Annotated in this window: 73 protein-coding genes and 2 tRNA genes (1 of these 75 running past the window's edge); 32 read left to right on the top strand and 43 right to left on the bottom strand. The window is 65.2% G+C overall.

Annotation, left to right across the window (positions count from 1 at the left end):
• A protein-coding gene (locus API01S_RS07185; protein ID WP_061303987.1) for an acyl-CoA dehydrogenase crosses the window boundary here: on the bottom strand, window positions 1–1,979 show its 5' portion. The gene continues 367 nt to the left of window position 1, outside the view; 1,979 of the gene's 2,346 nt are visible here — the first part of the coding sequence; it begins with the start codon at window positions 1,977–1,979; the stop codon falls past the left edge of the window.
• A 148-nt stretch (window positions 1,980–2,127) separates the two neighbouring features.
• On the opposite strand from API01S_RS07185, the gene API01S_RS07180 reads away from it, so the two are divergent.
• The gene (locus API01S_RS07180) at window positions 2,128–3,357 is read left to right on the top strand and encodes a nucleoside recognition domain-containing protein (protein WP_050728080.1); all 1,230 of its coding nucleotides are present in this window, start codon (window positions 2,128–2,130) and stop codon (window positions 3,355–3,357) included.
• A gap of 91 nt (window positions 3,358–3,448) precedes the next feature.
• Here API01S_RS07180 and pyk read toward each other — a convergent pair whose 3' ends face one another.
• Window positions 3,449–4,891: a pyruvate kinase gene (pyk, locus tag API01S_RS07175; RefSeq protein WP_006217547.1), complete on the bottom strand. Its 1,443-nt coding sequence runs from the start codon at window positions 4,889–4,891 to the stop codon at window positions 3,449–3,451.
• Window positions 4,892–4,996: 105 nt separating this feature from the next.
• On the opposite strand from pyk, the gene API01S_RS07170 reads away from it, so the two are divergent.
• The gene (locus API01S_RS07170; RefSeq protein ID WP_006217546.1) at window positions 4,997–6,139 is read left to right on the top strand and encodes a glycerate kinase; all 1,143 of its coding nucleotides are present in this window, start codon (window positions 4,997–4,999) and stop codon (window positions 6,137–6,139) included.
• Between the two features lie 125 nt (window positions 6,140–6,264).
• On the opposite strand, the gene rsmA is transcribed toward API01S_RS07170, so the two are convergent.
• Genes rsmA through API01S_RS07155 form a run of 3 tightly spaced genes read right to left on the bottom strand, consistent with a single transcriptional unit; the run spans window position 6,265 to window position 11,042 of the window.
• On the bottom strand, window positions 6,265–7,050 hold the full coding sequence (rsmA, locus tag API01S_RS07165; RefSeq protein WP_006217545.1) for a 16S rRNA (adenine(1518)-N(6)/adenine(1519)-N(6))-dimethyltransferase RsmA: 786 nt from the start codon (window positions 7,048–7,050) through the stop codon (window positions 6,265–6,267).
• 18 nt (window positions 7,051–7,068) lie between these two features.
• The gene (locus tag API01S_RS07160) at window positions 7,069–8,655 is read right to left on the bottom strand and encodes a peptidylprolyl isomerase (protein WP_050728082.1); all 1,587 of its coding nucleotides are present in this window, start codon (window positions 8,653–8,655) and stop codon (window positions 7,069–7,071) included.
• Complete coding sequence (locus API01S_RS07155) at window positions 8,652–11,042, bottom strand: LPS-assembly protein LptD (protein WP_050728083.1); 2,391 nt, start codon at window positions 11,040–11,042, stop codon at window positions 8,652–8,654. Before API01S_RS07155 ends, API01S_RS07160 begins: the two co-directional genes overlap by 4 nt.
• 168 nt (window positions 11,043–11,210) lie before the next feature.
• Between API01S_RS07155 and API01S_RS07150 the strand changes: the two genes are divergently transcribed.
• The 6 genes from API01S_RS07150 (at window position 11,211) to API01S_RS07125 (ending at window position 16,235) form a co-directional block, all read left to right on the top strand.
• Entirely contained in the window at window positions 11,211–12,251 is a 1,041-nt protein-coding gene (locus tag API01S_RS07150) for an aminoglycoside phosphotransferase family protein (protein WP_050728084.1), read from the top strand.
• The gene (murU, locus tag API01S_RS07145; protein ID WP_061303985.1) at window positions 12,251–12,937 is read left to right on the top strand and encodes an N-acetylmuramate alpha-1-phosphate uridylyltransferase MurU; all 687 of its coding nucleotides are present in this window, start codon (window positions 12,251–12,253) and stop codon (window positions 12,935–12,937) included. Before API01S_RS07150 ends, murU begins: the two co-directional genes overlap by 1 nt.
• 149 nt (window positions 12,938–13,086) lie before the next feature.
• Window positions 13,087–13,785, top strand: a complete 699-nt coding sequence (locus API01S_RS07140) for a DUF6776 family protein (RefSeq protein ID WP_039882778.1) — start codon at window positions 13,087–13,089, stop codon at window positions 13,783–13,785.
• A 142-nt stretch (window positions 13,786–13,927) separates the two neighbouring features.
• Window positions 13,928–15,553 carry an FAD-dependent oxidoreductase gene (locus API01S_RS07135; RefSeq protein WP_050728086.1) on the top strand — a complete coding sequence of 542 codons (1,626 nt, stop codon included), beginning with the start codon at window positions 13,928–13,930 and terminating at the stop codon, window positions 15,551–15,553.
• Window positions 15,550–15,777 (top strand): hypothetical protein, encoded by a 228-nt coding sequence (locus API01S_RS07130; RefSeq protein WP_006217536.1) that lies wholly within the window; start codon window positions 15,550–15,552, stop codon window positions 15,775–15,777. Before API01S_RS07135 ends, API01S_RS07130 begins: the two co-directional genes overlap by 4 nt.
• On the top strand, window positions 15,774–16,235 hold the full coding sequence (locus API01S_RS07125) for a MarR family winged helix-turn-helix transcriptional regulator (RefSeq protein WP_050728087.1): 462 nt from the start codon (window positions 15,774–15,776) through the stop codon (window positions 16,233–16,235). Before API01S_RS07130 ends, API01S_RS07125 begins: the two co-directional genes overlap by 4 nt.
• Here API01S_RS07125 and API01S_RS07120 read toward each other — a convergent pair.
• The 14 genes from API01S_RS07120 to API01S_RS07055 all read right to left on the bottom strand — a co-directional run bounded on the left by API01S_RS07120 (window position 16,232) and on the right by API01S_RS07055 (window position 34,492).
• Window positions 16,232–16,558 carry a 4a-hydroxytetrahydrobiopterin dehydratase gene (locus tag API01S_RS07120; protein WP_006217534.1) on the bottom strand — a complete coding sequence of 109 codons (327 nt, stop codon included), beginning with the start codon at window positions 16,556–16,558 and terminating at the stop codon, window positions 16,232–16,234. The genes API01S_RS07125 and API01S_RS07120 overlap by 4 nt on opposite strands.
• Before the next feature lie 10 nt (window positions 16,559–16,568).
• The gene (locus tag API01S_RS07115; RefSeq protein WP_039882776.1) at window positions 16,569–17,216 is read right to left on the bottom strand and encodes an OmpA family protein; all 648 of its coding nucleotides are present in this window, start codon (window positions 17,214–17,216) and stop codon (window positions 16,569–16,571) included.
• A gap of 294 nt (window positions 17,217–17,510) precedes the next feature.
• Complete coding sequence (locus API01S_RS07110; protein WP_050728088.1) at window positions 17,511–18,119, bottom strand: hypothetical protein; 609 nt, start codon at window positions 18,117–18,119, stop codon at window positions 17,511–17,513.
• Between the two features lie 12 nt (window positions 18,120–18,131).
• Window positions 18,132–21,269: a T6SS effector BTH_I2691 family protein gene (locus API01S_RS07105; RefSeq protein WP_050728089.1), complete on the bottom strand. Its 3,138-nt coding sequence runs from the start codon at window positions 21,267–21,269 to the stop codon at window positions 18,132–18,134.
• On the bottom strand, window positions 21,266–22,189 hold the full coding sequence (locus API01S_RS07100; RefSeq protein ID WP_050728090.1) for a DUF4123 domain-containing protein: 924 nt from the start codon (window positions 22,187–22,189) through the stop codon (window positions 21,266–21,268). The genes API01S_RS07105 and API01S_RS07100 overlap by 4 nt, the downstream gene beginning before the upstream one ends.
• Complete coding sequence (locus API01S_RS07095) at window positions 22,186–24,894, bottom strand: type VI secretion system Vgr family protein (protein ID WP_050728091.1); 2,709 nt, start codon at window positions 24,892–24,894, stop codon at window positions 22,186–22,188. Before API01S_RS07095 ends, API01S_RS07100 begins: the two co-directional genes overlap by 4 nt.
• A gap of 15 nt (window positions 24,895–24,909) precedes the next feature.
• Complete coding sequence (gene tssH, locus API01S_RS07090; RefSeq protein WP_050728092.1) at window positions 24,910–27,606, bottom strand: type VI secretion system ATPase TssH; 2,697 nt, start codon at window positions 27,604–27,606, stop codon at window positions 24,910–24,912.
• Window positions 27,607–27,631: 25 nt separating this feature from the next.
• Window positions 27,632–28,723 (bottom strand): type VI secretion system baseplate subunit TssG, encoded by a 1,092-nt coding sequence (gene tssG / locus API01S_RS07085; RefSeq protein WP_061303983.1) that lies wholly within the window; start codon window positions 28,721–28,723, stop codon window positions 27,632–27,634.
• Window positions 28,687–30,525 carry a type VI secretion system baseplate subunit TssF gene (gene tssF, locus API01S_RS07080; RefSeq protein ID WP_061303981.1) on the bottom strand — a complete coding sequence of 613 codons (1,839 nt, stop codon included), beginning with the start codon at window positions 30,523–30,525 and terminating at the stop codon, window positions 28,687–28,689. Before tssF ends, tssG begins: the two co-directional genes overlap by 37 nt.
• Before the next feature lie 50 nt (window positions 30,526–30,575).
• Window positions 30,576–31,061 carry a type VI secretion system baseplate subunit TssE gene (gene tssE / locus API01S_RS07075; protein ID WP_046807641.1) on the bottom strand — a complete coding sequence of 162 codons (486 nt, stop codon included), beginning with the start codon at window positions 31,059–31,061 and terminating at the stop codon, window positions 30,576–30,578.
• A gap of 67 nt (window positions 31,062–31,128) precedes the next feature.
• Complete coding sequence (locus API01S_RS07070; protein ID WP_006226591.1) at window positions 31,129–31,632, bottom strand: Hcp family type VI secretion system effector; 504 nt, start codon at window positions 31,630–31,632, stop codon at window positions 31,129–31,131.
• A 45-nt stretch (window positions 31,633–31,677) separates the two neighbouring features.
• Entirely contained in the window at window positions 31,678–33,171 is a 1,494-nt protein-coding gene (gene tssC / locus API01S_RS07065) for a type VI secretion system contractile sheath large subunit (protein WP_050728095.1), read from the bottom strand.
• On the bottom strand, window positions 33,164–33,679 hold the full coding sequence (gene tssB, locus API01S_RS07060; protein ID WP_006226593.1) for a type VI secretion system contractile sheath small subunit: 516 nt from the start codon (window positions 33,677–33,679) through the stop codon (window positions 33,164–33,166). The genes tssC and tssB overlap by 8 nt, the downstream gene beginning before the upstream one ends.
• 72 nt (window positions 33,680–33,751) lie before the next feature.
• Window positions 33,752–34,492, bottom strand: a complete 741-nt coding sequence (locus API01S_RS07055; RefSeq protein WP_254598550.1) for a tetratricopeptide repeat protein — start codon at window positions 34,490–34,492, stop codon at window positions 33,752–33,754.
• A 156-nt stretch (window positions 34,493–34,648) separates the two neighbouring features.
• On the opposite strand from API01S_RS07055, the gene tssJ reads away from it, so the two are divergent.
• From tssJ to API01S_RS07030, 5 genes are all read left to right on the top strand, one after another.
• A complete protein-coding gene (tssJ, locus tag API01S_RS07050; RefSeq protein WP_084802388.1) occupies window positions 34,649–35,266 on the top strand; it encodes a type VI secretion system lipoprotein TssJ in 618 nt (205 codons plus the stop codon).
• 61 nt (window positions 35,267–35,327) lie between these two features.
• Window positions 35,328–36,674, top strand: coding sequence for a type VI secretion system baseplate subunit TssK (tssK, locus tag API01S_RS07045; protein WP_061303978.1), 1,347 nt, complete (start codon window positions 35,328–35,330; stop codon window positions 36,672–36,674).
• 13 nt (window positions 36,675–36,687) lie between these two features.
• Window positions 36,688–37,467: a type IVB secretion system protein IcmH/DotU gene (gene icmH, locus API01S_RS07040; protein ID WP_050728098.1), complete on the top strand. Its 780-nt coding sequence runs from the start codon at window positions 36,688–36,690 to the stop codon at window positions 37,465–37,467.
• A complete protein-coding gene (gene tssI, locus API01S_RS07035) occupies window positions 37,464–46,190 on the top strand; it encodes a type VI secretion system tip protein TssI/VgrG (RefSeq protein ID WP_084802387.1) in 8,727 nt (2,908 codons plus the stop codon). Before icmH ends, tssI begins: the two co-directional genes overlap by 4 nt.
• A gap of 25 nt (window positions 46,191–46,215) precedes the next feature.
• Window positions 46,216–46,716 (top strand): hypothetical protein, encoded by a 501-nt coding sequence (locus API01S_RS07030; RefSeq protein WP_061303974.1) that lies wholly within the window; start codon window positions 46,216–46,218, stop codon window positions 46,714–46,716.
• Between the two features lie 63 nt (window positions 46,717–46,779).
• On the opposite strand, the gene API01S_RS07025 is transcribed toward API01S_RS07030, so the two are convergent.
• From API01S_RS07025 to API01S_RS07000, 6 genes are all read right to left on the bottom strand, one after another.
• Window positions 46,780–49,086, bottom strand: coding sequence for a DUF2235 domain-containing protein (locus API01S_RS07025; protein ID WP_061303972.1), 2,307 nt, complete (start codon window positions 49,084–49,086; stop codon window positions 46,780–46,782).
• Window positions 49,076–49,858 carry a DUF3304 domain-containing protein gene (locus API01S_RS07020; protein WP_061303970.1) on the bottom strand — a complete coding sequence of 261 codons (783 nt, stop codon included), beginning with the start codon at window positions 49,856–49,858 and terminating at the stop codon, window positions 49,076–49,078. The genes API01S_RS07025 and API01S_RS07020 overlap by 11 nt, the downstream gene beginning before the upstream one ends.
• A 65-nt stretch (window positions 49,859–49,923) precedes the next feature.
• On the bottom strand, window positions 49,924–50,703 hold the full coding sequence (locus API01S_RS07015) for a hypothetical protein (protein WP_254598549.1): 780 nt from the start codon (window positions 50,701–50,703) through the stop codon (window positions 49,924–49,926).
• Window positions 50,696–51,703 carry a DUF4123 domain-containing protein gene (locus tag API01S_RS07010; RefSeq protein WP_061303967.1) on the bottom strand — a complete coding sequence of 336 codons (1,008 nt, stop codon included), beginning with the start codon at window positions 51,701–51,703 and terminating at the stop codon, window positions 50,696–50,698. The genes API01S_RS07015 and API01S_RS07010 overlap by 8 nt, the downstream gene beginning before the upstream one ends.
• 5 nt (window positions 51,704–51,708) lie before the next feature.
• Window positions 51,709–54,600, bottom strand: coding sequence for a type VI secretion system Vgr family protein (locus API01S_RS07005; RefSeq protein WP_061303965.1), 2,892 nt, complete (start codon window positions 54,598–54,600; stop codon window positions 51,709–51,711).
• 59 nt (window positions 54,601–54,659) lie between these two features.
• The gene (locus API01S_RS07000; protein ID WP_156487087.1) at window positions 54,660–55,550 is read right to left on the bottom strand and encodes a hypothetical protein; all 891 of its coding nucleotides are present in this window, start codon (window positions 55,548–55,550) and stop codon (window positions 54,660–54,662) included.
• 192 nt (window positions 55,551–55,742) lie between these two features.
• Between API01S_RS07000 and API01S_RS06995 the strand changes: the two genes are divergently transcribed.
• The 5 genes from API01S_RS06995 (at window position 55,743) to API01S_RS06975 (ending at window position 63,699) form a co-directional block, all read left to right on the top strand.
• Window positions 55,743–56,591 carry a M15 family metallopeptidase gene (locus API01S_RS06995; RefSeq protein ID WP_409360603.1) on the top strand — a complete coding sequence of 283 codons (849 nt, stop codon included), beginning with the start codon at window positions 55,743–55,745 and terminating at the stop codon, window positions 56,589–56,591.
• Window positions 56,592–56,657: 66 nt separating this feature from the next.
• A complete protein-coding gene (locus API01S_RS06990) occupies window positions 56,658–58,070 on the top strand; it encodes a hypothetical protein (RefSeq protein ID WP_061304611.1) in 1,413 nt (470 codons plus the stop codon).
• A 65-nt stretch (window positions 58,071–58,135) separates the two neighbouring features.
• The gene (gene tssM / locus API01S_RS06985) at window positions 58,136–61,921 is read left to right on the top strand and encodes a type VI secretion system membrane subunit TssM (RefSeq protein ID WP_254598548.1); all 3,786 of its coding nucleotides are present in this window, start codon (window positions 58,136–58,138) and stop codon (window positions 61,919–61,921) included.
• Entirely contained in the window at window positions 61,918–62,901 is a 984-nt protein-coding gene (gene tagF, locus API01S_RS06980; RefSeq protein WP_061303961.1) for a type VI secretion system-associated protein TagF, read from the top strand. Before tssM ends, tagF begins: the two co-directional genes overlap by 4 nt.
• 3 nt (window positions 62,902–62,904) lie before the next feature.
• Window positions 62,905–63,699 (top strand): OmpA family protein, encoded by a 795-nt coding sequence (locus API01S_RS06975; RefSeq protein WP_050728107.1) that lies wholly within the window; start codon window positions 62,905–62,907, stop codon window positions 63,697–63,699.
• Between the two features lie 21 nt (window positions 63,700–63,720).
• Here API01S_RS06975 and tssA read toward each other — a convergent pair whose 3' ends face one another.
• A complete protein-coding gene (tssA, locus tag API01S_RS06970; protein ID WP_061303959.1) occupies window positions 63,721–64,845 on the bottom strand; it encodes a type VI secretion system protein TssA in 1,125 nt (374 codons plus the stop codon).
• A 181-nt stretch (window positions 64,846–65,026) separates the two neighbouring features.
• Between tssA and API01S_RS06965 the strand changes: the two genes are divergently transcribed.
• Together API01S_RS06965 and API01S_RS06960 are read left to right on the top strand one after the other, a co-directional pair.
• On the top strand, window positions 65,027–65,281 hold the full coding sequence (locus API01S_RS06965) for a hypothetical protein (protein ID WP_050728109.1): 255 nt from the start codon (window positions 65,027–65,029) through the stop codon (window positions 65,279–65,281).
• A gap of 18 nt (window positions 65,282–65,299) precedes the next feature.
• A complete protein-coding gene (locus API01S_RS06960) occupies window positions 65,300–65,569 on the top strand; it encodes a PAAR domain-containing protein (RefSeq protein WP_050728110.1) in 270 nt (89 codons plus the stop codon).
• 39 nt (window positions 65,570–65,608) lie between these two features.
• Here API01S_RS06960 and API01S_RS06955 read toward each other — a convergent pair whose 3' ends face one another.
• The 7 genes from API01S_RS06955 to API01S_RS06920 form a co-directional block, all read right to left on the bottom strand.
• Complete coding sequence (locus API01S_RS06955; RefSeq protein WP_061304607.1) at window positions 65,609–66,934, bottom strand: ferredoxin reductase family protein; 1,326 nt, start codon at window positions 66,932–66,934, stop codon at window positions 65,609–65,611.
• A 784-nt stretch (window positions 66,935–67,718) separates the two neighbouring features.
• Entirely contained in the window at window positions 67,719–67,967 is a 249-nt protein-coding gene (locus API01S_RS06945; protein ID WP_050728112.1) for a hypothetical protein, read from the bottom strand.
• 630 nt (window positions 67,968–68,597) lie between these two features.
• Window positions 68,598–69,158: an immunity 42 family protein gene (locus tag API01S_RS28745; RefSeq protein WP_082305955.1), complete on the bottom strand. Its 561-nt coding sequence runs from the start codon at window positions 69,156–69,158 to the stop codon at window positions 68,598–68,600.
• A 1-nt stretch (window position 69,159) separates the two neighbouring features.
• Window positions 69,160–83,085, bottom strand: coding sequence for a two-partner secretion domain-containing protein (locus API01S_RS06935; RefSeq protein WP_061303954.1), 13,926 nt, complete (start codon window positions 83,083–83,085; stop codon window positions 69,160–69,162).
• Between the two features lie 34 nt (window positions 83,086–83,119).
• Window positions 83,120–84,802, bottom strand: coding sequence for a ShlB/FhaC/HecB family hemolysin secretion/activation protein (locus API01S_RS06930; protein WP_254598547.1), 1,683 nt, complete (start codon window positions 84,800–84,802; stop codon window positions 83,120–83,122).
• A 756-nt stretch (window positions 84,803–85,558) separates the two neighbouring features.
• Window positions 85,559–85,634 (bottom strand) — tRNA-Lys (locus API01S_RS06925).
• A 163-nt stretch (window positions 85,635–85,797) separates the two neighbouring features.
• The gene (locus tag API01S_RS06920; RefSeq protein WP_061303950.1) at window positions 85,798–86,544 is read right to left on the bottom strand and encodes an SDR family oxidoreductase; all 747 of its coding nucleotides are present in this window, start codon (window positions 86,542–86,544) and stop codon (window positions 85,798–85,800) included.
• A 114-nt stretch (window positions 86,545–86,658) separates the two neighbouring features.
• On the opposite strand from API01S_RS06920, the gene API01S_RS06915 reads away from it, so the two are divergent.
• Together API01S_RS06915 and API01S_RS06910 are read left to right on the top strand one after the other, a co-directional pair.
• On the top strand, window positions 86,659–87,303 hold the full coding sequence (locus tag API01S_RS06915; protein ID WP_061303947.1) for a TetR/AcrR family transcriptional regulator: 645 nt from the start codon (window positions 86,659–86,661) through the stop codon (window positions 87,301–87,303).
• Between the two features lie 11 nt (window positions 87,304–87,314).
• The gene (locus API01S_RS06910; protein WP_061303945.1) at window positions 87,315–88,910 is read left to right on the top strand and encodes a sensor domain-containing diguanylate cyclase; all 1,596 of its coding nucleotides are present in this window, start codon (window positions 87,315–87,317) and stop codon (window positions 88,908–88,910) included.
• Between the two features lie 330 nt (window positions 88,911–89,240).
• Here the strand turns inward: API01S_RS06910 and API01S_RS06905 are convergent, their stop codons facing one another.
• Window positions 89,241–91,316, bottom strand: a complete 2,076-nt coding sequence (locus API01S_RS06905) for an AsmA family protein (protein ID WP_039882774.1) — start codon at window positions 91,314–91,316, stop codon at window positions 89,241–89,243.
• A gap of 353 nt (window positions 91,317–91,669) precedes the next feature.
• On the opposite strand from API01S_RS06905, the gene API01S_RS06900 reads away from it, so the two are divergent.
• Window positions 91,670–93,574, top strand: coding sequence for an LTA synthase family protein (locus API01S_RS06900; RefSeq protein WP_061303943.1), 1,905 nt, complete (start codon window positions 91,670–91,672; stop codon window positions 93,572–93,574).
• Window positions 93,575–93,712: 138 nt separating this feature from the next.
• On the opposite strand, the gene API01S_RS06895 is transcribed toward API01S_RS06900, so the two are convergent.
• On the bottom strand, window positions 93,713–94,318 hold the full coding sequence (locus API01S_RS06895; RefSeq protein ID WP_006217518.1) for a DNA-3-methyladenine glycosylase I: 606 nt from the start codon (window positions 94,316–94,318) through the stop codon (window positions 93,713–93,715).
• Between the two features lie 218 nt (window positions 94,319–94,536).
• Between API01S_RS06895 and API01S_RS06890 the strand changes: the two genes are divergently transcribed.
• Window positions 94,537–94,998 (top strand): YkgJ family cysteine cluster protein, encoded by a 462-nt coding sequence (locus tag API01S_RS06890; RefSeq protein WP_006217516.1) that lies wholly within the window; start codon window positions 94,537–94,539, stop codon window positions 94,996–94,998.
• Between the two features lie 11 nt (window positions 94,999–95,009).
• Here API01S_RS06890 and API01S_RS06885 read toward each other — a convergent pair whose 3' ends face one another.
• Window positions 95,010–95,795: a helix-turn-helix domain-containing protein gene (locus tag API01S_RS06885; protein ID WP_084802384.1), complete on the bottom strand. Its 786-nt coding sequence runs from the start codon at window positions 95,793–95,795 to the stop codon at window positions 95,010–95,012.
• A 108-nt stretch (window positions 95,796–95,903) separates the two neighbouring features.
• Between API01S_RS06885 and API01S_RS06880 the strand changes: the two genes are divergently transcribed.
• From API01S_RS06880 to API01S_RS06855, 6 genes are all read left to right on the top strand, one after another.
• Complete coding sequence (locus tag API01S_RS06880; RefSeq protein ID WP_050728122.1) at window positions 95,904–96,344, top strand: Fur family transcriptional regulator; 441 nt, start codon at window positions 95,904–95,906, stop codon at window positions 96,342–96,344.
• On the top strand, window positions 96,341–96,760 hold the full coding sequence (locus API01S_RS06875; protein ID WP_006217513.1) for a hypothetical protein: 420 nt from the start codon (window positions 96,341–96,343) through the stop codon (window positions 96,758–96,760). Before API01S_RS06880 ends, API01S_RS06875 begins: the two co-directional genes overlap by 4 nt.
• A 309-nt stretch (window positions 96,761–97,069) precedes the next feature.
• A complete protein-coding gene (locus API01S_RS06870) occupies window positions 97,070–97,981 on the top strand; it encodes a LysR family transcriptional regulator (protein ID WP_006217512.1) in 912 nt (303 codons plus the stop codon).
• Window positions 97,982–98,159: 178 nt separating this feature from the next.
• Entirely contained in the window at window positions 98,160–99,770 is a 1,611-nt protein-coding gene (locus API01S_RS06865) for a methyl-accepting chemotaxis protein (RefSeq protein ID WP_050728123.1), read from the top strand.
• A 198-nt stretch (window positions 99,771–99,968) separates the two neighbouring features.
• The gene (locus API01S_RS06860) at window positions 99,969–100,256 is read left to right on the top strand and encodes a ClpX C4-type zinc finger protein (RefSeq protein WP_050728124.1); all 288 of its coding nucleotides are present in this window, start codon (window positions 99,969–99,971) and stop codon (window positions 100,254–100,256) included.
• A gap of 435 nt (window positions 100,257–100,691) precedes the next feature.
• The gene (locus tag API01S_RS06855) at window positions 100,692–103,619 is read left to right on the top strand and encodes an autotransporter family protein (RefSeq protein ID WP_061303942.1); all 2,928 of its coding nucleotides are present in this window, start codon (window positions 100,692–100,694) and stop codon (window positions 103,617–103,619) included.
• A 333-nt stretch (window positions 103,620–103,952) separates the two neighbouring features.
• On the opposite strand, the gene API01S_RS06850 is transcribed toward API01S_RS06855, so the two are convergent.
• The 6 genes from API01S_RS06850 to mnmC all read right to left on the bottom strand — a co-directional run bounded on the left by API01S_RS06850 (window position 103,953) and on the right by mnmC (window position 111,324).
• A tRNA-Lys gene (locus API01S_RS06850) sits at window positions 103,953–104,028 on the bottom strand.
• Between the two features lie 151 nt (window positions 104,029–104,179).
• Window positions 104,180–104,977, bottom strand: a complete 798-nt coding sequence (locus API01S_RS06845; RefSeq protein ID WP_061303940.1) for a MetQ/NlpA family ABC transporter substrate-binding protein — start codon at window positions 104,975–104,977, stop codon at window positions 104,180–104,182.
• A gap of 63 nt (window positions 104,978–105,040) precedes the next feature.
• Window positions 105,041–105,694 (bottom strand): methionine ABC transporter permease, encoded by a 654-nt coding sequence (locus API01S_RS06840; RefSeq protein ID WP_006217500.1) that lies wholly within the window; start codon window positions 105,692–105,694, stop codon window positions 105,041–105,043.
• Window positions 105,651–106,739, bottom strand: coding sequence for a methionine ABC transporter ATP-binding protein (locus API01S_RS06835; RefSeq protein WP_050728126.1), 1,089 nt, complete (start codon window positions 106,737–106,739; stop codon window positions 105,651–105,653). Before API01S_RS06835 ends, API01S_RS06840 begins: the two co-directional genes overlap by 44 nt.
• Before the next feature lie 215 nt (window positions 106,740–106,954).
• Complete coding sequence (locus API01S_RS06830; protein WP_006217498.1) at window positions 106,955–109,180, bottom strand: glycoside hydrolase family 31 protein; 2,226 nt, start codon at window positions 109,178–109,180, stop codon at window positions 106,955–106,957.
• A 269-nt stretch (window positions 109,181–109,449) separates the two neighbouring features.
• Window positions 109,450–111,324, bottom strand: coding sequence for an FAD-dependent 5-carboxymethylaminomethyl-2-thiouridine(34) oxidoreductase MnmC (gene mnmC, locus API01S_RS06825; protein WP_061303938.1), 1,875 nt, complete (start codon window positions 111,322–111,324; stop codon window positions 109,450–109,452).
• A 145-nt stretch (window positions 111,325–111,469) separates the two neighbouring features.
• Here mnmC and API01S_RS06820 point away from each other — a divergent pair, with 145 nt between their 5' ends.
• Window positions 111,470–112,351, top strand: coding sequence for an inositol monophosphatase family protein (locus tag API01S_RS06820; protein WP_050728128.1), 882 nt, complete (start codon window positions 111,470–111,472; stop codon window positions 112,349–112,351).
• Here the strand turns inward: API01S_RS06820 and API01S_RS06815 are convergent.
• Window positions 112,348–114,051, bottom strand: coding sequence for an AMP-binding protein (locus API01S_RS06815; protein WP_061303936.1), 1,704 nt, complete (start codon window positions 114,049–114,051; stop codon window positions 112,348–112,350). The two genes, API01S_RS06820 and API01S_RS06815, sit on opposite strands and share 4 nt — an antisense overlap.
• Window positions 114,052–114,127: 76 nt before the next feature.
• Between API01S_RS06815 and API01S_RS06810 the strand changes: the two genes are divergently transcribed.
• Entirely contained in the window at window positions 114,128–115,324 is a 1,197-nt protein-coding gene (locus API01S_RS06810; protein ID WP_006217492.1) for a M20 aminoacylase family protein, read from the top strand.
• The last annotated feature ends 19 nt before the right edge of the window (window positions 115,325–115,343 follow it).

Genomic DNA, 115,343 nt, shown 5'->3' with positions numbered 1-115,343 from the left:
CGATGCAGGTCGGCCGCAAGCCGGGCATGCGTGGGAGATGGCTTCAACAGCAGCTCGGCGCAGGCGCGCGTCAACGCGTCGTTCGGCCCACGCGCCAGCCGCAACGGCAGGATGGCGGCGCGCAAGCCCCACGCCAGCACGCGGCCAGGCAAATTGCGCAGCACCTCGTCCAGGCTTTTTTCGATGCTGGCGTAGCCTTGCTCCATGCACCAATCCACCAGCGGCAGGTCGTCGTGCTTGCGGCCTTCGTCTTCCCAGCGCTTGAGAACGGCCGACAGCAGGTACAGCTGCGACAACACATCGCCCAGGCGCGCCGAGATCAGCTCGCGCCGCTTCAGCCCGCCGCCCAGCTGCGCCAGCGTGGCATCGGCCAACAGCGCGAATCCCGAGGCGTAGCGCCCCAGCCGCCGATAATGCCCCGCCGTCGGCCCGGACACGGGTGACGGCGCCAACAACGCGCCCGACCACGCTCGGCCAATCGCGCGCAGCGTGTTCTTGCCCGCATGCCGCAAGTGGCGCCAGAACACGTCGTGAAAGACCTCGATGCCGCGTTCTTCGTCAGGATTGGCCAGCGCCAGCATTTCCGGCATCAGGTAGGGATGCGCGCGGATGGCGCCCTGCCCAAAGATGATCAGGTTGCGCGTCAGGATGTTGGCGCCCTCGACCGTGATGGCGATGGGCACCGCGCGATACAGCGCGCCCAGGTAGTTGCTGGGCCCGTCGATGACCGCGCGGCCGGCGTGCACGTCCATCGCGGCATTGACGGATTCGCGCATGCGTTCGGTGGCGTGGTATTTCATGATGCCGGACACGACGGCCGGCTTGACGTCCTGGTTCAGCGCGGCGCAGGTCAGGCGGCGCGCCGCCTCGACCAGATAGGCGTTGCCGGCCAGCTGGGCCAGCTGCTCCTGCACGCCTTCGAACTTGCCGATGGGAATGCCGAACTGTTCGCGCACGCGGGCGTACATGCCGGTGGTATGCGCGCACATGACGGCAGCCGCGGCCGACAGCGACGGCAGCGAAATGCCGCGCCCCGCGGCCAGCGCGCTCATCAGCATCTTCCAGCCCTGGCCCGCGCGCGCCTCGCCGCCGATCAGTGCGTCCAGCGGCACGAACACGTCGTGCCCTTTGTTCGGACCATTCTGAAACACCTGCATGGCCGGCAGATGCCGCCTGCCGATCTCAACGCCCGGCGCCTCGGTGGGCACCAGCGCCACCGAGATGCCGATGTCTTTGGGGCCGCCCAGGATGCCGTCGGGGTCCGACATCTTGAACGCCAGCCCCAGCACCGTGGCTACCGGCCCCAGCGTGATGTAGCGCTTGTGCCAGTTCAGCCGGATGCCGATGAGCTCGCGGCCGTCGACCACCTGGCGGCACACGACGCCCGTGTCCACCATGGATGCGGCGTCCGAGCCGGCTTCGGGGCTGGTCAGGCCGAAGCAAGGCACTTCGCGGCCGTCGGCCAGCCGTGGCAGCCAGTAATCGCGCTGCGCGGGCGTGCCAAACTGCATGAGGAGTTCGCCCGGCCCGAGTGAGTTGGGCACCATGACGGTGACGCCCGCCGTGATGGAATAGGCCGATATGCGGCGCACCACTTCGGAATGCGCGTAAGGGGAAAAGCCCAGGCCGCCGTAGCGGCGCGGAATGATCATGCCGAAAAAGCGCTGCGCTTTCAGGAAGTCCCACACTTGCGGCGGCAGGTCGCGCCGGTTCCAGGTGATGTCCCATTCGTCCAGCATGGCGCACAGTTGCGCCACGGGGCCGTCGATGAATGCCTGCTCTTGCGGCGTCAAGGTGGCGGCGGGCACGTCCAGCAGCTTGCGCCAGTTGGGGTTGCCGGTGAACAGGTCCGCGTCCCACCAGGTGTCTCCGGCCTCGATGGCCTCGCGCTCGGTGGCGGACATGGGGGGCAAGGCGTTGCGCGCCCAGCGGTACGCGGGTTCCGAGATGCGGCGACGGCGCCAGGCATTGAAATCCATGAGTGTCCCTCACTGTTATGGCCCTAGGGCGGTTCGGACCAAAGTACCAGAATTGGCGTGGCGCGGCCAAGCTGGCAAGGGCTGACTCTGCGACAATGAGCCTCCCCGCGCTGGTGCGCAATCAACCGCTGTCCGGGCATCGTTACGCATGCTGAATAAACTCTGGCTGGGCTTCTTCCTGACCGCCGCCGCCGCCGCGCTGTACCGCTGGCTGGCCATCGGAGACCCCGACGTCTTTCGGCTGATGGTGGCCAGCCTGTTCGACATGGCGCGCGTGTCCGTGGAAGTCATGGTGCTGCTGTTCGGCACGCTGACCTTGTGGCTGGGTTTCTTGCGCATCGCCGAGGCGGCCGGGCTGGTGGAAAAGCTGGCGCGCCTGTTGGGGCCGCTGTTCGCGCGGCTGATGCCCGGCGTGCCGCGCAATCATCCGGCCATCGGCCTGATCACGCTGAACTTCGCCGCCAACGGCCTGGGCCTGGACAACGCCGCCACGCCCATCGGCCTGCGCGCCATGCGCGAACTGCAATCGCTGAACCCCACCCCCGAAACCGCCAGCAACGCGCAGATCCTCTTCCTGGTATTGAACGCGTCGTCGCTGACGCTCTTGCCCGTCACGCTGTTCATGTTCCGCGCGCAACAGGGCGCGGCCGATCCCACCCTGGTGTTCCTGCCCATCCTGCTGGCGACCAGCGCGTCGACACTGGCGGGCTTTCTGGCCGTGGCCGCGTGCCAGCGGCTGCGGCTGACCGACCCGGTCGTCATGTTGTGGCTGGGCGGCGCGGCGCTGCTCATGGGCGGTTTCATGGCGCTGCTGGCCAGCATGTCGGCCACGGCCATCGCCGCGCTGTCTTCGCTGATGGGCAACCTGGCGTTGTTCGGCATCCTCTTGGCTTTCCTGGTCGTGGGCGCCTGGAAGAAAGTGCCGGTCTACGAAACGTTCATCGAAGGGGCCAAGGAAGGTTTCGACATCGCCAAGAGCCTGTTGCCCTATCTGGTGGCCATGCTCTGCGCGGTGGGCGTGCTGCGAGCCTCGGGCGCGCTGGACTTCCTGCTGGACGGCATCCGTTGGCTGGCGCTGCAAGCCGGCTGGGACACGCGCTTTGTCGATGCCTTGCCGACCGCCTTGGTCAAGCCGTTTTCGGGCAGCGCGGCGCGCGCAATGATGCTGGAAACCATGACCCACTTCGGCGTGGACAGCTTTCCCGCCCTGCTGGCCGCCGTGATGCAGGGCAGCACCGAAACCACCTTCTATGTGTTGGCGGTCTACTTCGGATCGGTGGGGATACTGCGGGCTCGCCACGCCGTGGGCTGCGCGTTGATCGCCGATGCGGCCGGCGTCATGGCGGCCATCGGCGTTTGCTACTGGTTCTTCGGCTGAAACGCTTTCGCTTTCGCGCCAGGCGCGAGGCCGGTACGCATCAACGCCAGGCGGGGCGCGTGCCTCGCCTGACGCGGACCTCGATGCGGCCTCAATCGACCATCAAGATCTTCATGCCATTGGTGCCGCCGCTGTCGCGGTAGAAGTCGCCCTTGGTCAGGATGACCCAGTCGCCCGTCTTGACCAGATTGCGCTTGCGCAGTTCGTCGATGGCGGCGTCGCTCAGGTCGGCCGGTTCGTAATCCGACGGCGCGAACGGAATCGTGTAGACACCCCGGAACATCGTCACGCGGTTCTGCGTCACGCTGTGCGGGCTGTAGCAGTAGATCGGCACGCCCGAGCGGATGCGCGACATGATCAGCGGCGTGTGGCCGCTTTCGGTCAGCGCGATGATGGCTTTCACACCCGGAAAGTGGTTGGCCGCGTACATGGCGGCCAGCGCGATGGTCTCATCGCAACGCGTGAAGGTCTCGCCCATGCGGTGATGCGACACGGTCGAGGTCGGGTGCTTTTCCGCGCCCAGGCAGACACGCGCCATGGCCTGCACCGTTTCAACGGGGTATTGGCCCGATGCGCTTTCGGCCGACAGCATGACGGCGTCGGTGTAGTCCAGCACTGCGTTCGCCACGTCCGACACTTCGGCGCGCGTGGGCATGGGGCTGGAGATCATGGACTCCATCATCTGCGTGGCGGTGATGACCACCTTGTTCAGCGTGCGCGCGTGCTGGATGATGCGCTTCTGGATGCCGACCAGTTCGGCATCGCCCACTTCCACGCCCAGGTCGCCGCGCGCGACCATCACGCCGTCGCTGGCGCGGATCAGCGAGTCCAGCGCTTCGTCATCGGCGACCGCTTCGGCGCGTTCGATCTTTGCGATGATCCATGCCTGGCTGCCGGCAGCAGCCAGCAAGGCGCGGGCTTCGTCGATGTCGCTGCCATAGCGCGGGAACGACACCGCAACAAAATCCAATTCCATTTCGGCGGCCAGCTTGATGTCGACACGGTCCTTGTCGGTCAGGCTGGGCGCGGACAGGCCGCCGCCACGGCGGTTGATGCCCTTGTTGTTCGACAGCGGGCCGCCGACGGTCACAGTGGTGTGGACTTCGTCGCCTTCGACGCGGTCAACCACCAGCACCACGCGGCCGTCGTCCAGCAACAACTCGTCGCCCACGCGGCAATCGGTGACCAGTTCGGGATAGTCGATGCCCACGATGCTGGCCGTGCCGGCATCCTTGGGATGCACGCGCGACAGCGTGAAGGGTTGGCCCACCTGCAACTGCACGAGCTTGTCGGTGAAGCGCGCGATACGGATCTTCGGGCCTTGAAGGTCGCCCATGATGGCCACGAAACGGCCTTGCTTGGCGGCGATGTCGCGCACCAGTTGGGCGCGGGCGCGGTGGTCGTCCGCGCTGCCATGCGAGAAGTTCAAACGGGCCACGTCAAGGCCGGCGCGGATCAACGCTTCAATGCGTTCGGGCGACGAAGTCGAGGGGCCCAGGGTGGCGACAATTTTGGTGCGGCGCAATACAGGCATGACGGTCCACTCTCGCAAAAACAACGAAAGCGCTATGGTACGCCGCCTGCGTCTGCACGGGTATCATGGCCAATAATCCGACCGACACCGAGCCCATCCGAACCCGTGAAAATCGTCATTGCTCCCGACTCCTTCAAGGAAAGCGTGTCCGCGCCCGACGCGGCGGCGGCCATCGCGCGCGGCGTCAAAGCCGCCTGTCCTGGCGCCCACACAATCTGCGTGCCCATGGCCGACGGCGGCGAAGGCACGGTGCAAGCCGTCCTGGCCGCAACGGGCGGCAAGGAACGGCAGCTCACCGTGAACGACGCGATGGGCTATAAGGTCGACGCCGTCTGGGGCCTGCTGCAAGATGGCACGGCCGTGATCGAAATGGCGGCGGCGGCCGGGCTGGAATTGGTCTCGCCTTCCAAGCGCGACCCCATGCGCGCCAGCAGCCACGGCGTGGGCGAACTGATGCTGGCGGCGCTGAACGCGGGGGCCACGCGCATCATCCTGGGCCTGGGCGGCTCGGCCACGAACGACGCGGGCGCCGGCATGCTGACGGCGCTGGGCGTGCGCTTGCTGGATGCCGATGGCAAGAGTCTGCCGCCGGGAGGCGGCGCGCTGGGCAAGCTGGCCAGCATCGACACGCACGGGCTGGATCCGCGCCTGGCCAAAATCCACATCGACATTGCTTCCGACGTCGACAATCCACTATGCGGCCCGCATGGCGCCTCGCAGGTGTTCGGCCCGCAAAAAGGCGCTACGCCGGAACAGGTGGCCACGCTGGATCAGATGCTGTCGAATTTTGCCGACGTGTGCGCGCGGCATCTGGGCGCGGACCATCGCAACGCCCCCGGCGCGGGCGCGGCTGGCGGCCTGGGCTTTGCGGCCAAGGCCTTCTTGCAGGCGCACTTTCGGCCGGGTGTTGAGATCGTGGCGGAACTGGGCGGCCTGGCCGAAGCGATCGAAGGCGCCACGCTGGTCTTCACCGGCGAAGGCCGCATGGACGCGCAGACCCTGCGCGGCAAGACGCCGGCAGGCGTGGCCCGGATCGCACAGCAAGCCGGCGTGCCGGTGGTGGCGTTGGCCGGCTCGCTCGGCGAAGGCTACGAAGCCCTGCACGCGGGCGGCATCAGCGCCGCGTTCAGCCTGGCTCCGGGACCCATCACGTTGCAACAGGCGCTGGCGGATGCCGAAAAGCTGCTGACCGAACGCGCGCGCGACGTCATGCAGCTTTGGATGGCCGCGCAGAAACGCATGTTGTGAGGGGTGTTGACTGAGGCACGCCGCTACAGCGCGTGCCATCGCGATGCACGCGATTGCGATTCGTGCGATTGCACCGCGTGCGATTGCGATGCACGCCATCGCAACGCACGCCGTACACGACTCGACTACTGAAGGATTTTCGCTTCGACCAGCGCGTCGGACAAACGGATGTAGCGGTCCACCGAGATGTCTTCGGCGCGCGCGGTGGGCGCGATGTCCAGCGCTTCCCAAGGCACTTGCGGCGCCCAGTCGGCCAGCACCCGGCGCAGCATCTTGCGGCGCTGCGAGAAGGCCCGCGCCACGACGGTTTCAAAGGCGCGCACGCTGACCGGTTGCAGGCGGTCGGCCGGCAGCGGCACCATGCGCACGATCGCCGACACCACCTTGGGCGGCGGATCGAACGCCTCGGGCGGCACATCGAACAGCTTGTGCATGCGGTAGCGCGATTGCAGCATCACCGACAGGCGGCTGAAATCGCCCGAGCCCGGTTGCGCGACCATGCGATCGATGACTTCGCGTTGCAGCATGAAATGCTGATCGCGGATATGGTCGGCCCACGTCATCAGATGGAACAGCAGCGGGCTGGAGATGTTGTAAGGCAGATTGCCCACGACACGCAGCGCGCTGCCGAACTGCGAAAAATCGACCGTCAGCGCATCGGCTTCCACGACCGTCAGGCGCGACGCTTCGAACTGCTTGCGCAGGCGCGCCGCAAGATCGCGGTCGATTTCAACCGCGGTCAGATGGTCCAGACGCTCTAGCAGCGGCCGGGTCAAGGCAGACAACCCTGGGCCGATCTCGACCACGGCATCGTCGCGGGCGGGTGCAACCGCCCGGACGATGGACTCGACGACACTTTCGTCCGTCAGGAAGTTCTGGCCAAAGCGCTTGCGCGCCTGGTGTTGAGACATGAAAAGCCCGGTATGCGTTTAGCGGTTGTTCTGCTGGATTTTTTGCTGCTTTTCAAGCCGGTTGTCGACGTAGGCCTGAGCGCGCAGTTGCTCCAGCCAGTCTTCAAAAGCAGGCTGGGCGCGACGCTCGAACAGGATCTGGCGCGCCTTCATGCGGGCCAGATCGTCGGTGGCGTCATGCTGACGGCGCTCTTCGACCTGGATCAGGTGCCAGCCGAACGGCGACTGGATCGGCGGGCTGATTTCGCCCGGCTTGAGCGCGTTCATGGCGGCTTCGAACGGCGGCACGGTTTCACCCGGGTTCAGCCATCCCAGCTCGCCGCCCTGCGGCGCGGTGGCGTCCTGCGAATACTGGCGCGCCATGTCTTCAAACTTGGCGCCACCCGACACCAGGCGCTGACGCACCTGTTCCAGGCGTTGGCGCGCGGTCTCGTCGCTCATGACGGTGGACGTCTTGATCAGGATATGGCGCGCGCGGGTCTGCATGACTTCGACGGGGCCTTGCTGCGCGGGCGCTTGCGGACGCGCGGCGGGCTGCGGCGCAGGCGTGGGCGCCGGGGCGCGCGCGGTGCGGCTGGGGGCCGGCTGCGCCGTGCCACGGTCCATCACCTTGATGATGTGGAAGCCGTTGCCGCTCTGGATCAGGCCGCTGACCTGGCCTTTTTGCAGGTTGCTGATGGCCTTGACGAACAGGTCGGGCCAGCCATCCAGCGGACGCACGCCCATCACGCCGCCTTGCAGCGCCTCGGGGCCATCGGAGGACGCAGCGGCCAGGCTGGCGAAATCATCGCCACGCTTGGCGCGCGCCAGGACGTCTTCCGCCTTCTTGCGCAGTGCTGCCAGTTGTTCCGGCGACGAGCCTTCCGGCACGCGCACCAGGATCTGCGCCAACGCGTACAACATCGGGCCCGAAGGCGCGGCGGCCTGTTCGGGCGCGGGTTGCGGCTGCGCCTGCGGTTGAGGTTCAGGCTGCGCTTGCGGCGCGGCGCCAAACGCCGGGTTGCGACGCTGGTCCTTCAGGAACGCATCGACCTCGGTGTCGGAGATGACGATATTGGAATCGACCGCGCGTTGGCGCAGGCGGTCGGTGCGGATTTCCTCGCGCAGCGATTTGCGATAGGCATCCCAGCCGGCGCCGGACTTTTCGATCTCGGCGCGCAATTGCGCCACGCTGATCTTGTTGCGCGCGGCAATCGTCTGGATGGCCTGATCGACCTGCGCGTCATCGACGCGGATACCCAGGCGGTCGGCCTCGTGGCGCTGCACGCGCTCCATGATCAGCCGCTGCAACACTTGATGCTGGAGGGTCTGATCGTCCGGCACCTGGATGCCACGGGACTTCAGCTCGGAAGAAATGCGGACCGAGGCGTCGCGCAATTCGCGCAGCGTGATGACGTCCTTGTCGACCACGGCCGCGATGCCGTCCACGAATTGTTCGCCCTTGGGCGCCGGCGCGTTTTTCTGAGCGGCGGGCGCGGCCTTGGCGCCATTGTTCGCGGCCCGGCCTGTTTGCTCGGCCGCGTGCGCGGCGGGCAGGCCGGCGCATAAGGCCAACAACAGCGCACTGCCGGACAGGCGGCGCAAAGAGTGCAACCTACGCATCATTCATACCTTTCAAATGTGGTCCCAGCCGGCACGGGCGGTGTAATGCTGGTGTAGCCGGGGATACTTCTGTTCAGCAGGTTCATCGGGTCGGTTCCCAGGGAACCCAGACCGGTCAGCTCAAGCTGGAAGAACACAGCGGAGTTGGCGTCCGTTGCCGATACAGCATAGCGCTGGTAGACCACACGGCCCACCCAGCAGCAATCGCCCTTGTACTCCACGCCGGCGATGGCCTGCGTGACGCGCGGCGATTCCGTGGTGTTGGCGACCGTGCTGGACGGCCCCGAGCGCAAGGAATAATCCACGCGGCCCACGCCGTACCAGCGCTTGTTGAACGGCCATTGCACGGCCAGGCTGACCTGGTTCTGGCCTTGCGGCTGATACTGCACGCCAGTTTGCGGATCGCGCTGATAGCGGTACGACACCGCCACCGTCGTCAGGCGTTGCGGCGACCAGCGGGCGCTGACCAGGCCGCGCGACCACTGGTTGTCGTAAGGGTTGTACTGAGCCGCCACATCGGTGCTCAGTGTATCGGTCAGCGCGGCGCTGGCGCCCACCAGGAAGTCGGAACGCACGTTTTCACGGGGCGTTTCGCCCGGCAGCGTCACCTTCTGGTCTTCAAAATACAAGCGCTGCGCCACGGCGAGCGACATGCGTTCGAAGCCGGTGTTGGCGTCCAGCCAGCGCGTGGTCAACGCGGCGGTCAGCTGGTTGGCGTTCGCGATACGGTCCCAGCCGCCGGTGTAGATGTTCTCTTCAAACGCCTGCGAGAAGCTGAAATCGGCCAGCGACGTATCGTAGACCGGCATCTTGGACTGGTCGCGGTACGGCACGCGCAGGTAATACAGGCGCGGTTCGAGCGTTTGCGTGGAAGCCTTGCCGAACAGCGAGGTATCGCGTTCGAAGATCAGGCCGGCGTCCAGCGACATGATGGGCACGGTGCGCGATTGCGAACGCGGCAGGCCATCGGCCGAACCACCGTTCAGGCCCAGCGCATCGACGCCATACCATTTGGTCTGGTACTGGGTGTAATTCACGCCCGCCTTCGGGATGACGAACCAGCCCGGGCGCACGATCGGATAGGACACGGTCGGGTAGGACTGCAAGCGGTCGCCGTCGGGATAGCGCAGCGTGGATCCGAAATCAGGCCGGCGGAAACGCACGGCGGTCGAGGTCCAATCGACGTCGAAGCCGCCCCAGTCATAGCGCGCGCCGCGCAGGTAGAGCTCGGGTTCCTTGTCATACGGCGGCACCAGCGGCGCGTCCGGGTCCTGCAACGTCTGGTACTTGTAGACCTGAGCGTACGTGCTCCAGTAGTTGGACGCCCAACCCACGCGGCCGCGCTGCGGCAGGTAGGTGGTCGAAGCCTGGTTCAGGCCCAACTGCGAGATGTCGCGGAAGTAGTTGTCGTCCGAAACCTTGGCGATGTCCCAGTCGGCGTAGAAGCCATGCGAGAACGTCTGCTGATGACGCCACCAGTACATCCAGCGGTCTTCGCTGGTGATGTTGTCATTAGGCAGATAGGTGCCGTCAATCGTGCCCACATAGGACGAACCCAGGTAGCGGAATTCGCCGCCCAGCTGCGTGCCGCGCTTGGAGAAATAGCGCGGCTGGATCGTCAGGTCGTAGTTCGGCGCCAGGTTCAGGTAGTACGGCAGCGAAAAGTCGAAACCGCCCTGGCTGGTGGTGCCGTAGGTCGGCATCAGGAAGCCCGACTTGCGCTCTTTCTTGACCGGGAAGGTCATGTAGGGCGACGCCAGGATCGGCACGTCCTTGAAATACAGCACGCCGTTGCGCGCCACGCCTTCGTTTTCGTCGAAGTCGATATCGACCGTGTTGGCCTTGATATACCAGGACGGCGTTTCGCACGAGCAGCCGCTGTACGTCACCGTGTGCAGCCGCATCTGCGACTTGCTGAAGATGTCCGCATGTTCGGCCACGGCGAAGCCACCGGTGGCGCCCATCCAGAAGTTGGGCTTTTCGACCTGGCCGGAATACTTGTCGACATTGAACTTCGCGTTCGGACCGGTCACCAGAGTGCCGTCGCGCATCATGCGGGCGCTGCCCTGGACATCGACCTCGCCGGTGTCCTTGCGATAGTTGATGCGGTCGCCCTTGATGACGCCATCGATGCGGCGCACTTGCGCGCTGCCGCTCAGGGTCAGGTTGGAATCGGGATCGCCCTCAATGCTGTCCGCTTCGAGGTACGCCGGGATGCTTTCATCCGGCAGGCGGTGCATCCGCAAACCCGGCGAAGTGCGCAGCACGGGCGCCGCGGATGTCGCGGTGGCGGCGGAGGCCGCGGGAGTCGAACCTTGGCTGCCTTGAGCCTGAACGGCTCCGGCGGCGACGCTGACAGCAGAGAGGATCAACCACCGAACCTTGCGCACGAGTGAAAACAGCCCTTTTTGACGATGGGAAAACCTGGCATCGGCGGCGAAGAACGGCCGATGCTGGTGGAAACGAGCCGGTATTATAGAGAAGCCGCGCCATACGCCCAGCCTTATGTGCGCCGAACGCAAATTTCAGCAATATTGCCCTTCTGACACGGATCTTCCTTGAAAAACGATCACGACCCCCGCCTGGTGCAGATCCGCAACTGGCTGGATAGCCTGCCTGCCGCCTTGAACCTGGCCGTGGACACGCTGCGCCCGGCCTCCGCCGACGCCAGTTTCCGCCGGTATTTCCGCCTGGATGCCGGCGAGCGCACCCTGATTGTCATGGACGCCCCCCCGGCCCACGAAGACTGCCGCCCCTTCCTGCACGTGGGCCAGCTGCTGGCCGACGCCGGACTGAACGTGCCGCGCGTGCTGGAACAGGACCTGGACCAGGGCCTGCTGCTGCTGTCCGACCTGGGCGAGCAGACCTACTACCAGCGCATCCAGGCCGGCATCCCGGACAGCGAGTTGCAGACCCTGTACCGCGAGGCGCTGGCTGCGTTGGTGCAATTGCAGCAGGCATCGACCAGCGGCCTGGCCACCTATGACGCCACCCGGCTGGCCGACGAGCTCAAGCTGTTTCCCGAGTGGTACGTGCAAAAGCACCACGGCGTGACGCTGGACGACAAGACCGCCAACGCGCTGGAAAAGATCTTCGCGCTGCTGTCGGCCAGCAACGGCGGGCAGGCGCAGGTGCTGGTGCACCGCGACTTCCATTCGCCCAACCTGATGGTGTGCGACCAGCCGCAGTACGGCCCGAATCCCGGCGTCATCGATTTCCAGGACGCGCTGGCCGGTCCCATCACCTATGACCTGGCGTCATTGGTGACCGACGCCCGCACCACCTGGGAAGAGCCGCAGCAGCTGGACTGGGCCATCCGCTACTGGGAAATGGCGCGCGCGGCCGGCTTGCCCGTCGATGCCGACTTCGCTGAATTCCATCGCGCCTACGAATGGATGGGGCTGCAACGCAACCTGCGCATCCTGGGCGTCTTCGCCCGCTTGAATCACCGCGACGGCAAGGCGCACTACCTGGCGCACATGCCGCGCGTGAACGGCTATGTCCGCCAGGTGGCGCAGCGCTACGGCGTCTTCACCCCGCTGCTGCGCCTGCTGGACCAACTGGACGACCGCCAGGTCAGCGTCGGATACACGTTCTGATGCGGGCCATGATTCTTGCCGCGGGCCGTGGCGAACGCATGCGCCCGCTGACTGACCGCCTGCCCAAGCCGCTGCTGTCGGTGGGCGGCAAGCCGTTGATCGTCTGGCATCTTGAGCGCCTGGCTGCGGCTGGCATCCGCCAGATCGTCATCAACCACGCCTGGCTGGGCCACGAAATCGAGCGCGCGCTGGGTGATGGCGGCGCGTTCGGCGTCGACATTCAGTATTCGGCCGAGGGCACCGCCCTGGAAACCGCCGGCGGCATCGCGCAGGCCTTGCCCTTGCTGGGCGATGCGCCGTTCCTGCTGATGAACGGCGACGTCTGGTGCGACTGGGATCCCGCGCAAGCGCCCGCCTTGGCGGCCGACCTGCCCGAGGGCGGCGTCAGCTTGTTGATGGTGGACAACCCGGTTCAACACCCCACGGGCGATTTCCGGCTGGCGGCGGACGGCGTCCTGCATGCCGACGGCGAACCGCGTTTGACCTACGCAGGCATCGGCGTCTACCATCCCTCGTTATTCGCGGATGTCCAGCGCGGCAAGGCAGCGCCCTTGGCGCCCCTGCTTCGGCGGGCGATGGGCCTGAATCTGGCGCGCGGCGCGCGTCATAACGGCCGGTGGATCGATGTCGGCACGCCGCAACGGCTTGCCGATCTGGACGCGGAGCTTCTCGCCGCGGCGCGCTGACGCTCACATATTTCACAATATCAAGGTGCGCAACCAGGATTGTCCGCGCACCCAACCGCCCCGGCTAACGGGGTATTCTCTGACGCTTTGGCACGCGCGGGCACCTCGCGCGAACGAGCACACACACAGGAAGTTTTCTAGGAATGGGGATGTTTGGAAGATCGCAACGGGCCGTATTCAAGCCCTCCGTGTACCAACCCGGTCAACGCACGCGACGCCTGCCGCGCTGGCTTGTCCTGCTTCTGGTGGGAATTGCCCTGGGTGCGGGCGGCGTGCTCTTCCTGCAAACCAACTACGGCCCGCAACGCCTGACGGTCGAGCAGTCCGAGTCCCTGCATAGCGAACTGAGCGCCTCCAATCTGGAACGCCAACGTCTGCAGACCCAGCTGGAAGAAGCCACCCAACAGCGCGACGCCAACAAGTCCGGCCACGAAAAGCTGACGACCGATCTGGCCGAAGCCCGCGCCCGGATCGAAACGCTGAACAAGGAACTGGTCCTGTTCCAGGACGCCATGCCGCCCGATCCGCGCGGCGGCAACCTGGGCATCCGCTCGGCCACCTTCAAGCGCGCTCCCGGCCAACTGGACTACCAGGTCTTGGTGATGCGCGAAGAGCGCACCGGCGCGCCGTTCAAGGGCACGCTGACGTTCGCCATCGAAGGCAGCTATTCCAACGGCCGCGCCGCCACCGTCACCCCGGAAGGCCCCACGCTGAATGTCGACCGCTACGATTACGCGCTGGGCCAACTGAAGCTGCCCGACGGCTTCAACGCCCGCGTCGTGGTGCTGCGCGTCATGGACGCCAACCAGAAGCAGCAGGCGATGCGCATCTATAACGTGCGCAACTAAGACGTGCGCAACTAAGCGCGCCGCGCCCGCCGAAAAACCCGCCCGATCTGATCCGGCGGGTTTTTTTACGCCTGCGAAAACTGGTTGCGCGCGCAACCTTTGACGAATATAGTTGCGCAAACAACCAAATATTGGAGACAACATGCCGCTCCCCGCGCACGTACCCGTTTTGATCGCTGGCGGAGGCCCGGTCGGCCTGACGCTGGCCGCCCTGCTGGCCGAATACGGCATCGCCTCGCTCACGGTCGAGGCCGACGACGACTATTGCAGCGGCAGCCGGGCCATCTGCATTTCGCGCCGCTCGCAGGAAATCCTGAGCTGGGCGGGCGCGGACAAACCCCTGACGGCGACCGGGCTGGCCTGGACGGGCGGCCGCAGCTACTTCCGCGACCGCGAGGTGCTGCATTTCGAAATGCCGCACGACCCCTTGCAGCGCTATGCGCCGATGGTCAACATCCAGCAATATTCGATCGAGGAATACGCGCATCAGGCGATGCAGCGCCACCCGGATCTGGCCGCGCTGCAATGGTCCGCCCGCGTGGCCGGCCTGCGCGCCGATGCGGATGGCGTCACCGTCGAGATCGACGCCGAAGGCACGCGCCAGACCGTGCGTGCCGACTGGCTGATCGCCTGCGACGGCGGCCGCAGCACCGTGCGCGAAGCCATGGGGCTGAAGCTGGAAGGCATGCAGTACGAAGGTCGCTACGTCATCGTCGACATCGAACAGGCCTCCAGCCGGCCCGTCGAGCGGCTGGCCTGGTTCGACCCGCCATCCAACCCCGGCTCGACCTTGCTGATGCATCGCCAACCCGGCAACGTGTGGCGCGTGGACTATCAGATCCGCGACGACGAAGACCCCGAAGAAGCCGTCAAGCCGGAGAACGTGCTGCCCCGCGTGCAAAGCCATCTGGACATGATCGGCGAAACCGCGCCGTGGAAGCCCTTGTGGATTTCGGTCTACAACGCCAAGTGCCTGACGCTTGCCCAATACCGCCACGGGCGAGTGCTGTTTGCCGGCGACGCCGGTCATCTCGTGCCGATCTTCGGCGTGCGCGGCCTGAATTCCGGTCTGGACGACGCCGGCAACCTGGCCTGGAAACTGGCTTGGGTATTGCAGGGCCAGGCGCCGGACAGCCTGCTGGACAGCTACAGCGTCGAACGTGTCCACGCCACCCGTCAGAATCTGGCCTATGGCGCCAAGAGCACCGAATTCATGGCCCCGCCCGATTTCGGCTTCCGCCTGATGCGCGAGGCGGCGCTGCGGCTGGCGCTGGTGGACGAGCAGGTGCGCCCCCTGATCAACCCCCGCCAATCCGCGCCGATTTCCTACGACACCTCGCCACTGAACCTGCAAGATGGCGCGCCGCAAGCCGGCTGGGCTGCCGCTCCCGGCCAGCCCGCGCCGGATGCGCGCCTGCAGGAAGGCGCGACGCCCCGATATCTCAGCGAGAATTTTGGCCGGGGTTTCGTGGTGCTGGCGCTCGCGCCCAGCGCGGCGCAGGCCCGTGAACTCGAAGCCCTGGCCGCCGCCACGCAGACCGCCCCGCAACCCTTGCGGATCGTGCGTATCGGCGCAGACGGCTGGGATGACGCGCACGGCCAGTTGCGCCAGCGCCATGGCGGGACCGATGGCGCCATCACCCTGATCCGCCCCGACGGCTATGTGCTGGGCCGCTGGTCCGCCCCGGACACCGCACAACTGCGCGCCGCGCTGGCGCCCTACTACCCCTCGATCGCCCAGCCCACAATCCAGGAAGGCCAAGCATGAACAACGACGATCTCGATCAGGTCTACACCAGCATGGCTCAGGCGCTGACGCGCGTGGGCGAATCCCAGGCGCCGCTGTTTCTGTCGATATTGGGTTTGTCGCTACTGAGCCGCCAGCCCGACGCGGCCACCGCGCTGGCGCTGCTGGCCCAGGCCGAAAGCGCCTGCCTGTCCGAAGGCGCTGTGGCAAACTATCCCGCCGCCACCACCCCTCGCCCGACGTGAAACCGCCTGCCCTGGAACGATTCCTGACGTATCGCCTGCACGTGCTCAACAAGATCACGGACCGGGATACGAATCGCGCCTATCTGGAAGACTGCGGCATCCCCTTGGGCGAAGCGCGCTGCCTGGCCGCCATCGGGCGTTATGCGCCGCTGTCGGTCAACGATCTGGCGCGCGCGGCCAATCTGAACAAGGGTCAAGCCAGCCGTTCGGCGCAGGCGCTGGTGGATCGCGGGCTGGTCGAAAAAGCGCTGTCCGCCTCGGACGGGCGCGGCGTGGTGCTGACGCCCACCGCCGCAGGCATGACGCAGTATCAACGCGTGGTGGACCTGATCGCCCGCCGCAACGACGAAATCTTCGGCTGCCTGGACGCCGAAGAACAGCGCGCGCTTGGCGCGATGCTCGATCGCCTGATCGAGCACCTGCAAGCGCGCGAAGACGGCACGGACGACGAGGCCTAAGCGTCCGACTTCGGCGCGGTCGCGCCCAGATGCTCGGCGGCCTCGTCCATGAACTGCGCCATGCGCACGTCCAGCTCGGTCACCCCGCCGGCATCGTGTGTGGTCAGCGTCACATCCACCCGGTTGTAGACATTGGTCCACTCCGGGTGGTGATTCAGCTTTTCCGCGAACATGGCGACGCGCGCCATGAACCCGAAAGCCGCGTTGAAGTTCGGAAAGCGGTAGCGCTTTTCAATGGCGTCGCGCATGGCTGCGGCTTGCCAACCGGTCAGCGCGGCCACGGCGGTATCGGTGCCGATACGGGCGGGGGGGAACATGCTCATGAAAAGACCTTTATTGCTTGACGGCGTACAAGTAGATTTCCACGCGCCGGTTCAGCGCGCGCCCTTCGGCGGTCGCATTGTCGCCGATGGGATCGCTGGGTCCGCGCCCTTCGATCGCCAGGCGGGTGGCGGCAACGCCCTGCTTGGCCAGGTAGTCCGTCACGCTCCTTGCTCGGTTGACCGACAAAGTCTGGTTATGGGCCAGCGCACCGGTGCTGTCGGTATGGCCGACCACTTTGGCGCGCAATTCAGGATGCTGATTGAGCGAACGCGCCACGCTGTCCAGCACGGGCAGCAGCGCCGGCTTGAGTTGCGTCTTGTCCGTGTCGAACGACACGCCGCTGGGAATGTTGACCTTCAGGCTGCCATCGGGCATTTCCACCACGTCGATCCCCAACGAGGACGCGCCGGATTGCTGCACATCGTCTTTGACGACCTTCCAGTTGTAGCCCACCAGGCCACCGGCCACCGCGCCAATGCCGGCGCCAATCGCCGCCCCCTTGCCGTGTCCGATCAGCGCGCCCAGGCCGGCGCCCACCGCCGCCCCCGCGCCGGTGCCCACGGCGGTGTTGGTCTGCTGTTGCGTGGCGCAACCGGCCAGCAACGCACCTGCCGCCGCCACCACGGCTATCCGGTTGATCATTGTTCTTGAGTTCATGGCAACCTCCAACTATTGCTCGGTGAGCCGGATGATTCCGGCCTCGACCATGCTAGCAAGGGGATGCGGGGCGACCAGCAACATTTTGTACTGACGGTCGGGGCCACCCGGCCGAACCGCTTTGCACGGACGGATGGCGGGCGCAGCGGCCACGGAACAGTTGGTAACCTTGCGCCCCACCCGCGATGCGGCGGGGCCGGACAATCGGATGCTGCAACGCGGCACGCGGGCGCGATGCGCTTTGGATGACGAAGGTGGCCCGTCCCACAGGCCGCGTCTTTCGCAGCCGGCCCCTCAGCCTCGCTTGCCCAGCAACATCACCACGCCGAACAACGCACCCAGCCCACCCACCACCGCCAGGGACAGCGAAGGCTCACGCTGGTTCAGCGCCATCACGGCCGCCGCCACGCCCAACGCGGCGATGGCGAGGCCCACTAGGCGAGCGCCCGTCGAACCATAGAAGTGCGTACGGCGCGCCGCCTGGGTGCCCGCCGGTTGCCGCTGTTGCCAGGCGACCAGCGCCTGTTCGAACTCGCGCAGCAAACGCTCGCGGCTGGGCAGGTCGACCGCCGCGACCAGCAGCGTGGGCAAGCCCGGGCGGATCAGCTTCAAGTAATCGTCCGTGCCCCAGCTGGCCAGATCGGCAAAGGCCACCGGACCCCGGCGCGAAAACTCCAGGCCATCCGCCGTGACGCGAACCGCATTGCGAGTCGGAAACCCGCGAAACGCGATCAACGGCGGCACCAGCAAGCCCAGCACCGCCAGCACGATCGCCATCATCATCGGCCCGCGATTGAACACGATCAGCATGAAGCTGCTGGCGGCCAGCGCAAACCCCAGGGGCACCGACAACTGATGCCAGCGCGTGTAGACAGCCGCCTTGATGCCTTCATTGCTATTCATGCTTGAACCCTATCAATTCTGTGCTTTCACAAGATTGCTGCCGGCACTGCCCACCGGTAGCGCCCGAACCTCGGGCATGCGCTCGGGATCGGGCCAGAACTCGATCTTGAGGAACGCTTCGGTGAAGATGTCGTCGTCGACCAGCACCTCGGTGCGCAGCGTCGCGTAGCCATTATGAACTTGGAACTGGACCGAATCTTCCCACGGCTTGCCGGTGAATTCGATGGCCTGGCTACGGTCCTTGCGGATCCAGCGCCAAGCGTCGGCCCAGCCCGGGCGAGATTGCAGGCCGTCCACATATTCGTCCACGCTGTCCATCCAGGTCTTCGGATCGGGGCGGCCCGCCACCATCTGCGCCTGCGAGGGGCCACGTGGTTGCAGCTCGGGGTCAGTCGCGCGCGGCGATCCCTTGCTGGACACCACGGCGGTGACGCCCTTGCCGCCCAGCTTCAGGCTATAGGCGTAGTCGCTGCTTGAGGTATAGCCCGGCATGGTCATTTCCAGCACCAGCCGGTCGCGGCCCATCACTTCACCGCTCCAGAAGCCATACCATTGCAGCGAGACGCGCACGCCGAACACCGCGCGGTTGAAATCGTCCAGTTCATCTTCGCGGTTCAGATACAGCTCGCGGCCTGCCACACCTTCGAATTCCGGCGCGCGCATGCAGCAGCGCGTGTACCAGACTTCCAGCTCGCTTTCGGTTGCGCTGTCTCCCCAGAACTTGAAGTACAGGCCGGCCACCAGCAGGCAGAGCCCCAGCGCGATCCAGCCCCACACCGGGATGCCCAGCAGCACCGTGCCGCCGCTGGTCAGGCCCACCATCGCGCCGCCAAAGCCGCCCGCGCCGGCCGCCACGCCCGCCGTGCTGAACGCGCCGCCCACCGCAATGACCGCCGTCGCCACGCCGGTCAGGCTGGACATCAGCAGGAACGCGGAAGACGTGGCGTACGCGCCGCCCGCTTCGTAGTTGTGGACGTCGTACTGATCCTTGGCGTTGAGCGCGTTGTTGGCGCTGTCCACGAAGGTCGCGGCGGTGGCGAACACCGCCCCCGCCGTGCGGAAGGTGGCCAGGCGCATGTTCAAGCGCAGGTTCATCGTGAACGCGGTGTTGGCGCCCACGCGCGCGCCGATTGCGCCCGTGGTGACCTCGATCGCCACGCTGCCCACGCCCAGCACGCCCGTGGTGATGCCGAACCAGGCCTTGCGTTCCTTCTTCGCATCGGCCACGGCCCGCGCCGCGTTCAGCTCGGACACGGACGTGTAGATCGCCACCAGCGCCATCACGCCCGTCGCGCCCGCGTACGACGCATCGCGCGACTTGGCGTACTTGATCAGCCCGGCCATCGGCGACATCGTCGGCGCGGGCAGCGCCAGCATCGGCGGCGGCGCAGGCAGGCCCAGGGGCGGCGCGGCGGTCGGGGCGGGCCTTGCGCCCGCCGTCGAGGCCGCGTTCAACTGCGCATCGACCTCCTGGGGAATGATGTAGCTCACCGTGACCGGCCGCGACGCCTCGGACTGCGTGCCGATCCATGCGGCGCTCATGTGCTGGGATGCGCTGAAACCGCCCCCGATAGTCACCGTAAGCGCCCGGTTGTTCTTCGAATCCCAGATGATTTCGTGCATGTCCGCGATCATGCGCGGCACGGTCGTCGTGTGGGTACGCACCACCAGCACGGTATTCATGCGCGCCGCCAGCGTCATCGTCACCCGCGCGGCGACCCGGTCCGCGATCGGGTCGCGCGCCAGCGTCAGCCGCAACAGCTGGGTCGCCATGAACCGGCCGATCGCAGTGGTCGCCGCGCGTGTCGGCGTCGGCAAGCCCTTCGCGCTGCGCTTCTTGAGCCAGTCGTTGTAGGCCTTGATCATCTTGCGAACCTGCGACACCTGCTTGGCCAGCTTGCCGCGCGCCTCCTTTTGCAGGAAGGCCAGCAGCTCGCCGTCGTTCGAGGCCAGCCCGCGCCAGATCGCCTCGTACAGTCCGTCCTTGTCGTCTTCCTTGAGCGACTCGTCAATGGCCTTGTGCTCGCTATGCACCGCGCCCGCGCCATCCACGCACAGCGCAAGGTCTTCCTCCAGCCGCGCGCCCGCCGCCGCGTCGTTGGGCGAATAGGCCTTCAAGGTCATCCAGAACGCCTCGCGTCCATACCACCACGCCCAGTCCTTGCCCGCGCCTTCGATCAGGTCCTTCATGCGGTCGATGCTGGCGCGGTTGTCGCTGATGGTCTTGGAAACCTTGCCCATGTTGATGCGTTCGTGCATCCGCTTGATCTCGTCGCCCGACGAGTCCATCTGCTTTTCCAGGCCCTGGATGATCTGCGCCACGCCCACCTCGCGCAGCCGCGTCGGATCCATGTGGTGCTCGGCCAGATCGCCCATGCGCTTGTTGCGCCAGGTGGCGATGTCGGCCAGCAGGCCGACCGGGTCCCGCAGCGCCAGCACGATGCCGCCCTTGGGCGTCATCTGGCGCATCTTGACGGCCAACTCGGCGGCCTTGCCGCCAAAGATGGTCACGCCCGGGCTCAAGGTGTTGTTGAACAGCGTGGCCGCGCCCGCCGCGTCGCGAAATTCAATCGAGTGCTCTGCCAGGTTGGCGCCGTCGGCAGTAACGCGATAGCCCGTGTCGGGCCTGGGATGGCCGCCGCCCCAGACGGCGCGCGCATCCAGCTCGACCATGATCTTGCTGCGCCAGCGCTCGTTGCGCGACAGCTCGCGGCGTATGTCGCGCGTCCACCAGACGCGCGAATAGCCGACCCATACCGTGCGCGTGGCATTGGCCGGCGCGTCGACGTTGATCAGCGCCGACTCCAGGCCGTGGCCTTCGCGCGTGCAGGTGAAGGTGGGTTGTTCGGTCGGACGGTTATCGTCGTCCACCGGCACTTCCTTCATCTGACCGGTCGCAGTCGCCGCGAAGGCGCGCCAGCCATAGCTGCGGCGCGGGTCCCACAGGTACACATAGCCCGCCGTGATGGCGCGCAGCATGTAGGCGCCCTGCCGCATGGTTTCGTAATGCAGTTCGGCGTCGGCGTACACGCCGTTGGGCAGATCGTTCTTGCCGCCCGGCACGTAGGCCACCCGCATCGGCAGGATCGGCAACCCCGGCCGGCCGCAGAACTTGCCCTTGCAGGGCAGCGCGTCGTAGTCAGTCGTCATGCTTGTCGATCCTCCCGTGCCTGCGCTTGCCACGCAAACACCTGCCAATCCTCGTCATCCATATCCTGCGCGGCGTTGCGCAGCCGGCCGCCCTCTTCCTGGATCTCGCGCAGCAGCGTCGCAAACGCGGGCGCGCGCTCCAGCGGCGCATCCAGGCGCACGCGCCATGCGGCGAACAGGGCGACGTCTTCGTCGTCCATGCCGCACGCAGCACCCGCGTCCAGCGCGCGGCGTATCGGCTCAAGCAGAGACGGGCCGGATGCAAGCCCGTCTACATTCAGCCGTTGCAGCACCGCATTGATCTGACCCAGCCGCGCCAGTCGTGGCCAATCCGGCGTGGCCGTCTGCATTGGGCCGGGCGCGTCGGGCAGCGCCTGCCAGCGCGCAAAACCGTCAATGCTCATCCACGTCGCGCCCGCGATCCATGACGCTGGCGCGCAACCCGCATACAACTCGCTTTGAAACTGCGTCGTGCGCGGGTCCCAGAACCGCAGGATGCGCATGCGGCCCTGCGCATCGCGCAGCCGCGCACGCAGGATCAAGCGGTCGGCCACTTCCGCCAGGGGCAAGTCCGTGGCCAGCCAGGCCGACATCGAGCGCGCGCGCTTGACCGCCGGCGCGGGGCGCATGGCCTCATCGACCGCCAGCCGGATGCTGGCGTTGATCAGCCGTTCGTGGCGGATTTCGTCGGGCACTTCGACCAGGTACAGGGGCGGTGCGGACGCGCCTTGCGATATCAGGTCAACCGCGCGCCGCGCCAGGCCAGCCGAAGCGAATTCCTCGGCCAAGGGATCGTCCAGCGTGGAGTCGCACAGCAGCAGCACGCGCCGGTTCGGACGGGCGTCCAGCACGGCGCGCAGGCCCGCAATGGCGTGTTCGACAGCGGCGTCGGCGCGCGTAGGCGTCAAGTCCTTCGTCATGCCGCCAGCGCCCCGCTGCCTGCCGCGTCTTCCAGCGCGGCCGCGCAGCCTTCCAGTTCGCCCTGCGGCGCTTGCGCCGGACCGGCTCCGCTTTGCGGTCCCACCCAGTTATGCACACCCGCCTTCAACTCGACCTTGCCGGGCGCGTGCAGCTGTATGCCGCCGCCCTCGATGCGCAGGTAGGCGCCCGCCGCCGTGGCCAGCACCTTCTTCGATGCCGTCACATCGACCGCCCCCTGCGCCGACACCAGCGTCACCGCTTTCTCGGCGATCAGGCGCATGCGCGCCTTCTGGCTTTGCAGGCGCAGCTTGCCGCCCGCCGCATGCAGCCGGATGCCCTGTTCCTGCACCGCCCGGCCGTTGCCGCCCAGGCCCTTGGTGAACAGCACCACGCCCTGCGCCACGCAGACGGCCAGATTCGCGCCCGCCGCCCAATTCACGTCCGGCGCCACCTGGCACAGCGTCGCGCCCGCCACCATGTAGGCGTTGCGCGGCGTGTACTGGCCGATGCCCTTGGGCGCGCTGACCTGGATGTGCGGCTGCGTGTAGGCCGGCACGCTCACGTCCTGTTCGGCCTCTGCGCCTTCGATGATCTTGCGCACCGCGTCCAGCTCCGCCAGCGCGCGCGTCTTGTCGGCATCGCCGGGCAAGGCGGCTTCCTGGCGCGCCGCCGCGCCGGACAGTTCGCCCGCCTGTTCGATGGACTTTTCCATCTGCGCGATGGCCTCTTCGCTATCGAGCATGCCGCCCGTCGCCCCTTCGCGCTTGTCGGCGCTGATCAGCAACCCTTCGCCCGCGCGGAGCGCCAGGGCCTCGCTTGTCGCCAGTTCGGCGCCATGGCCCAGGTCCGACAGCCGCTCGTTGTCGCGCTGCTGCTTCAGATGGCCCAGGCTCAGGCGGGCGTCCGCCTGCGTGGTCGAAGCCATCAGCCGCGACTGACCCGGCGTATCGTCCTGCACCAGTTGGTTGTAGCCGCCCATGCCCTGGCCGCTTTGCGCCAGCGCCTGAGTCTTGAAGCCGGACATCACGACGTTGTGTGCATGGCCTTCCTGCGTGCCCGCAAACCAGGTGGGCGCGTTGCCCGTCGCCTTGGCCGCGCCGCCCTGCACCTGATTGTTGGCGGCGTTTTCCGCGCCCGCGCCGTTGTACAAGGCACCCACCACGACGGGGCGGTCGATATCACCATGCAGGAACTGCACCAGCACTTCCTGACCCAGCCGGGGAATGAAATGCCCGCCCCAATCCGCGCCCGCCACCGGCTCGGCCACGCGCACCCAGGTGCCCAGCGCTTCCGAGGCAGGCGCGTTGTCCTCGCCTGCGGGATGCGCCTGCCGATTGCTGGACGCGCTGCCGCGCTGCCAATGGAATTGAATCTTGATGCGGTGATCGCGGTCGGTATGGACCGGGTCCTGCGCGCCCACGACCAGCGCCGTCTGCGCGCCATGCACCGTGGGCCGTGGATGCAGCCGCGCGCCGTGGCCGTCGCGCGTGCGGGGCCGGTACTCCAGCGTGGCGGCAATCGCCTCGAAACGATTGCGATAGAAGTCCGTGTCGCCCTCTGCCGCTTTCTGCGCCGGGTCTGCCGCGCCCAAGGCCGCCGCGACCGCTTGCCCCAGGCTTTCGTCGAAGTTGTTGCGCGCCTCGTGCTCGATACGCAGCACCACGAAATCGCTGCCTTCGCCCTGCGACGGCGCCCAATGCCCTGTCAGGGTAAAGCGCTGCCCCGGCGCCAGCGTACGCACGGTGCCATCGCCTTCATACAGCGACTGCCCCACGCGCTGCGCGGCCAACGCGTTATGCGCCAGCCGATCGCCCTGGCCGCTGTCTTCGAACAGGTACTGGCCCGGGTAATCGGCATCGGCCAGCTCCAGCGCATTGGGCAGCTTGTCATCGACCTGCGCGCTGACCTGCCGCGCCTGCATCGCGCGATAGTCCCAGGTGGCAAGCCGCAACGCGTTCGTGCGCCACGCCCGCCGCTGGCGCCACCCCTGAATCGTGTCCTCGGTTTCGGTGGCGTCGGCGCGCTGGAATTTCACGCTGTCCTGCGGGCCGCTTTCGAACGCGCCGTTATGGTCGGCGATGACGACGGTGTGCGTGCCCGGCGCGCCATCGCCCGCTTCGTGCTCGACCCAATAGAACAGCCCTTCTTCGGCCAACAGCCGTTCGACGAAGGCGTAGTCGGTTTCGCGGTATTGAATGGTCAGGCTGCGCTTGGCGTAGACGTCCCGGTCTTTCAGTTCCCAGCGCCATTGGGCCGCCACCGCGCCCTGGCCGCTGTAGTCGCCAAAGACGCTGTCAACGATGTCGATCACCGACTGATCCTGAAACGCAAAGCTGTCGCGCCGTTGGCGCAGCAAGGCCAGCCACGGTTCCATGCGCAAGCGATAGCGAGCGAAGCCGCCGTTGGCGCCCTCGAAGCGCGCCTCGGACACCAGCCCGCACCACACCCTGCGTTCGTCGCGCCCCAAAGCCGTCTGCAAGCTCAACTGCACCGGTTGGCCGATGAGCGACTTCAAGGCGATATGGGCGTCGTCCGACAGCGCATCCACCTCCAAAGCGAACGCGCCGTCACTCAGTTGCTCGCTGCCGCAAAGGCGCTCGGCCAGCAGCTTGTCCGGCCCCAGCGGCGTGACCAGATCCAGCAGGCGGTCGGCCTGCGTGAAGCCGGCGGCAAGCGGGCTGGCGGCGGCGATTTCCAGAGCCATGTCAGCGTCTCCCGATCAGCTCATGCGAAAACGGAAGTCGCCATTCTTGCCCGCGCCCACGCGGATCTTGGCAATGGCTTCGCCCTGCGCCATGCGGCCCAGCACCTGCTCGGCAATCTCGGGCAGCAGCGCTCCGTTCAGGATGTGGTCCACGTTGCGCGCGCCGGTATCCACCTCGGTGCAGCGCGCCAGCACGGCCTCGACCAGGGCGTCGTCCCATTCGAACACCGCGCGGTGCGTGGCCTGCACGCGGCGCGCGATGCGCGCGAGCTTCAGCCCGATGATGTGCGCCAACGCGTCGTCGTCCACCGGGAAATAAGGAATGGTCTTCATGCGGCCCAGGAACGCCGGCTTGAACGCCTTGTACAGTTGCGGCGCCAGCAGCTCGGTCAATTGATCCGGCGTCGGTCGCTCTGCGGCTGGCTTGTTCAGGCAGGTCTGCATGATCGTGCTGGACCCCACGTTGGACGTGAGGATGATGAGCGTGTTGCGAAAATCGATCTCGCGCCCTTCAGCGTCGTCCATCACGCCCTTGTCGAACACCTGGAAGAACATCTCCAGCACGTCCGGGTGCGCCTTCTCGATTTCATCCAGCAGCACCACGCTATAAGGTTGGCGCCGCACCGCTTCGGTCAGCACGCCGCCTTCGCCATAACCCACGTAGCCGGGCGGCGAACCCTTCAAACCCGAAATGCTGTGGGCCTCCTGGTATTCGCTCATGTTGATCGTGATCAGCTTGCGTTCGCCGCCGTAAAGGATGTCAGCCAGCGCCAGCGCCGTTTCGGTCTTGCCCACGCCCGACGGCCCGACGAACAGGAACACGCCCTTGGGCTTGTCCGGGTCTTCCAGGCCCGCGCGCGCCGTGCGCACCCGCTGCGCAATGGCATGCAGCGCGTGATCCTGGCCGATCACCCGTTCCGCCAGCATGGGCTGCAACTGCAACACGGTGCGGATCTCGTCATTGACCATGCGGCCCAGCGGAATGCCCGTCCATGCCGAAATGATTTCCGCCACGATCTGTCCATCGACGCAGGCCGGCACCAGCGGCTGTTCGCCCTGCAACGCGCGCAGTTCGTCCATCAAGCCTGCCAGGCGCTGCTGCTCCGGCGTCAGCGCGGGCGCGGCCGCCTTGCGGCGCGACGAGGACGGCGCGGCGCTGTCAGCAGCCGGCGCGTCCTGGCCTTGTTCCTCCAACTCCGCGCGCAGCGCGTGGATCCGCTCCACCAATTGCGTCTCGGCCTGATGGCGCTCCTGTGCGTCCGTCAGCGCCTGTTCCACGGCGGCAATCTCCGTGTCCAGCTCGGCAAGACGCGCTTGCGGCGCGCCCGCTGCGGCCTCGCGGCGCAACGCCGCCTGCTCGGTGCGCAAGCGCGTCAGGCGGTGACGCGCATCGTCGATCAGCGCGGGCGTGGCGCTGCGGCCCAACGCCACGCGGGCGCAGGCCGTATCCAGCACGCTCACCGCCTTGTCCGGCAACTGGCGGCCGGTGATGTAGCGATGCGACAGGCGGGCCGCCGCGCTGATGGCTTCGTCCAGGATGCGCACGCCGAAATGCCGCTCCATCAGCGGCGCCATGCCGCGCAGCATGGAGGCGGCCAGCGCTTCGTCCGGCTCCTCGACCTTCACGACCTGAAAGCGCCGGGCCAGCGCCGCGTCCTTCTCGAAGTACTTCTTGTATTCGCTCCAGGTCGTGGCGGCGATCGTGCGCAGCTCGCCGCGCGCCAGCGCCGGCTTGAGCAGGTTGGCCGCATCGTTCTGGCCCGCCTGCCCGCCCGCGCCGATCATCGTGTGCGCCTCGTCGATGAACAGGATGATGGGCGACGGGCTTTTCTTGACCTCGTCGATCACATTCTTTAGCCGGTTCTCGAATTCGCCCTTGACGCTGGCGCCGGCCTGCAACAAGCCCATGTCCAGCACGCGCAGGGCAACGTCGGCCAAGGCGGGCGGCACGTCGCCCGCCACGATGCGCAGCGCCAGCCCTTCCACCACGGCGGTCTTGCCCACGCCCGCCTCGCCGGTCAGGATGGGATTGTTCTGCCGCCGCCGCGTCAGGATGTCGATCATCTGCCGGATTTCGGCATCGCGCCCGATCACGGGATCGATCTTGCCTTCGCGCGCGCGTTCGGTCAGGTTGGCGGTGTACTGGTCCAGCGCGGGCGAGGCCGACAGGCCCGGCGCGGGTTGATCACCGTCTTGCCCCGACGGCGCGCCGTCCGCAAAACCTACCGCCTGCCCCGCCTCTTCCGACCCCTCGATCAGCGCCGCGAAGTCATGCTTCAAGGCATCCAGGCGGAACGATTCGAACAAGGGCGAACCCCGGCGCGCCAATTGCGCCAGGTCCGGCTCGGTCAGCAAGGCCAGCAGCAAATGGCCGGAGCGGATGCGCGTGGTCTGGGTGTCCAGCGACGCGATCAACCACGCGTGTTCGAACAGCTTGGGCAGATGCGCCGAGAACACCGGCGTGCGCGTATTGCCGTTCTTGAACCGGCCGATCTCGGCCTTCAGGTCGGTTTCCAGCGCGTCGGTCGGAATGTGGCAGCGCCGCGCGATGATGGCCAGGTCGCTGGCCGGCTTTTCCAGCAGCGCCAGGAACAGGTGCTCCAGATCCACTTCGTAATGGCCTTGCGCCATGCACAGGCTGGCCGCGCGTTCGGCGGCCTGGCGGCAGGTCTGGTTCAGCTTCCCGATCAGGGTTTTCAACGGAGTGGCCATGGATCTGTTTTTCTAGGTCGGTGGATCAGTGAATCGTGTGCAGCTCGTAGCTGGCGTCGTCGCGGTCGCTTGCGGCCGGCTCGGTGGACAGGAACGAATTCCAGCCCAGCCGCACGTCGCCGCCCGCACCCAGTTGGCTGGGTCCGATGCTGTCGCGCGCCAGCACCAGCCGCACTTCATACTCGAAGGTCATGCCGCCAAACATCGTCAGCAGCTTTTCCAGGGCCTGGGCGCGCTCGCCGCCAGGCAGGAAGTCGGAAAACGCCTGGCGCGACAAGGGGCCGATCCACAGGCGGATACGCAGGTCGCGCTGCCAGATGCGGTCGCCCGCCAGCGCCGATACGCCCAGCACCGCGCCGGGCCCGCCCAGCTGCGTGCGGTTCTGCGGGGGCACGTCATACCAACGGCCCACGAATTGCTCCACGCGCAGCGGCACGCCGAAGTAGTCCTGCAACACGCGCTGCAAGTACGGCGCGGACACGGGACGCTGGCGCGCGGCCGCCGCGTAGTGGGCGACGGATTCATCGAACACGCGGCCAGCGCCGTTGTGCAGGCGATCGCGCAGCGCCGGATGGCCGATGCCGCCCAGCGCCAGCAGCAGCGGCAGGAAGTGATGGTCTTGCTCGGTCTCGTGCCGCAATGGCATGCGGTACTTTTTCCAGGCTGCATAGAACAAGGCCGCCGCGCGATTGGAAAAGATATCGAAAAAGGCGCGCGCGCCCCGGTCACGGCGCAGGCTTTCGCGCGTGGCCAGCATCTCGGAATAATGCAGCGGCAGCGCGCCCTGCGCGCCCAGCAGCCCGAAGAACGCGGGCGTCACGTCCACGCGGCCCAGCCGCCCTTCGGACACCGCCGCGCGGCGCGACGCTTCATCGGTCAGCGCCTCGCCGTCCTTGTCATACGCCACGGCGTCGACGATTTCGCTGGGTGGAAAACCCAGGCCCGGCGAATTGGGAAAGCGCAGATGCACGGGCACGGTATGCCGCGTGCCGCCGCGCTCCTGGCGCGCAAAGCACTGCTCCAGCAGGCGCACCGCCTGGAAAAACTTGAAGCGCTGCGGCTCTGCCAGCAGCGCATCCATCACGCTAGGATGGCGTCGCCGTTGCATGGGGAGCATCGTAGTAGTTCCTCTGCGCCACGGCGCGACAGCACAACCAGTTGCACGAAGCTGTTGGCGTGCACGTACAGGCCGAAGAATCGGTTGATCACGGCCACGAAGGTGTGCAGGCTGGTGCCCACGAAATGGTCTTCGTTGACCGTCAGGCGGATTTCAATGCCGCGCACGAAAGTGGCGAACGGTTCGCCCGGCATCCAGTGCGTGGCGGGCTTGTAGTCCAGGCCGACCAGGCCTTCGATCTGGCGCGCGGCCACCGCCGAACCGGACAGGTCGTACAGGCGCAGCGTTTCCTTGAGCGCAGGCAGGCCGCTTTGCACCAGCGACAGATGGTTCAGCGCCAGATGCGAGATCAAGCGCCAATGGGCCGCGCGCCCCTGCTGGAAGCGGTGCGAATGCGTGGGGCGGCGCAGCATGCGGATTGCGCGCGCCACCGTGCCGCCTTCCATGAACAGGTCGCCGCCCGACTGCCCCACCGCAATCTGCGAAGGCAGGTCGCGATTGGTGCAGGTCAGGTCCAGGCTCAACGTTTCGGTTTGCGGAATCGACGGATCGAAGTCGATATCCACAATGGATATCTCGGTCTCGTAGCCGGGGCTGCGCTGCGCCATCGCGGCGTCGCGGCGCATCGTCCAGTAATGTCCCGCCGACTCGGGCGACTCGCCATGATGCAGCGAGTAGAACGGGCGGAAGTCCACCACCGCATCGCCCTGTGCGTTCTGCCGCACCTGGCGCACGCGGTCGATGGAATAGACCTCATAGCCGTAAGCCCGGCGCGCGTCCGCCACCACCGGGTACGAGGCCGACGCATGGGTCACGCGGATCGGGTCGGCGCGCTGCGTGAACAGGTTCACCACCGGCGTGCAGCCCAGGCGCAGGTTGTCCGCCGTGATCGACTCCAGCAGGCGCGCCGTATTGGAATCGGCGCGCACGCCGATGACCGGCAGGTGCAGCGTGAACTGGCGCACGGTGCCCAGATACGGGCGCAGCGCGGCCAGGTCGATATCAACGAAATTGAACTTCTCGGAGAACACGAAGTATTCGGCAAGCAGACGGTACGCGGGATGCGAGCTGGCCGGAAAATCAATCAGCGCGTCCTCTTCGGCCAGGCCCACCTGGGCCAGCGGAATCGTGGGCAAGCGGTCCCAGCGGCCCGGTTGCAGCTCGACGTAGGCAGCCGCCGCGCGCAGGAACAGAGCATCGCGCAGCGCCGCGACGAAAGACGGTTCGCCGTGCAGGTACACACGCAGCTTGTCCAGTCCCGGCATGCCGAAATGCTGGTTTTCACCCTGGCATCCCAGCGTGATCGCAAAGCGGCCGGTGACGCCGGCCGGCAGCTTGGCGGTGGCCGGTGCGTTGGCGCTGGAAAAGTACCCGGCGCGCTGCACCTCGATAGGCGCCAGGCTCACGTCGTAAGCCGTGCGGAAGCGGCACGCCACGCCGCGCACCGGATGCGATTTCAATTCGGTGCCGCGCGCAACGCGCACCGCCGCCGACAACTGCGCGCCCGCGCCGCCCAGATCGAACTGCGCCACGCTGCAAGACGGAAACGGCCGCAGGTAATGCGGGTACATCACCTCGAACAGCGCTTCGGTGAATTCAGGGTAATCGTCGTCCAGCTTCTTGTTGATGCGGGCGCTCAACAACGCGAACGACTCGATCATGCGTTCGACGTGCGGGTCTTCGCAGGTTTCGCCCGACAGCCCGAGCCGCGCCGCGATCTTCGGATACTGCTGCGCAAAATCGCGCGACGACGTCCGCAAGAACCCAAGTTCGCGCTCGTAATAAGGCAGCAATTCTTCCATTGTTGTCTTTCCTTCCAGCGCGCTGGTGCACCTGCACTACCAATTGAATATCAGACCGTGGCGGGGGTCTTGGCCCAGCCACGGGTCACGGAATACTGCAACGTCGACGGCTGCAAGGTGGCGTCGAACGTCACGGGTTCATGGGCGGGTCCCACGTCCAGCATCGCCGTGATGGCGAAATACAGCACCGAGGTCGCCCTGCTATCCACTTGCAGCATCACGCGGACGTGGGTCAGCCGTGGCTCGTGCCGCGCAATCGCCTGCTCCAGCGAACGGCAGATGAACTCGCGGTCGTAATGGCTGGCCAGGCTGAGTCCCGAAAAATCCGATAGCCCGTAGGTCAGGAGCGAACGCTGGCAATTCGGATAACGCCGCAGGTCTTCCTCGGTGAACACCATGCGGGTGTTCAGCAGCGCTTCGATATCGCGCGCCACCGTTTCCTTCATTTCCTCGATCGACAGGCGTCGAAGCGCGTAGGGCGATTGCCCCTCGCCTTCGAACAGCTTGTCGAACAGGCTCGGTTCGAATCCTTTCATCGGGGCCCCAAATAAAAAAAGACGGCGACCCGGCTCGGGCCGCGGTCTTTTACCTGCCGGACCGCAATCAGACCGAGTAGGTCTTGTCGTTCTTGGTCAGGCTCCAGGCGCCTTGTGCGTTACCGCCCTGATTGCCGCCCACCTTCTGCTGCGTGTACTTCCATTGCACGGCGGCGTACTTCAGCGAGAACGATTCGTGCGGCAGCCCTTCGGCGACCACTTCGGGCGCGACGCGCGCGATGATCACGTACTTGAGCTTGATTTCCAGGTACTTGACGCGGTTGCCTTCGCCATCGGCGCGCAGGAAATCGATGGTGACTTCGTCAAACGTGGTGCCGCCCGAGGCGTGCTGGTACAGCAGCGGGCTGACCACGTCCAGGTCCTTGGTGAAGACCATTTCGCCATGTTCGGTACGTTCGGCGGTATGGCCACCCGAGGTCGAGGCAGTAGCGGAGCGCGGCTGGATGATCTCGTGACGCCACGAGCTGACTTCGATCCAATCCGGGTGGTCCTTGTCTTGCGATTCGCCCTTGAGCGCCGGATTGCCGAACTTGACGTAGATGTCCTTCATTGTTGTAAACCTCTTTGAATGGATGAGTTGTCAGTGCAACGACGATCAGGATTTCTGAGCCTGCGCCGGCAATTCGGCAACCAGGCGCAACGAGATCGAGAGTTCGTCAAGCTGGAAGTGCGGCCGCAGAAACGCCACGGCCCGAAAGACGCCGGGACGTCCAGGCACCTCGGCCACCTGCACCGAGGCTTCACGCAGCGGAAACTGCGCTTTTTGCTCCTGCGTCGCGTTGTCGTCCAGCAGCACGTACTGCGACACCCAGCGATTCAGGAAACTTTCCACGGACTGCGCCGACGCGAAGCTGCCGATCTTGTCGCGCATCATCGCTTTCAGGTAGTGCGCCACGCGCGATACCGAAAAGATGTATTGCAACTGCGCCGACAACACCGCATTCGCGTTGGCGCTGTCCGTGTTGTATTTCTTTGCCTTCTGCACCGACTGGGCGCCGAAGAAGGCCGCGTAATCCGAGTTCTTGCAATGCACCAGCGGGATCAGGCCCTGGTCGCTCAATTCCTTTTCACGACGGTCGGTGATGGCGATTTCGGTCGGGCACTTGAGCGCGATTTCGCCGTCGTCCGTCTTGAAGGTGTGGGTCGGCAGGTTCTCGACCAGGCCACCGCCTTCCACGCCACGGATCGCCGCGCACCAGCCGAAGTCGGCAAAGGCGGCCGTCAGGCGGGCGCCGAACGCCCACGCTGCGTTGCACCAGAGGTACTTGGAATGGTCGGTGCCATCGACGTCTTCGACGAAGTTGAAGCCTTCGACCGTCGTGCCTTCCACGGGGTCGTAGGGCAGCCGGCCCAGGAAGCGCGGCATGGTCAGGCCCACGTAGCGCGAATCTTCGGAGTCGCGGAAGCTGCGCCACTTGGTGTATTCCACCGTGTCGAACACCTTGGCCAGGTCGCGCGGGCGACCCAGGTCAGCAAAGCTGTCCAGCCCCAGCAGTTCGGGCGACGCCGACGCGATGAACGGCGCATGCGAGGCGGCCGCCACGTGCGACATCTGCTCGATGAAGTACATGTCTTCGGGCTGGCGCGTGATCTCGAAGTTGCCCAGCAGCGCGCCGAAGGGCGCACCGCCGAAAGTGCCGAATTCTTCTTCGTAGACCTTCTTGAACATCAAACTTTGATCGAAGTCGATCGCGGTCTGGAAGTCACGAACCAGGTCGCGCTTGGTGGTGTTCAACACCTTGATCTTGAGCATCGGGCTGGTGTCGGTCTCCTGGCACAAGTAGTGCAGGCCGCGCCAGGTGCTTTCCAGCTTCTGGAATTCGGGCGCGTGCATCACCTCGCTCAGTTGCGCCGAGATCAGGCGGTCCAGCTCGGCAACGCGCGCGTCCAGCATGGCGGACAGGTTGTCGGATACGACGACGGTGCCCTTCATGACTTCGCGCACCAGCTCGCCGATGATGTCCTTGGCGCGGTCGTGCTCGGCGGTGGACTTGGCCACGCGGCTTTGCTCGACGATCTGATCGAGCAGCCCGCTTTGCGCTTCGGCGGCGGCGGCGCCCGTGTTTTGTGCGGCGGCGGAATTACTCATTGCGGCCTCCCTTGTCGGTCTCGCTGGTCAGCTGTTGCAGTTTTTCCGTGCTGGTCAGCACTTCACCCAGCAGGTCTTCAAGCTTGTCGTTGCCGGCAAGCTTGTTGCGCAGGTCGGCCAGCTTGGTACGGATGTCCAGCAGCTCGCGCAGCGGATCGACCTGCTGCACGACGGCTTCCGGGCGGAAGTCTTCGATGGAACGGAACTTCAGATCCACGCCGAACGTGCCGCCCTCTTCGGTCAGGCTGTTCTTGACGCGGTACGCGGCGCGCGGCTCCAGCCCGCGCATCACGTCGTCGAAATTGTCGACGTCGATGTTGACGAACTTGCGGTCCTTCAGGCGCGGCAGTTCCGCTTCGGACTGCGCGCTGAAATCACCAACCACCCCCACCACGAACGGCAGTTCCTTCTGTTCGATGGCGTCGCCCTTCTCTACGTCGTAGGTGAGCTGAACGCGCGGCGGACGGACTTTCTGGAGTCGTTTCTGAACGCTTTCTTTCTTGGCCATGGAAGGCTCCGTGCAAAGGATCTTGTCTATCGGTCAGCCGTAAGCCGCATGCGGCGGCGCACGATGAGGCGGTTACTTGGTAAGCAGGTCGCCGAACGGATTCGGCGCGCGGTTGGGCTGCTGGGCGGGCGCTGTCGTGCTGGGTTGCGTGGCGGGTTGGCGCGATGGTTGCGTGGCGGGCTGCGCCGAGGGCTGGCCCACGGGCGCGGCCCCTGGCGTAGCGGCTTGCGCGGCAGGCGAAGTGACGGTTGCTCCGGCGGCAGGCGATCCTGCGGCGGGCGAACCCGCAGCGGGAGCAACCGGCGCGACCGGCTCCGTGCGGCGCGGTTGGCGCGGACGGGGCGGCGGACGGCGGCCTTCGGGGAACAGCACGTCCTGCCCCAGCGTCTCGCGCATGGAGGCAGCCAGCGCCACGGCGTCGGCGCGCGCGTTGCCGGCCAAGAGCGCGTCAGCGCGCAGATCGGCCAGCGACTGCATCGCCACGCGCAGCCCGCCCACGGCGCGCACGGTCTTGGCCACGAAATCCTCGGGATTGCGGCTCAAGGTTTCATCGGCGGCCACGATGGCCTGGCCATATTGCTGTTCGTCAAAACGAATCTTGGCGATGTAGGACCACGGCTCGCCCTTGGTCGGATTGCGTTGGGCGATCTCTTCAAACTGCGCGACGGCCTGGTCCGCGCCCTTCTGCTCCAGCGTCTTTTCCGCTGCGGCCATGGACTGTTTGTATTCCGCTTCCGACTGCGGTTTGACCGACGCACAACCGGCCATCAAAGCGACGACACCGGCGACTACGACGAGGCGGGAAAAGGGCATTTTTTAAGCACCTAGCAGGGTTGTAACTAGGGGCCGTATTTCAACAACCTTTTGTTAGTACAGCGCTACAGCGCGTGTCTTCATGTTACTTGCGTCGAAACTGCACGCAACGTGCCGCGATCTGTATTGCTTCACACACTTCCGGTATAAAGGGCCATGTCCAAACATATCCATTTATCACGTTTGTTCGCAGCGGCGGCTTGCGCGCTGGCAAGCACCGCCATCACTGGATGTGCAGCGGTTTCAGCCATCGGAGCGGTGGCGGGTCTGACCGGAAATGCGATGGAGATGGCGGGCCTGAAAAAGCAGGAAAACGCGCCTGTGGAAGTGAAATTAGCGATTCATGCCGGAGAAAATTTGAACGCAAGCACGGGGCAAGCGATGGCTGTAGTTACAAAAATATACTACCTGAAGAATCCCGAACAATTCCAACGTGCGCCGCTCACGCAATTGATAGACACTGGGCAAGAGAAAGCCACGCTGGGGGAAACCGTGCTGGGCTCACGCGAGCTAACGCTCACACCGGGACAGCGCGTCGAGACCATTGAAAAAGTCCCCAAGCAAGCGGAGTACATCGCGGTCGCCGGCCTGTTCTACGCGCCGGCGCCGATGCGTTGGAAGTACGTATTCAAAGTCGAGGACGTAGAAGACAGTGGCATCGTCCTGGGCGCGCACGCCTGCGCGCTGACGGTTGCCACGGGCAAACCCACGTTGCCGGCAGGCATACCACCCTACGACCCCGCGCGCCTGTCAGGCGTGCAGTGTCCCGGTTGACGCGCAACGCGCGATTGCCCGCCCTTCTATATATAGAGATAGAAAGACAAGGAGCGCCAACTTGAGTTATTCAGCCAAAGTCCTGTGGGGCGAGGGCCTGTTCCTTCGGCCGCAACACTTTCAGCGGCAGGACGCGTATCACGAGGACCGCCTGGCCGAGATGGCCCGCGCATTGCATCCTTATGCCTGGGGTCTGCGGTCGGCGCGATTCGATGCCTCGGCGCTGGCCAACGGAATGCTGCACGCCATCGAGATGACCGCCGTGTTTCCCGACGGCGAACTCTACAACGCCCCGCATGGCGATGAGCTGCCGCCCCCCGTCGCGCTGACGGCGCTGGACGGCGTGAGCGAGGCCGTGTTCTATCTGGCGATCCACCCGCTCAAGGCGATCGGCGGCAACTATCGAGACGGCCAGACCGCCACCAATTTCGATACGCGCTACACCCACGACAACGCGCCCGCGCCCGATCTGTACACCGGCGCCACCACTGCCGAACTGACCTATCTGCGCAAGGACGTGCGGCTGATTTCCGAGTTCGAGCCGCGCGACGAACTGCTGGCCATTCCGGTGGCGCGCGTGCGCCGCACCGCCAGCGCCGGGTATGAACTGGACAACTCCTTCATCGCCCCGAGCCTGTCGCTGACAGCCTCGGGTGCGTTGCACGAGCAGCTGCGCCGGCTGCTGGACGCCTTGCAGGCCAAGGTCAACGCGCTGTACGGTTTTCATCGCGAGCCCAGCAAGAACATCATCGAATTCCGCTCGGGCGACGTCGCCTCGTTCTGGTTGCTGCACACGGCCAACGAAGCCTACGCCACGCTGTCGCATCTGTTCCATCACCCGCAACTGCACCCCGAACGGCTGTTCCAGGAACTGGCGCGGCTGGCGGGCGCGTTGATGACGTTTTCCAAAGTCCATACGCTTGCCGACCTGCCGGTGTACCGCCACGACGCGCCCGGCCCTGCCTTCGCGCGCATGGACGAGATCCTGCGCGACTTGCTGGAAACGGTGATCTCGACGCGCTACTTCTCCATCGTGCTCGAAGAGCTGCGGCCCTCGTTCCACATGGGCCGGCTGGATTCGGAGAAGCTGGACGAAACCACGTCGCTGTATCTGTCGGTGGAAGCCGCCATGCCGGCCCGCGAGCTTTCGGAAAGCGTGCCGATGCGCTTCAAGGTGGGCGCCCCCGAGGACGTGGACAAGCTGGTGCTGTCCGCCATGCCGGGCGTGCCGCTGACGTACACGCCGCAGGTGCCGCCCGCCGTGCCCGTCAAGCCGGGCGCGGTGTACTTCGCGCTACAGACTCGCGGCTCGCTATATGACCGCATGCTGCAAGCGCGCAGCATCGCCATCTACGCCCCCGCCGGCATCCCCGAACTGAAATTGGATTTGATCGCAGTCACCCGCTGACAGGAACCCTGCCATGACCGCTGACGCCCCTACCCTGATGCCCGGCGCAACGCTGCCCCAACGCGCCGCCGACTTCCATGCCAGCCGCCCGGCCAAATCCTTGCTGGATCTGCTCTACGACGGCTTCCTGATGCTGTTCCTGGTCAAAAGCGGCCAGGAGCCCACCGACGCCGCCGCGTTCTCTGCGCGCGTGCAGCAATTCCTGGCGGACTATGAACGCGCCGCCAAGAAGCTGGATATCCCGGCCGAAGACGTGTACGCGACCAAGTACGCTTTCTGCGCCGCCGTCGACGAGACCGTGCTCAATTCCGGCTTCGCCATTCGGGATGCGTGGATGTTGCAGCCGCTGCAACTGACCTTGTTCGGCGAGCAGCTGGCCGGCGAGAACTTCTTTGCGCGCCTAGAAGACCTGCGTGCGCAGGGCGCGCCGCGCTTGCAGTCGCTGGAAATCTATTACATGTGCCTGCTGCTGGGCTTTCAGGGCAAGTACCTGATCGAAGGCCAGGAAAAGCTCGGCTACCTGACCGCGCGCCTGGGCGATGAAATCGCGCTGCTGCGCGGCAAGCGCACCGGCTTTGCGCCGCACTGGCAACTGCCCGACAAGATTGCCCACACGCTCAAGCGCGACGTACCGCTGTGGTCGATCATGGCCATCTTCGCGCTGCTGGGCCTGCTTGCGTTCCTGGGCATGGGCCACTTCCTGAATACCGAAATGCAGACGGCGATGGCGCCGTACCACGACATCGTCAAACTGGGTCCGCGCGCCGCGCACCTGACCATCTCGCTGCCATGAACGCCTTGCCTTCGAACGCCTCGACCTACTCGTCGATGAACATCGCCACCCTGTCGCAACAGGCGCGCATGCTGCGCGTCAGCACGCCGCTGGACGCCGAGCTGGTCGCCGAGCAGATGACGCTGCGCGAAGGCGTGTCGCGCCTGTTCGCGCTGACGCTCGATTGCCTGGCGGCAAGCGCCGAGCTGGACGTGGCTTCGCTGCTGGGCAAGGAGATCAGCGTCAGCCTGCTTCAGGCAGACGGGTCGATGCGCCGCTGGCATGCGGTCGTCGAAGGCGTCGATGCGTTGGGCGCCGACGGCGGGCTGGCGCGCTATCGCCTGCACGCCGCGCCCTGGATGGCCGCGTTGGCGCTGCGCCGCGACAGCTTCATCTATCAGGACAAGTCGGTCCAGGACATCGTCAGCGAGATCTTCGCGGATTATCCCCAGGCCGCCTTTGCGTTCGAACTGAGCGAGGCCCTGCCCCCGCTCGCCGCCTGCACGCAGTACCGCGAATCGGATCTGCAATTCGTCGAGCGCATCCTGGCCGAAGCGGGCCTGTGCTATCGCTTCGAGCATCAGCAGGATGCGGGCCAGGCCGCCGCTGGCGGCGCGCGTCATCGCGTCGTGATCTTCGACGCGGGCGCGGCGCGCCCCGAAGACCCATCCTCGCCGCTGCGCTTTCATCGCAGCGACGCCACCGAAACCCGCGACAGCATCACGCATTTCTCGGCAAGCCAGGCCGTGCGTCCGAACGCCGTGGCGCGCGCCGCCTGGAACGAACGCACCTTGACCGCGCACGCCGCGCAAAGCCGCTCGCAAGTGCAGGTGGAAGCCTTGCCGGTGCTTGAGGACTACGACTACGCTGGCCACGGCCGCTATGCCGACGATGACGCCGCCGAGCAAAGCGCCGCGCGCTCGCTGCGCACGCACGAGTCGCGCATGGTCCGCTTCGAAGGCGCGGGCACCGCGCGTTCACTGGCGCCCGGCCGCTTGTTTGCGATGTCGCAGCACGAGCGCTATGCCGAGGGCGGCGGCGGGCAGGCCGTCGATGAACTGGCCGGCAATCGCTATGTATTGCTGGAGGTCGTGCACGAAGCCACCAACAACCTGGGCTCGCAGGCCGCGCAGGTGGTGAGCAGCGCCGACATGGAACGCGGCACCTACCGCAACCGCTTCACCGCGCAGCCCGAGGCGGCCGCGTTGATGCCCGCCTGGCATCCGCGTCCGACCGCCCCCGAAGGGCTGGCGGCCGTCGTGGTCAGCGCTGGCGACGCGCCCATCACGTCGGACCGCGACCTGCGCGTCAAGGTGCAGTTCCCCTGGCAGCGCGGCGACAAGCCCGTGTCGGGCGGTCTGCCGCACAAGACGCACGGCGACGGCAGCGGCAACGCGCCGGGCGACGACCGATCGGGCACGTGGTTGCGCGTGGCCGGCGCGCAGGCCGGCCCCAACTGGGGCGCGCATCACCTGCCTCGGGGCGGCACCGAAGTCATCGTGGAGTTTATCGATGGCGATATCGACAGGCCGGTTATCGCCGGCCAGCTATACAACGACGCGGACCTGCCGCCCTGGTCGGCCGGCGAAGAAGCCGAGGCCAATCACGCCGGGGTATTGAGCGGATGGCACAGCCACGGGCTGGACGGCGCGGGGCGCAACCAATGGGTCTTTGACGACACGCGCGGCAAGCTGCGCACGCGGCTGGCCAGCTCGACGGCGGCAACGCAGCTGGGCCTGGGTCACCTGGTCGAACAGGACCTGGACGACGCCAACCGGGGCCAATGGCGCGGCACGGGCTTTGAACTGCGTTCGGACGCGTGGACCGTGGTCCGCTCGGGTCAGGGCATGCTGGTGTCCGCCACCGCGCGCGAACAGGCCAAGTCCACGCAAGCCGACGCGCAGGAAGCACTGCTGCTGCTGCGCGGCGCGCAGGACGCATCGCGACGGCTGAACGATAGCGCCGGCCAGCATCAGGCGCGACCCATGGCGGCGGCCGACGGCTACGACGAACTGCTCAAGGCGCTGGACGCCGAGCAGGACGGCCGCTACACCGCCCAGGTCAACGGACAGGCTGCTGGCAAGGCGGCCAACGGGCAACGCACCGACACCGCCGCCGTCGAACGCATCAACGGCCCGCACCTGCTCATCGACACGCCGAATTCCCTGAACCTGGCCACGCCCGCCAGCGCCGTGCTGCATGCGGGCGAACACCTGCACGCCACCGCGCAATCGGACGCGCACGTGGCCGCGCAGCAGACCTATTCGGCGGTGTCGGCGCGCTCGGCCAGCATCTTCGCGCAGCAGGGTCCCCTGCGCGCCATCTCGGCCCAGGCGCCGGTGTCGCTGCACGCGCACACCGACATCCTGGAAGCGCTGGCGGGCCAGGACATCACCGTGACCTCGTCCGCCGAAGGCATCGAGATCCTGGGCAACCAGCGCGTCACCTTGCAGGCGGCGGGCGGCAGCGTCACGCTGGATGGCGCGGACATCGTCTTCAAGGGACCGGGCCTGTTCTCGGTCAAGGGTGCGACGCATAATTTCGTGGGCCCCGGCAGCGACGCCGCCCAACTTCCCGCCCTGCCCAGCACCACGGTCGATGATCCGCTGATCGTCAGCGCCGAGCTGGTGCACAAGGACGGCGCGATGGCCTCCGCCGCCAAGAAGGCCGCATCAAGCCTGATGGCGGGCTTTGGCGGCGCGGCGAGCGCGGGCGGCGGGCTGGGCGAGACGCTGCCCAGCAGCGTGGCGAGCCTCGGCCAGACGGCGGCAGGCGCGGCATCCAAGCTGTCTCAGCTTGCCGGCCAGGCCAACACGCTGGCCGGGCTGGCGAAGAATCCCATGGGCGCGCTGTCCGCCGCCCCCGGCCTGCTGGGCAACACGAGCCCCGCGATGGGCGGACTGCTCAACACGGCCAAGAACACGATGGGCCTGGTCTCTCAGGCCAAGGCCATCGCCGCCAACCCGATGTCGGCGCTGCCTGCCGCATCCGGCATGCTGGGTTCGGCGGCTCCAGGCGTCGGCGGCATGATCGACTCCGCCGCGTCGGCGGCCGGCAAGGTATCGCAAGCCGCCGCGCTGATCAAGGATCCGACCGCGGCCCTGCCCGCCGCCGCCGACATGCTGGCGTCGGTCGCGCCCGAAGGCGCATCGAGCATGATTTCCGGTGCGGCGACTTTTGCGCGAGCGGGAGCTGCGCAGGGTAATGCTGCTGGCGTGGCGGGTGCCGCGTCGGCGGGCGCGACGCCTGCAAGCGCGACCGCTGCGAACGCTATGCCGTCGACGACAGCAGCATCGGGTGTCGCCCCGGCAAGCGCCGACTCGCCAAGCTCGGCGGCAGACATTGCAGCGGATGCCTCTGGCGGTTCGACGGCATCGGCACAGAACACGGCGTCGCCCGGCGTTGCAGCGGATGCCTCGGTCGCCGACGCGTCTGCGCCGTCGAGTGCCGCCAGCCCGGCGTCGCCAGGAACCGGCAATGCGGCGACCGCCGCCGCGCAAACCGGCGATGGTCCGCAGGCCACGCAGACGGTGGCTGCGGGCTCCGCCTCGGGTACACCCGTGGCAAGCGCTGCCGCAGGAGCCGCGCCAGCCGTTGATTCATCCGCCTCGTCGCCCATTGCGACGGCAGCCCCCGCGTCTGTTGCTGCGCCCGGGGGTTCCGAAGGTGAGCCGGCGATTGCGAGTGCCGGGGCATCCTCGGCTGCGCCGACGGTTGCGGGTGCGGGCGCTTCGGCGGCTGCGCCGTCGATGGCCGGCGCGAGTGCATCGTCGGTCGCGGGCGCTGGTGCGTCCTCGGTTGCGCCGACGCTTGCGAGCTCAGGCGCTTCGGCCGTTGCGCCTTCGATCGCGGGTGCGAGTGCATCCTCAGTCGCGGGCGCAGGTGCGTCCTCTGTAGCGCCGACGATTGCGAGCGCAGGCGCGTCGGCGGTTGCGCCGTCCATCGCGGGTGCGAGTGCTTCGTCGGTCGCGGGCGCTGGTGCGTCCTCTGTTGCGCCGACGATTGCGAGCGCAGGCGCGTCGGCGGTTGCGCCGTCCATCGCAGGCGCTGGCGCAGCGTCGATTGCAAGCGCCAGTGCGTCCTCCGTTACCCCGTCGATTGCGAGCGCGGGCGTTTCCTCTTTCGCGCCTTCCATGGCGGGCATAAACACTGCCACTGCCACGCCTTCCTTCGCAGGTGATGGAGCAGCTTCGATCTCGCCCGCGATGGCGACTGCCGGCGCGTCCTCGGTCATGGCCGACGGCGCGGCGGTGGGAACATCTTCGTTGGCTTCGTCGGTTGCGCCCACGACTTCTTCTTTCGACGCGCCCTCGCTTGCCTCCGCGTCGGATGCTGTCGCCGCGCCTGTCGCGGACTTTGCGTCGAACCCCTTCGCTGCGCCCGCCGCCACCGTGGCGATATCGCCCACTACCGCGCCCGACTTGACGGCGTCCACGGATAGCACCGCGTTGCCCGGCGTTCCTGCTACGGCCACAAATACGCAAGCCACGGTTGCGATGGGCAACGTTTGGGAAAACGCCACGCCGGCGCAGACAAGCATCGCAGGGGACCTTGCAACATCCGCTGCCAACATCAGCGAAGCCAAGACTGCCATGCCCGCCGACGCGGCGCGGTTCGCGTCCCAAACCGCCACGCTGTCGGGCGCTGGGATCGGCACCATTGCCGCACTGGCCGGATCGCGTGGATCAACTCAGAATGCCGCAGTTGCGACGTCTGCAAACGATCAGCCTTCGGGAGCCTCTCACGCGAGCTCGCAAGCGACCACGGGCGTGTCCGGCATGTCGACTCGCGCGCAAGACAATCCGCCCTCCGCGACAACGGCAAACAGCGCGCTGGTGACTTCCGATGTGGCGCCTGCCACGTCTCTCGATTCAGCCAACGGCAATGGACTGCCTGCCGCAATCGCCTCGACCCTGGGCGCAGCAACGACATTGCGCGCGCGTGCCGAGGCCAACGGCCAGGCGCAGAATGCCGACACAACGGAGGCCTCTCTCTCTTACGAAGGCGCGCCCCCCGCCACCGGCACGGCGTCCGCCTCTGACGCCGCGCGGAACGTGGATGCTTCCCTAACATCAGCGTCGACGACTTCTCATTTCGGGCACGGCGAAACTTCCGCTTTCGTGGCGGCGGCCGCGACCACCGCGTCCGCTGCTGCCGTCAGTGCGACACGGCACAACGGCGACGCAACCCACCCCGCATCATCAGCGAGCGATGCCGGCGGCGAGCATTTCAACGTCGCAGGACAGACCCACGCCGGCACGCCCTCGGACGCGAAGACGCCTGCGTCATTGTCATTTGCACCAGCCGGCGCACCCATCAAGCGCGACGCGGCGCCGATTGGCGCGTCCTCCGATGGGCGCGACACGCAAACCCAATCCGCTTTGCCTGACGCCGCATTGCTCGCGTCCGTGGCCGCCACCGCTGGCGCGTTGTTTGCCAGCACGGCTAACGCCGCCAGCGTCACCGCCCAGGCCGCCTCGCCAGCAAGCGGTGCAGACGGCGCGCTGTCCGGCATCGGCGACCTGGGCCACGTCGACACGCAAACCTCCGTCACGTCAGCGGACACGGGTTGGGTCAACACCGCCAACGGCGCGACACCCACGTCCGCGCCGCGCGTGATGCAAGACGACGCGCTGACGCAGTTGGCAAGCACTGATGCAAACAAGGGCTTGGCGACGATGACGCCCCTTGGCGCGACCTCGGACACCAACGTGCTGATGGCGTCCAGCGCCCCCCTCTCGTCGACCGTATCGGACGCGACGCCTTCCATGACGCCCGGCCTCACCGCGCAAACGCCCGGCTTCGTTCCGTCGTCGCAGGCGAATCTGCCGCAAGGCGTAGGCGTTCCCGGCGCATCCGGCGCGGGCGCCTTGGATGTTCCCGGCACGCAGCCATCAGTCGGCGTGAATGCCGCCGCTGGCGCGGCGGGCGCGGGCTTGGGCGCATCGTCCGGCAGCGCGGCAAGCGCGACCACGGCCGCTGCGAACACTACACCGGCCTCGACGTCCGCCATCGCTCAACCCGGCGGCATCGCTACGCCAGCCTCGACCGGTGCGGGTGACGCTACTCTTGCAGGCGCCACCGGACATGGTGCGGCCCCTGCCGCGTCGAACGCCGGCGTCGGCTCGTCAGCTGCGACGACCGACGCAAGCTCGACAGGGGCTGTCGGCGGCACGGCAAACGCCAGTGCTCCCGCAGGCTCATCGGCTGGCGCCACGACGGGCACGGCTGCGAGCGCGCCGGCTGGCTCACCCACCGCGTCAGGTGGAGCACCGTCCAACGCGCCCGCCTCAGCAGACGCCTCGACAAACGCAACAGCCAACGCATCGTCCCCGACGGACGGAGCCGCCCAAGCGCCAGCCAGTGCCTCGGGCACGGGCACTGCGTCCACCAATGCACCGACCAACGCGACGGCCGCAACCAGTGCATCTACCAACGCATCGACCAACGCTAAGGCCGCGACCGGTGCATCCACTAACGCACCGACCAGCGCGACGGCCGCGACCAGCGCGTCCACCAATGCACCGTCCAACGCTACGGTCGCGACCAACGCATCCACCAACGCACCCACCAACGCCACATCCGCCTCCCCTCTCGGCGGTAACAACGCTCCCATCTCCACCGCGTCACCGGCAACCACTCCCGCCACCGGCGCGGCGATAACGACCGCGCCCGTCGCGGCCGCACCCTCCACGCCAGACTCGGTCCTCGGCAGCGCCACCGCGCGCGCGGCGGGCATGTCCGAGACGACGCCCGCCACCAGCACCACGGATCTTTCCGCCGTGGGCGGCGCGGGTGCGTCGGCTGCCGGCGCATCGAGCGGCTCGGGCGCTGTGGGCATCGGGGCCGTCGCCGCAGGCGGGGGACTGGCCACGTTCGCGCAGCAAGCCAGCGCCGCGTCCACGGCCTTGTCGGGCGCGTCCACGTTTGCGGCGGGCGGCGTCAGCGCCAACGTCAGCGCGGCCATCGTGCCGGTGATGACGCAGGCGTTGAACGCCAGTGGCGACCGCATGGCCGCCTTGAGTTCCGCCGTCGACACGCTGTTCACCCTGCCCGACGTCAAGCAAGCCAACATCCCGTCGGTGGCGGGCGCCATCCTCAGCATGCCGGGCCTGTCGTCTTCGTCGGTGCCCAGCGTGGTCGGCGCCATCCTGCAATCGCCCACGCTGGCCACCGAGACGCTGCCCAAGGTGGCCGAGGTGCTGATGAAGATACCTGGCGTGGCCGATTCACCGTTGCCGCAGATCGCGCGCGATGTGCTGGACTCGGTGGGACTAGGACCCGTGGCGCGCACGCAGGGCACCAATTTGCCGGGAGGCACGCCACCCGCCAGTGGTTCCGGCCGCGTGGTGCCGGGCGTGTCCACCTATCGGGCCCGCCAGGACGGCGCGCGCCTGCAATACGTGAACCTGGAGCAGGTTGCAGAACGCTGGAACGACGGCAGCGCGCTGACCACCACCGAACGGCAATCGAATCGCCCGCGCATTCACGTGGAGTTCAATCGCCCGGGCCAGCATCGCTTCACCATCACGGTCAAGGCCGATCCCGCCAACCTGCCCTACTCGGCCCGCGAACGCGGCCGCCGCGCGAGCTACCAAGAGCCGCATAGCAACCCGCGCAGCTACGTCACCAACGCGGACGGCAAGCGCATCGTCGACGATATCGCGCTGCCCGCCGCCGGCCTGAACCTTTATCTGTTCGAGGTGCGCGACGAACGTGGTCAGCTGATCAAGACCGAGCGCGTCGAGACCGTGCGTCGGCTGTACATCCAGGAAGTGATGTGCATGAGCGCGCATCCGGCCGGCCATCTGGCCGATGTCACGCCCGTGACGGCGGAGTTCGCGCGGCACGGCATCGACATGATCCAGCTGCCCCGCCTGCAATTCCGGGGCCGCTCGGCCGTGGATGCGGCCGATAGCCCGGAATCGCAGCAAGCCATCATGAACGCGGTGCGCGGCGTCTACGCGAATTCGCCCGGCAAGCAGCGCGAGCCCTACACGCTGGTCGTCTGCCACGTCGACCGGCTGGCGGCGCCCGGGGTCAGCGGCGACATGCGCTTGCCGGTGCCAGCTGGCCCGGGCGGACGCGTCATGACCGTGCCAATCGTCAATGATGACCGCAGCCAATCGAGCCTCTGGTACGAATTCGACGCCAGCGACGACTGGCTGGTGCATGCGCGCTATCTGTACCGTGATGCCTCCGGCGCCGAGCGTTCTCTGTCCATACCGCGCCACCTGATCACGCCGATCCGCGAAGCCAATGGATCGGTCTGGTCGGTGTCGGTGGACCTGACGCGCCTGTCGCCCACGCCCCTGACCGGCGTGCTGAACATCCAGTTCAACACCGTGGCGGACAGCTACGCCGGCCTGGCCATCACCGGCACCAACCTGCTGTTCGTGTCGACCCTGGATCCCTACGAGCCCAACTCGCAGGCCTACCTGACCGAAACGCTCGCCCATGAAATGGGCCACTTGCTGGGCATGGTACCCAGCGGGCCGGACTGGCCGGGTCTGCGCAATCAGGACGACTCGGCCGACGATTCCAAGCTGGACCCGCCGCCGCACTTCTACTACAACGCGGGGGGCCACTGCTATTACGGCCTGCCCAACCAGAATGGCCAGTACAACGAAGAAATCGGGCAGTGCGTGATGTACGGCATCACCTGCGCGAACATCCATTTCTGCCCCAGTTGCAGCAAGGCCGTGCGCAAGGTCGACTGCTCCGAAGGCTGGACGGCGTTTTGACGCCGTCCATTTTTAGAAAACCGACATGCCCATCATGACGACCGATTGGATTGAACCCGCCACCTTCGCTTCGGTGCCCGCGCACTCGCAGAAGGAACACGCCTGCATGCCGCCGCTGCAAGGCTATGACGCGCAGATGCGCATCGCGGCGCCCACCCGCGTGACGATCCGCGACGGCAGCACCCTGACCATCCCCGTGTGCGCACGCGGCATCCTGCCCGTGGTGCAAGACCCGCAACTGCCGCGCTTCGTGGCGGTGGATAAGCGCACCGGCAAGGTGTATCGCGGCATCGCCTTCAACTACGTACGGCCCAAGCTGCCCAACGTGTCGGTGGATCCCAGCGAGGGCGCTGCGCCGCCCAAGATTGCCCTGCCTCCCGGCATGACCGTCGAAACGCGCTTCACCACCGACATGGCCGGCGTCCTGCACCTGCCCGCCACCCCGGCGACTTACGAGGTGTATATCGAGGCCGAAAGCGTGAAGTCCAATACGGTGACGATCGAGGTCGAAGCCGGCAAGACGTAGGCGCGGCAACAGGCAGGGGTTGCCGCTTGATGCGTCATCCCTGCGCCGCGCATGCCCGCCCCATCAAGGCCGCGCGGGCGTCATCTGCTGCATGTTCTGCTCGGTACGCGCCGCCTGGGCCTCGACCTTTTCCGCGCTGCGCATGTCCTTGGCCCGCTGCTCCATTTCCGCCTTGCTATCCGTCTTGGCGAAAATATCCTTGTCGCGCACGCGGAAATACATCGAGGTGCTGGCCAGCAGGTGATCGGGCCAGCTGCTCAACATGGCGTCGTGTACGAGCCAGTCGAACAGGGTCATGACCTTCGGCGGCAACTGCGTTTTGCCGTCGCGCGCTTCGCGCCAGGCGGTCAGCAGGCGCGTTTGCATGGCGCGATTGGCCTTGATGTCGGCCAAGGGGTCGGCCGCCTTTTCCGGTGTGCCGCCGCCGCGAGTGATGATCTCGTTGCGCATGTTCTCGCGGTCGCGCATATCCTGATCCATCAACTCCATCGAACGCAGCACTTGCGGATTATTGCGCTCCAGATCGGCGCGACGTTGCGCCGTGGCGGCGTCCTGTTGCTCCGCGCGTTCCAGGCTTTTGTATTCCTCTTCCAGACGTTCCCAGAGCGGCTTGAATCGCTGCGGAGGCGCTTCGCCACGGCTTTCGGAGGCACGGTCCCAACGTTCATTCTTCAGCGCCTCAAGCTCGCGCAGACGGGCGGTGTTCTCGGGCTTCTTCTGATCTTCTGAGGACATCGCCGTCACGCGCCGCAGTTCTTCGTTGTACTCCTGTTCGGGCGTGAAGAAGTCGCGGTCCTTGATCCATGCCTCGGCAGGGTCCGACATCCCCGCGCGGAACACCGGGTCTTGATATCGCACCGCCAGCCAGCGCAGGAATATTTCCATGTGCGGCATGAAGTCGCACCCGGGTTCGTACTTGACGAGTTCGCGGTAGGCGGCGACCAAATCCTGAACGTAGTAGCTCTGGCCTTCGTCTTCGATGGGGGAGGCCAGGGACAACATTCTATAAAGCACCGGATCACGGCGAGCCAGGATTTCCATGCTGTATAGCGCCGCGCCTTGCGAGAGCGCCAGATTCATCATCTCGCGCAGTGGCACGCGCGACAACGACGCGCGGGTGCCCAGCGATCCCAACGGCGCCACGCCGGTCACATCCCCGCTGGAACCGGGATACAGATATTGGAGGCCGCGCGTCTTTTCCAGGGAGTCCAGTCGCTGGTTGCGCCGCAGTTCATGCGCCGCCGCGAAGTGCACGGCCTTTTCGACCGCGGCGGGCACGGTCAGCGTGCGGTCCTTGTGCGTTTGCTTGAGCAGATCGGTGAACGGGAGAAATCCCAGGAAAGTGTTCTCGTCCATGATCGATGCGACGGCATCAAACAAGCCGAGGAAGCGGATCCGTATCTTGGCATCGGGCGCACCATCCTTGCCGATAATGGCCAGATCCTGATCGTGCCGGCGCTTGTACTTCTTGACGATGTCGTTGACGAACTGCTTTGCAATCACTCCGCCCCGGTCCGCGCCAAAGACGGTGATCTCGATACGCACCACTTTCTCGGTGCCCGCGTTGCAACCTTCATACGCTTGCTGCAATTGGCGCTTGGCCGCCTCCAGGCGCGTATCGACGCCGGTTCCCATCAACATGGCCACAGCGGCGTTGTCGCGGACGACCGGAACGCCTTCCATGATCGTGGCCTTGGCGGCATTCTTCGTCGCCGTCCACGCGACCTTCAGCGGATTCTTCTTGAAATCTGCCCAGAAGCCTCGAACCGTGGCCTTGGCCCGATTGCCGATCCGCTCGGGATCCAGCGCGTTCCAGATCCTTACCGTCTTCTCGGGCAGGGCTTTGACATCTTTCACCACGTCCTTGTAAGCCTTCACCATAGGCTGGAAAGACGCGTCCTTGACGGACTGCTGGGTTGCCTTTTTGATGCGACCCATGCCATCCACATTGGGCACTTCATCCAGGCGCGTAATGTTCTTTGCGGCATCCTTCGCACTGTCGACCGCCTTGTCGGCCATTTTGCCGCCCGCGATCTTGAGCGCGCTGACGACGACGTCCGCCTTGGCGCTCTCGTTCAGTTCAACGCCTATGCCTGAGTAATAGAGGGCGAACCAGCGTTGCTTGCCCGGCATGTCCGGATCGTCTTCCCGGAAGTGCGCCATCCATAGCCGGCTCACGTTGGACAGGAACGTTGGATTCTTCTCGTCGAGGTCCTTGTTGCGCCCGAACCCATCGAAGAAAAACCCCATCCGCAAGGTGATACCGCATTCGGTACACGAGTCTTTTGGATAGGCGGCCTCATTTTCCGCCATCGCCTTCAATACCGAGGCGGGCGTTCTGTCCTGCTCAGGGATCCGATTACTGGACATTTTTCTCTCCAGGCGCCTTGCCTGCCGCCTTGATCTGGGCAATGTTGTCTTCCGTCAGCGCCGCCACCGCACGACCAAAGTCACCCGGCTTTCGATTGGGATCCTTCAATAGCGCCGCAATCTGAGCGTTCTGGTCGAAATCGGAAGCGACGATAAAGTAGAGATACATATAGCCGCGCATATCTTCGGCATCTTCGATGCGATACCGCGTCCAGGCCTGCTTGGTGACTTTGGCAAGCACCTCGTTCAACTCATAAGAGTCCTCGTATCCGTCCAGCTCGTTGCGATACTTCTTGTACAACCAGCGACTCGTTTCAACGATCGGGATCCTTGCTTGTCCCGCCATCTGGCGGCTCAATGCAAGCTCCATATGCTCATCGGGATAGATGTGCAATTCCATAATGAGCGTGCCATCTCCACCGGGAATCTTCGTGGCGGGGAAATGCACCGACGTTTGCTTCTTGAACAACATCTCGTCGAATTTGTCGTCGAACAGATGCTTGCGAAGCAGAACGGGGTCGCCCCCGCTCCAATTCACGGTGAAGTCAGTGCCCTTGAAAGTGGAGCAGCAAGAGAAGCTTCCCGCTCCCCCGCCAGGGATGAGCGTGCTGGAACTTGCCACATTGCCCGACGCGTCACTGAGCCGCACAGGCTCCAGGTTCCATGGGGTGTAGTTGTAGGTGACGAAACTGACGCCCGAGTAGGTAGGCTCGCCATTGCAGCCGGCCAGCAGGCCCAGCCACAACAGGACGCCGATCAACCCTTTACGCATTCGTGACTCCCTTGGTATCCCACGCCATCGAGCCCTGCGGCCACGACGCTTCGTTCATCTTCACTTCAAACATTCTTCTCTCCGGGCGGCTTGCCTGACGCCTTGAGCGAGGCAATTTTTTCTGCCGACAGCGCAGCCACCGCACGACCGAATTCGCCCGGCTTTCGATTCGGATCTTTCAGAATCGCTGCGATCTCAGCGTCCTTATCGAAGTCGGAGGCCACGATGAAGTAGAGATACATATACGCCCGCATATCTTCGGCGTCCTCGATGCGATATCGCATCCAGGCCTGCTTGGTGACTTTTGCGAGTACGTCGCCCAATTGGTCTATATGATCGTATCCAACCAGGTCATCTCGGTACTTTCCATAAAGCCAGCGAATGGTGTCGGTAAGAGGAATCCGCTCTTTCCCCACCAGTTGGCGAGTCAATGCAAGCTCCATATGCTCATCTGGATAGATGTGCAGTTCGAGAACGAGCGGGCCGTCGCCATCAGGAACTTTCGCGGCGGGAAAATGCACCGGCGTTTCCTTCTTGAACATCACCTCGTCGAGCTTGCCGTCGAACAGGTGCTTACGCATCACGTCCGGATCGCCTCCGCTCCAGTTCACCGTGAATTCTGTTCCGGAGAATTTGTAGCAGCAGGCGATGGCTCCTGCTCCCCCGCCCGCGACGAGCGTGCTGGACCCCGCCACATTCCCCGACGCATCACTCAGCCGCACCGGCTCCAAATTCCACGGCGTGTAGTTGTAGGCCACGAAACTGACGCCCGAGTAGGTAGGCTCGCCATTGCAACCAGCCAGCAAACCCAGCCACATCACGACGCCGAGCCATCCTTTACGCACCGTCGGCTCCCGTGGTCGGGCGCTCCATGCGCCCTTCCTCATCCGCACGATGCATGGCCTGGACCTCGTCCCACACGGCATCGGGCACGCCTGCCAGCGCCCGCGCCAGCGCGCCGTCGCCATCCGGCCGATACGCCCGCAGCCCTTCGCGGATACGCGGATGCTCATCGAAGCGCGGCGAGATCGACACGCCCCAGGCCACATAATCGAACGTGTCCTTATCGCCCGCCACGCCGTGTGCGCGCGCGCGTTCAAGTTGCGCTTGCACGCGCGGCACCAGCGCATCCTGATCCGGGTCGCCGGGCAGCAGTCCGGGGTACAGGCGGCGCAGTTGCACGGCGATCTTGTCCGGGTAGTCCAGATCGAACAGCATCTGGTGCTGCTCGGGCGTAAAGCGTTGAATTCCTTGGACGGGAGCCTGCGGCAGACGGCCAGCGCCGGCCAGTTCGGCCTGCCCTCCGTCGCGCAGCGGGTAGCGCAAGGTGATCAGCGGCGAGGCGAAGCGCTCGCGTTGCGCAGGCGTCCAGACCTGCAAGGCGCGCGCCAGGATGCGAGTGTCGTACCAGTGCAGGAAGAATTCGCTGGCGTCGGGCAAGGCGTAGTCGCAAAAATGTCCGAAGTGGGCGATCAGCTTTTCCAGCGGCACGGCGGATGCAAAGCTCATCATCGCGTAGCGGCCGCCGTCGCGTTCGTGCAAGGCGTCCAGCACCCGCAGCAGCGGCGTACTGAAATCAGGCCGGGGCGGGCCGCGCAGCACGCCTTGCGATGCGCCATCCACGTCGATCAGCAAGGGCGCAACATCGCCGTAGATGTCCAGCCCGGTTTGCGCCCAGATCGAACCAAAGCTCAGGTCTTCCGTTGCGGTGATACGCGCCAGCAGGTCGGGGTGGCCGCGAAAATCGACGATCACATACGCGCGCGCGGCTTCCCCATACGGGCCGCGATGATGCGGCAATTCGGAAATAGTGGAAAGCAGCGCCTGCCGCCAGGAATACGACATCGCCACTACGCCTTGTCAGTGATCGACTGCACGCTTTCCTGGGCGTCCAGAATGCAGGTCTTGCATACCGTGAACTGCGGAAACGGATACGGCATTTGGGTCGGGCCGGCGAATTGCTTGTTGCCGGTCTTGACGTCGATGCGGCCCGGCGCGGTGACCGTGATGTTGCCGCCTTCGATGACGATGCTTGCGCCCGCCGCGTTGGCGATGCGGATGCGCTTGGGCGATGCGTATTCAATGCCGGCGTTGGCGCTGACCATGCGCAGGTCCTGCTGCGCCTGCACGGTCAGCACGTCGTGCTGCGACATCACATCGACCTCACCGGTGCCGGCGATCAAGTCCAGTCCCGACTCTGCGCCGCCCTGTTGCACGCCGGCCACGATACCCAGCGCCTGCCCGGTGTGCACGCGCAGCGAACCGATGACGGCCAGATTGTGATCTTGGCCGGACGACCAGTGCACCAGTTCGCCGGCCGCGACCTGCACGTTGCGTCCGGCGGCCTGCGTCAGGCCGGCGCGACCGGCCATCAACACCAGCGGATCGGTCAGGTGCGGCACCTTGCCGTCGACCACTTCCGTGTGTTTGGCCGACGCATCCCCCGCTGCGCCGCCGATAGCCTGGCCGTCCACGGTGCCGGAGACGGCGTGCGTCATCGCCGCCAGCGGCGCGCGTTCGCCATCCAGCCGGCTGGCGCCTTCGGAGCTGGTGCCGCGCGCCGAGGCCAGGCGCACGCCCTGATGCGCGCCAATCACGCCATCGAAGGACTGCGCCATGATGTCCGCCTGCCCCGCCAGCGCCAGGGGCGCGGCCGCATCGCCCGCGGGGTCGCCGCCGCCCGCCGCGTAGGTGGTCAGCAGCACGCCCGCGCCGCCCCGCAACGCGCCGAATGCGTCGGTGCGCAGTTCCGCGCCCACGCCGCGCACATTGCCGCGATAGTTGCCGGCCTGATGGATGAGGTGGCCCAGGTTGAGTTCGCTGGCCGCCTGGGTGGACTTGATCTGCATGCGCAGTTGGCCGTCGCTGTCGTCAAAGACGATCTGGTTGTAGCCCTCGCCACCGAATTCCTTGCTCTTGAAGCCGCTCAGGGCAGCGGCGTTGCGATGCTGTTCGTCGCCGCTTGCCGCGCCATGCCACGCAGGCGCGTTGCCGCCGGCCAGGTTGGCCTGCGCGCTGGGCTTGCCGTCGATTGCCGCCTTGTACACGTCGGTGTTCATGGCTTCGCCCGTCTTGCCGCCCGGCGTGGACGGAATGCCGCCTTCGCCGCGTCCGTTGTATAGCGCGCCTACAACCAGGGGCTGGTCGATGTCCTCATCCAAAAATCGCACCAGCACTTCCTGGCCGATACGCGGCACGAAGCTCATGCCCATGCCCGCGCCCGCCTGTCGCTGCGCCACGCGCGCCCAACGGCTTTTTGCGAGGCCTTCGCCATCGGCCTGCCAATGAAAGCGCACGCGCACGTCACCGCGCGCATTGCGGTGAATCTCGTCTTCGCCGCTGGCTTCGGTGGCGCCTTCGGCGTTGGTCACGATGGCCGTGTGCACGCCGACCACCGACGGTGCGCCTGCCAGGCGGGCGCCGCGCGCGACGTCAGGCAAGGCGCGCCAGGGCCGGTCGCAACGCACCGCGCAGAAGCGATTGGCGTAGCCGACCTCATGCGCGCGCGCCAGCACAGCGGCAGCGGGCCTGCGCCCCTTGCCGATGGCGGCGTCGTCCGCGTCATCGATCTCGCCGCTGGCGTTTGCTGCGTCGCTGTCGTCGTCAAAACAAAGAAAGTCGTCCAGCGCGCCCATCTTGCCTGCCAGGGCGGCGTCAGCCTGCCCGGGCAGGTTGTTCACACCGACGTGTTCCACGCGATCCAACGCGAAGACCGGCTCGAACCCGGCTTCGCCCGAGGGTCCCAGCGGAGACATGTCTTGCAGCGTGAAGCGCGTGCCGGATCGGAACGTGCGCACATTGCCCTGGCCGATGAACGTTTCGGCGCGGGCCTGCGCGGCCTGCATCAACAGCGTTGCCGAAAACTGCGCGTGCGCCTGATTCAACAGGCCGCCGTGGCCCAGCGGCTCGTACCACTCCAGCCCTGCGCTCTCGTCGTCGCCGCCATCGGCGGGGCCCGCCAGCGCCTGACCGGTGATGGCGTGCTTGCCGCTGCCGTGCCAGCCCAGCACGGTGACGCGCTCGACCGCGCGGCGGCGACGACGCGCCAGCGCTTGCACGCCGTCGCGCGTCTCGGTGGCATGTGCCCGTTGAAAGCGCACGCCCGCGCCGGCGGATTCGGCGTCTTCGGGCAGACTGCGGCTGTCGGCAAAAATCAGCACGGCATGGCGCGAGGGCGCGGCGGCATCTTCAACGGTGGTCCAGCCCAGGCCGGACTCCGTGAACAGGCGTGTAAGAAAGGCGTAGTCCGTTTCCCGATACTGCGTGGTGTAGGGGCGCGTGGGCAGGTCCGCAAGGTGACGCTCGACGTCGTCGGCGACCTTGTAGGTGTAGCCCTGGTAGCTGTCCAGCACGTGCCGCACGATTTCCAGCACCGGCTGATTCTCGTAGATGCGGCTGTCGCGCCGCTGCGTGGCCAGCCATAGCCACGGCGCGAGCGTGATGCGATAGCGCGCCTTGCCCGCGTTGCCGCCCAGCATTTCAGCGGCGCGCACAACGCCGCTGCGGCCGATCTCGCTGCCATCGGCGCGCGTGGCCCACAACGTCGCGGGGCGCGAGACCATGTCGTTCAGGTCCAGCGCCGCGTCATCGGCCAGCGCCACGATGCGCGTTTCGCTCAGGTCCAACAAGCCCTCGCGCGCGACCCAGCCTTCCACTTGCAGGGACGCGATCGCGCCCTCGCCATCCAGGCGATACAGCCGGGACTGCGCGCTGACATTGCCGTTGCTTGCGTTCACAGCCATGGAGCAAAAACCTCGCGGAGGGACAGGGGCGATAAGAGCAGGATTAGGACGTTACGCATTTACGGTTCGACGTTCGCTTGCGGCGTGGGGCATTCTGCGGCCGTGCCCCACTGCCCCGCGCAGACACGCAGGCGGCATTGTTCGCCTTCGAAGAAACTGAGCTTGCGGCATTCTTTCAAGCGCTCTGACAGCGGCGAGCCCGGCATCTCGCGCATGAACACGCCATCGGACTTGTACACACGCGTGCCGGGCGGAGAGGCAGGCGGCAGGCCGTAATTCATCAGCGCGGACAACAGCGCCGCGTCGGTGTCGGACGGCTTGGCGGCCTTGCGCGGCGGCGCGGCGGCGGGCTTGACGGAACGCGGTGCGTTGCCGGGCGAGACGCTGGCTTCGCGCGCACGCTGCTGCTGCGCCGCCTCGCGCGTGGGACCCGGCGCTGCGGCTGCGGCGGCGGGTGCAGTCATCGCCAGCACGGACAGCGGGTTGGTGGGTTCGCGCAATGGATCGGGTTCGCCACGGCCCACATCCGCATCGGGCGCGGGCGGGGATTCGTCGATGATGGCGGCGACCGAAGGCGGCTTGTCCACCGGCTCTTGAGTCGCGGTGGAGGTGGGCGTGGAGGTGCTCGCGGACGTGGCCACGGATCCGCTAGCCAGCGCGGGCGCGTGGGTCGAGGCTGACGCTTGCGCTTGCAACGAGGCCGTCGTGTCTTCGTGGATGAACCATGTGATTGCACCGGCCAGCAATGCCAATATCAGCGCAAGCGCCATCCACCGGCTCGCGCGCGATGCACGCCGCGCGGCCAGGTGTTTGACCTCGGCTTCGGGCGCGCGCCCTTCCAGCGCCGCCAGTATTCGTGTGGACTCGGCCTCGCCTCGCGCGGGTGCGGAACCGCTGAGTAGACTCGGCGCGGTCGTCGTAGGGCGAGCTTCTTTTTCGTCTTCTGCCATGCGGGTTCCCGTGTCAGCAGGAGGCGTGTGCAGCCCCCCTGTAACCAAGCTCGTCGAGAATACCCGAACACCTCTTCCGGATCACTGCTGCTTGTTACGATTTCTAAGGGACCGACGCGGTTTGCAACGCCGGATCGCTTGCCTCACGCGGCAATAGAACAAAAGATTACGCCTTCACGTGAGGGACCTATCTTGTTACTGCTACTGCCCCTGTATTTTTTACTGGCGGTGGGCGTCTCCGCTCTCCTGTTTTTTCCGGCTCTGCGCCAAGGCGCGGTCCGGGGATTGCGCGCGTGCGCACAGGGCGTGGCGCGAGGCGCGACGCGCGGCGCAAGCCAGGCAGGGGGAGCCGTGGGTGGTACCGCGGGTGCCCTGAATAACGGGGTAAAAGCGTCGGCGGGATGGGTCGCGCGGCATCGTTGGCAGGTGGCAATCGGGCTGACAGTTGTATTACTACCGTCACTTTTCGCTTTCCTCATGCGACACAATCACACATTCGTTTACAGCCCTCAAATGACGGGTCCGGACCGCCGCATCCAGGCTCTGCTTGAGGGCGAACGACTGGCCCCGCCGGCCCCATTGCCGCCGGAAGCGTTCACCACGCGCGAGGTGGAATTGGTGCGTCCGAAGCTGGGCGGAGCGAGCCGCAACTGGGATCTGCTGGACGCCGATTTCCGGCAACGGCTGCTGCTGGCCTATCGCATCATGCGCGAGCAGCACGGATATGAAATGGCGCTCATCGAAGGCTATCGCAGCCCGCAGCGACAGGACGAACTGGCCGGCATGGGCACGCATGTGACGAACGCGGGCGCGTTCCAGAGCTATCACCAATATGGCCTGGCGGCCGACAGCGCGTTCTATCGAGACGGCAAGATTGTGATTTCGGAAAAAGATCCCTGGGCCATGCGCGGCTACGAGCTGTTCGGCCAGACCGCCGAGCTGGTGGGACTGACCTGGGGCGGCCGCTGGAAGATGATGGACTTCGGCCACGTCGAGCTGCGCCGGCCTGGCGTCATGCAGCGAGCGGGAGAAACGAAATGAGGACGACGCATCGCCAGACGCGCGCGCATGCGCCGCTACAAGAACAATATTTCTGACCGGGCACACATGGCACGTTTGTTGAAAAAAGGCTTGCTGGTTCTGGCGCTGTTCGCGCTGGTGTGGCTGGCCGTCATCATCTGGTGGCAGGAGTCGCGCACGCTGCCGACCGGCGTGGATATCGGGCTGTATCTGTTCGCATTGCCGCTAGCGCTGCTGGGTGCGCTATGGCTGGGCGCGCGGGCCGTACGCGCGGCGCGTGCTCCCAAGCCGCAGCCGGTGGCGGTGATGGACACGCCGCAGCAAGCAACGGCCTCGGTGGCTGAACTGCGTATCGTCGCCGTCGCCGCCCGCGCCGGCGCAGGCGCCGATGCGGCCTCGATCGCACAGGCGCTCATGGAACAACAGCGCCCCGAACTCGATACCGAATTGAAGACCTTGCAGGGCTACCCGGTATTCGCCGCGCGCGTGCCGCTGCTGAACGACGATGAGTTGTACGCCGCCGCCCGCGAACGCGGCGCGCATGCCGATGCGCTGGGCACGGCAGGCTTGCGCGTGACCGCGATGCTGGCCGACATCGCGGCGACGCTTACCGACGAGGCGCACCGCCGCGTCACGCAACTGGACGTGCCGGCCCGCGATGAAGACTGGCCCCTGCTGCGCTTTGACATCCTGCTGCCCGCAAGCTGGTCGCCGCCCGCGCGGGAACGCGCACGAACGCAAGTGCTTGCGGCGGCAGGCGTGTGGCCCGACAGCCGCGTGGCCGCCACGGAACATGCCGCGCGCGATGCGATGGCCGGCGATACGCTGCTGCGCGAACTGGCGGCTACGTCCAGCGACGACCCGGCCACGCCGACGTGGCGCATCGTGCTGGCCGGAGACGGCTACATCGATCAGGACCAGGTCGCGCGATGGGATGCGGACGCCTCGCTGCTGACGCACGCGAACCCGCAAGGCCGCGTGCCTGGCGAAGCTGCCGCAGGCGTCTTGTTGAGCCTTGCGCGCAACGCCGCGCCCGCCACTGCCAATGCCGACACTGGAAAGAACGCAGCCTTCGACACCACCCCCGAACTACTCGTCGCCTTCTCGCCCATCGCGCAACGCACGAAGCCCGCGGACGCCCGAGGCGCTGCGCCCGAACCCGCACTGGCCGAGCTGGCGCGCGATCTGGTGGAGCGCACGGCGACAGCCCCGGACAGCGTCGTCCATGTCGTCAGTGACGCCGACCATCGCGGCAGCCGGCCGCTTGAGGCCCTGGGCGTGGCGTCGCAATTATTCAGCCATCTGGACGCCAGCAAGGACTGCCACGCCGTCGGAGTGGCCTGCGGCCATACCGGCGTGGCGGCCTCGCTGCTGACCTTGGCCGTGGCCGGCGAAGCCTGCATGCAGTCCGACCAACCGGTGCTGACCCTTACCCTGCAAGACCCCGCATTGCGCTGCGCGTCCCTGGTCTATCGACCCGCCGCCAGCACGACCGCCTGACTCCGAAAATAACAGCGAAAACCATGCGTAGCCCCTCAGGATTCCTATCTCGTCTTTCCAGTTCCATGAGCGATTTCCGCTACTGGAGCGCACGCGTGCTCGCCAACCCGCGTACCTTCATGGTGATCGGGCTGATCGCGCTTATCGTCTTCCTGTTCCTGTTTGCCGACACGATGCAGATCGCGTTGGGCTGGGCGGGCGTGCTGCTGGGAGTGTTGCTGGTGCTGTGGCTCTGCGTGCACCTGTGGAGACGCCGGCGCACCCGGCGCGCCAACCAGCAATTGGGCGACATGCTGGAACAACAGGTGCAGACCGGCGCGGTCTCCAGCCCCGCCGCCAACCGCAACGACATCGACGCCTTGCGCCAGCGGCTGACGCAGGCGGTGCGCACCATCAAGACATCCAAGATCGGCCAGACCTCGGGCAACGAGGCGCTGTACGAGCTGCCCTGGTACATCGTCATCGGCAATCCAGCGGCGGGCAAGAGCAGCGCGGTGATCAATTCGGGTCTGCAATTTCCGTTCGCCGACAAGAACGGCGCGGCGGTGCGCGGCGTGGGCGGCACGCGCAACTGCGACTGGTTCTTCACGACGGAAGGCATTCTGCTGGACACGGCTGGCCGCTACTCGGTGCACGAAGAAGACCGCAACGAATGGATGAGCTTTCTGGACCTGCTCAAGCGGCATCGTCCGAAGGCGCCGATCAACGGCATCATCGTGGCGGCCAGCATCAGCGAACTGACGGATTCCGGTCCCGAGTTCGCCATCAACCTGGCCAAGAACCTGCGCCAGCGCGTGCAGGAATTGACGGACCGGCTGGAAGTGTTCGCGCCGGTCTACGTGATTTTCACCAAGGCCGACCTGATCGCCGGCTTCTCGGAATTCTTCGCCGACGCCGACCCGCGCGAGCGCGACCGCGTGTGGGGCGCCACGCTGCCGTATGGCGCCGACGAAAGCCGCGACGTGCTGACGCAATTCGACGAACGCTTTGACGAGTTGTACGAAGGCCTGAAGGAAATGGGCACGGCGCAGATTTCGCTGCGACGCAGTGGCCCCCTGCCCCCCGGCCTGCTGACCTTCCCGCCGGAATTCGCGGCGATCAAGCCCGCGCTGCGCACCTTCTTGTCGACCCTGTTCGAGACCAACCCGTTCCAGTACAAGCCGGTGTTTCGCGGCTTTTACTTCACCAGCGCCTTGCAGGAAGGCGCCTCGCGCAGCACGTCCACAGAAAAGCTGGCGGAACGCTTCAGCCTGCGCCCGTCCACGCGCGCGGCCACGCACAACACGGCGGCGCACAACGGCCTGTTCCTGCGCGACCTGTTCTCCAGCGTGATCTTCGCCGACAAGAAGCTGGTGCGTCAGCACGCCAGCCCGAACAAGGTCCGCATGCGCTACCTGACCTTCTTCGGCCTGGTGCTGGCGCTGGGCCTGGTGCTGGGCGGCTGGAGCTGGTCGTATCTGGGCAACCGCCAACTGGCTACCAACGTGCAGGCGGATCTGGACAAGGTGGTGCGCCTGCAAAGCGAACGCACCGATCTGCAAAGCCGCCTGGAGGCCATGGAGATCCTGCAAGACCGCATCGAGCAGCTGGACCGTTATTCGTCCAGCCGTCCGCTGTCGCTGGGGCTGGGCCTGTATCAGGGCGACGTGCTTCGTGACCGCCTGCTGGCCGAGTACTACAACGGCCTGCGTCAATTCATGCTGGTGCCGGTCAAGGCCAGCCTGGAAGAATATCTGGGCCGCGTCGATACCTCGCAGGCTGCGGCAGCCGGCGCGACGGCAACGCGCGTGTCCGCGCCCGCCCAGACGCCAGCGCAGCCGGGCCGCGCCAATGGCGGCGACACGCTGTTCCAGGACGCCTCGCCCACCAACGTCGATGACGCGTACAACGCGCTCAAGACGTACCTGATGATGGCCAATCGCGAACACGTGGATCCCACTCACCTGTCGGATCAGATCACGCGCTTCTGGCGCGGCTGGCTGGAAACCAATCGCGGCGCGATGCCGCGTGACCAGCTGATCCGCAGCGCCGAGCGGCTGATCTCTTTCTACGTGGCGCGCGCCGCCGACGCCGATTGGCCGCAGATCGACACCAACCTGGCGCTGGTGGAACGCACGCGCGGCAACCTGCGCAGCGTCATGCAAGGCATGCCCGCGCGCGAACGCGCCTATTCCACGCTGAAGGCCCGCGCCGCCACGCGCTTCCCGGCAATGACGGTGGCGCGCATCATGGGCGAGGCCGATGCCGCCGTGGTGGCCGGCAGCTACGCAGTGCCCGGCACGTTCACGCGCGAAGCCTGGGAGCAATACATCGAACCGGCCATCGGCGAAGCCGCGCGGCGCGAAGTGCAGACCAGCGACTGGGTGCTGGGCGTGAACGCGCGCGACGACCTGACGCTGGAAGGCAGCCCGGAGCAGATCCAGAAAAGCCTGGCCACGATGTACAAGACCGAGTACGCGCAGGAATGGCAGAAGATGCTGCGCGGCGTGACCATCAAGCCCTTCACCAGCTTCGATCAGGCGGTGCACGGCATGAACCGCCTGGGCGATCCGCAGAATTCGCCGCTGGTCAAACTCATCAACACCACCTATGAGCAGACCTCCTGGGACAATCCCTCGCTGATCAACACCGGCATTTCCCAGGCGCAGACGGGCGTGGTGGCGTGGTTCAAGCGCGTGATCCTGCGCCAGGGCCAACCCAAACCCGCACAGGCGGCGCAGACCGCTAACGGCGAGCAGATACCGATGGGGCCGGTGGGGCGTGAGTTCTCGGACGTGGCGCGGCTGGTCGTCACGCGCGATAACCAGTCGCTGATGGGCAACTACATGACCGCGCTGTCCAAGATCCGCACTCGCTTCAACCTGATCAACAACCAGGGTGACCCCGGCCCCGGCGCGTTGCTGCTGATGCGCCAGACGCTGGAAGGCAAGGAGTCCGAACTGGCCGACGCGTTGAAGCTGGTCGACGAGCAGATGCTGGCCGGCCTGACGCCCGCGCAACGCGAGACGCTGCGCCCGCTGCTGGTGCGTCCGCTGATCCAGGGCTACGCCGTGGCCATGCAGCCGGCGCAGACCGAACTGAACAAGGTCTGGAACGCGCAGGTCTATCAGCCCTTCAGTCAGGGCCTGGCCGACAAGTATCCGTTCTCGACCAAGGCGGGCATCGAGGCCAGCGGCGAAGAGATCGGCCAGGTCTTCGGACCGCAAGGCAGCATCGCCAAGTACGTGAACGAGACGCTGGGCCCGCTGACCGTGCGGCGCGGCGACATTCTCACGGCGCGCACCTGGGGCGACATGGGCATCGATTTGCAACCCTCGTTCACCGCCAACTTCGCGCAGTGGGTGGCTCCGCTGGCGGGCGGCGCGGCGGGCTCGGGCGCGGCTTCCCAACCACAGACGCTGTTCCAGATCCAGCCCAAGCCGGCCAGCGGCGTGACGGAGTACACGATCGAGATCGACGGCCAGCAGCTGCGCTATCGCAACACGCCGCCGCAGTGGGTCAACTTCGTATGGCCCAACGCGCAGGGCGCGCCCGGCGCGCGCATCACGGCCACCGCGTTTGACGGCACCGTGGTCGAGGTCATCAACGAACCCGGCCGCTTCGGCCTGGAACGCCTGATCTCCGGATCGCAGCGCATGCCCAATGCCGACGGCAGCTTTGAAATGAGCTGGACCAAGTCGAACATCACCGTGCCGGTCAAGCTGCGCATCATCAGCAACGCACAAGCCGCCAGCGCGGGCGGCACCGAACCGGGCAGCCAAGGGCTGCGCAACCTGCGCCTACCCGCCACCGTGGTGGGCGCTTCCCCTCAACCCTCCGTCGCCCCGACGCCTGCCGGAGCGCAGCAATGAGCCATCCGCAGTCCCCCATGTTCCGCACGGCCTACTTTGGCAAGATCCCGTCCCGTGGTGATTTTGTGAAGAACACCTCGCACCCCCAGCTGATGTCTACGCTGGACGCCTGGGTAGCGAACACCATGGAAATCCTGGCGCAGGACCCGCATTGGAAGACGCTGTACGACGAGGCGCAGCCAGTGCCGTTCGCCGTGCTGGGGTCCCGTGGCAAGCTGGCCATCGCCGGTCATCTGCAACCCAGCCGCGACCAGTCGGGTCGGCGCTTTCCGTTCATCAGCGCGACTTCGGTTGAAGTATCCAAGCCGCTGGACTTCATCGCGCGCAGCCCGCTGGCGTTCAGCCGTATGTGGAACCGCATGGGCACGGCTGCCGGGCAACTGATGCTGGACGGCGACCCCGCCCCCGCGCTGCAAACCCTGAACGATCTGGAAGGGGAAATCCGCACGGCGGCCGACGACGGCTTTGACGCCTTCATCGATCTGCAAACGATCGAGCGCGTCGAAGCCATGCTGCGCAACAACGGCCACGCCGCGAGCATGCACGACATCGTGCTGGCGTTGGGCATATTGCTTGCACCCGTGATGTCCAGCGGCTCGTCGCAGCTGGACACGGGCCTGGCGCTGCCACTGCCCGACGACCCGCTCTACATCAACCTGGTGGCGACTTACTGGATGACGCTGATCGCGCCGTTCCTCACGCGCGCCGACTTCGAGATCGCCGTGTTCATCGGCAGAGTGGCGGGCAAGCATCGGCTAGTGGTGGGCTTTCGCGGCGCGTCGCCGCAGACGCTGGCCAGCCTGCTGTCCACGCCGCAGACCTTGTCGCAGCACTACATCGTGCTGGAATCGGCCCCGTGGGTGCGCGACCACGTCAGCGCAAGCCACGGGCTGGCCAAGCTGTCGAGCTATCTGGATCAACCGCGGCTTTCCTTGCGCCAGGCGCTGGAAACGTTCCGCGAAGTTTTCATCGGAGCCTAGCGCATGCGCACGCTAATTCTTGCCCTGGCCGCCGCATTGTCGTGCGCGGCCCATGCCCAGGACGCCGCAACGGTGGTGCCGGCCAACGTCATTCCCCAACCCGGCCAGGTGGTCGCCAGCGGCGCGGTGCCGGACGAGGCCACCAAGGCCGACGTGCTGGCCCGGCTGCAAAAGGTCTACGGGGTCGGCAACGTAATCGACCGCATCGACGTGGGCGGTGTGGTGGCGCCGCCCAACTGGTCGCAGCACGTGAGCAAGCTGCTGGACAGCCCGCTCAAACAGATCAACCGTGGCCAGCTGGAGATCGACGGCACGCAGATCCGGCTGCGCGGCGAGGTGGACAACGAAGCCTCGCGGCAGCAGATCGCCAGCAACTTCGCCACGTCGCTCAACCCCACGTACAAGATCGTCAATGGCCTGCGCGTGTCGGCCGGCAAGGACGAGCAGGACGTGCTGGACAACCTGTTGAGCAACCGCGTCGTGGAATTCGAAACCGGCAGCACGCGCCTGACCGCGCGTGGCCGCGAACTGCTGGACCGCGTGGCGGACGCCGTGCCCAAGCTGCGCGCCGACAAGATCCAGATCATCGGGCATACCGACAGCTCGGGCAGCCGCAGCACCAACCTGGCGTTGAGCCAGGCGCGCGCGGATGCCGTGCGCGATTACCTGGTGGACAAGGGGCTGCCGGTGTCGCGCTTCGAAGCGATGGGGGCTGGCCCCGATCAGCCCGTGGCCACCAACGCCACGGCCGAAGGACGCGCCAAGAACCGGCGCATCGAGTTCCGCGCGGCGCGCTAAGGCGCGCGCCGCTGGCCGGCATCAGTTGTTGTCGCCGGCCTTCTTGATGCCCAGCAGCTCTTCCAGACCGGAGAGCGTTTCGTCGTTCTTGACCACCGTGCGCAGCCACAGGTGCAGCGACATCTCGCCCCAGCTTGCGGCCTTGTCAGCCAGGTAGGCGACCGGGCTGTGCGGCTCGGTGCGGCGGAAGAAATCAGCCACCTCGCGCAATTGCGCCAGCGCCTGTTCGCGCGTCTGAATCGGACCGCGCGCAGCAGGCGTGGCAGGATGGCCGGCGGGCTCGTTGGCGGTCGAAAGAGAATCGATGGCGGGCAAGGTAGGCTCCACGCGTGTGGGAACGGCGGGCGCAGCAGGCGATTGCGGCGGCGGCGCCATGTCGGCGCGCACCAGCAGGCCGGCGTCGCGCGCAAAACGATGCGCCAGTTCGGTGACGTTGCGCAGCGCCTCGCGCACCCGGGAGAACGCCGGGCTTTCATCGCCCAGGCGTTCGTCCAGCGTGCGTTCAAGCTGCGCCAGCGCCTGCGCGCAGCCTTCCAGCTGGCTATCCAGTTCGGAATAGAACGACGGCGGCGTATCGCGGCGCGCGGCATCGAAACGGTCCAGCGTGAGCTTGCCGCGAGTCAGCTCGTTGGCATTGTCGGGCGTGCGCTTGACGGCGTTGGCCAACTGGCTCGCGGCCTCCCAGAGCACCGCGCCGTATCGCGCGCCGTCCGCCTGGGTCAACGGGATCTCGCCGATCAGTTGCTGCGAACGGGACAACAGCCAGGCCAGGTTGCCCACGCGCTGCTGCACGTCGCCATCCTCGGGCACGGGGTGCAGGCCGTCCCAGTAGTTCTGGCAAAGGCCGTCGATCAGCAGGTAGCCGTCGCGCAGCCCCGCGAACCCGCGCGTCTTGGCCCACGCTTCGGCCAGCCACGACGCAATGCGGATGTCCTTGCTGCGGTTGCGCAGCGCGTCGGAACAGATGCGCGCGACTTCCGGCCAGTCGGCCTCTTTCAGGTCGATGATCCAGTCGCCCTGGTCAAGCTGAGGGTCGTCGTGCCGGCGCGCTTCGCGGATGGCGTCGAATTCGGGCGAGAACACCAGGTCCACGCCGCAGGGCGCATCGCCGGGTATCGGTAGCAACAAGGCGTTGATGTCGGTCATGTCTTAAAGCAGAAGTGGCGTGGGCTGGCGGCATGCGTGCCGGAGAACGGCGCGGCCCGCAGCAGGAATGGCGGAAATCATCCCACATTCACTTACGCATAACGTTCAAAGATGACACGTCCTATTACAAGGCGCATCACGATGCATCGTTATGATTTCCGCTCCGATCCAAGGAGCGTCCATGACGACGAAATCCATCCGCATGTTGCCCGACGGGCACTTCATCGCAGGCAAGCCGCGCCGCGCCCCAGACGGCACCTATGTCGGCGGCGAAGGCCCCATCACCCGCGCGCCCGACGGCACCTACGTGGCCGGCACGCCGCAACGCGCACCCGACGGGACCTACAAGGGCGGCGGCGGACCAGTGCGCATGGCGCCCGATGGCACGTTCGTGGTCGGACCCGCTCGGCGTGCGCCGGACGGCACCTATCTGTAAACAAATATCTCGCCACCCATGTCCCAACGTTCCGTCATCCGCAAGGGCGACAAGACGTCGCACGGCGGCGTCGTCGTGACCGGCGATGAAACCGTCATCATCTTCGGCCAGCCCATGGCCCGCGTCGGCGACCGAGTCACCTGCCCCAAATGCGGCGACACGCACACCATCGTCGAAGGCGTCCACAACGTCAGCTCGGACCGCATGACGGCGCTGGAAGGCATGCGCACGTCCTGCGGCGCGACGCTGATCGCCAGCCAGAGCTTCTATCAGCTTGAGTTTGGTTGAGCGGCAGCCGGGCTTTGGCGTGCTCTGACGCCTGGCCCGTCAACGCATCTGGAAAAATTCCCGGTGGAAGGCCGCCGGATCCAGACCTGCCTTCTGCATGGAGGATTGAAGCTCATCCCCCATGCCGGCCGGGCCACAGAACCAGATACTGGCATCGCGCCAGTCCGGCAGCATCTCTTTGATGACGTCGGCAGTCAGGCGCGGGTCCCGTCCCTTGACGTGCAGATGCAGCGTGACGCCAGCCGCCTCGGCATTTTTCTGGACCTTTTCCACAAAGGCCGGATCGGGCAACTGCGTCACGTAGAAAAGGTCGATCTGGCGGCCGTCGGGTTCGGCGGCCAGCGCTTGCATGCGCGCGATGAAGGGGGTGATGCCAATGCCGGCTCCGATCCAGATCTGTCTTTGCTGAGGTCCGGCAAACTGGAAATCCCCGTACGGCCCCTCGACCGTGGCGGTGCCGCCAATCTCTAACGTTTCGGCAAGCCGGCTTGTGTAGTCGCCGACAGCCTTGATAAGGAAAAACATACTGCCATCGCCCTTCCACGCTGAAGAAATCGTGAAGGGATGCGCGCCCTCGCGAGGGTCGAAGGTGACGAAGGCGAACTGGCCGGTCTGATGCCCGGGCCAGGGTTTGTCGAGCTTGAGCACGACTTTGAGCACGCGATTGTGGCGAAAGGGTTCCAGCTGCGTAATACGCGCGGGCACCTGCCGGCGCCGTCCGATGCGCCCCGTCAGTCCAACGATCGACCCCACCACGCAACCTGCCACCAGCGCCGCCGTCAACCAGCCGACAGGCTTGGACCAATCGGAATATTCGGTCAGCACGACGGCGTGCCAGCAAAACACCAACGCGATCACGGCCATGAGCCGGTGCGTATTGCGGAAATAACCATAGGGCACGCGTGAAATCAAAGCGATGAGCACCAGGACGATCAAGGCATAGAAACCCCACTCACCCATGGTCTCCGCCAGCCCGCGCTGCTGACGAAAGAAGGCTTCCAGGCCTTCCAGCTGCGGACGATCCCCTTTCGGAGGCCGCACAATCCAACCCCAGCCGACCGCCCACTTGGGCGCCTTGATCCACAACCAATGCAGCACGGCGACCACCAGGGCCGTCACCCCCAGCCATTTGTGCAAACGGTACATCTTGTCCAGACCGCCCATCGGCGGCTCGACGGACACGGGACGCATCGACAACATCACCGCCCCCGCCATCGCGGCAAACGCCACCAGCCCCGTCAGCAGGACCCATTCGTGACGCATGGCGAAGACTTCACGCAGATACAGAATCTGCGCGTGTGGCAACAGCCAGAGGGCTGCAACGATAGCCAATCCGCAGATCAGTACCCAACGTATTCTTTTCATGCCGATCATCCTTGAAGGAGCTTAGTCGGAGGATGCGCTCATTGCTTGGGGTGTGAGGCTTGTGGAAGGCGGGCGCGTGCAATGGGAAAGGACGGGAGGGCTATGGGGGTAGAGCTGCGCCGAAAGATGTAGGGATCGTACATCGGGGGTGGGGATGGGGGGTTGATGTGGATTAAGGGGTGGGGATTGGGGGGATTTGTTCGGCGGTGGGGGTGCTTTTGCAGGATGTATGTGGTGTGAGTGATGTTGTGATTGCTGTGTAGTTGGCGACCGGAGTGAGGGCTTTGCGTTGCCTCAACACGGCAGGGGATCTGGTTATCTGTCGATCTGCTTGTCTTCAAGGGAGGCGGCGCCGAGGAGACACCGAAGTTCTACGGGCTGGTTCCTACGTTTAAAACCCGCCCCTATCTACCACTTCCTCCTATTGCTCAAAAACATACCAATATCTGCGATTGCATCTTCAATTCGCCCCGAGATGGCTTTATCTTTAAGGCGCTCACGTAGAGCAGGCATCACCTTATCCTTATCGAGTTGGCCATGAATTCTGGCAATATGCCCCAAGCATGTCGCGGCGACCCCTCTAATTTCAAAATTATCGTGATTCAAAAATTCTAAACATCGATTTTGCGCCCACCGCCAGCTCGAATCGTTTAGCGCAATCGCGACGAGCGTGGCACTAATTTCCCCGACATCCTCGGAGACAAACACCTCATTAACTCTGTTCCTACTAATTAGATTTTCGTCCTTATATCTCATCATTCGATCCTTCAAGAACATCCCTGCCCTACCACTGCGCCTCCGATGCAATCTCAAATCCCGCCTCGATTACCTTCTCATCGGCAATGAGCTTGAGCGCGTTCAACATATCCAACGCGGTATCCCGATTCAATGAAGCGATTGTCTCGGCTGCAATCATGCCCGCCAGGTCTTGCTGCGCCACCTCGTCCTGAATGACGATGGCGCCGCCGCTGATGCCGCTTTGGGTCGCCGAACTGCTGTTGCCGCTGGCTGCCGCGACCGCCGGCGTGCCCATGCCCACGCCGCCTGGCATTTGCGGGACGCTGGTACCAACCTTTAGGGTGGGCTTACGGATCGACCAACCCGTACTTAATGCTAGTTTGAGCTAAGGCGGTCTGACTCCTACCGAATCGACAAATCAATCTCAGCAATTTGTTGCACAACCCACTCAATGTAAGCGATAGAAATGATCGAATCGAACCCTTCGTGTGGAAAGATTTCGATAAAAATTAGCCTGGCATTCCTGCGGCAGATCGAGCGCCGAAGACCGACTGCAATCCCGAACTACAAAATCACCTCGATACCATCGCAAGGCTAGCGCCGCTTAAAGTTCACCAGCAGTGTGTGCAAATATTCAAGCATGCTTACCACCTCAGACCTTTCCGCGCCCATTCGAGTTTGAAATTCGAATGAGTCCAGACCATTGCACACTTCATTGAGAGCACATTTTAAAATAAATACCTCTTCAACTGAGCACGAAAATTCCAACCCACCATCAGATTCATTTATTAGTTTCATAACACCAAAAATTTACAAAAATCACTTCGGAGCCTGTTTCGCATTTCATCCTTGCGCCCACCAACCAGTTCACACCAAAGCGATTTTGGCAAAAAAAACATGACCAACCGTTTATTATTAGCTAGGACTAGTCTGCCCCCTGTCGAACCGCCAAATCATAATCAGAAAGTTGCTGCACAATCTGCTTAATATCAGCAATAGAAACTATCGCTTCGAACACGTCGTAATTTTGAATATTTACCCAATATCGCGTCCCATCTTTGTCGGTTATCAATTCACTTACTTTTGCGCCAAGCACCCTAGCCTCCTCATTACAAACAACACAAAATACATGGCACCCCTGATCCTCGGCATTCGGGCCAGACACCTTGTACCTGAAGTCATTACTAAGGTCTTGCCGATCATCGACATCGCCACACCGATAATTTGGATATGCCAAACCCAACATAATCTCAAAAGCATCCACCTTTTTTTTACGAAACATCTCGCAATTTTCAGGAAGAGAAATCAATGCATGCGAATTTTTCAGCTCCCCAAACTCGACATCCAAAGTCGCAGTACTGAGTTCATCAGGAAACATTTTTCCATCCACGATTAGGTGAAATAGACCATTTCTGTAGGAATCGCTTCCCCACTCTGGAATGTTTTGCACAAGAACTGCAAACTTATATGGATCACCAATAACCATCTCACTTACCTTTTCCAGAAACGTTAAATATCTTCTTTATTTCATTAGGAATATTATCTTTTTTCAGCGCACTAGTCTTATCTCCGCTACTGCCAGACCAATGAAACATATCATTATTTGTTCTGAAAAATCTGTGAATATTTCCCTCTGCATCTTGTGCATACCTATGATTATTATTTCCGGAATCTGCAATGGAATTGGAAAATAGTTCAAGAGAATTTTTGGGTTCCACCCCAGCATTTGGTCGATTCCCGATTTGTCCCGGTGTGTGTTTAGGATTCGATTGATACATCAACCCATTCGAAGCCATAACAGGTTCAAACACGGGTACTGCACTCCCCTTACCTCCCTTATCAGCTGTAGCTTTCGAATTGGTCGACGTCTTACTGCCGACGGCTCCTACCGCCGCCGCCCCCGCCACACCCGCCTTCGCGATCTCATCCCACACGAGATCCTTGATCTCACTTCCACCCATTAGGGCGGACCTCTTGATTGCAGCGTTGCGGTCAGCAATCATCAGCTGCCCGCTGCCTAGGACCATGGAAAGTTCCCGCCATTCCGCCGCGGTCAGTATCTCCTCACGCAGTTTTTCTCCAAGTTCATCGGCTCGCCGACCATAATCTTCGAGCAGCTTGGATGCCTTATCAATTTCTTGACGACATATTTCCGGACTCGCGCATTGAGTCAAATCTTGGCGCTGTTTATCCGAAACGTCCTTGTACTGTCGAGTAACGCCGTCCTCGCAAATCCTATTTCCGCCGCACAGCTCCATTTCCTTAGTCCGAGCCTGCTGCTGGGGCACGCTCAGCGCGTTGTTTTCAGTCTCATTAGCGGCGGCAAAGGTCGCGTCCGTCACGTTCGCGCCAACCCCCTGCGCTATGCCGGCCACGAGTGATTCCACTAAGTTGCGCCGAGCCTCTTTTTCCTCGGCAGACAACTTCTTCTCGTCACTGCTCAGCAAGGCGTTGAGCACTGAACCAGCCCCAGCGCCTAATGCGCCTGCCGAACAACTCCCCCCCTTCGCAGAGGCCCCGGCGCAACCTACGATTGCGTGCAGGGCAGCGCGCGCGGCATCGGCTTCAGCTCCGTCGCCAAGCGTCGCGGTCAAGCGCTTGACCTCCGACGCCGCCAAGCCTTGCAAGTAATTCACGGCCGCGGACTGAGCAAACGACGCCGTTGTGCCGGTGACGTTGCCCGTCGCACCAGCAGAGACCGCTGTCAGAATCCGGCGGTACGAACCAGATGCTCCCCACTCCGCATTCAGCTTTTTCGCGGCCTCGGCAGCCTCTTTACGTTCATCGTCGGACAGTTTGATGTCTTTGGAACGTTCGACCAGCCGATCTATTTCCTTCGCCCGATTCGTCAAAAACTGCCCCGTCTGCCGCTGGGCCTCCGACGCAATCTCAAACCCCGCTTCGATCTTCTCCTTGTCAAAGATCGGCTTCAGCGCATTCAACGTATCGGTCGTGTCTCGGTTCAACGACGCGATCGTCTCCGCTGCCGTTTTGCCGGTCAGCGCCAATTGCCCGGCCTCGTCACGAATGGCGATCTTGCCGCCACTGATGCCGCTTTGAGTCGTCGAACTACTGTTGCCGCTGGCCGCTGCAACTACCGGCGTACCCATGCCCACGCCGCTTTTCGTTTGCGGGACGCTGGTGCCGGGCTCTGCCCTTGATCCGCCTGCCACGTTGCCGTCGCGATCAGTGCCAAGGCTGCCAGATCCGCTCCAGCCTCCGCTGATCCCGACCTGACTGGCCTTGTAGCTGGCGCTGTTCTTCAAGTCTTCGGTGACCAGCGTGCCGGTGGACAGCGTGTTCAAGCCGGCGGCCACGGCCTTGTCGCTGCTGGCGATGACGCCGCCGATGAGCGTCGTGTTGTGCTTGACGTCGACAATGAAGCCGCCGTCGCCAGCCTTCAGGCCCGCCTGTTCCGAGGCGGATTTGAAGTCGCTCTTCATCTGGCCTTGCGACACGTTGCCCGAGATGGAGCTGCTGCAATAGCCGTAGCACAGGGTGCCCGAGACACCCGCGCTTTGCTGCTTGGATTCGTAGTGGCTGGTGTCTTGCAGTGTTTCAATGCGCAGGTTTTTGCCAACCGACGCAATGATCTGTTGGGCCTGGCCCGTGGCGCCTATCAGCGAAGTGTTGCCGCCCGACTGCAGGCCCAGGATGTTGCCTGCGGTGACGTTGCTGGTGGTCCAACTGGAGTCCTTGCCATCGGCATTGCCGCGCGACGCGCTCGCCGCAGCATTTAGCGTGAAGCCAAAGCCTTGCGTGCCCATCGTCACGCCCACGCCGATGCTGGCATTGGTGCTCTTGTTCTTGCTGTGCTGCTCGAACGTGTTTTCGGCCGCTTGCAGCAGGATGTCGCCCTCGGCCTTGATCGCGGCGTTGTTGCCTGCGGACAGATTGGATCCCGTAACGGTCACGTTCGACCTCTGGCCCGCACCTTGCGCGACGATCGTCAGGTCGCCTCCGGCTGCCACCGTAGAACCGCTGACGGATGAAGACGAGCGCGTAGAGATGCTTTGGCTCTTGCTGGATCCCAGGTTGATGTTGACATTCAAGCCGCCACCCGCTGCCGGATCGGCCGTGATTGCGTCGTAGGCATTGACAGCCGCCAGGCCCGAGGTGGCCAGGGCCAGGCCCTGCATGACCTTGTTGTCGGTCTTGCCGGCCGCATCACCCATGCGTTCGGCTGTCTGCATGGCGCTGACCATCGGAGTACTGGCGCTGATGCTCAGGCCGCTTTGCTTGATCTCATGAAACTCCTTCTCGCGCGCCGTATCCGCAAGCGCCCCGATATTCACCTCGCGTCCGATCAAGGTCACATCGCCCTGGCGCGCCACGACGTTGCTGCCCATGATGTTGAGCGCCCCGCCCGCGTTGATCAGGGTGTCGCCCGTGACGCTGCCCACGGTGCTGGCCGAGTGGAAGACCTTGGCGCCTTCCAGCTTGTCCGTCTGCTGTCGGCTGCCGTAGCTGAAGCCGCCCTGCGCGCCGAAGCCGGACTTTTGGGTTTTCTCGTAGCTGTAGTTGCCCAGGGTGTTCACGCCCGCGACGATGTTCACGTCTCGGCCGGCCGTCATCACCAGGTCGTTCTGCGCACCTGCGTTCGAGCCCACGACGTTCACGTCGCGGCCGGCCATCATCACCACGCTGTCGCCCGTGAAGGTCGAGGACTGTGCCTGAGTCCAGTCCGTCGACAGGATGCTATGGGTGGACGAGCGGGACAGAAAGCCCTTCTTCTTGGTGTAGAGCTCGTCTCGCGCCGAGCCGGACGCCACGCCCGCAGTCAGGTTGACGTCACGGCCGGCCCCCACGGCCAGTTGCTTGTCTGCCGTGACGTTGGCGGCGCGGGCGTTGACGTCCTGCCCGGCGACCAGCGTCAGGTTGCCACCGGCAGCAATGTTGGTGCCGATCTCCGACGACGTACTGAACGCCGAGTTGTTCTTTTTGCGGAAATCGTAGGCCTCCTGGTGGCTTTGCGTAAGCGTGCCCAGGTTGATGTCGCGGCCCGCTTGCAGTCGCGCGTCTTCCTTGATGGACAGCTGCGCCGCAGTCAGGTTGATGTCGTGGCCGGCCTGCATTTGCAGGTTGTCGGCGACCACGCGCGAGACGCCGCCCAGGTTGCTGCCCGAGGTCGCGCCTCGGTCGTAATCCGTCATCGTGGAGGTCAGCGCGATGTCGCGTCCTGCCTTCATTGACACGTCACCGCCCTGGATCAGGGCAGCGATGCTGGTGATGTTCTCGCGGGCATTCAGGTTGACCCGTTCGCCCTGAATCTGGCCGCCTGCCTGGTTGACGATGTTGCCCGCCGTGATGACGGTGGCGTCGCGCCCGACGATGCTGCCCGTATTGTTCACGTCGCCGTCGGCCTGCAAGCTGACGTCGCGGCCCGCCATGAGCGTGCCGTCTGCCTTCAGGTCGCCGTTGCGCACCATCAGGTAGACCTGTGGAACCAGCACGTGGTCGACCGTGCCATCGGCGCGGACAACGGCGCGCTCGACCAGCCAGACCACGTCGGTGGTCAACTGCCGCATCTGTTCCTCGGTCAGCGCCACGCCCAGTTGTACGCCGTTGGCAGCCGCGAACTGCGCGCCTGCCGCCAGCAGCGCCTTGTATTGCGCGTCGGCGTTGCTGTAGTTGTCCAGATAGCGCTGGCCGGTGGTGGCCATGATCTGGTCGGTGACCAGCTTCTGTTCATAGAAGCCATCGCCCAGCCGCTTGGGCTGGCCCGAGGGCGTGAGGAATCGCGCGCCGGCCGGCACCAGGCCGTCCCAGCCGACGGCACGGGCACCTTCAATGGCGCCCGCTGCGCCCACATTGCCGCCGCCCGTGGCTCCCGCTACGGCACCCGATTGCGGGCCGGCGTCGGCGACGTTGGCCGCGCCAGGCGCCGTATTGCGCTCGCCCGTGAGCCCACCATTGGCGGTCACCGCCGGGCCGGTCTGGCCGGCACCGACGTTACCGTCGACGATGGCGGCATCCGCCCCGTTGCCGGCACCGGCGCCGCCGCTGATTCGGTCGCCGGACAGGCCGCCGTTGGCGCCCTGCGCGCCGTTGATGGCGGTTTCCGGCAAGGCATTGGGGTTGCGCAGCAGTTCCAACAGATAGTCGCTGGACACCTTGTCGTGCTGGCCGATGAAACGCGGATCGGTTTCGACCAGATAGGGCGAGTCGGCATTGCCGGACACTGCGAACAGCTGGCTGTCCGGAATGACTGCGGGCGCCGTCATCGTCCGCACGGCGGAACCGTCCGGCAGCGCCACGTCGACGATGCCTATCGGTTGCGATCCGTCCGCCAGCGCGCTGGCGCCGGGTTTGCCGCCCACGGACACGGCCTGGTTACCGGCGACATACGCCACCTGCATTTCGGTGGGTGTGGACGATACGCCGCCGGTGTAGGGTTGAGACGCTTCGTACTTGCGGTCGTCGTTCTTCTCGTAGGTGTGGGTGGCGGTACCGACCAGCTCGACGCGCCGTTCCCCGGTTGCGCCGATGTTGTTGATGGCCGGCCCCGACACCATCAATGCGCCGCCCGCGACGATGCGGCTCTTGTCGTTGGTGACGGCGCCGATCAGCGTGGCGTTGCCGCCCACCGTGATTTGACCGGGATCGCTGGACACCGTGCGGGTCTCGGTCACCGACTCTTGCACGCGATAGATGGTGAAGTTCTTCACCATGCGGCCGTCGAAGTCGGCATTGAACGCGCGAATTCGAGTGTTCAGCTCCCGATAGGCATTCGTGTAGGCCGTATGTGCGGCTTCATAGACCGCCAGACGCTCGGCGTATTCACGGCAAACCGGCAGCGGCAGCATGCAAGGCTCGCCTTCCGGCTTGACGGGGGGAGCGCCCACCGGCGGCGCAACACCAAACACGCCCCAGATTGCTGCGTCGGGAGGGTAGAAGAATTGGTCCTCGGTGACCATGCAACCGCCCCCGGCGTCTCCCCCCGTGCACACGGTTTCGCTGGCGATGAAGGCTGGGGAGATGGGCGCGGTTTTTCCGCGTATGCCCTTTTTGTTCAAGCCGTAGTCGAACGGCGGACCGTAGCGCGATTCGGGATATGTCGAGGACGGCAGCAGCAGGCGGCGCTCCTGATCGTCCTGCAACCAGCCCGGATCCTTGCTGCACATCGGGGTCACCAGATCGCACAGCCAGGTCGCTGCGCCGTCATACATATCGGTGGATCCGTCGGGGCGGTAATACACCTTGGCGCCGCCGCCTACAGACACCACTTGGCTGGCGTAGTGATTGTTCAGGTTTTGGATGGAGGCGGCGGCAATGACCGCGTTGCCCACGGCTTCGATGGTTGCCGATGCGTTAACAAGGCTGCCCGCCTGGCCCCAGGCCTGGCCGTTGCCGTCCAGCGCCCCGCCGATGCGCAGGTTGCCGCCGGCGTAGATCAACGCGTGTTCGCGGTTGTTCAGCCCACCGATGCCCAGATCCAGGTCACCGCGCGAGGCGATGACCGCCGCGCCGGCCGCGCCGACATCGTTGGACAGAAAGCCCGCGCCGATGGCAATGGTGTCGCCATAGATGCGGCCCAGGTTATCCACACGGCCAGCCGAAATACGCGTTGCGCCGCCGTCGATCAGCCCGGCGTTGGTCAGCGTCTGAGCCACGTTAAGCGTGGTGACACCTGCGGCGACCAGTTCGCCGGTCTGCTTATTGTTCAGATTGCCAGCGTTGACCGTCAGGTCGCGTCCTGCGGACAGCTTGGCGCTGTTGTCCAGGTTTCCGCCCACCGACAGCGACAGGTCTCGCCCCGCCGTCAGGTCTCCGGTCTGGTCCAGTGACCCGCCCGTGGTCAATGACAGGTCGCCGCCCGATTGCAGCACGCCCAAGGCGGTCAGCACGCGCGTGCGCAACGTCAAGCGTTCACCGGCCAACACTTTGCCTCGCTGATTGATCAGCGTGTCGGCCAGGATATCGGCAACCCCGCGTGAGGAAACCAGCCCGTCGGTGTTGTCCAGCACGCCGGCTTCGATGGCCAGCGCGTCCTGGGCCTGTATCGAACCACGCGTGTTGTCCACCTGCCCCGCGACGATACGGATGATGTTGGCGATCAGCCCCGACGAGGGCTCATTACCTTGCCATGCGGTGTCGCGGTTATTCAGGGCGGCGGCGGTTACGCTCAACGCGTTGTCCGCCTGCATCAGGCCACCGGTGTTATCAACGGAGCCCGACGCGGTAATGCTCAGGTCCTTGCCCGCCAGCGTGCCTGCCTGATTGTCCACCCGCACCGCTTCGATATCGGTGTGCCCGACCGACGCCAGGACGCCCGCGCGGTTGTCCAGCGCACCCGACAGCGTGATCTTGGCGTCGCCCCCTGCGGTGATCTTGCCGCCCTGGTTGTTCAGATTGGAGCCGCTGATGGCTAGCGTGCCGCCGTACAACGTGGCCAGCCGCGTGTCGATGTCGCCTGCGGTAGTCAAGGCCAGCTTGCCCAATGCCGACAGGTTGGCGCCGCCCAGGTCAAGTTGCCCTGCGGACAGCGTCAAGTCCTTGCCCGCCAGACTGGTGCCGCCATGCGAGATGGCGCTTGCGGTCAGCGTCAGGCTGCCCGGTTTGGTCAGCGCGCCGTCTTCGTCTACGCCGGCCGCGAGGCGACCCGCATTGTTCAACACCCCACCTGCGCTGGCGTTCAGATCGCCGCCCGCCAACACGGCGCCCAGGTTGGTCAACGCAGCGCCCGCCGAGAGTTCAGCGACTCCGCCGGTGAGCACCGTGCCCGCATTGATCCAGCGGCCCAGCGCACGCAACGCCATCGCCGATGCCGATTCAATTTGCGCGCCTGCCTCGATCGACAAGTCGCGGCCGGCCGACGCCGACAAGGCGCCGCCCTGCGCTACCGCCGCGCCACCCAGCCGCACGTCCTGCCCTGCTGACATGGTGACGTCGCGCCCGGCCGCCGCCACGCCTTGCAGGTTCAGGTCCGTGCCGGCCTTGATGTCGACCGAACCGCCAGCTTGCAGATGCGAGTCGGCCGCCAACGACACGGCGCCACGCTCGGCCGATAGCGTCAGATCTCTTTGCAATGCTGCGGTCGTGCCCGACAGGGACAGGCTATCGCCCGCCGTCAGCACCACATCGTTCTGCCCCAACGCGCGGCCCAGGATATCGAGGCCGCCCAAGGCGGTCAGGCGTAGCGAATCGCCCGCTTGCGCCAAGCCGCCTGCGCCGATGCGCACGTCGCGGCCGGTCAGCGTCAATCCGCCGTCGGCGGCTGCCGTGCCGTCCACCTGCGCAACCCGCGCCACGCTCAAGGTCATGTCGCGCACGGACGTCAGTGCGCCCGCGATGAGCAGATCGCGCGCGGCCTGTGCAGTCAACGTGCCCGCCGCCTGCACTTGCGCGCCCTTGGCTACATACGCGTCTCGTCCGGCATCCAGACCGAGGTTGCCGGCGCCCCGCTGACCCAGCGCCCCCACCACGCCATCCAGCGTCAGATCATTCCCGGCGTACAGCGCCATGTCCGCGCCCGAGACCACGGTGCCGTGCGAAACCAGATCTCCGTCCGCTCGCGCCGTCAACTCGGTGCCAGCCTGGAGGCGGCCTTGCTGGCCTACGTTCAGGTTGCCGCCTGCCTGCATGGCCAGATTGCCATCCAAGGCACTGACCACACCGTCCACGCCTAGATGGCGCTGCGCGCCCAGACTGGCTGACGATCCGGCGCTGACAATGCCGCTGTCGGCCACGGTCAGATCGCGGCTGGCTTGCACGTCCAGCGTGCCTCCTGCGGCAAGCGCCGTGTCCGCCGTACCGGCCGTGCCGGCGATGTGGACGTCCTGCCCGCTGAATCGCAGGCCGTTGGAGCCTTGTGCCAGGCCGGAGCGCGTGACGTCCAGTGTGGCGCCGGCCGTGGCCTGCAATTGCTGGCCCGCCACCGTGGTGCCTTCGAGCGACAGATTTTTCTGCGCGCTCAGGTTGATGTTGCCCTCGCTGGACAATGTGCCCATGGCCTGAAGCTTGCCGCCCGCCTGCACGGCAAGCAGGGTCTTGGCTTGAAGTTCACTGGCGTTGCCCAGCGTGATGTCGCCCAGGCCGCCAAGCTTGATGCCGCCTTCAGCGGCCAGCATCTTGGCATCCGCCAGCACTGCGCCCTTAGCCTCCAGCGCGATGGATTTCCCGGCCGCCCATTGCCCCGCCAGCGTCATGCCCGCGCCCGACCTGGCGTTGATATCGCCATCTGCCTGGATCTGCGCGTCCGCGCCCGAGGTCAGCACTTGCCCGGCCTGTGCGCGCAGATTGCGCGCGGCCAGCAACTGGCCGTTCAGCGTCATGTCTTGCCCGGCTTGCAGCAAGACGTCGGACAGCGATGACACCTTGCCCGCAAGGTTCAGGTTGCCGCCCGCATTGACGTCCGCGTCGCCGCCCGCCAAGGCTTGACTGGTAGCCGCCAGCACAGCGTTCCTGCCTGCCTTGAGCTTCAACGCGCCGCGCATCGCGGCGGCGATGCCTTGCAGCGTCAGATCCCGCCCGGCGTCCAGACTGGTCCCATCGTTGCTGCGCACGGCGCCAGCTGCCACCAGGTTGTCCTGCGCCAGCAACGTCGCGCGGCCTGCGGCCTCTATCTGCGATTCCGCGCCCAGGTCCATGCTGCCGCCCGCCTGCACGGCCAGATTTCCGTCCACCCCAACGCTGCCATTGACCGAGACGTTGCCGCCTGCCTGCATCGACGCATCCCCGGTCGACGCCAACACGCCATCAGCGCGCATATCGTGACCCGCCGCCAGCGCCACACCCTTGCCTTGCGTCTGGCTTTCCGCCCCCAGGGTCAGGTCATTGCCGCCAGTGGCCGTCAACGCGCCGCCATAGGCCAACGCGCTGCCGTCCACGCGCAGATCGCCCGCCGCGTCCAAGGTCATAGCCCCGTCGCTCAACGCTACGCCCGCCAAGCGCATGCCTTGCGCGCGCAGCGTCATGTCACCGCCCGACTGCATCTGCGCCGAGCTGCCGGTATGCAGCGATGCGCCGGCAAGCAGACGCAGCACGCCATCGGCATACAGCTTCCCGGTAATGGCAGCGCTGCCTGCCGTTTGAATGGCCAGGTCCGAAAGCGTACTGAGCACGCCTGCCACTTGCAGATCTGCGTCTGATTGCAGTTGCAGCGGACCGCCGGCCCATATGCTGCCTTGCGACGCCACGGACAGACCAGCGCCTGCCGTGACACCCACTGAACCCTTGGCCGACGCCAACAGACCTTGCACGTCGATCGCCCCGCCCGCCTGCGCTTGAAGGCCCAGGTCGCCGCGCAAGGCGCCGGCCAGCGCCATGTTGCCGGATGCCGACGCGGTCAGGATTCCGCCCGCGCTCCACTGCACCGGCGCACCAGCGTTCAGAGCGCCGCCTGCGTTCAGGTTGATGTCGCTGAACGCATTGGCCAGGCCGCCCAACAGGATGTCGCGGCCCGCTTTCACTGATATGCCCGATTCGGAAACCACCTGCCCCAGCGCGTAGATGTCGTCGTTGGCGCGCAGGACAACGCTTCGGCCCTGGGCTTTGCTGTCGTTACCCAGGATCATCCCGTTGCCGGCGTCGAGCGACAACGCACCGCCGTAGGCATACGCTGCGCCGTCAATCTGCACTTGCCTGCCGGCATGCAACGCCAGCCCCGCGTTGGTCTGTGCGGAACCTGCCAGCAAAATGTCGCTGCCGGCCGTGATGGCCATCGCCTGATTCGATTGCAGATCCGCCTGTTCGCTGAATTGCGCGGCCCCACCGCTCGTCAGTGACAGCGCGCCATTGGCGTGCAACTGGCCGGACACCACCGCATCACGCGCAGCCTGCAAGGTCAGGTCGGCCAGCGACAACACCGTGCCGGCCAAGCGCAGCGCGCCACCCGCGTTGATCTGCAACGGTCCGCCCGCCTGCAACGCGGCGTCGGTATCCAGCGATACATCGCGCCCGGCGTTCAATGACAACGCGCCATCGGCCGATGCCACCTGTCCTGTCTGGCGATAGTCCCCGCCAGCGTTCAAGCGCACGTCGCGATTGCTGCGCAACGCACCGTCGACACGCATGTCGCCCGTGGCACTCAACCTGGAAGCGCCCGTCGTTTCCAGCACCGCTGCTTTGCCAACATTCAAAGCAGTGCCGGCCACGGCGGCCAAATCTCCATCCACGCTGATCGAGCCCAACAGATTGCTATCGCCGCCCGAGGACAGGCGCGCGTCGCCCTGCGATACCAGCACGCCGTCGGCACTCAGGCCACGATCCGCCGCAAGCACGACGCCTGAGCCCTGCGCCTGGCTTTGCGCGCCCAGTTTCAGATCCTGGCCTGCCGTGATGGCCAGACTGCCCCCGAACGCCAACGCAGAACCGTCCACGATCACGTCGCGCTTTGCGCGAAGGCCAAGCGCCCCATCCGTCAGCGCGGACCCTGCCAAGGTGGCATCGCGTGCGGCTTGAATCCGCATATCGCCCACTGACTGCAAGCTTGCCGGAGCAAGCGCCTTGAATGACATGGCACTGGTCACGTCCAGCGTGCCGCCGCTGTAGAGCTGCCCGCTGATGACCGTGTCGCGCGCCGATGTCAGCGCCAAGGCGCCCTGGCTGGCCGTCGAGCCATCCAGCGTCATCGCGCCACCGGCCTGCGCGTTCAGCGCGGCCCCGGACAGTGCCTGGCCTGCCACGCCCATCGACAGGTTGCCCCCCGACTTCAGGTTCAGGCCGCCGCGTGCCGTGGACACCAGGCCATTGACCGCCAGATCGCCGCCCGCCGTGACTTGCGCGCCGCCGTTGGCGCGCAACGCGCCGTCCAAGCGAACGTCCTTACCGGCATCCCCGACAAGCACGCCTTCGGTATCCAGCGCTCCCGCTTTCGTCTGACGCAGATTGAGGCCAGCCAGCAGACGTATGTCGCCGGTGGCACCGCCCTGATTGTTCAGAGTCAGGTCCCGCCCTGCGATCAGTTGAATGCTCCCTTGTGCCCCAATGGAGCCCGCCGCGCTCAGGTTGCCCTGCGCGTTGGCTTCGATGCCCGCGCCTTGCGTCTTGCTCTGTTCGCCCAGCGTCAGATTCCGGCCGGCGTTCATCGTCAGCGCGCCGCCATAAGCCAGCGCGCTGCCGTCCATGCGCAGATCGGTCGCCGCATTCAGATCAAGCGTCGCGTTGGTTTCCGCCACCCCTGCCAGATCCATACTTGCTCCGGCACGCAATTGCAGCGGGCCTTGCGCTCGCAGTTGTGCCTGGGCACCGCTGGTCACCGCGCCGCCGGCGTCCAGCGACAGGCGCCCATCCGCCAGCAGATCACCGTTCAACGTGGCATCGCGCGCCACCTGCATCGTCAGGTCGGCCATGGACGAGATCGTCCCGGCCGCCATCAGGCTATCGCCGCTCTGGATACGGACCGGACCGCCCGCCAGGACGCTGGACGGCGCTCCCAGCGATATTTCCTTGGCCCCAACAAGCGCGACCGCGCCATGCGTGGCGGCAATCTCGCCGTCCAGCGTCAATGCGCCGCCCGCCGTCACGCGCGTATCGCCATTACTGCGCAAGGCGCCGGCAAGCACTACGTTGTTGCGCGCCGCAAGAACAGTGGCCCCGGTGGCGTCCAACTGCGCCGCACCGCCGACCCTCAAGGCCCCGCCCGCGTCCGCGCGCAGGTCTCCGTCGGCAGCCGAGCGCCCGTCGATCCCCATATCGCCGCCAGCCTGCATCGCAAGCAGCCCTCCGGCCACGAGCTGGCCTGCGGAGTTCATGCTGCCCGCCGCAGTCAGCGATACGCCATTGCCCTGAGATTGACTGCTCTTGCCCAAGACCAGATCACGGCCGCTATCCAGGCGCAAAGCGCCGCCGTAGGCCAGCGCGCTGCCATCCAGTCGCAGGTCGCGTCCGGCATTGAACGCCACGCTGCCATCGGCCAGGGCCGAACCCGCCAGCGCCATGGATCCACCTGCGCGCAGCACCACGTCCTTGGCGCCTTGCAGCTTGGTTGCACTATCCGAGGCGATGTTTGAACCTGCGTCAGCGCGCAGCATGCCCGCCGTGTTGACCTGACCGGGCAGCGTCATATCTCGGCCAGCGCGCATCTCAACCGTGGCGCGGCTGGAGATCACACCCGCAGCCACGGGGTTGGGCTTGTTCGCCTGCTCGCTGCCAGGGGATGCCTGCCCCGATGACGTGCCGCTGCTGGCGCCGTTGCCAGATGAGGCGCTACCGGACGTACCACCGGATGACGTGCCACCAGAGGGAGCCGCGCCGCCGTGCTGAGGCGGTGCTACCGGCGCGCTGGGCGCTTGTGTCGCGAATGCCAGATTGCGGCCGGCCTGCAAGGTCAAGTCGCTGTCGCTCAGGATCAACGCCCCCTTTGCCGACACGTCGCGGCCCGCACCGATGCGCAGGGTGTCCTGGGCAAGCAGCCCGCCCTGCGAACCAATCTTCAAGTCGTTCTTGGCGTTCAGCGTCAACGAACCGTCACTGCCCGCCAGGCCGTTGACCGAGGCATCACGGCCGGCCGTCATCGAGACCTCGGCGCCCTGCGCCACGCCGTCCATGACCAGATCCCGGCCCGCATTCACCTGCAAGGCGCGTGCGGCTTGCACCGTGCCGCCCGGCACGATGCTGACGTCGCCCGCGGCATTGACGTGCAGATCGCCGGTCAGCGCCACCAGATTGCCGCCGACGTTCACGCCGACCCCGGCTTCGGTGCCAATCAGCCGGATGCTGTTGGCATACATGCCGCCCAGCGCGGACGTGTCCAGCGCCACCACCGGCGGCGCGCCTTCGCCGGCCAACGCCAACACCTTGCCGTCGGCGTAGTCCACGCGCGCAGCACCCGCGACCACATTCAAGTGATCGGTCCAGATGCCGGCATTGATTTCCAGGCTGCGGGCGATCAGGTCGACCTGACTGAGATTCGCCCCATACAGGCCATCCCCGTCGACCCGCAACTTGCCCGCGGCCACGTCCAACGTGATGCCGCCATCCGGGCCCACCTTGGGACGCCCCGTGGTCAGCGTGGCGCGGTTGGCGTTCAGGAAGCCGCAGCCATTGCAGGTGATCCCTGCCGGGTTGGCGACGATGACGTTGGCCCGATTGCCCGCGACTTCCAGCGTGCCCATCAACTGCGATGGGTTTGGCGCGGTGACCTGGTTCAGGATCGTGGTGGCGCGCTGGTTGCCCAGCATCGTGTTGCCGCCCACCTGGCCAGCCAGTTGCGTCTGGCTGGCGCCGCCGCTGTTATTCAGTACGACCCCCGACGGCCCCACGTTGAACTGGGTATAGCGGTTGTTGGATACGCCTCCCGCCGACGGCGGGGCGATGTTGATGACCGGCACGCCATTGGCAACACCCACCACCGGCTTCTGGCCCGCCACGCTTTTGTCGACGGAGATGGGCAGCGTCTGTGCCAACACCGGCGTCCAGACCTGCGTGAACACCACGGACCACGCAACCAGCGAACGAATCGTAGACATCATGCGACCTTTGTAAAGCGGTACAGCAATCGGGGAATCAGAACTCAAGCATCACGACCAGCGCGAATGTGGTCGCTGCGGTCTTCAATGAATCGGGTTTTTTCAACGGCCAACCGGCGGAGAGGTCATAGCTGGCGTTGACGTAGGGCAGGCCATAACGGCCTCGAATGCCCGCGACCGCGCCGACCAGCGTGCGGCCGGACAGATACCTGGCCGAAGGCCCACCCACGCGGCCCACGTCCAGGCCGGTGTAGATCTGCTGCCCGGGCAGGCCGGTCAGGCCATCCAGCGACAGCGATAGATCGTTGCGCAAGGTCCAGCCGTCTTCCGCGGCCAGCGTGATCTGGCCATCGAACCCGCGCACGGCATAGCGGTTGCCGATCGTGAAGTAATCAGATGGCTGAATGGGAGTTTTGGCGTGCTGGATGTGCCAATTGCCCTGGTAGGCAAAGGGCTGCTCCGCCACCTGAAACGGCAGGTACAGGCCGGCGCTGGCGGACAGGATGGTGCTACGCCCATTCCAGTCTGGATCGTCGTACACATACCCCGGCTCGTCCGAAAACTGCGGCAGCGTGCCGCGCACGCCACCGCCCAGGTCCAGCACCGACCGGCCCAGATAGTGGCGATGGCTGTAGCCGATTTCATAGCCGGTGACGTCGCGGCGCTGTACGTCGATAGGCACATCGTTCAACGTGCTGTCCGTGCGCTTGCGCAGCAGCGTAAATGACGCGTTGCCTTTGTACGTGGGGCCGCGATACGGCACGACGGAGACGCCAGCCTGCAATTGCTTGGTGGTGCCCCCATAGACGATGGGCTCTTCAAAACCCGCCACCGATTGGCGATAGGTGGACTTGCTGGCGCCTGCAAAGAACGTCCAGTAGCCGAAGGGAATGCTGTAGTTGGCCGACGCCGCGCGCGTGTTGGAACTGCCGTCGCGCCATCGCGCATTGCTGTTCCACGACACCGAGATCTGGTCGTACAGGAACAGCGGCGAGTCCAGCGTCAGGCCAGCGTTCACCTGATACTTGCCGATAGCGTCCATGCCGCTGTTGTCGCCGCCCACGTAGCCATGCAGCCGGTTGCCGGTGCCCGGTTGGACCACGATATCGGAGTCGCCCAGTTCGGGGCCAGGGGCCACGTCAATCGTCGCATCGGCCTGGCTGGACAGGCGGCGGATATTCTCCAGCGCCTGGTCCAGATCGCGCTGATTGAGTTCGCCGCCTGGGCCCGTGGGCAACGCAGTGCGCCACCAGCCAATGGCGCCCTCGCCCTTCACCGCCGAGATGCGGCTGGGCACATAACGCAAGGTCAGCCGTCCGCTGACAAGCGACTGTTCGGGAACCAGCACGCGTGCGGTGATCAGCCCTTGCTCGATCAGCGCGGCGGTCAGATGTTCCTGCAAGAGCTTCAAGCCCTGGCCACCCACGCAAGCGCCCACCGCCACGTCCGCCATGCGGCGCAATGCCGGGGCGGGTTGCGGGTCGTCCCATGTCACTTCGCGCAACGGGAAGCATGGCGTTTCGTCGGGAAAGCGCAGCGTGTCGGGCTGCGCACCCGACACCTCGGGCGCCGACAACACGTCCGGGCGCTGCGCAGCGCGCTCGCGCTGTAGCTCCAGTTCCTGTTCCTGACGGCGCTGGATCTCGCTGGCACGCGCAGCGGCCTCGGTAGGCGCGGGCTGCGCCCACAGCGTTGAAGAGAAAAGTGCCGCGCCCGCCAAGCAAAGCGCGAGACCGGCTCGATGCCGGATTTTTATAGTGTGATGCACGGATAGCGCCAGAGCAGATAGCTCGCTTCGTCGTGGACGATTTCCCTTGGCCTGCATTGCAAATGCGGCGTCGGGTCTTCCTCCTTGATCATGCAATCGCGAGAACGCGTAGAAGCTAATGCATCGTGCGACTGATTAAAATCAGACGACTTCGAAAGTGGCTTATTACTTTCGGACTGGCTGAAAGATCAACCGTGCTGAACACTTGGATTTGCTTTAAGCGGCGACTTTGATCGCGCTATTGCCGGCACGTTTGTTGGGACACATAAATTGGCCCCTGGCGCGCCGGCATCGGACGCGTCGGGCGGCGCATGTCCCTACACATCTTGGCGCTACAACGCGGCAGTCGTGACCGGCCGCGTCGTTGATGGTCCGCAGCGTGGCGCGCGACCTTGCGCCCACCCTTGTGCGGGATCAGGGCGCCGAAGAGCGGGTGACATACCTTGATTACCAACTGAACGGCCGAAGATTGCCGACGCTGGATAAAGACGATTGGCGGGAGTTACGCGGCCCGCAACTCGAACACCTGGCAACCTCGCAGTGCGAGTACTTCGCGCATAAGTCGATGCGAGAGGCCTTGGACTACGAAGCACACGGCACTGGATATGGATGCAGCCGCCAAAGTCTTTGCCGGAAAGCAAAAAGCCCACCGCATGCGGTGGGCTTTTTACCTGGTGAACCAAGAATCTTGGTACGACCAAAGAATTCTGGTGGGCTGTGAGTGGCTCGAACACTCGACCTACGGATTAAGAGTCCGCTGCTCTACCAACTGAGCTAACAGCCCTGCAATCCACAACATTTCGACCCGTTTTCAGCGACCTGGCTATCTATCAATAACCTTGCTGCTGCCTGCGTTTCGCTACGTGTGTAGTGCGAAGAAGCAAGATTATATGTAGGTTTTTTGGTTTGTGCAAGTCGGGTGCGAAAAAACTTTTAAAACTACGGCGTCATGCCGCGTAGCCCCCGTCGACCGACAGGCTGGCGCCCGTGATGTAGCGCCCTTCGGGGCCGGCCAGAAATGCGACCATGCCGGCGATGTCGCGTGGTTCGCCGTAGTGCGGCAAGGACAGCACCGCCACCAGGTCGCTGGCGTGATCACCCGCCGCGGGATTCATGTCGGTGTCGATCGGGCCTGGATGAACCACGTTGACCGTGATGCCGCGCGAACCGAGGTCGCGGGCCAGTCCCTGGCTCAGTCCGATCAGCGCGGACTTGCTGGCCGCGTACAGCGCCACGCCCGCGCGGCCGGCGCGTAGCGCCAGGCAACTGCCGATATTGATGATGCGGCCACCATCCGGCATCGACGCCTGCGCAGTGCGGATGGCGACGAAAGGAGCACGCACATTGATGTTCATCGTCCTCTCGTACTCGGCAACGCTGGTGTCGCCGATGACGCCGGTGACGAAGATGCCCGCGTTGTTGACCAGCACGTCCACCGGCCCCAACGCATCGATGGCTTGTTCCACGGCCTGCCGTACGGCCAATGCGTCTTCGGCGTCCGCCTGGATGGCCCGCAGCTTGCGACCGTTGGTGGATAGCTCCGCCGCCAAGGCCTGCGCCGCGTCGGCGGACGATGCGCTGACGTAGGTGAAGGCGACGTGCGCGCCCTCGGCGGCGAGCCGTCGCACGATGGCGGCGCCGATGCCGCGACTGCCGCCCGTCACAAATGCGACCTTGCCGTTCAGATTACCCATGACTTGTCCTTATTTGTAGTGATCGATACAAATATCATCGCCGCGGAAGAAAGCTCGCGTCAATCATTTTTTTATCGATCAACACAAAATAGGCGCCGCGAGTAAACTTCCGCCATGGCAGAACGTGGACGTCCCCGGAACTTCGACCGGGCCCAGGCCTTGCAAAAGGCCATGGAAGTTTTCTGGTCGAAGGGATATGAAGCTGCATCGCTGGCCGAACTGACGGAAGCGATGGGCATCAACTCGCCCAGCCTTTACGGCGCGTTTGGCTCCAAGGAAGAGCTGTTCAAGGAAGCCGTCGAGCTTTACCGCGACACCGCTGGCGGCGCGTCCCGCCGTGCGCTGCAAGACGCGGCCAGCGCGCGCGAAGGCATCCAGGCCATGCTGATGGCGGCAGCCGACCGGTTCACCTCGCCGGGCACGCCCCCCGGCTGCATGATCGTGCTGGGCGCGCCATCGGGCAGCGTCAACCACGCCAGCGTCGGCGGTTTTTTATGCGATAGCCGGCGCGAGATGCAGGCACGCATCCAGGCCCGCCTGTCGGCAGGCGTGGCAAGCGGCGAATTGCCTGCCACCACGGACACGAAAAGCCTGGCGGCCTTCTACACCACGGTATTGCACGGCATGTCCATCCAGGCGCGCGACGGCGCCAACCGCAAGACATTGCAATCGGTGGCTCGCCAGGCCATGTGCGCCTGGGACGCGTTGACGGGAAGCGGGCCGCCTTCAGGCGTGCCGCCGGGCCCCGCCCGCTCCTGACGGATACGGCCATGTTCCGCATCGACCTTCGGCGCCTGATCCTTTGGATCTGCCTGCTGTCGGTCATCCTGGTGCTGGCGGGCGGCCTGCACGCCAGCTATCTGGTGCAGCGCGACCTGCTCCTGCAAAACGCGCTTGAGGTCAATCGCGTCTACGCGTCAAAGCTGGCGGTCACCACCGACCTGTTCCTGGCGGATGTGCGCCGCTACCTGGCCTACAGCGCCGACGTGCTGTCCGACATGGAAGCCCACCCCGAGCTGATGGCCGAAGAAATGCGCAGGCAGCAAGATCAATTCGGCCAGTTCAATTCCACCGTCGTCGTATCACCGACAGGCAAGGTGATCGCAGCGTCCTCGTCGTACCCGCAGTTGCTGGGCCAGCAACTGACCAGCGAGCCGTCTCGCGAGGCCATCCGCTCGCAGCAGCCGGCCATCAGCGAGCCTTATCAGTCCAACAACGGCCGTTGGCTGATCCTGTATTCACATCCGATTTTCTCGCGCGATTACCGCTACCTGGGCTATATCGCCGGCACGCTGTATCTGCACGAAGACAATGCGCTGGATCGCTTGCTGGACAAGCATTTCTATCGCGACGACTCCTTCCTGTACGTGGTGGACCGAAACGGCACGCTGATCTATCACCCTGATCGCAGCCTGCTGGGCCACAAGGCGCCAGACAGCGCGTTGTTTGCAGCGGCCCGGCGCGGCGAGACGGGCGAGATGCGGTTCACGGATGAGCAAGGGCGCGACATGCTGGCGGGTTTTGCGCCGGTGCCCAGCACCGGCTGGAGCATCATCGCGCAGCGGCCCGTGGCCGGCACCTTGCAGCCCCTGAGCGCCCTGCTGATGACCACCGCCCGCAACACGCTGCCCTTGCTGTTGCTGGCGATCGTGACGATCTGGGTGCTGTCCGGCTGGATCGCTCGTCCGCTGGGCGAGCTGGCCAGTATCGCCAGGCGTATCCAGGACCCGGATTCAGCCGAGCGCATCCGCAACGTCCGGTCCTGGTATTTCGAAGCGACGCAGCTCAAGCGCGCGCTGATCATCGGCTTGGCGTCGATCCATCACAAGATCCGCGACCTGCGGCGGGAAAGCACGACGGATACCTTGACCGGGCTCCTGAACCGGCGCGGCCTGGACGAGGCGATGGCATTGTTGCAAGCCGCTGAGTCCCCCGTGGCGCTGCTGGCCATCGACATCGACCACTTCAAGACCATCAATGACCGCTATGGCCATTCAGCGGGAGATCGCGCCTTGCAGGCGCTGGCGGCCGTGATGAGCGACGGCTCGCGCGTGGGCGACACGCTGGCGCGTGCGGGCGGCGAAGAATTCGTCGTGCTGATGCCGGGCGCGTCGTTGCGATCGGCCGCAGCGGCCGCCGAGCGGCTGCGCCAGCGTGTCGCCGCACGACTGCCGACGGAGTCGGTGGGCGTGGGCATCACGATATCGGTGGGCGTGGCGCGCTATCCCGAACATGGCGCGACGCTTGCGGCCGTCTACCGACGCGCGGACCAGGCGCTCTATCACGCCAAGAATCATGGGCGCAACGCGGTATGCATCGCGGACGACTCCGCGCCGGGCGGCGTGCGGCAAAGCCCGCCGCAATAGCGTTTTTGCAGATAGCCGATTGGGTCTCGGGCGGGGTTGCGCCTCTCGCACCGTTTGCCTTTGCGCTCGGCTGCTTATTGAGGCTTGCCTCTCGCAAGGCTTACCTTTGCGCTCGGCTGCTTATTGAGGCTTGCCTCTCGCACCGCTTGCCTTTGCACTCGGCTGCTTATTCAGGCTTGCCTCTTGCGAGGCTCGCCCTTACGCAAGACCGCTTATAGCGGCTTGCCTGTCGCAGCAAGAAGGCATGCAGCGCGGCATGCGTGCCGCATGCCGCGTCTTGCCTCGCCCCTCCTGGCTTCGGAGCGGGCGAGTCCATGATTTTCAGTCGGCCTACTTGCCCTTCGGCGCGGGCGCCGTCGGCGGCTTGCGCATCTGTTCCAGCAACGGACCGCAAGCGTTCTCGTCGTTGGTGCTGGGCGCAATCAAGGCCAGCAAACCGGCGGCGGGCGTCAACAGAACCCCCAGCGCCACCATCCCCGCGCCGCGCGCCGCCAGCGGCCCCACGTGCACGCCGACGTCGGGATTGCCGAAGGTGCCGCGCACGTACAGCGGCGAGCGCAGCGAAAAGATGCGAAAGCCCTTGCTGTCCGGCGTCACGTCCATGTCTATCTTTTCGTCCTTGAAGTCGGCGGTGCCGGTGATGGTGATCAGCGCGTTTTCGGTATCGAACACGAACACGCGCGGCGTCATCACGCCATTCTTCATGGCCAGGTCGGCCGCGCCGCAGTTGATCTTGACCTCGTCATCGCCAAACAGTTTGGACACGATGTAGTTACCCACATTCAAGCCCGCGATCTCCATCAGGCTGCGGCTGATGACGCCATCGTTGACCAGCATTTTCACGTCGCCGGTGGAAGTGCCCAGCAGGGCCGCCACGGAATTGCCGGTGCCGCTGACGGCCAGGTCGCCGTTCAGTTCGCCCAGCGTCTTCTGCATCGCTTCGGCGGAAGGAAACAACTGCTTGAGGCGCAGGCGGCGCGCGTGCAGGTCGACGCGGCCGGTCATCGCCTCATTCGTGCCGTCCAGGTTGATGGTGCCGTTGATGTTGCCGCCCGCCATGCCGAAGCGGAACGGGTCGAGCGTCAGCTTGCCGTCCTGCAACACCACATGCACCGACAGGTCGGACAAGGGCAGCTTGCTGTCGTGGATGATGCGTCCCGCATCCAGCGCGACGTCGGCGTCCATGTCGCGCCAGCGGTCAGTGCGAAACGCCTGCGTCGGCAGGACCTTGCCGCCCTTGGGCTTGACGGGCGCGTCCTTGGCCTTGTCGGCGGGCGCGGCGGCCGTGCCAGTGGCGGGCACGCCGATCAGCGGTCCCAGGTCCACCATGCGCAGCTGCTTGGACGACAGCTTGCCGGTAAGTTTGGGCCGAGGCGCGCCCAAGGCAAAGCTGATGTCCCCGTGCAGGTCGCTGTTGCCGACCTTGCCGTTGAAATCCTTGTAGTCGAATACCGCGCCGCCGGGATTTTGCAGCTTGGCCACCAGATGGCCATCGGTGGAATACGGCGGGGTGTCGGGCAGCGTCACACCGGTCAAGGGGTACAACTGCGCCATCGACGAGCCGGCCAGCTTCAAGCGCAAGTCCAGCGCGCCCAGATGGGCGGGGTCGGTCACGGTGCCAGCGACGGACGCTTTAGTGCCACCGACGGCCACGTCAGCCTGCACCGGGAACGGCTGCTTTGGATCTTGCAGGGCAAGCATGCCGCCCACCTTGCCCTCGCCCTTGGTCGGCAGTCCTTTGTACTTGCCCTCGACGCTCCATCCGAAGACATAGTCGCGCGGCGCGGGCGACTGCCCGTCCTGCGGCGCGAACGCGGCGCCCGCCACGTCGGCGAAAGGCACGGGTTTACCGAGCGGATCCACCAGCACCGTCAGGTCGGCTTGCAGCATTTCGTCGACGTAGGCGACCCGACCCTTGTCGAATCCGATCTCGTTGATGTCCAGCACCCAAGGCGAGGGCTCGCCCGATTCCGGCAGCGTGAACTCCCAGTTGGCGCGGCCATCGGCCAGGCGTTGCAAGTCAGCGGCGGGCTCGGTCAGCTGAATTCTGCGGATGACGACGCGTTGGCGCAGCAGCGGTAGCGGCGCCAGGCTGAATTCTCCCCGCTTGAGCGTGGCGAAGGTCGGCGCTTTCGCCCACGGCGCATTGCCCACGGAAATGTCGTTGGCAATGAAATGCGGCCAAGGCAGCCAGGCCCGCCAGCCGCCTTCGGCGGGCTCGCGTTGCCATTTGACGCTTAGGTCGCCATTGATGGCGAAGGGGCGGCCGATGGCGGCGCTGGCGCGCTCGTTGATCATCGGCTTGGCGCGGTTCCAGTCAAAGGTGGCGATGAACACCACGAGTACCAGCACGAGCAGGGCCAGAGCCCCTACAATTCCGATCGCTATTTTTCTTGTTCGCGTCATGGCTATCATCCTTGGCGTTGTGGCCGACCCCTGACCGCCGACCCTGTTTATCAACAAGGGTATCGCGGCCCATGGAAACGGTTAAGCTTGCCGGCCCCATAATGTGTGCGGATCTTTCATCCGAAGACGGCATGGGGTGGACGGCATCGCGCCGGCCGCGTTGCTGGATGCAGCATGCGGCGTGCCTGGCACAGTCGACGTGGACGCAGAGCGGTTACAAAGCGAAATGCGCCAGGCCCGGATCCAGGCGGTCGGGCGCTGGAATTGCTGAATTTTCCACGCGGCCCCTGATCCAATGCCCGCAAGATTTGTTTAGCCCTACCGGGCCGGATGCAGAACAACCTGGAGGCCCCATGCGGCATTCAACCTTGATTTTCGTGGTGGCGGCATTCGCGCTGCTGACGTTGAGCCGCTTGGCGCTGGCCGCCTGGCAATGGCAGCGCGTGCGTAATGCCGGCGGACTGTTCCCGTTGTTGTTAGGTGGCCTGCGCATCGACGCGCATCAGATCGCCGTGCTGGCCGCGCTGCCCGCCGTGCTGTCGCCCTTTTTTGGTCACTTCCCGATTGCGGCCTCGATTGCCGGCTATTGGTATCTGGTGGCCTTCATCCTGCTGGCCTTCCTGGAAGTGGCTTCCCCGCCCTTCATCCTGGAATATGACTCCCGGCCGAATCGGCTGTTCGTGGAATACCTGAAGCATCCGCGCGAAGTCTCGGGCATGCTGTGGCGCGGCTACAAGCTTGCGCTGATTGGCGGCTTTGGCGCCTTGGCGCTTATCGGATGGGGCGCATTCAGCCTGTTCGGGCATGCGCAACCCGATGCGCAACTGACCTGGTGGCAGATGCCCCTTGCCAGCGTCGCGATTCTCGCGGTGGTCATCCTGGCGATCCGTGGCACGCTGGGCCATCGCCCGATCAATCCGTCGTCGGTGGCGTATTGCTCGGACGGCATGCTCAACACGCTGGCGCTCAATTCGCTCTACAACGTGTTTTACGCCGTCTACAGCATGAAGAACGAAAAGTCCGCGTCGGCCGTGTACGGCGGCATGGACGAGGCCAAGATGCACGCGCTGGTGCTGGAACAATCCGGCCTGCCCAATCCGCCCGCCAACCCCGATTACCCCAGCCTGCATCTCCAGCCGGCCACGCGCAAAACGTCGCGGCCGTTGAATCTGGTGATCATTCTTGAAGAAAGCCTGGGCGCGCAGTACTGCGCCGGCCTGGGTGGCGCCAACCTGACGCCCGAACTGGACGCGCTCGCGCGCGACGCCTGGGCGTTCACGCGGGCCTATGCAACGGGCACCCGCTCGGTGCGCGGACTGGAAGCCGTCGTGACCGGATTCCTGCCTACGCCGGCACAGGCTGTGTTGAAGCTGCCCCGCTCACAGCGCGGGTTTTTCTCGCTGGCCGATCTGCTGGGCCGTCATGGCTACCATTCGCGCTTCATCTACGGCGGCGAATCGCACTTCGACAACATGAAGGGCTTCTTCCTGGGCAACGGCTTCAAGCAGATCGTTGACCGAGCCGACTTCGTCGACCCCGCCTTCGTGGGCACCTGGGGCGCGTCGGACGAAGACATGTTCAACCAGTTGGATCGCCTGCTGCGCGAAGACGGCGACCAGCCAACCTTCACGCTGGCGTTCAGCGTATCGAACCATACGCCGTGGGAATACCCGGCCGGCCGCATCCAGACGGAAGGCAACCCCGCTACCGTGGAAAACACGGTGCGCTATGCAGATTGGGCGCTGGGCCGGTTCTTTGAACGCGCCAAGGCTTCGCCCTATTGGGAGAACACGGTATTCCTGATCGCGGCCGACCATGATTCGCGCGTGTTCGGCGCCAGCCTTGTGCCCGTGCGCCATTTCCATATCCCGGCCGTCATTCTGGGTGCGGGCATCGAAGCGCGCCGCGACGATCGCCTGATCAGCCAGATCGATCTGCCGCCCACCTTGCTGTCGCTGATTGGCGTGGATACCGAACACCCGATGATCGGACATGACCTGACGCGCAGCAGCCCCGGCCGCGCCATCATGCAGTACGACAACACCTACGGGTATTTGAAGGAAAACGACCTGCTGGTGCTGGCGCCCAGCAAGACGCCGGTGCAGTACCGATACACGGCGCCCGAAGACTATGCCCCCGTTGCGCTGAACCCGGAACTGGCTACCGAAGCACTGGCGCATGCGCTATGGCCCAGCTGGGCTTACCGCGAGGGGCGTTACTGCCTGCCCGGCCACACCCCCGAGGTGGTCGCGCGGTAGCATCGCACCGGTTCGCACCGCGCCGATTCGCATCGCGCCGGTGTGCACCGCGCCGGTTTGCACCGCGCACCGATACCCACCACGCCAACACGGGCGGCGCTTTCAATCGCCGCGCCGCCCAGCCTCACTAAGCCCCGATCAACGAGGCCGAGAAAAACTCTTACGCGCCGCAGCGCTGGGCGCGTGGCAATGGCAGCCCGGATTGTGATCGTTGACCATGCCCACCGATTGCATGAACGCATAGACGGTGGTGGGCCCGACGAACTTCCAGCCCAGCTTCTTCAAGGCCTTGGACAGGGCGATGGACTGTTCGGAAGTAGACCCCCCCAACGTGGACGGCGCGCCATCCGGCGCTTCGAAGCGCCAGAAAAACGCGGCCAACGACCCTTCCCTGTCGATCATTTCCAGCGCGCGCCCCGCGTTGTTGATCACGGCTTCGATCTTGCCCCGATGCCGCACGATACCGGCGTCGGCCAGCAACGCCTGGATTTCTTTGTCGCCAAACTTCGCCACGCGGGCGGGATCGAAATTGGCGAAGGCGCGACGGAACGCCTGCCGTTTGTTCAGGATGGTGCGCCAACTGAGGCCCGACTGAAAGCCTTCCAGGCACAGCTGTTCGAAGAGCGCGCGATCATCACCCTGCGGGCGGCCCCATTCGGTATCGTGATACGCCATGTATTCGGCGGAGGTATCCACCCAGCCGCAACGGGCCAGGCCGTCGGGGAAATCATTTTTGGCTTGCAAGGTAAGGCTCCAGGCTGCGGTCAGGCACCGATGCTACCGCAGCAACGTCCCTGAAAAAAGTCGTAGTAGCCGCAGCCCGAATCCAGCTATTATTTGCGCCTCTAATCCCGTGCCGGCCCCGTCCGCGCGCACCCCGGATCCTGAACGGGCTTGCACCACGCAAGCCCGTTTTGCGTCTTCGCCGGGGCCGTGCCGGCTTGCAAACTTCCGCCCCTCCCATGTCGCTGCTAGAGACCGTTGTTCTGACGTTTGTGTCGCCCGCCGTCCTGGCCGGCGACAAGCCTGACGCCAATCCTTGCCTGGACTGCGGCGCTTGCTGCGCGCACTTTCGGGTGTCGTTCTACTGCGGCGAATTGGCGGGCGAAAACGGAGGCCAGGTGCCAGTGGAGCTGGTCACGCAGATGAGCCCCCTGCGCGCCTGCATGAAAGGCACCGAAATGGGCGGCGGCCGCTGCATTTCGCTGCGCGGCGAATTGGGCAAGCCCGGCATCCACTGCGCCATCTACGAAAACCGCCCGACTCCGTGTCGGGAATTCGACATCTGGATGCCTGACGGCTCACCCAATCCGGACTGCCAGCGCCTGCGCGCCGGCCTGGGCCTGCCTCCGGTTGCGCCACGGCCCGATGCGGAAAACGACCCGCAAGGCCCGATGCATCCGGACCAACCCGCTGCCGCGTAGACCTTGCTCGCTCAATGCGGCCCAAGCCCCGCCACATAGCGCGTGGGCGTCATGCCGAAGGCCGCACGGAAACTGCCGATGAACGCGCTGGTGCTTTCGTATCCGACCGACAGCGCCGCCTGAGTCACCGAGCCGCCCCGGCATAGCAGTTCCAGCGCGCGCAACAGGCGCGCCCGCTGCCGCCACTGCCCCAGCGTCACACCCGTCTCGTGCCGAAACCGCCGCATCAACGTGCGCGATGACATGTTCAGCCGCTGCGCCCATTCATCGATGCCCGCCATGTCGTCGGGCGTATCCAGCAGCGAGTTGGCCAGATCCTGCAAGCGCGCGTCAGCCGGCATGGGCAGCAGTTGCGGCGTATGCGTGCGCGCGTTCAGTTCTTGCAGCAGCACGTCGAACAGCTGCGACAGATAGGCGTCGGAGGTTTCACCCGCCTGGCTGGTGGTGAAGCGGTCGATCAACGCGTCGATGAGCCTGGAGGAAGGCCATGACCGGCATTGCGCCGGCAGACGGTTGCAGGCGTCTCGCCGCACATACAGGAAGGAGCCGCGCGCATCGCCGAACCACCGCGCGCCATGCGGCGTGTCAGGGGGAATCCAGCCCACACTGCCCGGCAGCACGGTCCAGATCTGGGTGTCGACCTGCACCACAACCAAGCCCTCATGCACCAGCACCAGCATGCCTTCGTCGTGCACATGCAAGGGCACGGCGATGCCCTTGGAGACGCGCCGGCCGTGCACGCTGAACGGCGTCAGCAGCGTATCAGGACGCGCATTCGCGATAGCCATGTGAAGCATGGTTGGCAAGTTTGAGGTACAGGTTGACAGGTTCCCGCAAGCGGGCGGTGTTGAAAATGTACATCATTCTCATCAGTCGGGTATCAGCCTCCCGAACGGAGAAATCTTATGGACACCACGCGGCTGCGCGACGCCGGCATCAAAGCCACTTTCCCCCGCTTGAAGATTCTGGACCTGTTCTATCGGCATGCGGATCAACACATGAGCGCGGCCGACGTCTACCGCAATCTGATCTCCGACCGCAGCAGCATCGGCCTTGCCACGGTTTATCGCGTGATCACGCAACTTGAAGACGCGGGACTGCTCAAACGGACTCAGCTCGACGCGCACAACACCGTGTTCGAGCTCAACGACAAAGGGCAACACGACCATCTGGTCTGCACGCAATGCGGGCAGATACTGGAATCCAGCGACCCCGCCATAACGCAATTGGTGCGCAAGATCGCCAAGCGGCGCGGCTTCCTGCTGGACTCCTACAGCCTGGTGCTCTACGGCAGTTGCGGCTGCAAAGCAGCGGCTTCCCCCCTCGCACAAGGAGCATTCGAATGAACCGAGATCACTTTTTCTTTCACGACTTAAGCCAATTTCCCATCGTGACCGCCAGGCACGGCAGCGCTCCCGACGGCTACGCCGCCAGTTGGATACGCGAAATGGAAATGCTGGTGGACAACCCGCGCAGCTTCGTCATGGTCGTGCCCGATATGCGCCAGCAAGCCGGCCACGACGATCGCAAGGCCATGATCGATTGGCAGACGCGCAACATGCCGCGCCTGAAGGCACGTTGCCGCGCGTTCATCGCCGTCGAACGCGAGCCCCTTGCGCTTGCCAAGATCCGCAAGCGCGCCGAAAAAATGGCGCGCGCGTTCGGCATGCCTTTCCTGGCCGTGGCCACCAGCGCAGAGGCCCTCCAGTGCGCGCGCGAATTGCTGGGGCATAGCGGCCCGGGGGGATTCATCGTAGACTGAGCCGCTATTGCCTATCCAAAAATAATCGACGCGCCTTCGGGCGCGTTTCGCATTTATGCGCCGCCATATTCACAATGCAGCGGCCGGCTGAATACTCGAGGTTGCCGAAATTAGAATGCAATATTGATAATTTTGCGATTGTGGCAAAAGGTGTAGCTGGCATAAATTCCACCCTTTGGCACATCCGCCGGTCCCTGCCTGCCGGGACTATGCACGCGACGGCCGTTCCCGATGCCACCCGCCACGCGCGCTATTTTCGCGGCTGCCAACCGCTTGGACTCGACATTGAGATTTACGGCATCCACGTCAATGAAGCGATTCCACTTCGACAGCACCGCGCTTCGTTATTTTTTGACCGTCGTCGACACCGGTTCCGTCAATGGCGCCGCCGCGCGGCTGAACGTTGTCAGTTCAGCCGTCAGCCGCCAGATCGCCGGACTGGAGCAGCGCCTGCAAAACCAGTTGTTCGAACGCCATCCAAAGGGAATGCGAGTGACCGAGGTTGGCCGCATCCTGGCTGACCACGCGCGGCGGGTCGAAGCCGATGCGGCGCGCACCTATGCCGAGATCGGCGGGCAGAACGGCCGCTACACGCAGACGGTGAAGATCGCCGGCGCGCACGGCGTCGCCGCGCGCGCGCTGCCGCCCAAATTCGCGGCATTCCAGGCCGAGCATCCTACGGTGCGCTTCAACCTGACCGTGCTGGATGCGGGGCTGGTCACCGAGCGCGTGCGCTCGGCTCAGGCCGACATCGGCGTCACCTACAGCCACGCGGCCGAGAAAGACATCGCCGTCATCTACGCCGGCCCCGCCGAAATCGTTGCGGTGATGCGGCCGGGCCACCCCCTGGCCAAGTACGATGCCTTGCACCTGCCTCAACTGACGGCCTACCCGCTGGCTTTACCCGAAGGCGGCAGCGCGTTGCGCCGGCTGCTGGATATGGCCTCCAGCTTGTACAACACAACCCTGTCGCCCGCGTTCACTTCGAATCATCCAGACGCGGTGTACCAATATGTGCTTGCCGGCAACGCCGTCACCTTATGTGCACGCTTGACCGCAGCCGCCCAGTTGAACGCCGGCAGGCTCATCTGCCGCCCGATGGACGACGCGCTGCTCAATAAAGGGCAGATCCAGATCCAGACCCATGTGGCGCGCCCCTTGCCCGACGCCGCCCAACGCTTTTTGCATTTTCTGCGCGACGACACCGCCGGTCTGGCCTGAGAGTCCCTGGCGTGCCTGCGTGATGCACGCCTGCCCCCACGGCGTTGCCAAAACGACAATGGGGCGGTGAGAAATGATCAATTGTTAAATTTGTAATCTAAATTTACATTCGACGCGGGTTTATCACTTGATCTTGGCGGCGGTCGGCAGACCTGCCGCCCTCGCAGGAGCCTCGCGCATGCTTAAAAACCTGAAAATTCGTACTGGACTGCTCGCCGTCCTGACCCTGTTCGTCCTGGCACTGGCCACCTCTACCGGCATGGGATGGCTGTTCGCCAAGGTCGCCGACGAAGGGGTCGACGACCTGAACCGTGTCGCCACCGACCAGACCCGCCCGCTTTACGAAACCCAGGTGCTGCTCCTGCGCACGCGCATCACGTTGGTGGCCGCCTATCTCGACGTTCAGGCCGGACGCGCCGATCAGGCGCAAGCCAGCGTCGAGCAGGCGGCCAAGTCCCTGGCCGATGCGCGCAGGCGCTATGAGTTGTACCAGTCGGTGCCCAAGCGGACCGATGCCAGCCGCAAGATGTCAGCCGATCTGGACAGCGTCTTCACCGCCTACGTCCGCGGCATTGAGGACTTGAACGAAGCGTTGCGAAAGCAATCGGCCGAGGGCTACGTGGCGGCGGTGACCGAGGCTCGCGCGGCCGACGCGCGATTCGAAGAGCGGCTGCGCGCCATCCTGGCCCATACCGAACGGCGCGCCGTGGAAATCAACGACGCCTCGGATCGACGCTATATACAGGCGGAAATCGCCGCCATCGTCATGTTGAGCCTGGCGTTTATCCTGGCGCTCGGGTGCTGGCGCTTCATCAGCCGCCAGGTGCTGTCGCCGCTCAAGGAAGCCGCCGTGCATTTTGACCGCATCGCTTCGGGCGACCTGACGCAACGTGTTTCCACGGCCGCCGACAACGAAATCGGCGTGCTGTTCGCCGCGTTGAAGCGCATGCAGGAAAGCCTGACTCGCACCGTGGCCGAAGTGCGCCGCAGCGTGAATGAAATCAACACGGGCGCGGCGGAAATCGCGTCGGGCAACACCAACCTTTCCTCGCGTACGGAAGAGCAAGCCGCGTCGCTGGAAGAAACCGCCGCCAGCATGGAAGAGCTGGCCACGGCCGTGAAGCAGAACACGGAACACGCGCATCAGGCCAACGCGCTGGCGGCGGAAAGCCGGGGTGTGGCGATGCGCGGAGGCGAAGCCGTGAATCAGGTGGTGGAGACCATGGCGCGCATTTCGGATAGTTCGCGCCGTATCGCCGAGATCGTTTCGGTGATCGATGGCATCGCCTTCCAGACCAATATCCTGGCGCTCAACGCGGCGGTGGAAGCGGCCCGGGCCGGCGAACAGGGCAAGGGCTTCGCAGTGGTGGCGGGCGAGGTGCGGTCACTGGCGCAACGCAGCGCGCAGGCTGCACGCGAGGTCAAGGACCTGATCGAGCAGTCCACCACCAATGTCGATAGCGGCGCCGAGCAGGTGCGGCAGGCCGGCGAAACCATGCAGGAAATCGTCACGTCGGTGCAGCGGGTTACGCAGATCATGGCGGAGATCACCGAAGCATCGACGGAACAGTCCCAGGGCATCGATCAGATCAACCGCGCGGTCACGCAGATGGACGACGTGACCCAGCAGAACGCCGCGCTGGTGGAACAAGCCGCCGCCGCCGCGTCGTCGCTGGAGGACCAGGCCAAGCGCCTGGCCACCACCGCCGCGTTCTTCAAGGTGCCGGCCGAAACCATCATCGACGTAACGCCGCGCCCGGTCGCTTTGCACGGCGCTTACGCGAGCTGAGGAAGGGGCGAATTGAGCGAATCGGGACAGCGGCTGGCGGCTCATCCGAAAGCGGTATATCCCGGTTTGCTCTCATCCCTTTGTGCGAGGCATTTTGTTCTAGGTCATTTTCCGGTTTAAGAGTTGGCCGCGATCAGCCGTTGTTCAGGGTAGGCGCCGTGATTCTCGCGGCGCGACCAACCATGAGCCGCCAGCCGCATGAATCGCGCACTTGCCTGTATTTTTTGCCATTCGACGCTGGCGCAGGGCGCGCCCCTGCTTGAAAAGAACGGCGCCGCCATCTGCAAAGGCTGTGTAGATCAGTTTTCGGAACGATTTTCCGAACGCGCCTGGGTCATGGCGGCCACGCTGGAAGAACAGTTGGACGTGCTGCTGGAAGAAAGCCGGCGGGCGCTGGTGCAGAGCGAAACATTGTCCGAACGGGCCCGCAGTTGCGGCCTGAGCCTGCATTCGCTGGCCGGCATTTCGGCGCGCACGCCGTCTTAATTGCTGTGTTGGCTGGCCGTTCGCGCCGCTGTCCTAAAACCAATAATTAGAAAGACAGCTGGCGGGGCCATGCAGCGCGGTAGCCGCTCAGGTGAAACGGCATACTCTCCTGCCTGCGAAAATAATAATAAATGCGTCAATTTGCGGCATTTTTATAATGCGGATGGTATCCATATACCTAGCTGGAAGATTATGGATGGTATCCAAATTATCCGACCCTGAATGTTGGCCGGTATCCGTTTTACCCTTTTGAATCAAAAGATTGCGGACACCCCCAACTTGCCTGTCATCGCAAAAAAACTGGTTTACATTGCGTCCTTTTTTTCGACAGCACATTACGTTCCTGAGAATGGATTCGTTACGTAGAAATACGTTTATAGCCATTCAGTAATGTTCTGCCCTCGGTTTATTAATCGAAAACAAAGGACCCAAGTTTTGATAAATGGCACGAAGAAGTGGCTGACAGCGACGCTTGCGCTGGGCACGACTTATTGCGGCGGTGTCATGGCCGCGGACATGACGGTATCGACGGGCAATACTCAGGTATTCGATGGCTCGGTCAATTTCCCTGGTGGCATTGACGTTGCGGGCGGTACGCTGGTTATCGGCGGCAACGGCGGCGGCGCGGGAGTCACCCTCGGCGGCAACGTCAACGCCTCCTCGAACGGGACCGTCGCAGGTTTTGGCTCGATCAACGGCGACCTGAACGTGACGGGCGCGAGAGTTGCTCCCGGTTATGAAGTGGGCACGCCGACCGGCGTATCCAACGGCAATCTGATGGTCAACGGCAATCTGTCGATGAACAACGCCGTGTTCGCTTTCGAGACCGGGTACGCGGGGCTGCCCATCACGCAGCCGGGCACCGGCGACAACATCACGGTAAGCGGCAATGTCGCGCTGAACAACACGACGTTGAATGTGTCGGTCAACACGCTGGGCGTCAACGCCGGCTATTACCGAATCCTGTCGTATGGCGGCACCTTGAGCGGCAACGGCATGTCGCTGGGCAGCGTGACCGGAGATTCCGTCCCCGCCGCCACCATTCAATCGCTGACGGGCGACAAGCAGATCAACCTGATCCTCGGCCCCAGCACGACCAATCTGTGGAACGGCAACGGCGCGGCATCCGCGACGCGCGCGGGCGGCGGCAACGGCACCTGGAGCGCCGCCAGCACGAATTGGAACAGCCCCACCAATGCCACGGGCGCACTGCCCGACGCCGGATACGCGATCTTCACCGGCGCGGCCGGCACGGTCACCGTCGATGGCGGCGCGGGCCCCGTGCGCGTGTCGGGCATTCAATTCGCCACCGACCGCTATCGCCTGCAAGGCGCGCCCATCACCCTGGTCGGCAGCGGCGGCAACCCGCCCGCCATCGTCGTGGGCGACGGCACCTATGCCTCGGGCCAGTTCGTCGACATCATCGACAACCCCTTGCAGGGCACGCAGGGCTTCGTCAAGACCGGACCCGGTTCCGTGATCCTGACCGCAGACAGCAGCGGCCTGACGGGCCCCATCCTGATCGCCGACGGCGCGCTGGAAATCGACGGCAAGTTGAACGGCCCGATCGATATCGGCCGCGAAGTCGTGCTGGCAGGCGTGGGCCAGGTGGGCACCACCACGCTGTATCCCACCGCCGTCATATCGCCGGGCAACGACGGCTCGCCGATCGGCACGCTGACGGTCAACGGCAACCTGAGCTTCGGCGCAGACACGATTTACCGCGTGCATGCCGATCCGGCCAGCACCGCAAGCGATCGCATCCACGTCACGGGCGTCGCGTACCTGGATGGTTCCGTCGCGCACGTCGGCCCGAACGGGGACTATGCGCCGCGCACCACGTACAACATCCTGACGGCGGACGGCGGCATCCAGGGGCGATTCACGGGTGCGTCCAGCGCCTATGCGTTCTTGACGCCCACCCTGAGCTACGACGCCAAGAACGCGTTCATGACGCTCACGCGCAATGACGTGCCGATTGGCAGCGTGGGCAACACCGGCAACGAAAACAGCGTCGGCGGCGCGCTGGACACTGAAGACCCGCCCGCGACGGGCAATGGCTCGGCATCGACGGGAGGGGGCTCGGCTTCGACGGGTAGTGGTTCGACAACTACGGGCACGGGTTCGACCTCGACGGGCACGGGTTCGACCTCGACAGGCACGGGTTCGACGACGACTGCCAATGGTTCGACTTCGACCGGCACCGCGTCCACGCCAACCACCACCACGCCCGCAACTGGCGGATCGTCGGTCGTGGCCAGCGGCATCGGGTCGGGCCGGAACACCGCTGCCAGCCAGGTGACCGCAGCCGTCCTGACGATGACGCCGGGTCAGGCGCGCGCCGCCCTGTCGATGCTGTCGGGTGAAGCTTACGCAAGCACCGCGAGCGTGCTGCAAGGCCAGTCCGACACCGTACGCACGCTGCCGCTCTCGCACCTGCGCGGCAACCTCGACGCGCGGGCAATGCCCGGACGGCCCACGGCGCAGCTGGGATCGCCTTCCTCGGACGCGCTGCCCCAAGACGGCGCATCTCCGGTGTGGGCGCAAGCCTTCGGCAACTGGAGCAAGTTCGCGGGCGACGGCAACGCATCCAGCGTGAACCAGTCGGCCGGTGGATTCTTCTTTGGCGGCGACGGCGCGGTCGGCGACGGCTGGCGCGTGGGCGGCGCGCTGGGCTATATCGGCAGCCACAACTCGATGGCGGACGTGTCCTCGCGCTCGAACGTCGACAGCTACACCGCGACCTTGTTCGGCGGACGTAATTTCCAAGCGGGCCCCGGGCACGTGCGCTTCATGGCCGGCGCGGCCTACACGTGGCACGACATCGACGCCAAGCGCAACGTGGCGGCGGGCAGCCTGAACCAACGCCTGGAATCGTCGTATCACGCTTCTTCGACGCAACTGTTCTCGGAACTGGGCTACAAGCTGCCCCTGTCCGACACGACCAGCATCGAACCCTACGCGGGTCTGGCGTGGAATCAGCTGCGCACGCGCGACTTCAAGGAATCCGGCGGCACGGCCGCTCTGCACGGCTCGGGCAACACCGACGACGTGACGAGCACCACGCTGGGTCTGCGCGGCGCGTGGGACTTTGCGTCCAACAATGCTCCGGGCCGCCTGACCGCGTCCCTGGGCTGGCGCCACGCCATGGGTGATGTGAAGCCCAAGCAGGAACTGGCGTTCGACGGCGGCACCACGTTCTCGGTGACGGGCGTGCCAATCGCGCGCGACGCCGCGGTGCTGGGCCTGGGCGCAGAAGTGGCGCTCACGCGCAACACGACGGCCGGTATCGCCTACGACGCGCAGTTCGGCGGCGGCAACCGGCAGCAATCGGGCGTGTTGAAATTGGCCATGCGCTTTTAAGCGTTGAAGGGCGCTGGCGCCGAGGTTTGGTGCTGGCGCTGCCATCCGGTGCCGCTGTTTGGCGCGGCTGTTTGGTGCTGCTGCTGTTTGGTGCTGCTGCTGTTTAGCCCCGCTGTTTAGCGCTGCCGTTTAGCGCTGCTGTTTAGCGCTTGGGTCCGATTGCTTGGAAGGCAGGCGTTGCGATTGCAAGATGGCAACGCCTGCTGCCCTCACCAAGGCTGCAAGATGCAAACCCATGCTCGCAGCCCGCTTGCAGACGAAAAAAAACGCCGCTAATAAATAGCGGCGTTTTTTTCATTGCGTACTACAGCGTGCGCTGCAGCAAGTATTCAGTGGTGGGCTGAGCGAGACTCGAACTCGCGACCAACGGATTAAAAGTCCGCTGCTCTACCGACTGAGCTATCAGCCCGACCGAAGCCAGAAATTATGGCGGATTTTTTTCAGCTTGTCAAAAAGTTTGGCGCGGACCTTCGTCTGAACACACGCTGGCTCACCCGTTGCGCCCATGAAAAACGGCCGCACAAGGCGGCCGTTCTGTGGCGAGCGGTGTCGTCCCGGGATTACCAGGCGGCGACCACGGCGCCCTTGTACTTGGTCTCGATGAACTGCTTCACAGCCGGGCTGTGATAGATGCTGACCAGCTTGGCCAAGTCGGCGCGGTCTTTGTCCTTCTCACGCACGACCAGCACGTTGGCATACGGCGAATCCGGCGATTCCTGTGCGATGGCGTCCTTGGTCGGGTTCAGGCCGGCTTCCAGCGCGAAGTTGGTGTTGATGGCCGACGCATCGGTGTCGTCCAGCGAACGCGGCAGTTGAGCGGCGTCCAGCTCGATGAAGCGCAGCTTCTTCTTGTTCTCGACGACGTCGATCGGGGTGGCCTTCAGGCCGGCTTCCGGACGCAGCTTGATCAGGCCATTGGCTTGCAGCAGCAACAGGGCGCGGCCGCCGTTGGTCGGATCGTTCGGCAGAGCGATGCGCGCGCCGTCTTTCAGTTCGGCCAGCGATTTGATCTTCTTGCTGTAGATGCCGATCGGGAAAATCACGGTCTTGGCAATGCTGACCAGCTTGTAGCCACGGTCGGCGTTGGCGTTGTCCAGGTAGGGCTGATGCTGGTAGCTGTTCACGTCCAGGTCGCCCGCGGCCAACGCCACGTTGGGCTGCACGTAGTCGGTGAACTCGATGATCTGGATATTCAGGCCCTGCTTGGCGGCCTCGGCCTTGACCACATCAAAGATCTGCGCGTGCGGGCCGGCGGTCACGCCCACCTTCAGCGGCTTGTCCTGTGCCAGCGCGGGCTGGGCGAATACGGCGGCGCCGAGGGCGAATGCAGCCAGCGACTTCAAAACCTTGATGCTCATGTTGCGATATCCCGAGTAACGGAAGTAGGAAAAGACTGAAGAGAAACGGAAGCGGCGTCGCGATCAGCGATGCGACATGCGGCGCACGAAGCGGTCGCCCAGACTTTGAATGGCCTGGACCAGGACGATCAGCACGATGACGACAGCAGCCATCACGTCGGACTGGAAGCGCTGGTAGCCGTAGCGGATCGCCAAGTCGCCCAAGCCGCCGCCGCCAATGGCGCCCGCCATGGCGGAATAGCCGATCAGGCTGACGACGGTGACGATGGTAGCGGCGATCAAGCCGGGCAAGGCCTCGGGCAGCAGCACCTTCAGGATGATCTGCATCGGCGATGCGCCCATGGCGCGCGCGGCGGTGATCAGGCCCGGGTCCACTTCGCGCATGGCGTTTTCGGCGATGCGGGCCATGAACGGAATCGCAGCCACCGACAAGGGCACGATCGCGGCCGTGGTGCCGATGGAGGTCTGCGCAACCAGCCGCGTGAACGGAATGATGGCAACCATCAGGATCACGAACGGCACCGAACGCGTGGCGTTGATGATGGCGCCCAGCACGTGGTTCACAGGCTGGTTCTCCAGCATGTTGCCGCGCGCGGTCACGGTCAGCGTCACGCCCAGCGGAATGCCGACGACCACCGCGATGGCGCTGGCCACACCCACCATCAACAAGGTGTCAAGCAGCGACGTAATAAGCAGGTCGATCAGTTGCGGACTCATGAGCTATTTCTTCAACGGTAATGTCACGGGCGGTCAACGCGGCAATCGCGTCCTTGACCGCGGCGGGCGCGCCTTGGGCCAGCACGAACATCGTGCCCACGGCCACGCCCTGGATATCTTCGACGCGGGCCTGCACCAAGCCCACGTCCAGCGAGAACTGCTTGGACAGGTCGGTCAGGAACGAGCCCGACGAATCCGTGCCGGTCAGCGACAGGCGCAACAGGCGCACGGCCTGGCCGGGCTTGGCGGCTGTCAGCGCGGCGATGCGTTCCTTGACCGCGGCCAAGGTGGCGTCGGTCAGGTCGGAGGCGGTGGCGGCCGACACCATGCCGCGCGTGACTTCATGGCGCGGCTGCGCGAACACTTCTCGCGTGCTGCCGATTTCGACCACTTCGCCCTGCGACAGGACGGCCACCCGGTCGCACACTTCGCGCACGACTTCCATCTGGTGCGTGATCATGACAACGGTCACGCCGGTCTTGCGGTTGATGTCGCGCAGCAGCGCCAGGATGTTATGCGTGGTCTCGGGATCCAGCGCGGACGTGGCTTCATCACTGAGCAGCACGTCCGGGTTGTTGGCCAAGGCGCGCGCGATACCTACGCGCTGTTTTTGCCCACCGCTGATCTGGCTGGGATAGCGGTCGCGCAGATGCTCAAGGCCCACCAGCGCCAGCAGCCGCTCGACGCGCGCCGGAATCTCGGCCTTGGCCACGCCCGCAATTTCCAGCGGCAGCGCCACGTTGCCGTACACCGTGCGGCGCGACAGCAGGTTGAAGCCCTGGAACACCATGCCGATACGACGGCGCTGCCCACGAAGCTGCGCTTCGTTCAGGCCGGTAAGTTGTTGTCCACCGATGGCAATCGTGCCTTCGTTGGGACGCTCAAGCAGGTTGATGCACTGGACCAGCGTGCTTTTGCCGGCCCCGCTGGGGCCGATGATGCCGAAGACCTCGCCCTGCTCGATATGCAGGTTGATGCCTCGCAGCGCCTGGAATTGTCCATGCGGCGTGGCATAGGTCTTGGATAGGTTCTCGATGTGAATCATGGCAAGCGATTTTGTATCTTTTCTCTTCTGAAGAGAACGACCGTTTTTCTCATTTTTAATAACTATAAGTAATATGCGGCGCTTTTACGGGCCGGGCGTTCATCGCACGGATCCAAGCAGCAACACGGGCCGGAGAACGCGTAAAGGGCAGTCAGGAAGGAAAGCCTTCCTGACTGCCCCGTTGATGACGATGGCCGGTAGCGGCCGAGTCGATATCAGCGCGCGCGCGAAATGCGGACTTCCGCCCCCCGGCGCTTGACCTCAAGACCTTCGGACGGCGAAATGCGCAGCCCTTCCAGCCCCTTGATATAGCTGGAGCCCTGCATCTGCATCACGCGGATCTTGTTGCGCATGACGACCGGGTTATGCACCGGCATGCCGAACATCCAGACTTCGTCCAGGATGCGGGCCGAGTTGAACTCGCCCGTATGCTGCGCGGCGGGCCCCAGACAGAGCATGTGGCCTTCGCGGCCGAAAACCGGGAACTGTCCCAGTTCGCAGTCGATCGTCCAGGTGGTGCCGCCTTCGTAGCGGTGCCCCGTGTTCAGGTCCCACCAGGCCTCGCCCTTGGGCAGGTAAACACGCACCTGCTTGCCCGGTTCGGTGACCGGCGCCACCAGCAGGGCCGGGCCCAGCAGGTATTGCAGGTCCCATTCGTGGGCGTGCGGGTCGTTGGGGAACGACAGCGCCATGGAACGCTGCACCGGCAAGCCGGTGCGCGCGGAATCCTCGATGGCGCCCAACACATAAGGCACCAGGCGATAGCGCCATTGCATCCAGGTCCGGGCTTGCGCCAGGGTTTCTTCGCCGAAGTCCCAAGGCATCAGGCCTTCCACGCCCTGGAACGAAAAGTTGGCCGAGAACACGCCTACCGTCAGCCAGCGCAAATACAGTTCGGACGTCATGCCCGAGCGGTCGCGCGATGCCGAACCGATGCCATGGACCTGCACGGGCACGCCGCTGGCGCCGATCGACAGAGCGGTGCGCAAGGTATGGCGCAGGCCGTCCCAGGAGTTTTCAGCTTGCGGCCCAACCTGCCACGGCAGGCGCTGGGCGGCGGGGAACAGATCGGAGCTGGGCACCACGCCTTCGGGCGGCACCTTCAGGCCGGCCACGGCATCGAACAGCGCGCGGCGCACCAGCAGCGGATACATGCTGCGCAGCGCCGGGCCGGTTTCGCCGTTGCGAGCCGTCACGCCATCGGGGATGGCGATCTGAGCGTCGCACGCGGGCGCGTCCAGGCCGTCTTCGATCAGTTGGCGATGACGCTCGACCCACAGGTTGTAGATGTCGCGATAGGTCAGGTCCAGCAGCCCGAACGGTTGGCCGGAGGTGGCGGCGATGCCGTCGAACACCTGGGCGGCGCCGTCTTCCTTGGCCAGCAACCAGCCACGATCTTCCAGTTCTTCAAACAACGGGCTGGTCTTGATGACGCCCGGGAAGCCGGAGGCCGCGACATGCACGTTGTGCTTATGGAAAAGCGCCAGCATCTGCTTGGCATCGGGGAAGCGCTGGGCGTCCCATTCGAAAACCGCCTTGTCCGCCTGGAAGCCCCATGCCACCGGCTGCGCCAGGGTGACGGCGTCCACGGGGATCTGGTTTTCGCGCATGCGGGCCACCAGGGCGACCGTCTGCGTGGGCATTTCGCCTGCGGCCTGCGTCAGCCACGCGCCCATCGCCCACAGCACGGGCTGGCCGGCACGGCCGGTCAGCGCGGTGTACTGATTGAGGATTTCAGCGGGCTCGCCGGCAAAGAGGAACACGTCCAGCACGGCGTCGTCGACGGTCAGCACGTAGGCCGAGTCCGCTGGCGCGACGCCTACCGCGTGTTCCACGCGACGCATCGTATTGACGTAGACACCCCAGCCGCGCGGGCTCCATGCCAATGGCAAGGCGCGATGTTCGGGGTCGTCGGAAACGACCGATTCTTCGCGGCGGTTCAGGTCGCCCGGGGTTTCGCCCAGGCCGAAGACACGCTCGTCGCCCAGCAAGGTGAACCCCGCCGTCCAGACCGCGTCGTCTTCCTTGTCCAGCGCGTTGTGCCCGAATGCGGGCGTATGCGCGGAAACCTCGGACTCGAAGACCCGTTCGTCGTTGCGATATATCGCCACGCGCACGGGATTGGACTGGATCTCCAGGGCAACGTCGCCCTGTGTGATGCGCCAGCCGTCGCCGCCTTCGCGTGGGGCAATGGTGGCCTCGCCCACAGCCTCTTGGCGGGCGAGCAGCATCTCGGCCACGGCGCGCGCACGCGCGCCGGGCTTGTCATCATTCAGGTGGTTCGCCTCGCCGCAGCGCAGGCGAAAAACACCAGGCGCATGCGCCTCGACTACCAGGTGCAACCCATCGCCCGCGTCGAAATCGAAACGACTGGGGCGGGACGTCAGCAGCTCGATGTTATCGAGCTGGGTAGTATGGGCAAAGTCGAACTTGGGCGGCACAGAGCATCCCCCGGCTTAAGCCAAAAACCATCAAAAGACGCTATTTTGACGGATTTGAGCTTTGAAATAAACTCGGTCCCTCTTCTGGATGGGTTTCTCATCCTTAAAAAGGGGTCGTAAAGCCCTCGGCCAGCGCCTTTCGGCCAAGGGCCGCGCGCCGCCGAAACGCCAACATCGTAGCCATTACGGCCTATTTGGCGCCAAATCCTGGCAATTAGTGCAATTCTACGCCACCTGGCTTCGGGCCCTCTCCCGGGCCGAACTTTTTTTCACCTTGGTGAAATAAGTTGGGCCAGATCCGTTTCCAGTAACTCGGGCTCGCCAGCCAGCCGCGCGCCGATCACGTCGCCCATCAACGCCGACCACGACAGCCCCCGCGACGCGTACCCAATCGCCATCCAAAGCCCTGGCGCGTGCGGCAGCTCTCCGATCGCAGGCAAGCGCCCGGGCAACACGGCCCGCCACCCTGCCCAGCCGGCAAGCGAGCCGGGAACCAGCGCGTCGAAGTCCGGGAAGTGACCGCTCAGTAGCCCCGCCGCCTTGGCCAGCGTGGTGCGCTGGCCGGCTTCGGTCACCACGGCTTGCGCGGCGCCATGTTCGTAGGTACTGCCGACCACGCAGCCGGCGCCAACGTCAGGCAGCAGATAGCCTTCGCCGCCCACGATGCAGCGCGGCCCGCCGCCCAACGCCGGGGCCGGCACCAGGGTCACCTCGCCTGCCAGCGCGTGCATCTGCGCCACGCGCGGCAAGGGATCCAGCAAGCCGCTTTCCTGTAATACGGCTTGCGCGCCAAAGGCATTGGCCAGGATGACGGTGTGCGCCTGCGCCAATTCATTACCCTGCGCATCGATGACTCGCCAGGCCTGCCCCAGGGGTTCGACACGGGCGGCGCGGCCGGGCTGCATATCCACGCCGGGCGTCGCAAGCAGCGCGTCGATGAGGCGGTTCGGTTGAATCAGCATGCCCTGCGCAAAAAACACCCCGCCGCGAGCCACCGGCAAGCCGGCCAGCGCGCTGGCCTCGTCGCGGTCCACCTGCCGCACCCAGTCGCGCGGAAACGCCAGGGTGTCCAAGGTGCCGGCCAGCGCGGCGGACTTGCCGGCGTCACGTTCGACCTGGATCGTGCCGCACACGCGCGGCGCCGCGCCCTCGGGCAGAGCCTGCCATCTGGCCAGGGCGCGTTGGCTGCCCGCGCGTGACAGGCGCGCCCGCGCGTTGTCGTCCCGCGCCACCACGGGCGTGAGCGCCGCCGCCAGATGGCCCGCGTGGGCGGGCGCCCCCACGGCGCGCGCCGCGTCCAATACGGTCACACGCCAGCCGCGTCCGGCAAGCGCCTGCGCGATCCCGGCGCCTGCCAGGCCGGCGCCCACCACCACCGCATGCTGGACCGTCGCCGGGTCGGCGATGCTGGCGGCCACCTTGCCAGGAGCGCGCGCAACGCCCTCAGTCATGTGCCATTTGCCGCCGTAGCCCGGTGAGCGCCGGACGTCGAACCCCGCTTCTTTCAACGCATGCCGCAGCTCGCCCGTGCAGGCCCAGGTCGCCATCGTGGCACCGGGAGCGGCCAATTGCGCCAGATCGCGCAGCAATGATGGCGACCACATTCCAGGGTTGCGCTCCGGCGCGAAGCCATCCAGAAAGAACGCGTCGGCGCGCATCGCCAGGCGCGGCGCCAGCACCTGCGCGTCGCCAAAACCCAGGGTGAGCGTGACCGCCCCGTTCTCGAATTCCAGCCGATGCAGGCCCGGCAGCAAGGCCGGCCATTGCTCGACCAGGCGCTGTGCCAAGCCATCCATCGAGGCGGGCGCATAGCGGGCCAGCAGGGTAGACAGGTCATCGCGGGAAAACGGGTGCCCTTCCAGGGACACCACGTGCAGGGCGGCGGGCCGTTGAGGGTCTTGCCGCCAAGCGTGCCACAGCGTCAGAAAGTTGAGCCCCAGGCCGAAACCGGTCTCGCAAACGGTGAACGCACCGCGCCCCCGCCAGCGCTCGGGCAGGCCATTGCCCCGCAGGAACACGTGCTCGGCCTGCCCCGACGAACCGGGGTGCGGGTGATAGACGTCTCCGTACGCGGCGCTGTAGAGCTTGCCATCGGCATCGAAGTCAATCACTGCGGGGGTCAGGGGAACATACGGAGCGGACATGGGTGGTTCGAAGCAATCAACAAAGTTGTGACAAACGCGAATTATCGACGGACGGCGGCAAGGGCGTTGGATGGACACCACGGGACGGCCCCGTTTCGCGGGGCTGCCTCGGATTTGACGCAAACATAGGCTTACACTGGTTTACATGGACACCTATGATCAGCCCCGCTCACTGGCCCAACCCATCGACCTGTGTGCCGCGATCGATGCGGCAGTCAACGCAGCGCATGGCGGCGCGGCCATCTTGCAATCCTACGCGCATCATCGCGCCGATCTCGTGATCGACCGCAAGGCGCGTAATGATCTTGTCTCGCAGGCGGACCGCGAAGCTGAAGCCGTCATCATCCAGGAACTGCGCGAACGCACGCCCAAGTTCGGCATCGTCGCCGAAGAGACGGGCGGCAAGCCGCAAGGCAGCGCCACCTGGTACATCGACCCGCTCGATGGCACCACCAACTTCCTGCACGACATCCCCCACTACGCGGTCTCGATCGCGCTGATTGCGCACGCGGGCACCGCCGTATCCGCCACCGAAACACTGACCGAAGACACGCCCGTAGTCGGCGTCGTGTACGACCCCAATCGCGAAGAGCTGTTCACCGCCGTGTACGGCATCGGCGCGTGGTTGAACGGCCGCCGCATCAAATGCTCGCGCACGCAGACCATCGAAGACTCCGTGCTGGCAACCGGCTTTCCGTTCCGCGACTTCTCCTTCGCGGATCAGTACATGCCCATGTTGAATGACGCCATCAAGCGCGCGCGCGGCGTGCGGCGCATGGGCGCAGCCGCGCTCGACCTGGCGTGGACGGCTTGCGGCCGCTACGACGGCTATTGGGAAATGGGCCTGGCGCCGTGGGACGTGGCTGCTGGCACGCTGATCCTGCGCGAAGCGGGCGGCACGTGTTCAGACATGCACAAGCTGGATCCCTGGCCCATCGGCGGGCGCGTGGTGGCGGGCAATCCCGCCATCGAACGCGCCCTGCATGAGATGATCGAGCCGCATCTGAACAACGGGACTGCCGCCTAGGGCGCGTTCACGCCAGCGGGCGTGGTGGCGGCGGCATCGGGACGCAGTTCGCGGCGCAGGATCTTGCCCACATTGCTCTTGGGCAGTTCGTCGCGGAATTCCACGAAGCGCGGGCGTTTGTAGCCCGTGAGCTTTTCGCGGCACCAGTCCTGCACCTGCGCCTCGGTCAGCGAGGGATCGCTCTTGACCACGAACACCTTCACCGATTCCCCGGAATGCTCGTCCGGCACGCCGATGGCCGCGCATTCCAGCACGCCCGGCATCTGCGCCACCACGGCTTCGACTTCGTTCGGATAGACCTTGAATCCGGACACCGCGATCATGTCCTTCTTGCGGTCGACGATGCGGGTATAACCCTTGTCGTCCATGATGCCGATGTCGCCCGTGCGAAAGAATCCGTCGGCCGTCATCGACTGCCGCGTCTCGTCAGGCTTTTGCCAATAGCCCAGCATGACCTGCGGCCCGCGGATACCCACTTCACCGCGTTCGCCCAACGGCACTTCGTGGCCGGCGTCGTCAAGAATGGCCACGTCGGTAGACGGCAAGGGCAAGCCGATAGAGCCCGAATACGCGGTCGCGTTGGTCGGGTTTACTGTCGCCACGGGCGACGTTTCCGACAGGCCGTAGCCTTCGATCAGCGGCCGGCCTGTGATCTTCAACCAGCGCTCGGCCACGGACTGCTGCACAGCCATGCCACCCCCGAGCGTCAGGCGCAACGCGGAAAAATCCAGCTTGGCGAAGTCCGCGTTATGCGCCAGCGCGTTGAACAGCGTATTGACGCCGGGGAACAGATTGATGGGGACCTTGCGCCATGCCTCGATCAGCGAGGGCTGGTCGCGCGGGTTGATGATGAGCACATTGCGCATGCCGGCGTGCAGGCCATACAGGCCGCAAACCGTCATCGCGAACACGTGATACAGCGGCAAGGCGCTGATGATCGTCAGTTGTGACCCCGCCAGGTCATGCACGACGGGCTGCGCGACGGCTTCGGTCTGCAAGACGTTGGCGGTCAGGTTGCGGTGCGACAGCATCGCGCCCTTGGGCACGCCGGTGGTGCCGCCGGTGTATTGCAACACCGCGACGTCATCCATCGTCAGCGTGGGCTGGGTGAACGGCAGGTTGGCGCCGGCCGCCAGCACCTTGGGCAAGGTGTGCGCGCCATCGATGCTCCAGGGCGGCACGATCTTCTTGATATGACGGGCCACGAAGTTGACCAGCGGCGCTTTCAAGCCGCCGAGCAGATCGCCCGGCCCCGTCACGACGACATGCTTGAGCTGGCCGCGCTGCTTCACAGCCTGCAAGGTATGCGCGAAATTTTCCAGGATCAAAATGACCGACGCGCCGCTGTCCTGCAACTGGCGTTCGAGCTCGTCGGCTGTGTACAGCGGGTTGACGTTCACGACGACGAGGCCGGCGCGCAGCGTGCCCAACATACCAACCAGATAGGCCGGCACGTTCGGCATCATCAGCGCAACGCGGGCGCCCTTTTCCAGACCCAGGCTTTGCAGCCATCCGGAAAATGCGCGCGCATGCTGATCGAGCTGCGCATAGGTGATGTCGCTGCCCATCGCCGTGCAGGCGATGCGGCTGGCGTACTGCTTGCAGGCGCGGTCAAGCAGGTCGGCCAGCGAGGAATAGCCCTCGGTGGAGATCTCTGCCGGAACCCCCTGCGGGTAATGGGCAAGCCACGGACGCGTCATGGTGTTTGTCTCCATTAAATAGATTTTTGAATGATGATAACCTTGTTGCGTTCCCTTTTTTCGCCCTCCTCCCTCCATGAAACTGCTCGAACCCATCGTCGCCTGGCACCAGGATATTTCGAAGATCCGCCGCGACATACACGCGCATCCCGAACTGGCCTTTGAAGAATTCCGCACCGCCGACGTGGTGGCGGCAAAGCTTGAAGAATGGGGCATCGAGGTCGACCGCGGATTGGGCGGCACCGGCGTGGTCGGCATCATTCGCGGCAAGTTGCCCGGCGATCGCGCCGTCGGCCTGCGCGCCGACATGGACGCGTTGCCCATGCAGGAAGTGAACAGCTTCGCGCACGCCAGCAAGAACGAAGGCAAGATGCACGCCTGCGGCCACGACGGCCACACCGCCATGCTGCTGGCCGCCGCGCAATACCTGGCGCAGCATCGTGATTACGCCGGCACGGTCTATGTGATCTTCCAGCCCGCCGAAGAAGGCGGCGGCGGCGCCAAGCGCATGATCGACGACGGCCTGTTCAAGCGTTTCCCCATGGAAGCCGTGTTCGGCATGCACAACTGGCCCGGCATGAAACCCGGCCAGTTCGGCTTGACGCCGGGCCCCATCATGGCGTCCAGCAACGAATTTTCGATCGTCATCAAGGGCAAGGGCACCCACGCCGGCATGCCCAACCTGGGCATCGATCCGGTCATGGCGGCCGTGCAACTGGCGCAATCGCTCCAGACCATCATCACACGCAACCGCAATCCGCTGGACGCCGCCGTCCTCAGCATCACGCAGATCCACGCGGGCAGCGCCGACAACGTCGTGCCCAACCATGCACAACTGCGCGGCACCGTGCGCACCTTCACGCTCGACGTGCTGGACCTGATCGAACGCCGTATGGAAGAGATCACGCGCCACACCTGCGCGGCGATGGACTGCGAAGTTGAATTCACATTCCAGCGCAACTACCCGCCCACCATCAACCACGCCGAAGAAGCCGCGTTCTGCGCCGAGGTGCTGCGCGACATCGTGGGCGAAGCCAACGTCAACGCCAACGTGCAACCCACGATGGGCGCGGAAGACTTTGCGTTCATGTTGCAGGAATTGCCGGGCTGCTACGTCTGGATCGGCAACGGCACGGGCGAACACCGCGACAGCGGCCACGGCCTGGGCCCCTGCATGCTGCACAACGGCAGCTATGACTTCAACGACGAACTGCTGCCCTTGGGCGGTACGTACTGGGTCCAACTGGCCTTGAAGCGTCTGGCCAAGGCCTGATCGCTACCCGCCGTCCGCC

The sequence above is a fragment of the Achromobacter piechaudii NBRC 102461 genome (genome assembly GCF_001571245.1).
Taxonomy (GTDB): Bacteria; Pseudomonadota; Gammaproteobacteria; order Burkholderiales; family Burkholderiaceae_B; genus Achromobacter; species Achromobacter piechaudii.
Note: the sequence above shows the minus strand (reverse complement) of the source record. Positions and strands in the feature narration are given on the sequence as shown.

What these genes read in the sequence shown, in the direction of transcription:
- API01S_RS07180 (WP_050728080.1), top strand. Translation starts at nt 2,128, where the DNA reads ATGCTGAATAAACTCTGGCTGGGCTTCTTCCTGACCGCCGCCGCCGCC.
- pyk (WP_006217547.1), bottom strand. Translation starts at nt 4,891, where the DNA reads ATGCCTGTATTGCGCCGCACCAAAATTGTCGCCACCCTGGGCCCCTCG.
- rsmA (WP_006217545.1), bottom strand. Translation starts at nt 7,050, where the DNA reads ATGTCTCAACACCAGGCGCGCAAGCGCTTTGGCCAGAACTTCCTGACG.
- API01S_RS07160 (WP_050728082.1), bottom strand. Translation starts at nt 8,655, where the DNA reads ATGATGCGTAGGTTGCACTCTTTGCGCCGCCTGTCCGGCAGTGCGCTG.
- murU (WP_061303985.1), top strand. Translation starts at nt 12,251, where the DNA reads ATGCGGGCCATGATTCTTGCCGCGGGCCGTGGCGAACGCATGCGCCCG.
- API01S_RS07140 (WP_039882778.1), top strand. Translation starts at nt 13,087, where the DNA reads ATGTTTGGAAGATCGCAACGGGCCGTATTCAAGCCCTCCGTGTACCAA.
- API01S_RS07135 (WP_050728086.1), top strand. Translation starts at nt 13,928, where the DNA reads ATGCCGCTCCCCGCGCACGTACCCGTTTTGATCGCTGGCGGAGGCCCG.
- API01S_RS07130 (WP_006217536.1), top strand. Translation starts at nt 15,550, where the DNA reads ATGAACAACGACGATCTCGATCAGGTCTACACCAGCATGGCTCAGGCG.
- API01S_RS07120 (WP_006217534.1), bottom strand. Translation starts at nt 16,558, where the DNA reads ATGAGCATGTTCCCCCCCGCCCGTATCGGCACCGATACCGCCGTGGCC.
- API01S_RS07115 (WP_039882776.1), bottom strand. Translation starts at nt 17,216, where the DNA reads ATGAACTCAAGAACAATGATCAACCGGATAGCCGTGGTGGCGGCGGCA.
- API01S_RS07110 (WP_050728088.1), bottom strand. Translation starts at nt 18,119, where the DNA reads ATGAATAGCAATGAAGGCATCAAGGCGGCTGTCTACACGCGCTGGCAT.
- API01S_RS07105 (WP_050728089.1), bottom strand. Translation starts at nt 21,269, where the DNA reads ATGACGACTGACTACGACGCGCTGCCCTGCAAGGGCAAGTTCTGCGGC.
- API01S_RS07100 (WP_050728090.1), bottom strand. Translation starts at nt 22,189, where the DNA reads ATGACGAAGGACTTGACGCCTACGCGCGCCGACGCCGCTGTCGAACAC.
- API01S_RS07095 (WP_050728091.1), bottom strand. Translation starts at nt 24,894, where the DNA reads ATGGCTCTGGAAATCGCCGCCGCCAGCCCGCTTGCCGCCGGCTTCACG.
- tssH (WP_050728092.1), bottom strand. Translation starts at nt 27,606, where the DNA reads ATGGCCACTCCGTTGAAAACCCTGATCGGGAAGCTGAACCAGACCTGC.
- tssG (WP_061303983.1), bottom strand. Translation starts at nt 28,723, where the DNA reads ATGCTCCCCATGCAACGGCGACGCCATCCTAGCGTGATGGATGCGCTG.
- tssF (WP_061303981.1), bottom strand. Translation starts at nt 30,525, where the DNA reads ATGGAAGAATTGCTGCCTTATTACGAGCGCGAACTTGGGTTCTTGCGG.
- tssE (WP_046807641.1), bottom strand. Translation starts at nt 31,061, where the DNA reads ATGAAAGGATTCGAACCGAGCCTGTTCGACAAGCTGTTCGAAGGCGAG.
- API01S_RS07070 (WP_006226591.1), bottom strand. Translation starts at nt 31,632, where the DNA reads ATGAAGGACATCTACGTCAAGTTCGGCAATCCGGCGCTCAAGGGCGAA.
- tssC (WP_050728095.1), bottom strand. Translation starts at nt 33,171, where the DNA reads ATGAGTAATTCCGCCGCCGCACAAAACACGGGCGCCGCCGCCGCCGAA.
- tssB (WP_006226593.1), bottom strand. Translation starts at nt 33,679, where the DNA reads ATGGCCAAGAAAGAAAGCGTTCAGAAACGACTCCAGAAAGTCCGTCCG.
- API01S_RS07055 (WP_254598550.1), bottom strand. Translation starts at nt 34,492, where the DNA reads ATGCCCTTTTCCCGCCTCGTCGTAGTCGCCGGTGTCGTCGCTTTGATG.
- tssJ (WP_084802388.1), top strand. Translation starts at nt 34,649, where the DNA reads ATGTCCAAACATATCCATTTATCACGTTTGTTCGCAGCGGCGGCTTGC.
- icmH (WP_050728098.1), top strand. Translation starts at nt 36,688, where the DNA reads ATGACCGCTGACGCCCCTACCCTGATGCCCGGCGCAACGCTGCCCCAA.
- tssI (WP_084802387.1), top strand. Translation starts at nt 37,464, where the DNA reads ATGAACGCCTTGCCTTCGAACGCCTCGACCTACTCGTCGATGAACATC.
- API01S_RS07030 (WP_061303974.1), top strand. Translation starts at nt 46,216, where the DNA reads ATGCCCATCATGACGACCGATTGGATTGAACCCGCCACCTTCGCTTCG.
- API01S_RS07025 (WP_061303972.1), bottom strand. Translation starts at nt 49,086, where the DNA reads ATGTCCAGTAATCGGATCCCTGAGCAGGACAGAACGCCCGCCTCGGTA.
- API01S_RS07020 (WP_061303970.1), bottom strand. Translation starts at nt 49,858, where the DNA reads ATGCGTAAAGGGTTGATCGGCGTCCTGTTGTGGCTGGGCCTGCTGGCC.
- API01S_RS07010 (WP_061303967.1), bottom strand. Translation starts at nt 51,703, where the DNA reads ATGTCGTATTCCTGGCGGCAGGCGCTGCTTTCCACTATTTCCGAATTG.
- API01S_RS07005 (WP_061303965.1), bottom strand. Translation starts at nt 54,600, where the DNA reads ATGGCTGTGAACGCAAGCAACGGCAATGTCAGCGCGCAGTCCCGGCTG.
- API01S_RS07000 (WP_156487087.1), bottom strand. Translation starts at nt 55,550, where the DNA reads ATGGCAGAAGACGAAAAAGAAGCTCGCCCTACGACGACCGCGCCGAGT.
- API01S_RS06990 (WP_061304611.1), top strand. Translation starts at nt 56,658, where the DNA reads ATGGCACGTTTGTTGAAAAAAGGCTTGCTGGTTCTGGCGCTGTTCGCG.
- tssM (WP_254598548.1), top strand. Translation starts at nt 58,136, where the DNA reads ATGAGCGATTTCCGCTACTGGAGCGCACGCGTGCTCGCCAACCCGCGT.
- tagF (WP_061303961.1), top strand. Translation starts at nt 61,918, where the DNA reads ATGAGCCATCCGCAGTCCCCCATGTTCCGCACGGCCTACTTTGGCAAG.
- API01S_RS06975 (WP_050728107.1), top strand. Translation starts at nt 62,905, where the DNA reads ATGCGCACGCTAATTCTTGCCCTGGCCGCCGCATTGTCGTGCGCGGCC.
- tssA (WP_061303959.1), bottom strand. Translation starts at nt 64,845, where the DNA reads ATGACCGACATCAACGCCTTGTTGCTACCGATACCCGGCGATGCGCCC.
- API01S_RS06965 (WP_050728109.1), top strand. Translation starts at nt 65,027, where the DNA reads ATGACGACGAAATCCATCCGCATGTTGCCCGACGGGCACTTCATCGCA.
- API01S_RS06960 (WP_050728110.1), top strand. Translation starts at nt 65,300, where the DNA reads ATGTCCCAACGTTCCGTCATCCGCAAGGGCGACAAGACGTCGCACGGC.
- API01S_RS06955 (WP_061304607.1), bottom strand. Translation starts at nt 66,934, where the DNA reads ATGAAAAGAATACGTTGGGTACTGATCTGCGGATTGGCTATCGTTGCA.
- API01S_RS06945 (WP_050728112.1), bottom strand. Translation starts at nt 67,967, where the DNA reads ATGGGCACGCCGGCGGTCGCGGCAGCCAGCGGCAACAGCAGTTCGGCG.
- API01S_RS28745 (WP_082305955.1), bottom strand. Translation starts at nt 69,158, where the DNA reads ATGGTTATTGGTGATCCATATAAGTTTGCAGTTCTTGTGCAAAACATT.
- API01S_RS06935 (WP_061303954.1), bottom strand. Translation starts at nt 83,085, where the DNA reads ATGATGTCTACGATTCGTTCGCTGGTTGCGTGGTCCGTGGTGTTCACG.
- API01S_RS06920 (WP_061303950.1), bottom strand. Translation starts at nt 86,544, where the DNA reads ATGGGTAATCTGAACGGCAAGGTCGCATTTGTGACGGGCGGCAGTCGC.
- API01S_RS06915 (WP_061303947.1), top strand. Translation starts at nt 86,659, where the DNA reads ATGGCAGAACGTGGACGTCCCCGGAACTTCGACCGGGCCCAGGCCTTG.
- API01S_RS06910 (WP_061303945.1), top strand. Translation starts at nt 87,315, where the DNA reads ATGTTCCGCATCGACCTTCGGCGCCTGATCCTTTGGATCTGCCTGCTG.
- API01S_RS06905 (WP_039882774.1), bottom strand. Translation starts at nt 91,316, where the DNA reads ATGACGCGAACAAGAAAAATAGCGATCGGAATTGTAGGGGCTCTGGCC.
- API01S_RS06900 (WP_061303943.1), top strand. Translation starts at nt 91,670, where the DNA reads ATGCGGCATTCAACCTTGATTTTCGTGGTGGCGGCATTCGCGCTGCTG.
- API01S_RS06890 (WP_006217516.1), top strand. Translation starts at nt 94,537, where the DNA reads ATGTCGCTGCTAGAGACCGTTGTTCTGACGTTTGTGTCGCCCGCCGTC.
- API01S_RS06885 (WP_084802384.1), bottom strand. Translation starts at nt 95,795, where the DNA reads ATGCTTCACATGGCTATCGCGAATGCGCGTCCTGATACGCTGCTGACG.
- API01S_RS06880 (WP_050728122.1), top strand. Translation starts at nt 95,904, where the DNA reads ATGGACACCACGCGGCTGCGCGACGCCGGCATCAAAGCCACTTTCCCC.
- API01S_RS06875 (WP_006217513.1), top strand. Translation starts at nt 96,341, where the DNA reads ATGAACCGAGATCACTTTTTCTTTCACGACTTAAGCCAATTTCCCATC.
- API01S_RS06870 (WP_006217512.1), top strand. Translation starts at nt 97,070, where the DNA reads ATGAAGCGATTCCACTTCGACAGCACCGCGCTTCGTTATTTTTTGACC.
- API01S_RS06865 (WP_050728123.1), top strand. Translation starts at nt 98,160, where the DNA reads ATGCTTAAAAACCTGAAAATTCGTACTGGACTGCTCGCCGTCCTGACC.
- API01S_RS06860 (WP_050728124.1), top strand. Translation starts at nt 99,969, where the DNA reads ATGAATCGCGCACTTGCCTGTATTTTTTGCCATTCGACGCTGGCGCAG.
- API01S_RS06845 (WP_061303940.1), bottom strand. Translation starts at nt 104,977, where the DNA reads ATGAGCATCAAGGTTTTGAAGTCGCTGGCTGCATTCGCCCTCGGCGCC.
- API01S_RS06840 (WP_006217500.1), bottom strand. Translation starts at nt 105,694, where the DNA reads ATGAGTCCGCAACTGATCGACCTGCTTATTACGTCGCTGCTTGACACC.
- API01S_RS06835 (WP_050728126.1), bottom strand. Translation starts at nt 106,739, where the DNA reads ATGATTCACATCGAGAACCTATCCAAGACCTATGCCACGCCGCATGGA.
- mnmC (WP_061303938.1), bottom strand. Translation starts at nt 111,324, where the DNA reads ATGTCCGCTCCGTATGTTCCCCTGACCCCCGCAGTGATTGACTTCGAT.
- API01S_RS06820 (WP_050728128.1), top strand. Translation starts at nt 111,470, where the DNA reads ATGGACACCTATGATCAGCCCCGCTCACTGGCCCAACCCATCGACCTG.
- API01S_RS06815 (WP_061303936.1), bottom strand. Translation starts at nt 114,051, where the DNA reads ATGACGCGTCCGTGGCTTGCCCATTACCCGCAGGGGGTTCCGGCAGAG.
- API01S_RS06810 (WP_006217492.1), top strand. Translation starts at nt 114,128, where the DNA reads ATGAAACTGCTCGAACCCATCGTCGCCTGGCACCAGGATATTTCGAAG.